A 115,343-nucleotide genomic window follows, 5' to 3' on the forward strand; every position below is an offset into this window, starting at 1 on the left:
TGCATCAGACTGAGCGCCAATCGCCCTTGTTTGCCGGCCGCTTTCTCCTGCTCCAAACTATTGACTAATTCAACGGTGGAGTAAAAGCGCACTCGTTTACTATGATGCTGGATGCCAGAAACCCCAAGTGCAGTAGCTAGATGCGTTTTGCCGGTACCCGTCCCACCCACTAGCACTAGGTTCTGTGCGGCATCGGTAAATTTCATTGTGGCCAGATTATTAACCCGCTGCTGATCGACTTTGGATTGACCGAAGTCAAAGCCTAACAAATCCCGGTGGATGGGAAATTTAGCGGAACTCATCTGATAACGTATTGCCCGTATACTTCGATCCGTGGCTTCTGCGACCAGTAATTGGTTGAGTAACCAGGTTGATTCAGCGGCACCTGCTTGCCCCTGAGCCTGTATTTCTGCGTAGCATTCCGCCATGCCATGCAATTTGAGTGCTTTGAATTGGCTCATAATGTCAGACATGGGACACCTCTTGCTTAGTCAGGCTGTCATAACGAGCCGTATCGGCTAGTGGCTCTTCGTTGAGTTTCAAGCAGGTTTCCACCTGTTCCGGAATGGGTAACTCATTCAGCCGAGACAGTACGTTGAGCACCTGTTCGATACTGATTACCCCGGAATCCAGGACCTGTTTGACCGCCAACAAAACCGTCTCTAAACCATGAGTCGGCACGGCGGCCAGCACTTTAGCCATAATCCGATCACCTTGTTGCCGTTCGCGGTGTCGTAATGCAGTTTGCAGCTGGGCAAAGAGCAGCGGCAACTCGGCAAACGGTGCCCCGTTGCGTAAGGCGCCCGGTTTTCTTTCAATCAGCGGAATATAGTGTTGCCAGTCGTAACTGACTTGATCGCGACTCAGTAACCGTTGATGTCGGGCAATGAGGGTATTCTCGGTACAAATATCAACCCTATCGGCATAAAGATGAATGGTCGCTTTGCTGTTGGCTAAATGACAGGGAACCGAGTATTGGTTACGCTCCACCGTCACCAGGCAGGTACTGGATACCCGCGCTATGACTTCAACGTAGCCATCGAAGGGGGTTGGCATCGGCATCAAATAGAGCTGTTCTTGCTCAAGCGCATCGGCGAGGGTAACCCCCGCATAATCAGGATGCTCTACCTCAAGCCAGAGGGTGCGGCAACGTGCGTCAAGCCAAGTATTCAGTTCAGCAAATGAACCAAAGATTTGGGTTTTGGCGTCTATCCAGACTCTACGCCTGGAATCCTGCACATTCTTCTCAACAATGCCTTTTTCCCAACCGGATGCCACATTGCAGAAATCAGGTTCAAACAAATAGTGCGCCGTCATCGCGAAAAAACGCGCATTGACGACACGACCGTTCCTTTTGGTCACCTTGTCGACGGCTGTTTTCATGTTGTCGTACGACTGCATGGATGCAGGAGGTAGAGCAACGCAGGAGCAGTTGCCGAGATCCCGCGCTTGGTAATGCCACCCAATGCAGCGAAGGCTTTGGTGTGCGCGTCATACAGCATTTCCTGAGTTTGCGTTGGATAGGCAGAAAGATAGAAGGCACGACTGGCGCACAACTTGGTATGAGCCACTTGGATTTTACGATGAATACCACCGATCATCAGCGACTCTTCACTCCAATCAAATTGGAAGGCTTCACCAAGTTGAAACTTGAGTGGCACAAACGCAGATTTTCCTGAACCCGAAATCAACCCATTACGCCAATTGCGGACATAATCAGTCAGGATGGAGTAACCGCCGGCATAACCATCCTTCTTAATCGCCGCAAACAACATCAAGGCTGTGCGTCGATCCCGCTTAGGACGCCGTGAGTCAACCTCCAGCGCCAATAACAGGGCAGGAATAAATGGCGTCAGCTTGCCATTAACCTTGGGCCTTTTAGGATACTTGTAGCCATCAGGACTGGTTTCCTTAAGCCATGCTTTGATGGTGTTACGCGACAGGCTTGTCCGCCGCTGTATTTTACTGATGGATAGGCGGTCACGATGAAACAACCGTCGAACTTTTGCGAACGTAGACATGTAATACACTCTTGATTTACTCCGGCTTAAAAACTAAGCAGGATACATGGATTACCTGGTCAAAATTCGATCGGTACAAACCCCTCTAAATGGTCAATTTTCAATCGGCGCCAACAGGGCAATACGCCGTTCGAAGTAGGTTTCCCATGCTGGATCATAAGGATTCGCTTGCCCCCTGATTTTGATATGGCGACGGATCGGTATGCGTGCCGCTTTTTCCAGTTGGTTAAGACGGATTGCACCATCCCTGCGTAGACTGTAACCCTGAAATACCCAATGATCATTCTGCCGGGTGCCAAAATACTTCCTTCTGATCCATCGCTTGGATCGGTGGGGATGTCGTCTTAACGCCCAGCGCCATAAACAATGAAAGACGGCGCTATCCACCCTGGAAAAGATACGTGCACTTACCACATGACGATAATAATTGGCCCAACCGCGAATGAGCGGGTTGAGATAGGCAATTAAATCACCCGCCGATGTGGCTTTGTTGGCCTTGATGAGCGCCCTGACTTTGTTTAGGAATGTCCGCACATTCCGTTGGGCTGGTTTGATAAGCAGCTTGCCACGGTATTTGCGAACATTGTGCCCGAGAAAATCAAATCCTGCGTCAATCGAGGTGATGCGTGTCTTTTCGACTGACAACACTAACCCTCGTTCGACGAGGAATTGCTCAACAAAGGGTTTGACTTCCTGTTCCAGCAGTTCCTTTGTTCTACCAGTGATAATGAAGTCATCCGCATATCGCACCAGATTGACCAGCGGCGCTTGACCATGACTCGGTTTAGGAAAAGCGGTTTTCAATACGCGTTCCAGTCCATCGAGTGTTAAATTAGCTAGCACCGGTGAGCAAATCCCACCTTGCGGCGTACCCGCTTCGGTTGGGTACAACTTACCACGCTCCACATATCCCGCTTTCAGCCATTTTTCCAAGATGGTTTTATCCATGGGGACATGTTTCAATAGCCAGTCATGACTAATCCTGTCAAAACAGGCTTGAATGTCGCCTTCCAGTATCCATTGTGCACAGAATTTACGCCCTAATGCGATGAAGCACTGTTCAATAGCGTCGGACGCCGAGCGCCCCTTCCTGAATCCATAAGAATTAGGATCGCCCGTAGTTTCCGCGATGGGATCGAGAGCCAGCAGGTAAAGTGCCTGCATCGCTCGATCTTTCATAGTCGGAATACCGAGCGGGCGCAATTTGCCATTGCTTTTCTGGATATAGAGACGTCTGAGCGGAGCCGGTTTATACCCTCTTTGTTTGAGTGTTAGTACCGCCGTCATTTTGCTTTCAGGTGTATCCCAAAGTCGTCGGTCGACACCTGATGTTCGTTTACCCGTATTTTCCGTCACCCGCTTCACGGCCATAGCACGACCGCTAAACGAGTGAGTCAGTAGATGTTGCAAGGCTTTGACTTTGCCTCATCGTTCTTCCTGTGTTGCTTTCACGATACGCGCCTGAAGCCGTTGCACATTACGCTGAACGGATCGCCAATCGGTGGCGTGCCATTGCATCGAATTGCGGGAAATCGCACCAGTCTGTAAAGTCGAGGCTGTCATCTGCTTTATTTCCTGAAACGGTTAGTCATGCTTTCTCGTGATCAAAGACCCGGTGGAAGTCTGCCTGCTTTCGCGGGATAATGTCTAAATCCCTATCCGACCCTAGCCCCTATCCACCTTGGTGCTGGCAGAACTCCTTACCTTCGCAGGATCAGGAAAACCTTTCGGTTCAGGATACGTTGTCAGAGTGCTTAACACGAGTCGTTACCTTCTCGCGCTTCCTCTTAGGGTACGGCTGATGGGACAACCGGTTCTGTCCGTCTCCTTACGTCAGAACATTCAAGCAAGCGACTTTCCACGTCGCACGAAGTTATTGCAATCGACCAGGGCGAGAAGCGGCTGCATTACAGTGGATGGATGACATTGGTCACCACGCCCCAGATTACCATCTCCAGATCTTCGTGAATGACGATATCGGGATAGTCCGGGTTCTCTGCTTTGAGTTGCCATTGATCGTTATCACGTTCCAGGCGCTTTACCGTCAGTTCGCCGTTCAGCGCGCAAATGACAATCTTACCCGGAACCGGCTCGATGGAGCGGTCCACGACCAGAATATCGTTGGGGTGTATGCCAGCGCCGAGCATGGATTCACCTTGAGCACGGACAAAGAACGTAGCAGCGGGCTTTTGTACCAGCAGCTCGTTAAAATCCAGATTTTTCTCGACGTAATCATCTGCGGGAGAAGGGAATCCGGCAGCAACTTTTCCGTTGAATAAAGGTAAAGCAAGAGTACGCGGCGTAAACGCAGGAAGCTGGTAATCGAATGTAGCCTGTGTCAATGAGGCCATCTGTAATCTGCGGTGATAGGGTTTATCTGATAACATGCCCAAGGTTTTAGGCAGAGGTGCTGGTAAATTTAAGTTTTGGTCAATGATGTTTTAAGGTAAATAAATTTATCTACATAAAAACTCTTACCCATTTATTGATATACCCGATTTTTGCGTTTAACCTTAATCAATAAAAACAATGATCTTGCGGAACAATGAGTAAAAAAATATTAATTTCCTGGCTTGGAATTACCGACCTCAAAGCAGCAGGTCAAGTTCCCTCGAGACCCGATGAAATCATTGGTGATGGCCCGATTCTAGGCGCATTAAAAACACTCACTTTTGATGAGTTGCATTTAATACACGAGCAGGAACAATCCAAAGCAGATGCTTATGTCGCTTGGCTCGCTGAGTATGCCGCTATAAAAATAGTGCTCTTCAAATGTTCGCTCCGCTCTCCAATCGACTTTGGTGACATACACCGAGTCATGGACGGTTATCTCGAAAAACTGACTGCCAAGGAACCAGGGTTGGATATCAGTATCCATCTATCACCAGGTACTCCGTCAATGACAGCAGTGTCGATATTACTGGGAAAGACCAAGTACAACACCCGATTTGTGCAATCCACTAGAGAAAAAGGCGGCGAGTTTGTCACTATTCCTTTCGACATTTCCGCCGAATATATTCCACAGCTAGTCAAAAACGCAGACAAAAAGCTAACCGAGCTATCCTATTCAGAAGCACCTTTATACGCTGCTTTTTCTGACATCATCACTCAGAACCCTGAAATAAAAAGAATCATACAAAAAGCCGAGAAAATTGCAGTACGTGATGTGCCTGCGTTAATCATGGGTGAATCTGGAACCGGCAAAGAGCTTTTTGCCAAGGCGATACATAACTCCAGTCTACGTAAGGGAAAACCCTTCATTACCGTTAATTGCGGTGCAATTCCTAAGAATCTGATTGACTCAGAACTGTTCGGTCACATTAAAGGAGCGTTCACTGGCGCAAGTAATAACAAAATAGGCTATTTTGAAGCGGCTGATAGCGGTACTCTGTTCCTTGATGAATTTGGTGAATTGCCAGAAGACGCTCAGGTTCGGTTGCTCCGTGTATTGCAATCTGGAGAGATGAGTCGGGTAGGCGACAGTGGCACAATAAAAGTGGATGTTCGGGTCATTGCCGCCACCAATCGCAACCTTTCTGCTGAAATTGCTTTGGGCCGTTTTCGTGAAGATCTTTTTTATCGTGTCGCGGTGGGGATTATTACTTTGCCGCCTTTGCGAGAAAGAACAGGCGATGTTGCGATGTTGGCTGATTATCTGATGACTAAAATCAATCAGGAGGCAGCCAGTCAACCTGGTTACATTAATAACTGATGTTACGCACCCCCTTCAAAAAGCGTATTATTTCGGGATGGAAAAAATAAAACTAGAATTATACACAGACTACCTGATCTGCAATAACGGGTTTGCGACGGCGACCGGATTGTCGGCAATGATGGAAGGGGATATAAGCCATGACCAGATGACGCGTTTTCTGGCATCGAAAGCATTTACCTCCAAAGACCTGTGGGGGCAAGTTAAAGCGACAGTACGCCAGATAGAACAGGAAGATGGTTGCCTGATATTTGACGATACCATTCAGGAGAAGGCCTGGACGGATGAGAACGAAATCATGTGCTGGCACTTTGATCACTGCAAAGGGCGTTCGGTCAAAGGTATCAACTTGCTGAACGCCCTATACTATAGTGGGGGAGTTTCAATTCCCGTCGCCTTTGAAGTGGTGCGCAAGCCTTACCAGTTCAGTGATGTGAAGACCCGCAAGGTCAAGCGGGCCAGTGAGTTCACCAAAAATGAGCTGATGCGGGAGATGATAGCGACCAGTGTGGCGAATGCCATCAAGTTCCGCTATGTGTTGACGGACAGTTGGTTTGCCAGCAAGGAGAACTTTGAGTTTATCCTGAAGAAAGGCAAGCACTTCATCAGCGCCCTAAAGGATAACCGCTTGGTGGCTTTAACAGAAGAAGACAAGAAAGAAGGCCGTTTTGTACGAATCAGTCAGCTGGAATTGGCGGATCAGCAGGCGGTGCGCGGTTGGATGAAAGGCTTTCAACAGGAAGTGCTTTTCGTCCGCCGGGTCTTTACAAACAAAGACGGCAGCATCGGCCTATTGAATCTGGTATGCAGTGATTTAGCGTGCAATGGCGAACAAGCCGCCACGATCTACCAAAAACGGTGGAAAGTTGAGGAGTTCCACAAGTCATTAAAATCCAATGCGGGGTTGGCAAAGTCACCAACCCGTACGGTCACTACCCAGAACAACCATGTCTTCATGTCGATCTATGCGGTGTTCAAGCTGGAATGTCTGAAGATAAAACACAAGGCCAATCATTTTGCGCTAAGAACTAAGCTGTTTATCAAAGCGAACCAGATAGCTTATGAAGAGTTGCAAAAATTACTGGCTGCGTAACATCAGTTTACAGGTTTATTAGGTATTTTACTTAAAGCCAAACAACAGCAGATCATTAGCTCAGTCGCGGATATTTTTACCCAGCTTAAAAAAGCAAACTTCAGGGTTTCTGAAAAATTAGAAAAAGAAGTTTTAAGGCTAGCCGGTGAACTTTAGCTGGATCGAATGAGATTTAAAATAGGATAAGCTGATGCGGACAGAATGGATTGAAACTTATGAGCTGATGTTACGCACCCACCCTTCAAAAAGCGTATTATTTCGGGATGGAAAAAATAAAATTAGAATTATACACAGACTACCTGATCTGCAATAACGGGTTTGCGACGGCGACCGGATTGTCGGCAATGATGGAAGGGGATATAAGCCATGACCAGATGACGCGTTTTCTGGCATCGAAAGCATTTACCTCCAAAGACCTGTGGGGGCAAGTTAAAGCGACAGTACGCCAGATAGAACGGGAAGATGGTTGCTTGATATTTGACGATACCATTCAGGAGAAGGCCTGGACGGATGAGAACGAAATCATGTGCTGGCACTATGATCACTGCAAAGGGCGTTCGGTCAAAGGAATCAATTTGCTGAACGCCCTATACTATAGCGGGGAAGTTTCAATTCCCGTCGCCTTTGAAGTGGTGCGCAAGCCTTACCAGTTCAGTGATGTGAAGACCCGCAAGGTCAAGCGGGCCAGTGAGTTCACCAAAAATGAGCTGATGCGGGAGATGATAGCGACCAGTGTGGCGAATGCCATCAAGTTCCGCTATGTGTTGACAGACAGTTGGTTTGCCAGCAAGGAAAACTTTGAGTTCATCCTGAAAAAAGACAAGCACTTCATCAGCGCCCTAAAGGATAACCGCTGGGTGGCTTTAACAGAAGACGACAAGAAAGAAGGCCGTTTTGTACGGATCAGTCAGCTGGAATTGGCGGATCAGCAGGCGGTGCGCGGTTGGATGAAAGGTTTTCCTCATGAGGTGCTTTTCGTCCGCCGGGTCTTTACAAACAAAGACGGCAGCATCGGCCTATTGAATCTGGTATGCAGTGATTTAGCGTGCAATGGCGAACAAGCCGCCACGATCTACCAAAAACGGTGGAAAGTTGAGGAGTTCCACAAGTCATTAAAATCCAATGCGGGGTTGGCAAAGTCACCAACCCGTACGGTCACTACCCAGAACAACCCTGTCTTCATGTCGATCTATGCGGTGTTCAAGCTGGAATGTCTGAAGATAAAACACAAGGCCAATCATTTTGCGCTAAGAACTAAGCTGTTTATCAAAGCGAACCAGATAGCTTATGAAGAGTTGCAAAAATTACTGGCTGCGTAACATCAGTTATTAAAAAGAAATATAAAATTCCATAGTTAACGATGACATAGCCAAAAATAACAATCAATACTGGAATACTCAGAATGTAATATCAAACAGGAGAAACGTACCAATGGAAAGCTTACAAGACCCGATTTTTTTGTCACGCTTGCAATTCTCTGTCACCGCTATGTTCCACGTTTTATGGCCGCTCACGACCGTGGGGATATCGCTTATCCTAGTAATATTTGAATGGTTATGGTTGAAAACAGGCGATATTGACAATTATTGGCATGCGTGTTTCTGGGCTCAATTATTTTTGCTCAATTTTTCGGTGGGCGTTATCAGCGGTATTCCCCTGCAGTTTGAGTTTGGCACCAACTGGTCCCGCTTTGCCATGATGACAGGAGAATTCTTCGGCAATATTCTGGGCTACGAAGCCGCCATGGCCTTTATGCTGGAGGCCGGTTTTCTCGGCATTATGCTGTTTGGATGGATGCGGGTTCCTCCAATCATGCATTTGATAGCTACCTGTATGGTGGCGTTAGGAGCATCCTTATCTGCTTTTTGGATTTTGGTTGCTAATTCTTGGATGCAAACACCGGCAGGCATTCATCTGGAAAATAACAGGGTTGTGGTGGACAGCTATTTTGCAGCGATCTTTAATAAAAACATGCCATGGGGCGTTCTACACATGTGGTTTGCCTGCCTGACGACCAGCCTCTTCGTTGTCGGCGGTTTATCGGCATGGTATATTCTAAAAAATAGAAATACGGATTTTTTTCTTAAGTCCTTTAAGCTGGCCTTGATAGGGGTAATTTTTGTGGTGCCTATTCAATTATTCCTGGGCCACGGCAGTGGTCTTGAGGTGTTTGTAAGCCAACCGGCAAAAGGCGCTGCTATCGAAGCGCATTGGACGACAAATCAGGAAGGCAAAGGGGCTGCCTGGAATCTACTGTCCTGGCCTAACCAAATGGAACAAAAAAACGCTTGGGCCCTTTCTATCCCGAACGGTTTAAGTGTTCTGGCGACCGGCGATCGGCAAGGACAGGTACAAGGCTTAAAATCATTTCCCCAAGCCGACCAGCCACCCGCTATTCCACTCATTTTCTATAGCTTCCGGATTATGGTGGTGATCGGGTTGGTTTTTATGGGACTCATGGTGTGGACATCGGTCGTTTGGCTTAAAGGGCAATTATCAGCCGAGTCCCTTTGCACTCATCGTTGGTTGCTGCGTGCTTGGATAGCTTCAATTCCGCTTGGCTATGTGGCTGCCGAATCCGGCTGGATTGTACGGGAGGTTGGCCGTCAGCCCTGGGTAATTTACGGCCTGTTACGAACCCGCGATGCGGCATCGACGCTACCGGCGTCTGTGGTGGCAGTCAGTCTGGTTGCTTTTGTGGTTATTTATAGCGGTCTTTTTATTTTGTTTCTGATATTTGCCGCCCACATTCTCCGGAAAGGCCCCGATTTGACATTGATGCCGCCGTCATGAAGTGTCATTTGAGTTCACTTGATAACGCTTCCGAGGTCCTGGAATATGGACACTGAAATTCATAGCCTGCTCGCCAATATCTGGTTTTTTATTATCGGCCTGATGCTATTTATATATGTCGTTCTGGATGGTTTTGATCTGGGTGTAGGCATTCTTTCCCTTTTTACCAGGGATGACAATCATCGCACTATCATGATGAAAAGTATTGAAAGTGTCTGGGATGCGAATGAAACCTGGCTGGTATTACTTGGCGGCGCATTATTCGGCGCCTTTCCCCTGGTTTTTGCCATCACGCTACAATCGCTGTATATACCGGTCATGGTTATGTTGTTTGCCCTTATCTTTCGGGGTGTCGCCTTTGAGTTTCGTCATCATGCCCGCAATAACGCCCCCTGGAATCTGATGTTTGGCTACAGCAGCTTAGCGGCGGGCCTGGCTCAAGGGCTTGCCTTTGGTAGCTTGATTAGCGGACTGGGCATTACCGAGGGCGACTATCAGGGCAACGTCTGGGGATGGTTTACGCCCTTTTCGGCACTGGTTGCCTTAGGTGTGGTAAGCGGGTACAGCTTACTGGGCGCAACCTATTTAATGATAAAGACCGAAGGTGCAATTCAGCGAATAAGCAGTGCTCAAGCCTATATAGCAGCCGTCCTGGAAATAGTTATTCTGATGACGGCGGTCATCTTGGCAGCTCAGCTAAATCCTTATTTTGCAGCGCGCTGGGCTGATACTGGAACCGGCTATTATCTGGATTTCTTTCTGGTTTTGGCAGTCTTTGCCTTTATTATGTTGATACGGGCTGTACGGATGAAGTTCGAATTAAGGGCTTTTTTCTGGAGTGTCATTATTTCTCTGGCCTCTTTTACCGCCGTGACTATCGGCTATTATCCGTATATGATTCCTGCTTCGATATCATTGACGCAGGCAGCATCTTCGAGCAAGACATTGATATTTATGCTCTCAACTATCGGGTTTTTGATTCCCGTCATGCTGGTTTATAGCGGCTATCAATATCTTGTTTTCCGAGGCAAAGTGCACTTGGATGAGCACAGAGACTAATGCCGATGGAACAACCGGTTCTGTCGCCATTATTAACAGGCCTTAAGCCGCCCTGATTACGACAGAACCGAACGAATGGAGTTTCATCAGCGATCACTAAACTGGCACATCGGCGGTTTTGCAAACCGGCCCGAAAGTTTTTAATGATGGAGAGCATGCAAAACCGGGGGAGGCAATATTGATTTTTATCTAACCGGTCGAATAAATACTTGTTTTCCATTGCCTCATAGGCCGGTGATGCTATCGGATCTGAGTGCCTCCCCCGGTTTTGCATGCTCTCAACTAATGAGAAGTTACCCAAAAACGAGCTACAACCTTCGCAACTATGTTGAGCTTGCCATGCAATATGTTAATCAACCATTTCCACTCTGATAGGAATACCTGAAAGTGTTGATAAAGGTTTCTCTTCTACATATTGAGGCATAGGTTCAGGCATCATATCACCTTCGGTTTTAGGGCCTCTGATAGAAGTTAGCAATGCTTTTAACGGATGTCTTAACATGTCTTCAACTGCCGTCGCTTCATAGCCACAATGAGCCATACAGCTTGCGCATTTAGGATTATTTACGTTACCGTATTTGTCCCATGGCGTGGTATCCAGGAGCTCTTTGAAGCTTGCCGCATTACCTTCATCTGCCAGTAAATAACAGGGTTTTTGCCAGCCAAAAACATTGCGCGTAGGATTGCCCCAAGGCGTGCATTCGTAGTTTTGATTTCCGGCCAAAAAATCAAGATAAAGCGATGAATGATTTAATTGCCATTTGCGATTTGCGATTTTTGCCTATTCTAAAAATGCCCCTGAATAAATCTTTAACATCTTTACCCTTAATAAATACATCTTGTTGTGGCGCCCGCTCATAACTAAATCCAGGAGCAATAGTTATACCTTCCACACCCAATTCCGTCGCGTAATCCAGAAAATTAGCTACTTCTTGAGCATTTTCTATAGTGGACCCCATTGTCCAGGCAAATAATGCCTTAATTTAAGATAGAGGCCTGTTCACACTCCAGCTGAATGGCGCTGTCCCAATTTTTTGATACGGGAACTGATATTTCTGCCGCTCCGTATTTATCCACGATCATTGCACCGCCACCCCTAGCTGTTTGGTAAACCACACTGGGTGTTTCATAGCCCAATGATTGATGACGCCGCTCTTCATTATAAAACATGAAGTAGTCGGTCAATCCCATCAGCAAGCTCTGTACACTGTCATGCTGCTTCAAATAGACTTCTTCATATTTCACCGTTCTCCAGAGCCGCTCGACAAAAATATTGTCCAGTGCGCGACCACGCCCATAACCTACACGGATGTGGGGAATGCAGATATTGCAGGAGCAAATATCTGTCCATGCTGATCGTGATGCCGCTGTTGAGCAGCACGCCAGTAAAAGCATCGCTGGTGAATTGCGATCCCTGGTCACTATTGAAGATCTCAGGCATCCCGTAGGCCTTGATGGCTTCTTCCAAACAGTCGACACAGAATCCCGCATCCATGGTGTTCGACAACCGTCAGGAAAGTATTTTGCGGCTATACCAGTCGATGATTGCCACCAAATAAACGAAGCCGCGCGGTAGCCGGATATAAGTAATATCAGTGCTCCATACTTGATTGGGGCGAATGATGTCGATGCCCCTTAACAGATAGGGATAAATCTTATGTTGCGGATGCGGCTTACCGGTATTGGGGCCAGGGGTCATCCCAGCCAGGCCTAGCGTTTGCATCAAGCGCTGAACTCGTTTGCGATTAACCCTGTGCCCAAGTCCGCATAAGTATTTCGTCATACGCCGTGAGCCATAAAAGGGGTGCCGCGTATACTCTTCATCGAGCAACTGCAACAACAGGCATTCATCTTCATCAACGGCTTTCAGTAAACGCTTTTTATGGGCATAGACGACCGAGCGCGTAACCTGGAGCAGCTTGCATTGCAGGGATAGCGCCAGTGTATTATCCGGTGCTATCCACGATTGCCGCTCATCTATAGGCTGAGTCCAGACTTTTTTTTAAGCCAGTCCAATTCCATGTTCAATTGCCCGATTTTGGCATACAGCCGATCCGGATCGCTCTGTGCATCGGTAGGCTTCGGTCCCCGCTTACCATCAAACAGGCTGCCTGCCTGCATTGTCCATCAATTCCTTTTTCCATTGACTAACCTGAGTCGGATGGACGTTGTTATCCTGGGCAATCTCATTGATGGTCTTTATGCCTCGAACCGCTTCCAAGGCGATCTTGGCTTTTTGCGCCCCTGTATAAATCTTCCGTTTGCTTTCGCTCATTTCCTGCTTCTCATTTATCGACAGAGCATAGCTTAAACTATTGTCCGGTTTTCGGGGTCCACTATACATCAATCCTCTTTTTTAATAACAAGGCATTTGTACATAAATACACAAATTTTTTGCGTGCAATAATACCCGCAACAATTTACGGCATTTCTTTATGAATAAGCGGTTCACCACCTGGAATTGAAACCATGGGCGCATTACATTCATCAACAGCCTGCATACATTCTTCGAATGATAAACGTTCCTAATTACCCATAAAGAACAGCCAATGTTACAAGAATGTCTATACTGACAGTATCTACCATACGGATGGGATAACGTCATGAAAAACAAAGTTCAATTTCAAAAAGGCTATAGCCTGGGCGAGTTCATGAAAAATTATGGGAGTGAAGGGCAATGCCGAAAAGCCTTGTTTCAGTGGCGCTGGCCTCAAGGCTATGTTTGCCCTGAATGCGGTGGGCAAAGCTACTGCTCCCTGAAAACACGAGTGGTTTATCAGTGCAATCACTGCCACCATCAACATTCCCTCATTAGTGGCACCATTTTTTCTGCGACGAAACTCCCGTTAACAACTTGGTTTCTCGCGATCCACTTGACCACACAAGCAAAAACTGGCGTTTCTGCCCTTTCACTGCGCCGTCAATTAGGTGTTTCATACAATACCGCCTGGAGCATCAAACAGAAGCTGATGCAAGTAATGAAGGAGCGTGATGATAGTAAGCCGTTATCCGGCGTCATCCAACTGGATGACGTGTATTGGGGCGGCGAACATCGGGGAGGCAAGCGTGGACGGGGTTCACCCAACAAAACACCTTTTGTGGCGGCTGTGTCGGTCAACGAAAAAGGACATCCTATTGCCATGAACATGACTGTGGTCAACGGGTTCCGCTCCAAAGAAATCACTCGTTGGGCGAAGCGCCATCTTAGCACCGATAGTCACGTGGTCTCGGACGGACTGGCCTGTTTTGCCGCTGTTACCAAGGCAGGATGCCAGCATACCAGCATCGTAACCGGTGGAGGCCCTGAATGTGTCTCGCTGGAACCCTTCACTTGGGTCAATACGATGATAGGTAATGTCAAAAGGTCGATTGACGGGACTTATCACGCTATCAATCATAAACACCTTCCGCGCTATTTGGCAGAATTTTGTTATCGCTTCAATCGGCGATTTGTCCTTGAGGATATGCTGCCCCGCCTATGTTACGTTGCAGTCAGAACACCACCTATGCCTATGCGGCTACTGAAGATGGCTGAGGATTATGGGTAATCAGGTAAACGTTTGTCGAGAATATCATCAGGATAATCGATTTTACCACAGCCCGCACAAGCTAAGTTGCAACGAAACAATGGTTCCAGCATCAGCACTAAAGGGTATTTTTTAACCCCTTTTAGCTTTTGTTTAATTAGATAACTGATGTTACGCAGCCAGTAATTTTTGCAACTCTTCATAAGCTATCTGGTTCGCTTTGATAAACAGCTTAGTTCTTAGCGCAAAATGATTGGCCTTGTGTTTTATCTTCAGACATTCCAGCTTGAACACCGCATAGATCGACATGAAGACATGGTTGTTCTGGGTAGTGACCGTACGGGTTGGTGACTTTGCCAACCCCGCATTGGATTTTAATGACTTGTGGAACTCCTCAACTTTCCACCGTTTTTGGTAGATCGTGGCGGCTTGTTCGCCATTGCACGCTAAATCACTGCACACCAGATTCAATAGGCCGATGCTGCCGTCTTTGTTTGTAAAGACCCGACGGACGAAAAGCACCTCATGAGGAAAACCTTTCATCCAACCGCGCACCGCCTGCTGATCCGCCAATTCCAGCTGACTGATCCGTACAAAACGGCCTTCTTTCTTGTCGTCTTCTGTTAAAGCCACCAAGCGGTTATCCTTTAGGGCGCTGATGAAGTGCTTGTCTTTTTTCAGGATGAACTCAAAGTTTTCCTTGCTGGCAAACCAACTGTCCGTCAACACATAGCGGAACTTGATGGCATTCGCCACACTGGTCGCTATCATCTCCCGCATCAGCTCATTTTTGGTGAACTCACTGGCCCGCTTGACCTTGCGGGTCTTCACATCACTGAACTGGTAAGGCTTGCGCACCACTTCAAAGGCGACGGGAATTGAAACTTCCCCACTATAGTATAGGGCGTTCAGCAAATTGATTCCTTTGACCGAACGCCCTTTGCAGTGATCAAAGTGCCAGCACATGATTTCGTTCTCATCCGTCCAGGCCTTCTCCTGAATGGTATCGTCAAATATCAGGCAACCATCTTCCTGTTCTATCTGGCGTACTGTCGCTTTAACTTGCCCCCACAGGTCTTTGGAGGTAAATGCTTTCGATGCCAGAAAACGCGTCATCTGGTCATGGCTTATATCCCCTTCCATCATTGCCGACAATCCGGTCGCCGTCGCAAACCCGTTATTGCAGATCAGGTAGTCTGTGTATAATTCTAGTTTTATTTTTTCCATCCCGAAATAATACGCTTTTTGAAGGGTGGGTGCGTAACATCAGTTAGATAACTGCCTACCGCTAACTGCTGACGTAAAGGAACACCCACAAGCAAACCCTCCAAAATTGTTATAACTGTTAATGGTCAGTTATATTGACCATCCTGTAGCCACATACATGATGTGGAATAATAAGTTGTTGTAGTAATAAAACAACAGTAAAGCGCTGCTTAAATAAATAGTATCTGCCAAGATTATTTAGTCTTGGCGTTAAATTATTTAAACAGAAAAGATATATAATACAACCACTTATCTATTATTTACTAGAATACTATCTTTTAACTAGCGACTCCAGTTTTTACGCTAAATTATCTATATTACAGGTATATTGCATGCAGTTTTTTTGTGAGTTGTACAAATGCAACGTAAGGTAACTTCGCATTAGCCACAGGTAGCCGCAGCCCGAATCAAATCAGGTAACTGTGGAATGTTGTTTGCGCCCAGCAGTCTGTCCTTAAGATAAGAGAGCATGCAAAACCGGGGAGGCCTTATTGGTGCTTTATCTAACCTGTCGCAAAACATTTGTTTTTTTGTCTCCTCATAGAGCGATGATATAACCGGCTCTGACTGCCTCCATCCCCCGGTTTTTCATGCTCTCCACCTTTGCGCCTCGCTTTCTTTCGTGCCTACGCATCAAGCATATCGTTACCTCTATGGCCTGCAAGGCTCAATACCAGGCTCGTGGCTAGCGATTACCTGGGCGGGATTCACACCCGCTAGTTTATACAGCATTGCCAGGCCGCAACGGGCTTACAACCACATAGTAGTTGACTAAATTACTCAGGTATTCTATAGTCAATACAGGACTAAATCAGTCCTGTATTTACATGCATAAAAACTTGGTGAATAGTGATGGCGATTACATTGACGGAAAATGCCGCGAAAAAAATTCAGGCACGGTTTGTGAAGAACGGCAAAGAGGGGATGGGCTTGCGCGTGGGCGTAAAAAAAGTCGGCTGCTCCGGCTTTGCGTACACATTCGACTATGCGGACGAAGTGTGTGCTGGCGACCAAGTGTTCGAGTCGCATGATGTAATGCTAATGGTTGATGCGGTCAGCCTGCCATTTCTCGACGGTTCACACATTGACTTCGTCAAGGAAGGATTCAGCGAGACCTTAAAGGTCGACAATCCCAATGCCGAGAGCGAGTGTGGCTGCGGCGAAAGCTTCAACCTGAAAAATAACTGACACTTCGCCATGAATGGTCACTCAGTGGCCACTGGGGACGCGCAGAAATATCGCTTAGATTGGATTTTTTGGTTTTCAAAGAGGTTTAAAAGCATATTTTTGCTTAGAAGACATTGAGGTAATTATAATGAGTGCAGTACTGCAAAACTTGGTCAATCAGCCCTACAAGCATGGGTTCATCACCGACATCGAATCGGAGGTCGCGCCGAAGGGTCTCAATGAAGACATTATTCGGATGATTTCGAGCAAGAAAAAAGAGCCCGAGTGGCTGCTCGAATTTCGCCTCAAGTCCTACCAGGCATGGCTCAAGATGACGGAGCCCGAGTGGCAAAATTGTCACCACCCGAAGATTGATTATCAGGCGATCAGCTACTACGCCGCGCCCAAGATCAAAGCCAAGTTAAACAGTATCGATGAGGTTGATCCTGAATTGCTGCGTACCTTCGAGAAGCTTGGTGTACCGTTGCATGAGCGCATGGCGCTGGCGGGCGTTGCGGTCGATGTGATTTTTGACAGCGTTTCGGTAGCGACCACCTACAAACACAAGCTGGCCGAAGTCGGCGTCATTTTTTGCTCAATGTCGGAAGCGGTGCTGGAGCATCCGGAGTTAGTAAAGAAGTATCTTGGCACCGTGGTACCAACTGGCGATAACTTTTACGCCGCGCTCAACTCTGCGGTATTTACCGACGGCTCGTTTTGCTTTATTCCAAAAGGCGTCAAGTGCCCGATGGATTTGTCGACCTATTTCCGCATCAACACCGAAGAGTCAGGGCAATTCGAGCGCACGTTAATTATCGCCGAGGAAGGTGCCTCGGTATCCTACCTGGAAGGCTGTACCGCGCCGGCGTTCAGTACCAATCAGCTGCATGCGGCGGTGGTTGAACTGGTCGCCCTCGATAATGCCGACATCAAGTATTCAACGGTGCAGAACTGGTATGCAGGCGACGAAAACGGCGTGGGTGGTATTTACAATTTCGTGACCAAACGCGGCCTGGCTAAAGGCGTCAACTCGCGTATTTCGTGGACGCAGGTTGAGACCGGTGCGGCGATTACCTGGAAGTATCCATCGGTGGTTTTGCTGGGCGACAACTCGGTCGGTGAATTTTATTCGGTTGCCGTCACTAACAACTATCAGCAAGCCGACACCGGTACCAAAATGATTCATATTGGCAAAAATACGCGTAGCACGATAGTCAGCAAAGGTATTTCCGCAGGTAAGTCGAACAACAGCTACCGTGGGTTGGTCAAGATTGCGGCCAACGCCACGGGTGCGCGCAATTATTCACAATGCGATTCGATGCTGATTGGCGAAGAGTGCGGTGCCAACACCTTCCCTTATATCCAGGTACTCAACAACAGCGCCCAGGTTGAGCACGAAGCGTCAACCTCGAAGATCGGTGAAGACCAGATGTTCTACTTTGCTCAGCGCGGTGTCGATGCTGAGGCAGCGGTATCTATGATCATTAATGGCTTTTGCAAAGACGTATTTCAACAATTACCTCTGGAGTTTGCGGTCGAGGCGACCAATCTCCTCAGCTTTAAACTCGAAGGAAGTGTCGGATGATTTACCCAGACAGTAAAGTATTATTGGAAGTGCGCGGACTATGTGCAACCGTGAATGGTATCGATATACTAAAGGACCTTGACTTCACGGTCAGGAGCGGTGAAGTCCACGCCATCATGGGCCTGAACGGTTCTGGCAAGAGCACCTTCGCCAAGGTACTGGCGGGCCACCCAGCCTATGAAGTTACGAGTGGCACCGTGCTGTTCGAAGGCCAGGATCTGTTGGCGCTGAAACCCGAAGATCGTGCGTTAGCCGGTTTTTTTATGGCCTTTCAGTATCCGATCGAGGTGCCCGGCGTCGGCAACAGCCAGTTTTTGCGCCTTACTTACAACACGCTTCAAAAACAACGCGGCAACGAAGAGCTTGACCCGCTTGAGTTTGATGACTTCGTGCGCGAAAAGATGAAATTGCTGGAAATGAGTCCCGATTTTCTTGGCCGCAGCGTCAACGAAGGTTTCTCCGGTGGTGAAAAGAAGCGCAACGAAATATTACAGATGGCGCTGCTGGAGCCTCGTCTGGCGATTCTTGATGAGACCGATTCCGGTCTTGATATCGACGCACTCAGAATCGTTGCCCATGGCGTTAACCAGCTCACCACCCAAGACAATGCGATGGTGATGGTGACGCACTATCAGCGTCTGTTGAACTATATCGTGCCCGATTACGTGCACGTGATGGATGCCGGCCGCATCATCAAGACCGGCGGCAAGGCGCTGGCTCTTGAGCTTGAGACGCGCGGCTACGACTGGGTCAGCACCGAGTATAAGACCGCTGCGAGTGTAGTCGCATGAGCGAAACCACTGCACCGACTCGGGTAATTGCCGGGAGTTTTCTTGAAAACCTGTTGGCAAAACAGCCGGAACTGGCGGCGAGCCAGTTGGCGTGGCTCACCGCACTTCGCGAAGAGGCAGTCAAGTGCGTCAGCACGCTGACACTGCCCACCCCGCGTGACGAGGAGTGGCGCTTCACCGACATTTCATTACTCAGCAACATGTCGTTCACTTCGGCACTCAGTGCAAGCTGCCTGGAAGCAGCCGATGTCGCTCACTTTTATATTGAAGAAGCGACCACCCGGCTGGTGTTTGTTGATGGGTTCTATGCGCCGCAGTTGTCCAGTACGAGTAAGCGAAGTGGCGTGGCGGTGTCCAACCTGTCGGCAGCGATGGCTACGCACGCAACGGCAATCGAGCCGCATCTCGGTCGGCACGCACCCTTTATCAACGATGCATTCGCTGCGCAAAACACTGCAACGCTGCACGATGCCGCAGTGGTCATCGTGCAGCGTGACGTAGCCGTGGCAGCGCCAGTCCATTTACTGTTTATTGCCACGCAAAAAGAGTTTGTCAGCACCCCGCGCTGTCTGGTGCTTGCCGAGGCTGGCAGCGCCGTGACAGTGATTGAGGATTATGTCGTGCTGTCCCAAGCACATTCGCAAGAAGAAGCCCATTTCACCAACGCCGTTACCGAAATCGTGCTGAAAGACAATGCACATGTGAATCACATTCGGGTTCAGCGCGAAGGCAGTAAAGCGTTTCATATTGCCAACTGCGCGGTGTCACTCGGGCGCGCCAGCAACTATCAGTCGGTGAGTGTCGCGCTGGGTGCGCGTATTTCACGCTATAACCTGCACGTGTTGCAAACGGCCGAGGGCGCCACCTGCACGCTCGACGGGCTGACGCTGATCTCTGGGCGACAACTGGCCGATACCCATACCTGTATCGACCACGCCAAGCCCCACGGCATCAGCCGCCAGTTGCACAAATGCATCGTCGGCGGCAGTGCGCATGCAGTGTTTAATGGCAAGGTTATGGTGCGCGAAGGTGCGCAGCGTACCGACGCAAAACAGTCCAACCGCAACCTGCTGTTGACCGCCAAGGCGCACATCGATACCAAGCCGCAACTGGAGATTTTTGCTTCCGACGTCAAGTGCACGCATGGCGCGACTATTGGCCAGCTTGACAGCGAGGAGGTGTTTTATCTGCAAAGCCGCGGGCTGACCGAGGCGGCGGCCCGTAACCTGTTGACCTATGCGTTCGGCGCCGAGGTTATCGACCGCATCCCCATCGCATCACTCAAGCACCAACTCGAGCAGACGGTGCTTGAACAAACAACAGGCCTGCCATGACCACTATTCAGACTGCGCGCAAAGCACAAGTGACGTCCGTATTCGACATCGAGCGGATTCGCGCCGATTTCCCGATCCTCAAGTTGCAGGTCAACGGTAAGCCGCTGGTGTATCTCGATAACGCTGCATCGAGTCAGATGCCGCAACAGGTCATCGATCGCCTGATGCGTTATCAGTCTACGCAGCACGCCAATATCAATCGTGCAGTGCATACACTATCGGAGATTGCGACCAACGAATTCGAGGAGGCGCGGCGCAAATTGCAGCATTTCATCCATGCGCGTGAAGAACGCGAAGTGATCTTTACCAGCGGCACCACCGATGCCATCAATCTGGTGATGCATGGTTATGGCCGCAAGTTCATCGGACGCGGCGACGAAATTATCCTGACCACGCTCGAGCACCATTCCAACATCGTGCCGTGGCAGATGCTGGCGGAAGAAAAAGGCGCGACGATTCGTGTGGTGCCGGTCAACGACGCTGGTGAGCTGGTGATTGACGACTATGAAAAGCTGTTCAACGAGCGCACCAAATTCGTCGGCGTGATGCATGTTTCCAACGCGCTGGGTACGATCAACCCGATCAAGCAGATGATCGCTTTTGCCCATGCACACGGGGTTCCGGTGCTGATCGACGGTGCACAGGCCGCGCCACACATGCCAGTCGACGTGCAGGATCTTGACTGTGATTTTTATGCGTTTTCGGGCCATAAACTGTGCGGTCCGACCGGCATCGGCATTCTTTACGGTAAAACGGCACTACTTGAGCGTATGCAGCCCTTCAAGGGCGGCGGCGACATGATCTTGTCGGTCACGTTTGAGAAGACCACCTACAACACGATCCCGCATAAATTTGAAGCTGGCACACCACCCATCGCAGCGGCGATTGGACTTGGCGCTGCAGTGGATTATCTGTCGGCAATCGGCATGGACGCTATTTACGCACACGAACGTTCCCTACTCCATTACGCCAGCGAGCAGATGGCCCGACTGCCGGGCGTGCGCATTATCGGCACCGCTGAACACAAGGCCGCAGTGCTGTCATTTGTAATCGACGGTGTGCACCCGCATGACATTGGGACACTGCTCAATGAGGAGGGTATCGCAGTGCGTACCGGACATCATTGTGCGCAGCCGGTGATGCAGCGCTTCAAGCTGCCTGCCACCTCGCGTGCCTCGTTTGCATTTTACAACAACATGGCAGAAGTCGACGCGCTGATCGTCGGCATCCGCACCGTACAGAAGGTGTTTTTATAATGGCCGATCCTAGAGCGTTATATCAAGAGGTCATCCTCGACCACAACAAGAAACCACGCAATTATGGCGTGCTCGAGCACCCTAGCCACCATGCGGCGGGGCACAATCCGCTGTGCGGTGATCATATCGAGGTGGCACTCAACCTCTGTGGCGAATGCATCGACGGCATCGCGTTTCAAGGTGCAGCGTGCGCGATCTGCAAGGCGTCGGCGTCGATGATGACGGTGGCCGTCAAGGATAAGACACGAGCTGAAGCGGAACTACTGATTCACGAATTTCTCGATATGGCGACCGGCAAGCTTGATTTGAGCGGCGATCACCACATCGGACGCCTGGTGGTGTTTGCCGGCATAGCCGACCTGCCGGTGCGCGTCAAATGCGCGATACTCCCGTGGCACACACTACAGGCCGCATTCAACGCAATTGATAACACGTCAACCGAGGCGGAACATGATCCGATGCACGTGATGATCGGTGATGCCTGAATATGAAAATAATTTTTTCTATAACGTACGCAAAGGTTCAGGGATTTCGTCGTTCCTGTATGCCTTATCTGTGTTTACTGTAATTTTAACATTGAGAGAATGCGATGCTAACAGCGAGTGACTTAAGAAGCTACATCATGGATGGCTTGTCTAGCGATTATGTGGAAGTGCAAGGTGATGACGGTCAGCATTTCGAGGCGGTGATCGTTAGCCCGAAATTCACCGGCAAAAACAGGGTGCAGCAACATCAATTAGTGTATCTGGCACTGGGCGAGCGTATGCGTACAGAAATTCACGCACTGTCGATACAAACCTTCACGCCTGAGGCGTGGATTAAAAGCAACAATTAAACTACTTTGGACAATGATTATGATGGATGCTCAGAAAAGAATTAACCAACAAGTAACGACCAACCCGGTTGTGCTGTACATGAAAGGTACGCCCCAGTTTCCGCAGTGCGGCTTCTCCGGCGCGGCGATCCAGATGCTCAAGGCATGCGGCGGGCCGAATCTGTTCACGGTGGACGTATTGGCTGACCCGGAAATCCGGGATGGCATCAAGTCCTACGCTAACTGGCCGACTATTCCGCAGCTTTATATCAAAGGCGAGCTTGTTGGCGGTTCCGACATCATGCGCGAGATGTTTGAGCAAGGCGAATTACAAAAATTGCTGCAAGCGGCACAGCTATAAGTTGCTACGTTTGGATGCGCTGTTATTTCCCTTAATAGGGGAAATTCGTATTCCAGACGCCAAAAATACGATCCTGTTTTTAGGAAATTGAAATGCCAAAAATTGTTGAAATCGAAGACACGCCCAATCCGAATGCGATGAAGTTCATACTCCATGAGCCGTTGACTTGGGGCATTACCCACTCATACGACAACGCTGAGCAAGCCAAGGACGATGTGCTGGCCTCCGCGCTGTTCGACATTGAACACGTAAGCAATGTGTTTTACGTTGATCGCTGGCTCACGGTCACTCAGGACGGCGGTACCGATTGGCCGGAGTTGAAGCGCCTGATTGCCGTACCCATACGTGCCGCTCCAGCGGCAGATGCGCAGTCGGCTACCACGGTTGCCGCAGCGAGCACGGTAATTGCTGAACTTAGTGGCGAGGATCAACAGCGCCTCGAGCAGATCAACGCGTTGCTCGACGAGCAGATACGCCCCGCTCTGCAAGGCGATGGCGGCGATTTGCACGTAGTGGATCTTGCTGGTAACTATCTCAGCATCCACTATCAAGGCGCTTGCGGCAGCTGTCCGAGCTCAATAGCGGGCACTCTTAAAAGTATTGAGAACCTGCTTCGGACGATTGAACCGGACATCGAAGTCGTGGCTGTGTAGGTTTTAAACGGCGGTTTAATCCCAGGCTGATTTTCAATGCCTGATTACGTTCATGGTGTGGCTGTACCGACAAAAAGTGCGCGGGAATCAAATGAGACTCGGCATAACACATGAAGAGGCAGGCGGCTTTATTCAACCACGAAGGGTCGCCTAAATATGAAAAATTATGCAAAATTTGACACCCATTGAATTGGCCGCATGGCTTGCGGATGAAGTACGAGAGCAGCCTGTATTACTCGACGTGCGTGAGGCATGGGAGTTTCAGGCCGGTCATATTGACGGATCCTTAACGATGCCGATGAATACCATTCCCGACAGACTGTCCGAACTGGATGCGCAACAGCCGATTATCTGCATTTGCCACCATGGCGTGCGCAGTATGCAGGTTGCGTTATTTTTAGAACGGAATGGTTTTACAGCTATTAGAAACCTGACCGGTGGCGTTCATACATGGGCGTTGCAAGTTGACAGCACGATACCTATCTATTGAATTGTAGACTAACTAACCTTCGGAGAATTACATGCGCAATCCCTGCAACCGCTTTTATAACCTTGCTGAATGTTTACAACAGGATGCTATCGGCTAAGCGGTGGAGCGACTGATGACATACTTGTTCCAACCTATTACCGATTTTTAACTCAGAGGAAAAAGAAATGGCTAAAATTATTTGTGTACTCTACGACGACCCCATAGCGGGCTACCCGAAGTCTTATGCGCGCGATGACGTTGCGCAACCAGAACATTACCCTGATGGGCAGACGCTGCCGACGCCGAAAGGCATCGACTTCAAGCCCGGCACCTTACTGGGCAGCGTGTCCGGAGAACTGGGCCTGCGTAAATATCTGGAATCGAATGGCCATCAGTTGGTTGTGACTTCCAGCAAGGATGGTGCCGATAGCGTGCTTGACCGCGAACTGCACGACGCCGAGATCGTCATCTCGCAACCGTTCTGGCCCGCTTACATGACAGCCGAGCGTATCGCCAAGGCACCGAAACTGAAAATGATCGTGACTGCCGGTATCGGATCCGATCACATCGATCTGGAAGCTGCCAACACACGCAACATCACCGTTGCCGAAGTGACCTATTCCAATAGCAATAGCGTTGCCGAACATGTGGTAATGATGATCCTGTCACAGGTGCGCAACTATATTCCTTCGTACAACTGGGTGGTCAAGGGTGGCTGGAACATCGCCGATTGCGTGGAACGCTCCTACGATCTGGAAGCGATGAGCGTCGGTACCGTTGCTGCCGGACGCATTGGTTTGCGCGTATTGCGCCTGTTGAAACCCTTTGATGTCAAGCTGCACTACACGGATCGCCATCGCCTGCCTGAATCGGTCGAGAAAGAACTCAATCTGACCCATCACACCAGCGTGGAAAGTCTGACCAAAGTCTGTGATGTCGTGACGCTAAACTGTCCGTTGTATCCGGAAACGGAACACATGATTAATGAAACAACGCTGAAGAACTTCAAGCGCGGTGCTTATCTGATCAACACGGCGCGCGGCAAATTGTGTGATCGCGACGCGATTGTCTCAGCGCTGGAAAGCGGCCAGTTGGCTGGTTATGCCGGCGACGTCTGGTTCCCGCAACCACCACCGGCCGATCATCCCTGGCGCCACATGCCGAACCACGGCATGACTCCGCATATTTCCGGCAGCAGCCTGACGGCGCAAACGCGCTACGCTACGGGTACGCGTGAAATCCTCGAGTGTTACTTCGAGGGCCGTCCAATTCGTGATGAGTATCTGATCGTGCAAGGTGGAAAACTAGCCGGCGTGGGTGCGCACTCATACAGCGAAGGTAACGCAACCAAGGGTTCAGAAGAAGCGGAGCGATTCAAAAAATGATAGGGCCTAACAAGCAGCTTGTTGTTTTGGTGACTCCCGCTCACCCGCAAACCTGCCTCCTAAACTGAAGATACAAGGAACTTAGTCATGCAGACCACTGACCACAACCAACAGCAACAGCACGCGCCAGGCGCGTCGTCACAGTCGGCCGTCGGCCCCGAGAAACTACCGGGGATTCGTCATATCATCGCCGTCGGCAGCGGCAAGGGCGGCGTCGGGAAATCCACGGTGAGCGTCAATCTGGCGCTCGCGCTGCAGCAGCTTGGAGCCTGCGTCGGGCTGGTAGATGCCGACATCCTTGGCCCCAGCATCCCCGGCATGCTCGGCATCCCAACCGATGAGCCGCCGGCGATGACTCCGGACAGCAAGATGATCCCGGCAGAGCGGCACGGTCTGAAGGTGGTATCGATGGGCATGCTTACCGGAGACGACAAACCGGCCGTGTTGCGCGGGCCGATGGTGGGCAAATACCTGAAGATGTTCGTCGGCGGCGTGCAATGGGGACCGCTGGACTACCTGATCCTCGACCTCCCGCCCGGCACCGGCGATACCCAGTTGACACTGGCGCAAAGCATGCCGCTGTCGGGCGTGGTGATCGTCACGACACCCCAGGCCGTGAGCCTCAAGATCGCCCGACGCGGCTTGCGCATGTTTGAGAAAGTGCAGGTTCCGATTCTTGGGATCATTGAGAACATGCGCGGCTTCACCTGCCCCCACTGCGGCGAGAGCACGGATATCTTCCGTCACGGCGGCGGCGAGCAGATGAGCCGGGAGATCGGCGTCCCGTTCCTGGGCGCTTTACCCCTTGATGCCGATGTCGTCACCTGCGGTGATGAGGGTAGGCCCATCGTGGTGGACCAGCCAAAGTCGGTCAGCGCCAAAGTGTACTCCACCATCGCCGCAGCGCTGGTGGAACAGCTCCATGCAGCGGTCGCGACGCTGAAGCCCTTTGTGTGGAAGTGGGACAGCAACGAGGGCGCGCCGGCCTGGCTGGAAGACGCGGCGCGGCCTGCCGGAGCGCGGAACACGCCCATCGGTCTCTTGCGCCGCGATCCGCGTACCTTGTCCATCCTCTGGGAGGACGGTCATCGCGACGACTTCGATGTCCGCGACCTGCGCCTGTCATGTCATTGCGCCCTCTGCATCGAGGAGATGAGCGGACGCAAGCTGCTCGATCCCAAGACGGTGCGGGCTGACGTGAGCCCACGCCAGATCCGGAGTGTAGGCAACTACGCGATCGGGTTCGATTGGAACGACGGTCATAACAGCGGGATACATACGTTTAACGACCTGCGTGCTTTGGGCGAGCGCGCTGCAGCAGAGAGCATCGAAAATGTCTGAAGCACTGTCTGTGGATCTGGCATCTGTAAATCTGGCTTTTGTGGATCAGCCGATCAGCATCCGCGCGGAGACTTCTCTCGCCGACCCCGACACGTGCAAGTTCACCGTGAGCCGCAGCTTGCATCCCGGCGGCCCCTTCTTCTTCGGCAACAAGGAACAGGCGACCGGGTCGCCGCTGGTCGAGCGACTGTTCGCGCTACCCGGTGTGGCCAGCATGCTCATCGCCGAGAGCGTGGTGACCGTCGGCAAGGAGTCGGGCGCCTCGTGGTCGGGACTGAAAGCGGCCATCGGGACGGCGATCCGGACGCAGTTGCTCACCGGCGTGCCGGCGATCTTGGAGATGGCAGTCCACGCCAGCAAGCAAGGGCGATCCGATGCCGAGCTTGGCGTGGTCGTTCAGCAACTGCTGGACAAGGAAGTCAATCGCTCCATCGCGAACCACGGCGGGAAGATTTCACTCGTGGAGGTTCGCGAAGGTAAACTTTTCATCACCATGAGCGGCGGCTGCCAGGGCTGCGGGTCCTCTCAGGTGACCTTGAGGCAGGGCTTCGAAGTCATGGTGAAAAGGGTCGCCCCGGAAATCGAGGAAATCGTCGATGCGACGGATCACGCAGCGGGGAAGCAGCCGTTCTACCCGCGCCATGAGTAGACCTATGACAAATCGACTGTCCCAGGAAACCTCCCCAGCCATCGCGACGCTCGACGATCTTGCAAAGTTGGCAAACTACTCGCTTATGGACACGCTCAACTGCGATCCTGACGCGAAAGCAGACGGAGCCGACCACGCGCCGCGACAAGTTTTTACGGGCCACTATGTCCCCATCAATCCCACGCCAATCAAAGACCCCGAGTACGTCGCTCACAGCAAAAACTTTTTTCGCGAACTTGGCTTCGCCGACAGCATGGCACAGTCGGCCGACTTCGTCCGCATGTTCTCCGGCGACATCTCGCACGTTCCGAAGCCGATGCGCAAGGTGGGTTGGGCGTGTGGGTACGCATTGTCCATCTTCGGCACCGAATACACCCAACAGTGCCCGTTCCAAACCGGCAACGGATACGGCGACGGTCGTGCAGTTTCCGTGCTTGAGGCCGTCATCAGCAGTCGACGCTGGGAAATGCAGCTAAAAGGTGGCGGCCGGACGCCATACTGCCGCGGCGCGGACGGTCGCGCCGTCCTGCGCTCAAGTGTCCGGGAGTTCTTAGCGCAGGAGCACATGCATGCGCTCGGTGTGCCAACGTCACGGTCTCTGAGTTTGTACGTTTCAAAAACGGAGAAGGTCAAGCGGCCGTGGTATTCGGAGGGCTCGCGCTCGCAGGATCCCGACATACTTATATCGGAGGCAGTCGCCATTTCGACGCGCGTAGCACCGTCGTTCATTCGGGTCGGTCAACTCGAGCTCTTCGGTCGCCGTGCGCGCAAGAAGGAACACCCGAAAGCGATGGAGGAGCTCGAGCAGATTGTGTTGCACTTGATCGATCGTGAGTACGGTGACGTCATCGACAGACAACTAAGCACTGCCGAAAAAGTGGTGTTGCTCGCGCGCGAGTTCCGCAGCCGCCTGACGTCGCTTGTGGCGAGCTGGATTCGCGTCGGCTACTGCCAGGGCAACTTCAACAGCGACAACTGCGCGGCCGGTGGCTTCACACTCGACTACGGTCCATTCGGATTCTGCGACGTGTTCAACCCGCACTACCAGCCATGGACGGGTGGCGGACATCACTTCGCGTTCCTGAACCAAGCCGTGGCAGCGGAACGCAACTTCCACATGTTTTGTACGGCGTTGCGGCCCTTGCTGACATCACTGACGTCGCATCAGGACACTCTGCGACAGCTCGACGAGATTCGAAGTGGCTTTGCGACAGTGATGCAAGCGCAAATGGAGAAGATGTGGGCTGCCAAACTTGGACTCGGCACTTTTCACGCGGCGTTGTTCAGTGAGCTCGAAACGCTCATGGTGCAAACTCCTGTCGATTACACCCTTTTCTTCCGCGAGCTCTCGATGGTACCCGACGACATTGGCCCACTCAAAAAAAGCTTCTACGATGACTCCGAAGGGATGGACAAGCGCTGGTCAGAGTGGCTCGCTAAATGGAAATCTCTCATAGTCAGCGCCAGCACGACCGTCACGAATGCTGCGCAGCCCCCTTCCCGTGAGGAGCTCTCTAGGCAGATGAAACTCGTCAACCCAAAATACAGTTTGCGAGAGTGGTTGCTTGTGCCTGCGTACAGCCAAGCGACTGCGGGGAACTACTCTCTAGTTCGAGAGCTGCAGGAAGTCATGACGCAGCCCTACGCCGAGCAGTCGAAGAAGGTGGAGGAGAAATACTATAGACCCAAGCCGTCTGAGTTCTTTGAGGTCGCTGGATTGTCGTATATGAGCTGCTCGTCATGATTTTTCTAAAACTGATCGGCCAGGGACGACACACCGTAAGCGGCCTACCCGGCGCCTACGTGTGCCGAAACCGCAGCTGTGACCTGCCGGTGACGAGCGCGCAGGCACTCTTTGAGTACTTCACCGTATGACGAAAATTGCCATCACACCCCATCGTCTTTTACCCCTATCGGGGGAGCCAGGTGCGCTCGAACGAGCGGGCATTCTCGGGGGAGATGCGTCTCCCGAAGAAGTGGTCGTCGCCTACCACGAGCGGACCAAGCACCACTTCCACCGCTACGCCGCCGCGCAGGGCTATATGGACTGGGCAACGCAGCCCGATCCGTTTCGGCGATACACGGGAGCGGATCTGGTTCGCCTCCCTCTGCCCAAAGCAGGCCGCCCGCTGCCTTATTGGCAGCTCTATGCACGCGAGACTGTGCCTCCGGCACAACTGTCGCTGGAGTCGGTCTCGTTATTTTTCCGCTACACACTTTCGCTGACAGCATGGAAGCAAGTTGGCGAGACCACGTGGCCGTTGCGCGCAAATCCATCGAGCGGGAATCTTCATCCGACCGAGGGCTATGCCCTACTACCTGCGCTCGAGCACATCGGTGACACGGCCGCCGTGTACCACTATGCGCCGAGGGAGCACGCGCTTGAACGGCGAGCGGCGCTCGACGCGAAGCTGTGGACCGAGCTGATTGCGCCTTTCCCTGAGGGCTCCTTCCTCGTGAGCCTGTCGTCGGTGCATTGGCGCGAAGCCTGGAAGTACGGTGAGCGTGCGTTCCGCTACTGCCAGCACGATGTCGGCCACGCGCTGGCCAGTCTGCGTATCGCGGCAGCGGCGCTCGGCTGGAAATTGCTGCTTCTTGACGGCGTTAGCAACAGCAACCTCTCCAGCCTGCTTGGGCTTGACCGCAATGAGGATTTCGCGGCGGCAGAGCGCGAGGAAGCTGAACTGCTCGTGTTGATTGCACCGGATTTTTCGATGCCACTTGCGGCCGACTCGAAACCAATGACGGCGCACGGCGCTGGTGTATTTTGGCAGGGCAGAGCCAACACGCTGAGCCTCGAGCACAGCGTCGAGTGGCCAGTGATCGACGAGGTTGCACAGGCGACGCGCCGCTGCGAAAGCACGCCTATCAAGGAGGACTTCTCCAGATTTCCATCGGAATATGCGCTTTTTGGGACACCAGTCCGTCAGGGCCTGCTCAGCGCGGAGAAGGCCATTCTTGGCCGCCGCAGCGCGGTAGCGATGGATGGATCGACCGCTATTTCACAAGTAACCTTCTTCCGCATGCTCGCTCGATTGATTCCGACACATGAGCGACGCGGGATGCCTTGGGACGCGATTCCCTGGCGACCACGCATTCACCTTGGGCTCTTCGTCCACCGCGTCGATGGCTTAGCGCCTGGCCTCTATGCACTCGTCAGAGATCCCGACAAGGTCGAGACGCTCAAGGCAGCAATGGATGCACAATTTGCTTGGCAGCGCGTGCCAGACTGCCCATTCGGTCTCCCCTTATACCTTCTCAATGAAGGAGACTGCCGCGCTCTGGCGGTGCGTGTCTCCTGCGGCCAGGACATCGCCGGTGATGGTGCCTTCAGCCTGGCCATGATTGCCGACTACCGGGATAGCCTGGCCACTTACGGCGCCGCCTTCTACCGTAACCTGTTCTGGGAGGCCGGCATGGTGGGCCAGTTGCTTTATCTTGAGGCCGAAGAGGCGGGCATCCGCGCCACCGGGATCGGCTGCTACTTCGACGACCCAGTCCATGCGGCCTTCGGGATCGCTTCGCGCGAGTGGCAAAGTTTCTACCATTTCACGGTGGGCGGCCCGGTTGAAGACGGGCGGCTCAGCACCTTGCCTGCGTACAACTTGAAGGAAGAACGATGAGTATCCCAAGCACTGTCCCAATTATCGGGACAGAACCACAACCCACCAGAAAGGAACAACCATGTCCCTAAACGAACCTCTCCGCCAGCAGATTTCCGAACTCCTGGCGCAAAACCAGGTCGTCCTCTTCGACATCAGGTCAAATGCCGCGTTACTGATATACAAAGGAGAACAGCATGTCGTCCCATCCCACTGACTTCCAAGGTTCCGTCATCGATGCGCTCCGTGAGGCGATCGAGCGCCAAATTCCCGATGCTCGAGCCGAAGTGAACGGCGGCGGCGGTCACTTCAACATCGTGGTGACATCGCCCGCGTTTGCCGGTAAGAACATGCTCGAGAGTCAGCGGCTGGTGTATGGCGCCATCGCCGATCTGATGAAAGGTGACAAGGCTCCGGTGCATGCCGTCGACAGTCTGAAGACCCAGATACCCACTCAACCCTCAACTACCCACACTCAAAGGAGATCATGATGGCACGCATGGTAAAACGTACTCACAGTAGCCCTTACAAGCTTGTTATTGGCGGTGAAGAAAAATATCTCTGTCAATGCGGCTTGTCCAAGAATCAGCCATTCTGTGACGGATCGCATAAGCTCGCCAAGGACGAGAACAAGGATGACAATCGTCTTTGTTGGTACGACGACGCAGGAAAACGTCACGAGCATACCGGAGACTATCTTGACATCCGCACGTTCTGAACGGTTGTCGCCGCTCAGCAGGATCCATGCAGCAACGCCCATACCCAGGCGTCCTCCAGAAACAAGAAGCAATGAATTGTAGAAAGCATTTATGAGCGCAGCACCGCTACTCCCCAAGAACGCTCCGTTCTCTGCGGAGGAAATTAACATTTTGAACAAGGTGGTGTCGCGAACGACGTCGCTGCAGCGGAGCTGGCTCTCCGGCTTTTTCGCGGGCTTCGAGGCGGCACAAGGCGCTCAGGCGGTGTCGGCGGCTGCGGCTAGGCCGCAGGTGCCTCTGACGGTCCTCTACGCCACCGAGAGTGGCAACGCCGAAGACCTCGCCATCAAGGCGAAGAAGGCCGCACAGAAACATGGCCTCGATGCACGCGTCATCGACATGGCGGACGCCGACATGAGCCTTCTCGCCAAGGCGAAGAACCTCATCGTCTATGCGGCGACATGGGGCGAGGGCGAACCTCCGGGCCGCGCGGCCGACTTCTATCATGCGCTGATGAGCGACGCTGCGCCGCGGCTCGATGGCGTCCGGTTCGCAGTGCTCGCGCTGGGCGACACGTCTTATACGCAATTCTGCGCGACCGGCAAGGCAATCGATGCGCGCCTCGAGGCGCTGGGCGCCTCCCGCGCGGCCGACCGTATCGATCTCGATCTCGACTTCGCGAAGCAGGCCGTCGAGTGGACGCAGGGCGCGCTCACTAAGCTTGCTCCGGCCGATGCACCGTCGACGGCGGCGGTGCACGTCGACTTCAAGAGCTCTGCGCAAGCGGCGGATGAGAATGAGGACGCGGATGAGCCGCTCTACACCGCAGAGACCCCGCTCGAAGCCGAGATCGCGACCTTGATCAAGCTCAATGGCACCGGCTCGACGCGCGAGACTTGGCACGTCGAGCTCGCCTCCGATGCGCCTGGCTTCACCTATCTGCCGGGTGACGCTATCGGCATAATACCTGAGAACGATCCCGACCTCGCCGCCGAGGTCGCCGAGGCGGCAGGGCTCGGTTCGCAGGCCGTGGTTTTGCAGAAGCTGCGCCAGAGCTACGACATTACGACGCTGTCGCGGCCGCTGGTCAAGGCGTATGCAAAGCTGACGGGCCGCGCCGACGTGGCCAAGCTCAAGGAGCAAGAGGCGTTCGCCAAGTTCGCGGCCGACCGCCAGCTGGTCGATTTCCTCCAGGCGTTTCCCGAGAAGCTGTCGGCGGACCAGCTTTTCGGCCTCCTGAGGCCATTGCCGGGCCGACTCTACTCGGTCGCATCGAGCCTGAAGGCGCATCCCGGCGAGGCGCATCTTCTGGTCGGCGCGGTGCGCTGGGACTCGCACGGCAAGGCGCGCAAGGGCGTAGCCTCAAGCTATCTTGGCGACCGATGCCGCATGGGTGATACCGCCAAGATTTACGTCAAGCCGAACCGCCATTACCGCCTGCCGGTAGACGATGCACGTCCGATCATCATGATCGGTGCGGGCACCGGCGTTGCCCCCTATCGCGCCTTTGTCGAGGAGCGGGTCGAGACCGGAGCCAAGGGTCCGAGCTGGCTGTTCTTCGGTGAGCGCAACTACACGTTTGATTTCCTTTACCAGCTCGAATGGCAGGATTACCTGGCGAGCGGCGCGCTCACCCGCATCGACGTTGCTTTCTCCCGCGACCAGCCGGAGAAGATTTACGTCCAGCAGCGTCTCTGGCAGCGCCGCGCCGAGCTTCGGGAGTGGGTCGAAGACGGCGCGTACCTGTACGTCTGCGGCGACGAGAAGGGCATGGCGCGCGATGTCGACCAGATGCTGGTGAAGATCCTGGGCGAGCCGGTGAACGGCGACGAGGAGGCCGGCCGCACCAAGCTCAAGGAGCTGGCGAAGGCCGGCCGCTACCAGCGCGACGTGTACTGACACTGGCGCGTGACGTTATTTTGTGGGCAACATCAAAGGAGAAGGAACATGACCGATCAAATGACCGACAAGCGTTCGCGCAACGAGATCATCAAGGAGAGCAGCCGACAGCTGCGCGGTACTATTGCCGAAGGGCTCGCCGATGTTTCGACCGGCGCGATCTCCGAGGACGATGGCCAGCTCACGAAATTCCATGGCACTTACCTTCAGGACGACCGGGACCTGAGGCCCGAGCGGGCCAAGAAGAAGCTCGAGAAAGCCTACAGCTTCATGATCCGCCTGCGTGTGCCCGGCGGCGTCGTCACGCCGGCGCAATGGCTCGCGCTCGATCAGATTGCCGGCACCTACGCCAACGGCACGCTGCGGCTCACAACGCGTGCGACCTTCCAGTTCCACGGGATCATCAAGTCGAACATGAAGCGGACAATGCAGGCCATCCATGCCGCATGCCTCGACACTTTGGCCGCTTGCGGCGACGTCAACCGCAATGTGATGTCGGCAGCCAATCCTTATCTATCGAAGTCACACAAGACGGCCTACGACCTCGCCTGCAAGATTAGCGCTCATTTGCTGCCGAAGACCGGCGCCTATCACGAGATATGGCTCGACGGCGAGAAGGTCGAGGACAAGAGCGGGGCGGCGGCAGCCAACGAGGAGCCTATCTACGGCGTCCACTACCTGCCGCGCAAGTTCAAGACGGTGGTGGCGGTGCCGCCCGACAACGATGTCGATATCTTCGCCCACGACCTCGGCTTCATCGCGATCATCGAAAACAGCGAGGTGATCGGCTACAACGTCACCGTCGGCGGCGGCATGGCCATGACCCACGGCGAGACCGACACCTTCCCGCGCACGGCCGATGTTCTCGGCTTCTGCACGCCCGAGCAGGCGGTCGATGTCGCCGAGAAAGTCGTCACCGTGCAGCGCGACTGGGGCAATCGGGAGCTTCGCAAGCGGGCGCGCCTCAAGTACACGATCGAGGACCGCGGGCTAGCCGCCTTCCGCGCCGAGCTCGAGAAGCGGCTCGGCCATCAGCTCGGCAAGCCCAAGTCCTTTGCCTTCGAAACAACGGCCGACGTGATCGGCTGGCGCCAGGGTGCGGACAAGAAGTGGCACCTGACGCTGTTCATCGAGAATGGCCGCGTCAAGGACCAGACTGGCCACGCCCTGCGTTCGGCCATGCGCGAGATCGCCGAGACGCGTGCGTGCGAGTTCGTCCTGACCTCCAACCAGAACCTGATCCTTGCCAACATCACGGCCGAGGTGCGACCGCAGATCGAGGCGATCCTTAAGGCGCACGGCGTGCAAATCACGACGTCCTCCGGCTTGCGTCGCAACAGCATGGCGTGCGTCGCCCTGCCGACCTGCGGCCTCGCCCTTGCCGAATCAGAGCGCTATCTCCCTGATCTCATTACGGCGCTCGAGGATGTGCTCGACAAGGCGGGCCTGCGCGACGCCGACATCGTCATGCGCATGACCGGCTGCCCCAACGGCTGCTCAAGGCCTTATCTTGCCGAGATCGGTCTCGTCGGCCGCGCGCCCGGCCTCTACAACCTTTATCTTGGCGGCGCGTTCGACGGCACGCGGCTCAACAAGCTCTATGCACAGGATGTCGACAACGCGAAGATCCTCAAGTTACTCGATCCACTGATCGTGCAGTACGCGAACGAGCGGAACATGAACGAACGCTTCGGCGACTTCGCGATCCGCGCGGAATTCGTCACCGCAACGCCGGCCGGCAACCGTTTCCATGACGATGTGGAACTCGCCAATTAAATTTTACGGGTCGCGCTGCAATTCGGGTGCATCGGCGCTCTTCTCTGGCGACCTTGGTTCCGCAGCAATTGACAGCAGTTTATAGACACAACCTACAGGAGTACTCGGCCATGCACAAAAACGTAACGCAGAAGTTGATCGAAAGTCACTTGGTCGAAGGCCGCATGACGCCTGGCGAAGAGATCGGTTTGAAAATTGATCAAACACTGACCCAGGATGCGACCGGCACGCTGGTCATGCTGGAATTTGAAGCCTTGGGAATTCCGCGCGTCCGGACCGAGCTTTCTGCTCAGTATGTGGACCATAACCTGTTCCAGGAAGACTTCAAGAACCCCGACGACCATCTGTTCTTGCGCAGCGCCTGCAAGAGGTTCGGCCTTTGGTACAGCCGACCTGGTAACGGTGTGAGCCATCCCGTCCACATGGAGCGCTTCGGCGTGCCGGGGAAAACCTTGTTGGGCTCGGACAGCCACACCTGTGCAGCCGGCTCCTTGGGGATGCTGGCCATCGGGGCGGGCGGTCTGGAGGTGGCGATGGCGATGGCCGGGGAGCCCTTTTACGTCGAGATGCCGAAAATATGGGGCATCAAGCTGGTGGGTGAGCTTCCTGACTGGGTGAGCGCCAAGGATGTGATCCTGGAAATGCTGCGCCGGCACAATGTGGACGGCGGGGTTGGCAAGATCATCGAGTATTACGGTCCCGGATTGAGGGCCCTGAGCGCCATGGACCGGCACGTGATCGCCAATATGGGGGCCGAACTGGGCGCCACTGCGACGGTCTTTCCATCGGACGAAGCGGTCAAGGCGTTCCTGAAAAGCCAGGGACGGGGTGATGCCTGGCGGGAGATCCTCGCAGACGAAAATGCGGCATACGACGAATACGAGGAGATCAACCTGTCGGCGCTGGAGCCGCTGATCGCGCTGCCCAGCAGCCCAGGCAACGTCGTGCCGGTGCGCGAGGTGGCAGGCAGGGAAATTTATCAGTCGTACATCGGCTCATCCGCCAATCCGGGGCTCCGGGACTTCGCCATTGCCGCCCTCATCGTGGAAGGCAAACAGGTGCATGACCGCGTTTCATTCGACGTCAACCCGACCTCCCGGCAGATTTTGGAGAACATGATTGAATTAGGTATTCTCGGAAAGCTCATCCGTGCTGGTGCGCGCCAGCACCAGGCGGGTTGCGGCGGCTGTATCGGCATGGGACAGGCACCAGCCACCGGACGCATTAGCCTGCGCACCGTTCCGCGCAATTTCCCTGGCCGCTCGGGCACCAAGGAAGATCAGGTTTATCTGTGCAGTCCGGAAACCGCCGCCGCCTCGGCGTTGACCGGCGTCATTACTGATCCGCGCACGCTGGACATGGTCTACCCCCGCTTCAAGGAGCCGGTGACCAACCGACTCAATACCGAGATGCTGCTTGCTCCCGCGTCGGAAGGTGCGCCGTATGCGCTGGAGAAAGGCCCCAATATCAAACCGTTGCCGATTTTAGAGCCGCTGCCTGATCGACTCGAAGGGCCGGTTCTATTGAAAATGGCAGACGATATCTCCACGGACGGCATCATGCCGGCCGGGGCCAAGGCGCTGCCGTTCCGCAGCAATATTCCGGAGCTCAGCAAGTTTGCTTTCAGCCAGATCGACGAGACCTACTACGCAAGAGCCATGGCTTGTCGGCAACAGGGCTCGTTCGTCGTGGGCGGCGCCAATTACGGGCAAGGTTCGAGCCGCGAGCACGCCGCCCTGGGACCCCGCTATTTGGGCCTGAAGGCGGTGCTCGTGAAAAGTTTTGCCCGGATACACCTGCAGAATTTGAGCAACTTCGGCATCCTGCCTTTGACCTTTGTCGATCCGGGGGATTGGGAAAAGATCGCCCAGGGCGATGTACTTTCCATCCCGGATGTGCGAAATGCCATCCGCAACGGGAATCGGGTGAAGGTAATTAATCTGACCAAGAACGAGACCTATGAGACCCAACACCCGATGACGCCGCGCCAAGTTGAAATAGTACTGGCGGGCAGCCTGATCAACCTGGTTCGGCAGAAAAGCCACAACCTGGAATACCAATGATCACACCCATCATCCAGAGCTTCGAGAAAATGCTTGCCAGTGGTAAGGATAATACGCTGCTGCGCTTCTCCCTGGGCAGCGAATACCTCAAGGCCGGCGAACCAGTCAACGCCGTAAACCACCTGAGGCAGGCGGTGGTACTGGATCCAAAATATTCCGCCGCCTGGAAGCTGCTGGGTCGCGCACTCGTCGAATCGGGCCAGCCTGCCGACGCCTTGGTCGCCTACCGCGAAGGCATCGCGGTGGCCGAAGCAAAGGGCGACAAACAAGCCGCCAAGGAAATGACCGTATACGCCCGCCGTATCGAAAAGTCAGTTCACGAAGATCGAGATAGGAGCAATGAGAATGACTGATGAACTTGGCTGGGAAGGGCTCGCACCTCCGAACACTACTCATCAGGCCGAACGGAAGTTAATACTTCACCGTGCCGCATCAATAAGCCAAATTTAACGTAACCCACCAGGAGAACCAAATGAATGACAAACCGAAATTACTATCCGCCACCGCCACCGTGGATAAACGCGCCATCCTACCGCTGCCGAATTCCCGAAAAATCTATATCGAAGGATCGCGCCCCGATATTCAAGTAGCGATGCGCGAAATCAGCCAGTCGGATACCGCAGCTCCTTACGACGCGGAAAAGAACCCGCCGATTGTTGTCTATGACTGCTCCGGGCCGTACACCGACCTTCATGTCAGCATCGACATCAGCTCCGGCCTGCAAACGCCGCGCACGCCCTGGATTATTGATCGTGGCGACACCGAGGAGTTATCCGGCCCGAGTTCGGCTTACGGCATTGAGCGCATGAATGACCCAAATCTAGCCGAAATGCGTTTTAACCTCACACGCAAGCCGCGCCGCGCATTGCCAGGCAAAAATGTATCGCAGATGCACTACGCCCGGCAAGGCATTATCACGGCGGAGATGGAGTACGTCGCAATCCGCGAAAATATGCGGCGTAAGGAGTATCTGGAAGAATTAAAAACATCCGGTCCGACAGGCAAAAAAATGGCTGAATTAATGGGCCGCCAGCATCCAGGCCAGTCATTCGGCGCCAGTATCCCGGCCGAAATCACGCCTGAGTTTGTGCGCGAAGAAGTTGCTCGTGGCCGCGCCATCATCCCGCTCAACATCAACCATCCGGAAATCGAGCCGATGATTATCGGTCGCAATTTCCTGGTGAAAATCAATGCCAATATCGGTAACTCGGCCACCACCTCCAGCATCTGCGAGGAAGTCGATAAACTAACTTGGGCGATCCGTTGGGGTGCTGACAACGTGATGGACTTGTCCACCGGCAAACATATCCACGAGACGCGCGAATGGATTATCCGTAACTCCCCCGTGCCGATCGGCACCGTGCCGATTTACCAAGCGCTGGAAAAAGTCAACGGCAAGGCTGAAGACCTGACTTGGGAAATCTACCGCGACACGTTGATCGAGCAGGCTGAGCAGGGCGTCGATTACTTCACCATTCATGCCGGTGTCTTGCTCGCGTATGTGCCGCTGTGTGCCAATCGCATGACCGGAATCGTTTCGCGCGGCGGATCGATCATGGCCAAGTGGTGCATGGCACATAACCAGGAGTCGTTCCTGTACACCCATTTCGAAGACATCTGCGAGATCATGAAGGCGTATGACGTCAGCTTTAGTCTGGGTGATGGTCTGCGTCCCGGTTCGATTTTCGACGCCAACGACGAAGCGCAGTTCAGTGAATTAAAAACCTTGGGTGAGATGACCCAGATCGCATGGAAGCACGACGTGCAAGTCATGATCGAAGGACCCGGTCACGTGCCGATGCACATGATCAAAGAAAATATGGAATTGCAGTTGGACAAGTGCTACGAAGCACCGTTCTACACGCTTGGACCGCTGACTACTGACATCGCACCAGGCTATGACCACATCACTTCCGGCATCGGCGCGGCCATGATAGGCTGGTACGGCACCGCCATGCTGTGTTACGTCACGCCGAAGGAGCACCTCGGCCTGCCGAACAAAGATGACGTCAAGACGGGCGTCATTACGTACAAGATCGCGGCCCATGCGGCCGACCTTGCCAAGGGCCACCCCGGCGCTCAAATCCGCGACAACGCCTTGTCCAAGGCGCGCTTCGAGTTCCGTTGGGAAGACCAGTTCAATCTAGGTCTCGATCCGGACACGGCGCGCGAATTCCATGATGAAACGCTACCGCAGGAAGGCGCCAAGTCCGCACACTTTTGCGCGATGTGCGGCCCTCATTTCTGCTCGATGAAAATCTCACAGGACGTACGCATTTACACCGCTAACCTGGGCATTACGGAAATACAAGCCCAGAAACAGCAGATGGAAGACGAAGCGGTCGAGCTCATCGAGAGCGGTGTGGAAAGTTAGGAGGGAGTTAGCCATGTTGTCCCACCCAACTGCAGCGATCACCGTCGATGCCGAACTGTTCGCCCCCAGCGGCGCGCTGGCGGACACGCGCGGCCGGCTGTTGCGCGATCTGCGCATTTCGGTCATCGACCGCTGCAACTTCCGCTGCACCTACTGCATGCCCAAGTCAGTATTCGACAAGGACTATCAATTTTTACCGAAATCCGAACTATTGAGTTTTGAGGAAATAACGCGCATGACGCGCCTGTTCGCTGCGCACGGTGTCAATAAAATCCGCCTCACCGGCGGCGAGCCCCTGCTGCGCAAAAATCTCGAGGTTTTGATCGAGATGCTGGCCGCCCTCAAGACGCATGACGGCAAAGCACTGGATCTGACCCTCACCACCAACGCCTCGTTGCTGGCCAAAAAAGCCAAGGCACTCAAGGCCGCCGGCTTGCAGCGCGTCACCGTCTCGCTCGATTCGCTCGATGAGACTGTATTCCGCGCCATGAACGACGTTGATTTTTCGGTGGCTGATGTGCTCAAGGGCATAGCCGCTGCGCATGATGCGGGCTTTGCGCTCATTAAGATCAACATGGTGGTGAAGAAAGGCGTCAACGATCAGGACATCGTTGCGATGGCGCGGCGCTTCAAGGGTAGCGGCCACATCGTGCGCTTCATAGAATTCATGGACGTGGGCACGTCCAATGGCTGGCGCATGGACGATGTTGTGCCCTCGGCCGAGATCGTGCGCATGATCAGCGCCGAGATGCCACTCATCGAAGCCGAACCCAACTACACCGGTGAAGTCGCCGAGCGCTGGGCCTATGCGGATGGCAGCGGTGAAATCGGCGTTATCTCCAGCGTGACGCAAGCCTTTTGTTCCACTTGCACCCGGGCCCGGCTCTCGACCGAGGGCAAGCTATACACCTGCCTGTTCGCGCAGTCCGGTCATGATTTGCGCGCGCTCATGCGTTCGGGCAAAAGCGACGAGCAAATTGCCGCTGCCATAGGCTTGATCTGGAATCAGCGTGAAGACCGGTATTCTGAAATTCGCACAGAAGAAACTGCGCGAACGAAGAAAATCGAGATGTCTTATATCGGCGGCTGACAATTTCATGCGCACCAAATTTTAATTTTATGAATGAAGGATTGAAATGAGTGAGTGGATCACGGTAGCGCGGGCCGAAGAGATCGCGCCAGACGAGCGGCTGGTGATAAAAATGGGCGACGCGCAGGTCGTTGACCAGCGCGACCGTAACCAATGATATGCAACGTATCGATTTTTATTATTAGATGGGGTTCTAAGCCCAAAACCGCGTAATTTTCCCATTTCTTGTTAAATCAATGGGTTAGTTATGCTTTCTATTAACTAAAAGTTATTGATCCACTTGCAAAATTACCGACCGGAAAATGGGACAAGTTAATATCGGCTCCCGAAAAGCCTTTTTTGAACCAAGCAGGCCACCCGTAAGGATTCGATCTTGATTTGATGGTTAATGCACTGAGAACGTGATCTGTTTACCTGTCCTGGCTAACATGTCCACCAAAGCGTCAATTGTGAATTTGATAGATTTTTTGTTGATCAGGTCAGATACGCGCGGTCTTGTTATTCCCAGTATCTCGGCCGCTTTGGCTTGCTTCAGCTCTTTCTGGATTATCCACACGGAAATTTCATCCATCAATCTTTTTTTGATGGCAAGTTTTTCCGAGATGATTCGATTCGAATTCGCTTGTAACTCCGCAGCTTCTGCTGGCTCAAACCCTAGATCAGCAAAAACGTTGCCGTCGGCCGGGGTGATGTGCATGGATTTTGTCTCAATGCTCATTTCTTGCTCCTTTCTTGAACAAGGGCTTTGTAGCGAGCTGCTGCAACGGCCTTGTCATGTTTACTGGTTGTGTTTGTCTTTTTCTTGAAGCAGTGCAGCACAGAAACAGCTTCGGGAAATTTAGCGACATACATCACCCGGAACCATCCATCATCAAGATCGATAATGATTTCTTTCGTGCCAGCGCCGACATCATTAAAAGGCTTCCAATGATCGGGTTCAAGCCCCGCTTGTACCTGGCTAAGTTGATGACCGGCTTCTCGTCGAGCATTGGGGGTAAATAGGTTGTCGTCCTTAATATCTTCTAAAGAAGATCCACGCCAGTCAATGGGCTTTTGCTTCATATTGCTCCTCCTTGCATATTGTATCAAATTTTATACACATCAACACTTATTTGCTGGCCGCCAGGATTCGATAGACAGAAGCCTCACCAATTTTAAGTTGGCAGGCAATGTGCGTTTTTGCCATACCGCCTGCGGCAAGGCAAACAACTTCTTGACGTAGCTCATCTGTCAAAGGTTTTCGGCCTTTGTACTTCCCCGCTGCCTTCGCTTTAGCGACACCCTCCCGCTGTCGCTCCAGCATTATTTCTCGTTCGAATTGGGCGACACCGCCCAAGACGGTTAGCATCAGCTTGCCGGTTGGGGTCTGCGTATCCATACCCAGATTAAGAATGCGCAAGCCCACTGTCTTTTTCTCTAGCGTCTGAATAAGCGTCATGAGATCGGCTACTGATCGGGCGAGACGATCAAGCTTGGTGACCACCAATACATCACCCTCTCGCGTAAATTCTAATGCGGCTTCAAGCTGGGCACGGATGGCGACAGAGGAAACTTGTTCCTGAAATATTTTTTTGCACTGGGCGGCTTCTAGTTCTCGTATTTGCGCTTCAAGACCGGCTATTTGATCGATGGTCGAGGTTCTGGCATAGCCGATGATCATGTTTCGCTCACTAGGGTTTTAGATATTGTGATAGGGTACCTATCATAAATCTAAATACTATCTATTGGTAGGATTTTATGGCAGTTGCCGACTCCCTCACTAGACCAAGGCCTATTGAGAGGATGAATAGAGAATATTTTTTAGTAGCACGGCTAACTTTTAATATTTCGTGCTCTTGTCTTCTGAAAAAGACACGTCTTGCAACATTTCCAAAAAATCATCGCATGGAAAACTTTGAAGATACTCACATCCCACTAAGGCGTTCTGATAAGAGTAAACGCTTAACCGTTCTATCTGAAGCAGAGAAAGCCGCTCTATACGAATTACCTGATTTCGATGATTTTCAGCGCACCGAGTTCTTCGCAATGACTGAGCAAGAACACGCCATTGTATTCCGGCGTAATGGCCTTCGTGCGCAGGTTTATTGCCTTTTACAGATCGGATATTTTAAAGCGAAGCACACTTTTTTTCAGTTTACGTTGCAAGACGTACCTCGGGAAGACATCACCTTTGTGATGGAGCGGTATTTTCAGGGTATGGCATTGGCGGAACGCCCCATACCATCCAAAGAATATTATCTGCAACGCAACGTGATCGCGGAATTATTGGGCTATCGGCTTTGGTTAGAAAGCGATATGGCAACGCTATGGGATAAAGCTACTGAACTGGCGAGACAAGATGTCACGCCGACATTTATCCTGACCGAATTGATTGTCTTTTTAAACAACCAGAAAATTGTGCGCCCAGGGTATTCAACCCTACAAACCATCATTGGTGATGCCTTGACTTCCGAACGCAACCGTTTGGAGCAATTGATCGACGAAATTGTCGATGAATCCGCACGAACAGAGCTTAAAAAACTACTCATTCGCGAAGATACCTTGTCTGAATTGGCGGCCATCAAGCAAGATTCCAAGAACTTCAGTTACTCAATGATGGTGGTTGAGCGCCAGAAACGTGCAGCGCTGGAGCCTTTGTACCAGTTAGCGAAGGTACTGCTGCCTAAACTCGAAATTTCGCAGCAAAATAAAAATTACTACGCCAGTCTTGCCAACTTTTACAGCATCTATGACTTAAGGCGGTTGAAGCCTGGGCAAACCTATTTGTACCTGTTGTGCTACGCCTGGCAACGTTACCAGCAACTGAGCGATAACCTGGTCAGCTCATTTTGTTACCAGCTTAAAAAACTGGAAGAAAAAACCAAGGCTATATCGGAGCAGCAATTTACTCAGGCTCTGGCCAGCAAGCAGCAAGAGGCGCCACAAGTGGGTCGTCTGATTTTACTGTATGTCGATGAAGCGATAGACGATACTGCTTTATTCGGTACCGTACGCGATCAGGCATTTAACATCATGCCGAAGGATTCCCTAATCACAGCGGGGCAGCGATTATGCGAGAAAACACCCAGTCAAATGGCTTTACGCTGGGAGGCCGTCGATAAAGTCACCGCGCGGTGCAAGAAAAATTTGCGTCCGCTGGCGATGGCCACCCACTTTTCCAGCACCGAGACACAGAACCCTTGGCTAATGGCACTGAACTGGATGAAGGCAGTATTCTCCCGCCAACAAACTTTGGCGCAGCGGCCAGTGAGTGAAATTCCAACCGACACGATACCAAAACGCCTGCGCCCCCATCTGCTGGTATTGGACGAAGAAGGGAAAATCGCCAGTATTCGTGGCGACCGATACGAATTCTGGATTTATCGCCAAATCAGAAAACGCTTCGACATTAACGAACTGTATCTGAATGACAGTGTCGTCAATCGCCGTTTTAGTGATGATCTGGTTTCGATGGAGCAGAAGGCCGATATACTGAAGAAGTTGGACATCCCCTGGTTACGTCAGCCCTTGGATGAGTCAATTGACACGCTGTACACTGAACTCGGTCAGCAGTGGAAACTGTTCGACCGCGAGTTGCGACAAGGTAAACTAAAGCATCTGGAGTATGATGCGATTCGCAAGCATCTGACTTGGCGAAAGCCAAAGGTCAACAAAGACGAGGCTTTAAAGGTGGCTTTCTATGCCAAACTTCAAGCACATGGCATCGCGGATATTTTCCGATTTGTTAATAATCAGTGTCATTTTCTCTCTGCGTTAACGCCGTTACAACCGCGTTATGCCAAGAAGATAGCCGATGAGGATAGCTTAATGGCCGTTATTATTGCTCAGGCTCTGAACCACGGCAACCTGAGCATGGCCGAAACTAGCGATATGCCTTATCACGTCCTGGAAGCCACCTATCAGCAATATTTACGACTATCAACATTGAAAGCCAGCAATGATCGGATCAGCAATTTCATTTCGGAATTAAGCATCTTTCCCTATTATTCATTCGGACTGGAAAGCCTCTATGGCAGTGTTGATGGGCAAAAGCTCGAAATGGGAACACCTACCCTCAAAGCGCGTCATTCTAAAAAATACTTTAGAAAGGGCAAAGGCGTTGTCGCCTATACGCTGCTCGCCAATCATATCGCTTTGCAAACAGAATTGATCGGGGCGCATGAACATGAAAGCCATTTTTTATTCGATATTTGCTACAACAATACCTCGAACGTCATGCCAACGGCCATCACTGGCGACATGCACAGCATTAATAAGGCCAATTTCGCTATCTTGCACTGGTTCGGCATGAAACTAATGCCTCGATTCGTAAACCTTCAAGATCAACTGAAACACCTATACTGTGCCGATGATATGGCAAACTACGAAAAGTTTTTGATTCCTCCTGCCGGACAGATTAACCGCTCTTTGATTGAATCCGATCAAGCCCACATTGACCCAATCGTAGCCACGTTGGGCCTTAAGGAAATGACCCAAAGCACATTGATCAGGAAATTATGCGCGTTACCTCCACAAAATCGAACACGGAAGGCTATCTTCGAGTTCGACAAGTTGGTGCGCAGCATTTACACCTTAAAGTATTTGCGTGATCCTCAGATAGAGCGTGATGTACACCGCTCGCAAAATCGCATTGAATCCTATCACCAATTGCGCTCATATACATCCCAAGTCAGCGGCAAAAAACAACTCATCGGCAGAACTGATTTGGAAGCCGCCATCACCAATCAGTGCGGCAGGCTAATCGCCAATGTGGTAATTGCCTATAATTCGATCATGTTATCGCTGCTGTTCGACAAGTATAAAGCCGCCGGAAACGAGAAAGTGATTGCGTTACTCCAAAAGATTTCCCGGGTGGCTTGGCAACATATCCACTTCTTAGGCCACTATGACTTTAGAAATAATCATAATCCAATCGACTTTGAAGAGATTTTAGCTCGCATAACATTTGACTAACCCATTGATTTAACAAGAAATGGGAAAATTACGCGGTTTTGGGCTTAGAACCCCTGTTACAAGTTAAAATTGAAAAAGGTGATCTGATCCTGATCAAAAAACTGGATCGCTTGGGTCGAGATACGGCGGCTCGCGACTAATCACGTGAAATTACGCTCAAGCCTTTTTGACGAAGTTCAATAATCTTGCTGGCAATCCGATTGAACAAGGCCGGAGGCAATAAACCGTAATCGTACTTCCCAATTTTTCCTGATATAGATCGAAGGTCATATCCAGGCCATAAAAACTCATTGAAATCGTCAAGAATAATCCATGACCGTTCCCCATCGAGTCCTAGATACTGTTTTACCCTTGGTGGAATCTCAACTGCGACAGCCAAATTATTAGGCGGTGTGTGAGTAATAGGAGCAACGGTGACTGTTTGGCTATCATTATCGTTTTTGACGACCAGAATAATGGCGCATGGTCTATTTTTTACGCCCTCTATTTTTCCAGCTTTGTATTCATTTCTCCATAGATAAGAATAGGAAATAACAAGCCCACATTCCGGTTCTGGTAGCGCCATAACTTCTCAATTTATTGGTTTACTTAATCCATTAAGGCGTTCAAATGATCATGCGCTGGATTCATTTGTACTTTAGCAATCGCAGCAACAGTTTCTTCCGGTAGTTCACTAATATGATAAGCGTGTCGTGTGTGGGCTTTGAGAAGCATATATTCACGATATTCATGTTCAGAAACGAAATATCCGCTCGTTCGCCCATGACTTGTAATCGCGATTACCTCTCTTTGCACTCGCTCTTTGTATTGTCCAAAATTTTTTACAAATTCGGTTGCTGGGACTTCTAGCATGACACACCTCTAATACATAATATGCGTATATTACAGAAAATACGCATTTTGTCAATTGTTATGTTCTTTTCCATTTATGGTCAGGGTTGCATCCGAAACCGGTTGGGCTCGCATTTGGGGTGCGTTTAAATGCACCCAAGATGATCCACTAAGTCAAACAAATCCGTTTGGTTGACGTTTTTCTTACGCTTCCTCATTTTTAACCACTGACCTATTTCGCCAGCTTGGACCATTCTCACAACATGCTTTCGCTTCTTCCAGCGTACCAAATGCGCCCCATGATGTAGGGCGATCCCATGCACCCCCGTCAAGGCAATGGACGCGATAAGCTGTTCCAGATGGGAAGTGCTTAAACCAAGATTCCTTTCTTTCCTGAATGTCCGGCGTCAACTATCCTGTCCGGGTGACGACAATTACCTTGGCCGGTTTTAGTTGAAAAAATTTTGATTATTTCTTTAAGCTCTGTTTTTTTCGATAACTTTCTCCTTCTATTTCAATAATAGTTGCATGGTGGATAATGCGATCAATAGCCGCAACGGTCATCATGGTATCTGGAAAGATCTGGTCCCATTGGCTAAAAGGTTGATTAGAGGTGATGATTAAGCTGCCACTTTCATAACGATGAGCGATGAATTCAAATAAGACCTGGGTTTCAGCATCGGTTTTTTTAACATAGCCAATATCATCAATAACCAGAACCTGATATTTATCCAGCCGCGTCATTGCAGTCATTAAATCCAGATCCCGCTTGGCTTGTTGTAGGCTTTGAACGAGTGCGGTGGCTGAGAACCATTTAACGCGAACTTCCCGTTCTATTAATTGAGCGGCGAGTGCTGCCGCTATATGCGATTTACCAACCCCCGATGGCCCGATCAGCAAGACGTTTCCGGCATGGTGAGCCTAGTCAGTCTGATCTTTCAGCGCAATTATCTGCTGTTGTACGGATGCGCTGATTTCTGTCAGATTCAAGTTGGCAAAGCTTTTCCCCGCAGGCAAGCTGGCTTCTCGTGTCCAACGTTGCACACGTTTCTGATAACGATCCGCCACTTCCTGTTCACAAAGTCCCGATAAATAGCGGACATGACCATAACCTTGTTCAATAGCCGGCTCTTGATGGCGTTGATAATGCCGACTAAAGGCAGGCAGTTTGAGTTCTTTGGGGTACGACAACGATTCCTTCATTTTTGGGCCATAAGGAATTTCAGTCTCTAATGACCTGCATATTCTTCCTCAAATCTGCCAATGTTTACGGTTTAAACCAGCTGCTCATCCTGATTCGAACGAGTCACTTGAATTTACTCAAAAGCGGTCATTCATACTGAGCAAATTAAGGGATAATCAACCGACAAAAACCGACCCGCAGGAGTCACTGAGATCATATTTTTGAATGGCAGCATACTCGCGCAAAGCGGCCAGTCGATTTTAGTGAATCAACTAGTATTAGTTGACCAACGGACAGACATGAATCTATCAAAATTGTAAAATGGTGGACTACTGGATGATCACAAATTGCCACCAATATCTTCTCTGAGTCGTTTGGAGACTAACTGCGACTAATGAGTCGGCTATATGAACAACTCCTTAGTTCCTGCGTTAACGTTTTGAGACTCCAGTCAGAGTTCTTTTCGGCCAAAAAACTTGGCTTTTAATTCAAATAATGAATAGCCCTTTGCGCTTGAATCGTCGGTCTTTTGGGGCTGATTAACTTTTTCTCGGCTTCTTTTTAATCGCAATAACATATTATTTCTATAAGCTGGTAATGCTATCTGGTTCCAATATGGGAATTATGCAAGTAGGGGATACTCAATGTTAATTATTGAATGGATTCCATAAAACATAAGACGTTATCTTTTTGCGAGTTACCAAAAATACTTGGTTTTTAGCTGCATAAATATCTAGCCCAATCCTCAGCGGTATCAACATCCCATTGCCTGGCAAGTTCATGGAGTGAGATTGAAGCGTGCCTGGCTCTGCGCCGGGTTTCTTCCATTACCTTTTCGCTGCCCCAGACCATGTCTTCAAATAAGGCAGGTTGCGGGACGTTTAGGCCGATTAACACATAGCCGCCGTCTTCGGCGGGGGCTATGACGGCATCCTGGCCGTTTTGGAGTGCTGTCAGGGCTTGCTGTAAATCATCAACCGTCAGGCTTGGACAATCGCAGCCGATCAGGAGCGCATGACGATACTGCGACAGGGCGTCACGAAAGGCATTCAGCATTCTTTCTCCTAGATCAGCACCACGCTGCGTTGACAGCAGCAACGGATAATCGTTGGCGCATTGCTCGAAAAACGAATGGTTGGTATCAGGGGCGCAGTAAAGCTGAACCGCGCATAACGGCCGTTGAAAAGCGCGATCCATCGTCAAGCGTGTCAGATGCCGGTGCGCGACGGCGGCCTGGAGGGCGGTCAGCTCTGGTTGTAGCCGAGTTTTGACCTGGCCGGCTACCGGTGCTATGCAAAAGATCAGCAGTACGCTGTCGGGAAAAAAAGTGGTCATAGCTTAACGAAACGTACAAATATTTTCATCAGGATCTCCGGTAATAGTGGGCTACCAGATCGTTGGGATCGGCGCCAAAAAAATATCTGAGCCGTAGCCACCACATCAACAAGATGGTTTTGAATATTCCATGTTGCTGCCAGCGCCGTGCCGAGGTGACGACCTTGGCTGTCAGGCAACACGGTCTGCCCAACTTTTTTAGACTTGCACTGACAGCAATATCTTCCATCAACGCGATGTCAGGAAAACCGGCAACGGCATGAAAAGCTTGGCGGGTCATGAACAAGGCCTGGTCGCCGGTGGCGATGCCGGTCAGTCGGGAACGCCGGTTCATCATAAAAGCGATCAACCTGAAAACAGGCTGCGGACTATCAAAGTTGACATCGAATCGCCCCCATTGGTAACCCTCGGCAGCCGCCTGCAATATCAGGCTTACGGCGTTATCCGATAAATGGGTGTCGGCGTGTAAAAACAACAGCACCTCGGCTTGCGCCCCCGCCGCGCCGCAATTCATCTGCCGGGCTCGACCGCGAGGGCTGTGTAAGACTTGATCGACCAGCGGTTTGGCGATTTTTGCACTATTGTCATCACTGCCGCCATCAACCAGCAGCAATTGGCAACAATTTCGCAACGCTTGCAGCCTGACGACAAGGTGTTCGGCCTCGTTGACGACAGGGATGATAATACTTAGTTGGGGCTTCATCTATAAAGCACCGCCGCAACTGCTGCCTTGTCCTGCCGTACAACCATAGCAATGTGCCGCAGTCGCAATCGCAGCGCCGCTCAAGGCTTCCAGTGTTAGATCGGCGATATGTACACGCGGCTTGGCTATCGCTCCCAGCGGTAGGGACAGCATTTGGTTGAAGTCGCAATCGTAAACAAAACCCTGCCAATCGATGCTCAACGTATTTAGGCACATCAGCTGGGCGAGGTTGTCCTCACGAAAACTGCTGCGCAATAAGTTTAGGTACCCGTCAAACCGTCCCTGACTGACCAGCATGCTGCCGAAACGCTTTATCGGCATATTGACGATAGCATAGAGCTTATTAAAGACGATGCCGTAATGCTGTAGCAAATGCTGTTTGTAGGCCTGTTCCAGGGTTTGTTGATCTGGCGGCAGTACCGCATCTTGCGGGTTGAAAACCAGATTAAGCTGCAACAGGCTGTCTGGCTGACCATAACCCATGCGGTTCAGGCGCTGCAAAGCGGCCAGACTGTCCTTGAATACGCCTTTACCGCGCTGTTTATCGACATTTTCTTCCAGATAACAGGGCAGTGAGGCGGTGATTTCCACCTGCTGTTCGGTCAGAAACTCTGCCAAGCCCACATAACGCTGATCTTCCAGTATGGTCAGATTGCAGCGATCGATGACCTTGATCCCCAGGTTTCGTGCCACTTTCACCAGATAGTGAAAATGCGGGTGCATTTCTGGTGCTCCGCCAGTTAAGTCCAGGGTATGAATATTGGCCGCTTGAGCCAATGCCAGCACCTGTTCAACCGTTTCCAGACTCATCATCTCGGTGCGCTTAGGTCCGGCGTTGACATGGCAATGTACGCAACTTAAGTTACAGAGATAACCCAGATTGACTTGCAGAATTTCCAGCGGTTTGCGAAAAATGGCCGGAAAATCGCTGTTGGCCAGTAGTGGTCGAGTATCGTGCATTGTTAATCCTTGGATTAGCGATGGACAGGCTGCCGTTGTGATTTAAGCCAAGCGTCAAGGCTTAACTGACCGCTGCCGCTCAATACCAGCGAAACCAACATCAGCAGATACATCAGCGGCAGTTTGTAATTGCCGTAACCCTGATCGGTAATGGCGTAGCCTTTCCACAGCTCGGCAATACCGTGCCATTCGGTCGGCCAATGTACAGCGGCAATCGCCACAACAGTCAACAGTATTAACGCCAAGCTGAAAAAACGGGTCGCCAAGCCCAGAATCAGTACGACAGGCGCAATCATTTCCAGGCCGGTAGCCAATGTCCAACTGACGTCGGCAGGCAACAGGTTCACCGGAAATGGAAACGTCAAATCGGCAAACCAGTTGTCGCCGTTAAGTTTTTCCAGCCCGGCTTCGCCGAACTCATAAGCCAGTAGCGCCCTCAGAAATAATGGTGCCCAGCCTTGTGCATTGCTATCGAACCACTGGGACAGTTCACCAGGAAAAGCGCAGACGCGACTGATCGTCGAAGAAATAGCGCAAGCGGCGCAGCTAGTGTCGGATAAAGAATGATCGTTCATAGTGAAGGTATATTTTAAAATAGTTAATTGGTGTTGATACCGATAATCGCACCCTGGCGATACAAATCGGCCAGAATGTCTTTCCCAAACAACATCAAATTAAATAGCTCTGAAGGTGTTAAATTTTTGCCCAACTCTTGCAGCGCTTGCTTTGCCGTGTACTGGTTTTGCAACTGGAACACCAGACTGGCGGTCGCCGGATTGAGGGCGATAAACTGTACTTGGTCGGCCGCATCGCGGAATCCAAGAATATGTGTGGCTACCGATGGGGGTTCTTTAGTCTGATATGCCGGGTTGATTTGTTGCACCGGCCAAACGTAATGCAGCAGCTTTATTACCGGCGCGAACACCAGCACCGCTTCCATTAATTGTTTATCAGACAGTGTTTCAGTCACCATCGGCGCTACCTCGGCAATCGATAGCACCAGTTCTATCCATTCAAAATGCGCCAGTTCAGGCAGAAAGGGCGAATCGTCTGTAACCTGACGTTCGTTTTGCAGATATTGCACAAACTCGTCGGGGATTTGCCGGTAATAAGGCGACAGGCAACGATGTTCGGCGATAAAGTCTTTAAGCAATTGCTGCCAAGCTGTTTCACCCAAAATCGCATTCGTGACCGGAAAACACGTTGTTAGACTGTCATTGAATTTGTTGTACAGCAAATCAACATAAATCGCAGCACCTTGCTGATCAAAGCCTGTAGGTAAAGGCTGTTGCTCGGGGTTACGCAAATGCGCTAAAAATTGCCGTTGCAATTCTTGAAACGCGGGTATGCTAGTCATGAGTTTCTCCATAACGCTGTTGCAACGCGGCAATATGCTCAACTTCCACTAATAAATCAGCTAACGGCGGCATATTAAAATCCCGTTCCAATAAAGTGGGAAACACGCCAAAAGTCTGATAAGCGAGCTCCAATAATTGCCAAACAGGATCGCAAGTCGTTTGGCCGTGCGTGTCAATAATCATTCCCGACTTATCGTGATCATGCCCGGCAACATGCCCATAAACAATCCGTTCACCCGGCAAACTTTTTAAAAAGGCGGCGGCATCGTAGTTGTGGTTAAGGCTATTGACGTAAATGTTGTTCACGTCCAAATGGAAAGGGCAATCGGCTTCTTCCAACACGGCGTTAATGAAAGCCATTTCGTCCATTTCCGCTAACGGAGGTTTGACGTAGTAAGAGGCATTTTCCAGCGCAATCGGGCGTTCAAGAATATCTTGCGCAAGACGCATCCGTCCGGCAACATGATGTACCGCTTCCTCGGTAAAGGGGATAGGATAAAGGTCGTAGTGATGGCGGTCATCACTGCAAAAACTCAGGTGTTCTGTGTAAAGCGCGATTGTGTGCTCATCAAGAAAAGCTTTCATGCGCTTTAAAAAAGCTATATCCAATGGCGCAGGGCCACCTATAGATAACGAAAGACCATGGGCCACAAAGGTATGACGCTCCGTATAAGCGCGAAAAACCTTGCCCAATCTGCCGCCTATATCTATCCAGTTTTCGGGCGATACTTCAAAAAATTTAATCACCTCGGGAACGCCCGATTCCAGCGGCGGTAAAAGCTCTCGCCGGAGCCCTAAGCCCGCTCCATTGATAGTAAAAGTTTTCACTTGTGCTCCTCTTGTGATCTTTAGGTTTTGTCCTTACTCGATGTTTTTAACACGAAAAAGCTGTCCAAAAACATTATCGGACAGCTTTAAAGAGGTATTACATCTTGCCGCTACAACCGCCTTCTTTCATCTTGTCACTGCATCCGCCTTCTTTCATTTTTTCTTCCGGCTTTGCTGCGCCGCTACAGCCGCCTTCTTTCATTTTCATTTTATTGGCACCGCATTTGCCTTCGCCGCACTTGCCTTCTTTCATTTTTTTGCCGCTACAAGCGCCTTCAAGCATCTTTGTATCAGCTGCCGCCAGTTGTTGCGAGGTGTTGATGCTGGACATCGCAAACGGATTTTCACCTGCCTGGATGGTGGGTGCCGCACTTAATAAAGCCGTAGCAATCGCACTGCCCAAAGTTAAAGATAAGGTTTTTTTGTTCATAAGAGATGCTCCAAAAGTGATTGATGAATGTCAGGAGAGTTATAACGACACACGCCGCAATGCTTTCCTACCTCATCAGTCGCGGACGATCCGGATTCCTTACAAACTTTTTTCAATCGCACAAATTGCTCAGGCTATTTAATCGATTTGTAAGGAATTCGATTTTATTTCGACTCATCCATGATTAGCAGAGAAAGGCACTGCTTTGCCCGGCTGCTATCGATGACATAACTGGGTTTAACTATTTTTAGATACTTGGACTTGTTTAAGGAAAGCATTGAATGAATTTGTTAACGAACAATTGGCATATCTTGTTAGGCTCGCCATGGTCGTATTTAGCGCTGATATCGGCTGCTATTATCTGCGGAACGATAGTGGGTGCCGAGCGTGAAAAAAAAGTTAAGCCGGCCGGTTTGCGGGCGATGATCCTGATCACGCTGGGCTCGGCTTTGTTCACGATGGTTTCAGGTCTTTTTGCCGATGACGGCGGTGACAAGAGCCGCATCGCCGCACAAATCGTCTCCGGCATCGGTTTTTTAGGCGCAGGTGCTATTATGCATGATTCCGTCCGCATCCGAGGCTTGACGACCGCCGCGATGATCTGGGTGATGGCGGCTATAGGTATGTTGTGCGGGGCTGGATACGGAGGCCCTGCTGTGGCATTGACTTTCGCCCTGTCCTTGTTATTGCATCTGTTGACGCGCATCGAAAACCGCTATCTGGGTCCCTGTTTTCAGACCCAGGTCACTTTAGTGTTCGATGATCAGGGCGGCAGAACCAGCGTTAAGATCGATGCGATTCTGGAGGATTATAAAGTCATGACTGGCACGATTAAAAAAAACGATGTACAAAACGGTCTGACCGAAATGACATTGAATTACTGCAACGCCCACAAGCACCATAAAGCCTTTCTGCTGAAATTTGCTGAAATGCCGGAAATTAAAGCCATCTTCCGGAAAAAAGGACATGACGAATAATGTTTAGCTGATTCGCATAAAATTAAACAGAAAAATCCAACAAGATGAAGCTAACAATTGGCAATTTGGCCAAACATGCAGAAGTAACCATTGAAACTATCCGCTACTATCAGAAAATAGGTTTATTGATAGAGCCTGAAAAACCTTGCAGCGGTTATCGGCACTATCCACCAAATGCTATAGCCAGAGTTCGATTTATCAAACGTGCTCAACAAGCCGGTTTTACCTTAAAAGAAATTGCAGAACTGTTATCTCTGGATGGCACTCATTGTGCTAAAGTACGAAAAATTGCTGAACAGAAATGTCAGCAAATCGATGCGCAAATAAAGGATTTAATTGCTCTTCGTCATGTCTTGGATAACCTGGTAAAAGGCTGTCAGAGTGATTCATCAAAAGAATATTGTTCTCTCATTGAAACACTTTCAAAGGATTCGGACATAAAATCCTGAGTTTTAAAAAAATAATACAACCCCTTCTTGACTCTGTTCCATAGAACAGGGTTTACACTCCTATTCGAACTTAATCACTATTTAGCTTCTGACGTTTAGCATGACTTCGCTAAATGCCAGTCAACAGAAAAATTTCTATGTTTAATACAGGAGAACTCTTATGACAAGAGAACATGTAACCCCACCTAAAGACACATCCTGGTTAGGGTTCGGAGCAGTACTAGCTGCCATTGGCGCATCAATATGCTGTGTCGGTCCATTGCTACTTTTATCCTTAGGGATAGGCGGAGCATGGATGAGAGCATTAACCTCAATGGAATCGATCCGCCCATTTTTTCTCATTCTATCCCTGATTTTTATAGGTTTTGGGTTCCGCAAGCTCTATTTGATACCGGCTAACTGTAAAGCGGGTGAAGCGTGTGCAGCATATGACGTTCAGCATAGGCAACGGCTAATTTTCTGGATTGGTTCAGCGTTGGTCATGATGCTATTGGCATTTCCTTGGTATGCCCCGTTATTTATGGAATAAGGAGAATAATAATGACCTTTAAAATCATATTTTTTATTTTTAGCTTAGTAACAGCACCTTTATTAATGCAGACAATACATGCTGAAACGGTTGTTCAAGTGAAAAGCAACAGCCAATCGGTAACATTGGCTATACAAAACATGACCTGTGCGATGTGTAAATTCACCATTAAAAAAGCGCTGCTAGGTGTTGTGGGTGTGCAGGAGGTTAGTGTTGATTACAATTCAAAAACAGCTTCAGTTACTTTCGATCCCCAAAAAACCAGCAGCGAAGCCTTGATTAAAGCAACCACAGATGCCGGTTATCCGGCAACGGTAAGTCAAATAAATAAATAAACATAAACAGAGCAAGACTATGTCAAATTGTTGTTCGAGCAGTCCCATTACACAAGCTTGTCCTCAGTGTGGTGCTGCTTGTAAAAGTGTCGAAATGCGCACACTTTACCATCAGGTAAGGTTTCCAGAGAATCAGGAACTTACTCCCGGCACCTATTATTTTTGCTCATTAAAAAATTGTTTAATCGGCTATTTTTCATTAGCCGGAAACTCTGTTCCCAAACTGCATTTAAGATCGTATCAGGAAATCCAGAAAAACAAGCTTTGTTATTGTTTTGACATTGAGGCTGACCTCTATCGAACAGCGTTACGTGCTAACGATGCTGACTCGATCAAAGACTTTGTTATTCAACGAACAAAATCAGGCGAATGCGCCTGTGAACTCAGGAACCCGTCAGGACAATGCTGTTTAGCGAAATTTAAGCATATGGAAAAAGAATACACAGCTCAACAGTGAACTAACTGAAAAATATTGGCATGGCACGAATACCCTTGACCGTTCGGTTTTAGCCGCTATGATGCTGTCAATATTCCTCTAATTTAGGCTGCTTTGGGATAACTTTACCAACTATTCAGACCTATACCGTTCCGCGACTCCAAACATCACGCGATATCGCGATTTACGATTTTTTACCTAACCGGCTTTGCAGATCATCAGTGTAATGCCGTGCCGCCTTGCGGATAAACTGTGTCTGTTTTTGAAAGTTGCGGCAACGGTTACACATCATTACATGCAGCCACACCGCAAGACGTTCGCGCAAACTTAATTTTTTATCCAACCCCTGGGAAACCAGGGCGGAAATATCTCGACAGCTACGCATGGTGTTTCTCCTTTTTTGTATTATTGAACCAACGGATTTCCAGGCATTCGCGCAGCCTGAGTCGCGCCCGGTGCATGGTGACCCAGTAATTAGCTTCGCTAAGTCCGGCTTCCCGGCAAACTTCGTCGGTTTCCAGCCCGACCAGTTCACGCAGCATAAAGACCTTGGCCATTTTCGGCGGTAGGTTGTTTTGACAGGCCTCGTATATCGTCCAGAATTCCTGCTGTTTCAGCGCCGCTTCAGGATCGGCCCAGGCCTTGGGACCACCATTCCAGTGGCCGTTACTCATGAAAAATTCGTCTTGCTCCGTTTCGTCATCACTTTCGTCAATTTGGGTAAACTCCGGGACAGCGCTTTCACGGGCGCTACGCCGCCAGTGATCGGCGATTTTGTGTTTAAGAATACCAATCAGCCAGGTACGCACCCCCGCCTTGCCTTCAAAACCTGATGCCGATTGTAAGGCCGCCAACAGCGTTTCCTGTACCGCATCGTCGGCTAACTCGTTATCACGCAATTGCAGCAGCGCGTAGCGAAATAATACCGGCCTTTGTTCAGCCAATGTTTGTTCGGTGAATAAAGTGTCTGTCATCACATAGTTGCTCCAATCAACAACACAAGCCAGTCTCTGCCGAGTCAACCTCAGGCCCTGGCGTACAGTCAAACAATCCGAAGTGGTGGGATTTCTCACCCAACACCTGAAAATGCTCGGCATAACGGCTGGCGGTCAGCATGTCGGCGGTATTGCCACATACCCGTAGCGGTCGGCCGGTTTCAAAGTGATGATGATCGTCCAAATCAAAAGCATGGGGATGCTCGGGGATGGTGCCGAGATAGTAGGCCACCTGGCCGTAATCCTCGCAGCGATCTTCCAGTGGTAGCTTGAAAGCGCTGACAGTGACTGAGCTAAACTTGACCATGCCGATTTTAGCGGCGACTTCTGGATCGTCGAGACTGATGGGATTTTGTTTGACGACGCGCACATCGGGACAACCCAGTTCGTGCAAAATCCGCCGGAAGTCTTCCCAATACAAAGCGCCGCCCAGGCATTCTCCCAGCAAAACGGGGTCTTGGCGCAAGGCGGCAGGGATGCGGCGGTCGGCAAAGACGTCGGAAAAAAAGAGTTCGCCGCCCGGTTTTAGCACCCGGAATATTTCCGCCAGTACCCGTGGTTTTTCCGGTGACAGGTTAATCACGCAATTGGAAACCACGACATCAATGCTGTTATCGTCGATACCGATAGCCGCCAGATTTTCGATATGTCCGTGCAAAAATTCGACATTGGCATAACCGAAGCGTTCGGCATGCCAATCGCGGTGACGCGTTGCCACTTCCAGCTGCTCCGGTGTCATATCGACGCCAATCACCCTGCCTTCCGGGCCAACCAGTTTAGACAACAAATAGCAATCGCGGCCAGAACCGCAGCCCAAATCCAGCACCGTCTTGCCCCACAAAACCGGAGGCAGTGGCGAGCCACAGCCGTAAAAGCGCTCCAGCACTTCCGGGTGCAAACCGGCCAGTAAGGCTTTTAAGTAACCTGGCATCGCGTCAATACTGCAACAGGCGCTGGTTTTTAGGTCATTACTGGATTGCAAAACCTGACCATAATAATGACGGACGGATTCGCTGATTTCGATGCTGGTAGTCATGGGCTTCCTCTCGTGTTTTAAAATAAAAGTCGGCACCAACAACCTGGATGGCGGCTGAACATAATGCCGTGCATAGTAATGCTTTATTAGTCGTTAAGATCAGAAAAAACCTTACAAAAATATCCATTAACCCTAAATAAATCGTCAAGTTTAGAATTTTACAAGCTCCCATCCAGGCTACTCGCCACCGTTTATAGATCAATTACCCACGACTGCCATTGACATAAGCTGCCGTTAATTCATGAGCAGGGGCTTCAAAAATCTGCTTACATTGACCAAATTCGATCAGGCATCCGGCTCGCTGGTCTTTGATCCAGAAAAAACCGGCGTAATTGGCAATACGTCGGGCTTGGGCCAGATTATGGGTCACGATCACGACCGTGTATTTTCCGCGTAAACGTTGAATCAAATCCTCAACGACACCCGAAGAAATCGGGTCTAAGGCGCTGCACGGTTCATCCATCAATAATACTTTCGGTTGCAATGCCAAGGCCCTGGCGATACACAGACGTTGTTGCTGTCCGCCGGACAGGGCCAGCGCAGAGGATGCCAGCCGGTCTTTTACTTCGTCCCACAAACCGACATCCTGTAGAACCTGTTGCACAACGTCGTTTAACTCTGCTTGTTTGCTCATACCGTGCTCCCGTAGCGGCAGTTCTATATTGCGCCGGATCGACAGCGGAAACGGTACCGGTTTTTGAAAAATCATGCCGATATCGCGGCGTAATCTTTGCACATCAAGGGCGGGATGTCGTAAATCCCTCTGGTTAAAATGAACATTACCCGACACGCGGCAATCGGGAATCATATCGGTCAAGCGATTGAGTACTGACAGGAAACTGGTTTTACCGCATCCGGACGGCCCGATCAGCGCCGTAATGCAACCTTTATAAATATCCAGCGAGACACCTTCCAGTGCCGGTTTTTCTCCATAATGCAAAGACAGGTTGTCAACTCGGATCAGCGGCTCAGGATCGCAGCATGGAGGGCCTGCCTGCAAAGGTCCCAAGGTATAGGCATCATCCGTATTGGATTTATCGGCCTGTTCAGATTTATTGTTTATAAAGTGACTCATGGGGTAACAACGCTCCTGTGCAGCCAATGGTTAGCCAGGCTTAGGGCAATACTGTTGATGATTAATAAAAGCAGGATCAATACCAGCGCGGATGAATATGCATTGGCATCGCCACCCGCCACGTTCATGGACAGGTCATAAATATGTACCGATAACGCCCGGCCGGAATCAAATAACGAGTCCGGCATGCGATCGACATAACCGCTGGTAAAGATCAGCGCAGCGGTTTCAGCAACGGCTCGCCCGATCCCTAGCATTAAACCGGCGAGCAAAGCTGGAGTTGCGGCTGGCAACAGCAGATGAACCAGTGTTGCGCTCCGTGACATCCCCAAAGCAGCAGAAGCCAACCGATAATCATTGGGCGCTGCCTGCAAGCCTTCCTCGGCGGTGCGGATCAAAAGTGGCAAGACCATACAGGCCAGGGTCAGACCACCTGACAAAATGGAAAAACCGAATCCTAAATAAATACAAAAAAACGCATTACCAAACAGCCCGAATACGATCGATGGCACACCCGCCAGCACATCCAGACTGCGTCGCACTAAGCGGCCAAACACACTGTCATGCCGGGTGAATTCACTCAATAGCACAGCCGTAGCCAGGCTAAGCGGTACTGCCGTTACCATCGCAACCCCTAAAATCAATACCGTCGATACGATAATCGGGCCGATACCGCCGGAACGTCCGGCATTTTTAGGTATTTCAATGAGAAACGACCAGGATAGTTTGGGCAGTCCGTGAATAATGATGTCAGACAGCATCCAGGCAAAGACGCCGCTAACCAGCAGCGCTATCAGCCAGATTAACAGCGTCGTTAGCGCATTTTTAAACATGATGGCGCTCTTTAGAAAATAATTCAGCCGTACCGACTAAAACCAACACCATAACCATCAAGGCCAAGCCCGATACAAACAAAGCCGCGCGATGCTCACCTGTTGCATAGGCCATTTCCAGAGCAATATTCGCGGTGAGTGTGCGCACCGGATCAAACAGACTTTGCGGTTGTTGCACTACATTACCGGCCACCATTAACACCGCCATTGTTTCGCCAATAGCCCTGCCTGCCGCCAGCAGTGTGCCTGCGGTTATGCCCGAGCGAGCGGCGGGCAAAGCCACACCGCTGATCAAACCCCAACGCGATAGACCCAAAGCGGCCGCTCCGCGAACATAAGCAACCGGCACCGCAGCCAATGCGGCATCGGCGGTTAATGCCACGGTCGGCAGAATCATCAGCGTCAATACCAGTATACCGGTCAACAGACTGACGCCGGGCGGATGCAAGCGACCGATTAACGGTGCTAACGTGGTTAATCCCCAAAAACCGTAAACCACGGATGGAATACCTGCCAGTAATTCGATCAGCCGGCGATAACCACCGGCAATAAATGGTGGCGCATAATAACGACTGAACACCGCTGAAGCGATGCCCAAAGGTGCAGCCAACAACACGGCACCCAGCGTTGAATACAGCGTAGCCGACAGCATCGGCGTCAGCTTATACAAACCGTCTACCGGGTGCCATGATGCATCAGTGACAAAACGGGTCAGTCCAACATGGCGCAACACTGGCCAGGATTCCTTGACCAGAAACAATAAAATTAACAGTACAATCGCTGCCGAAAGCAGCGCACAGCCCTGTAGCAGTGCAACCAGTTGTCTGTCAGTGCGGAACAGGGACAAAGTATTGTGCCTCTATCTGATCATCCACTTGCGGCGAACGGGCGAACTCGATGAAGTCTTTGGCGAGTCCGGCAGGCTCGGCACGAGTCACCAGATTCAACGGTCTGGATAAGGGGAAACTCCGGTTTCGCACATTCTCGACTGAAGCCGCTATGCCTTCAAGCGGCAGCAATTTAATGGCCGCACCCTGACTCGCTTCATATTCGGCTGTCCCCACAGAAACGTAACCAATGGCATCCGGGTTACCCACCACCGTCTTAATGCCTTGCTGATTATCGCCAATGACGACTTGTGGCTTGACATCGGTGTTTTTCAAACCGAAATAATGCAGAAACAGTTCCAGTGTCGAGCGGCCTTCTGCTTTGTTAACCACGGTAATAGGGGCATCGTTGCCGCCGACATCTTTCCAGTTGATGATTTTGCCGGTATAGATATCAATGATTTGTTGTTTATTCAGCGCTTCAACGGGATTAGCCTTATTTAAGATGACGCTGATGCCATCCAGGGCAATGGTAAACTGAAGTAAATCTTTTTCGTCTTCCTTGAGTGCTCTGGAAGCCATGCCAATATCGGCAAGCTCAGCCCGGGTATCGCTGACCCCGCGAGAGGAACCACCTGTCTGTACATCTACCCGCACATTGCTGTGTAACGACTCAAAGCGTTTACCGATTTCCGCAGCAAGCGGTGCTATAGTGCTGGAACCGGTTAATACCAGTTTTTCGATTTTTGGTTCATCGGACTTTGTTCTCAACAATCCCCAGACCGCCCCTATCAGCACAAGAAGCGTTACGACTATGCCCAGTTTTTTCATGCTTAACTCCCTTGTTATTATTGAACGATGCTATTGCGTTACACAGTGATTCTGACGACCTTGCAACAGGCATTAGTCGTTATTGCCAAACAATCCTTACAAATTATTTACTCAACCTCTACGCCAGGCGTGGAAGCGGCCAACCCAACGCAGCAAGCCTTCCGGTGCATGGTTACGTTTCCAGACGCCGGCTACATATTTGTTGGCCTCGGCCATGGTTGGATAAATATGAATGGTGCCGAGCAGTTTATTCAAACCAATATGGTGTTTCATAGCCAGTACAAATTCAGCGAGAAGATCGCCTGCATGTTCGCCAACGATGGTAACGCCCAAAATACGGTCTTTGCCCGGCTGGGTTAGCACTTTAACAAAACCATGCGCTTCACCGTCAGCAATGGCACGATCCAGATCGTCAATGTGATAGGTGCTGACTTCATAGGCGATGCCTTTTTCTTTTGCATCCTGCTCATTAAGACCGACCCGTGCGACTTCCGGATCGATAAACGTTGCCCAGGGAATCACTGAGTAATCGGTACGAAACTTTTTAAAGCTGCCGAATAGCGCATTCACCGCCGCATACCAGGCTTGATGCGCGGCGGTATGGGTAAACTGGAATGGGCCGGATACGTCGCCGACGGCAAAAATATTCGGGTAATTGGTTTCCTGAAAGTCATTAATGGCAACAGTGCGTTTGGGCGACAGTTCCACCCCTATATCTTCCAGTCCATAGCCCTGGGTATTGGCAACACGGCCAATCGCTAATAGCACTTGGTCGAAGGGAATGCGCACTTCTTGACCTTGATGCTCGGCAATCAAAATCTTTTCGCCGTTTTCGATGATAAACTGTTTGGCAGTATGTTCAACCAGCACATCGATACCTTCCTGGCGGAACTTTGTCATGACTATTTCAGAAACATCACTATCTTCACGGATCAGCAAGCGCGGCAGCATTTCCATCTGGGTCACCAGGCTGCCGAATCGTGCGAAACTTTGCGCCAGTTCGCAGCCGATAGGCCCACCGCCCAGTACAATCAGACGCTTGGGCAGTTCACGCAACGCCCAAATGTTATCGGACGTCAGATAGCCGACCTCTTCTATACCTGGAATTGGCGGCACAAACGGACGCGCACCGGCGGCGATAACGATGGAACGGGTAGTAATGGTGCTGGTTTTACCGTCTGTGGTTACCTGAACTTCCCAGGGAGAAAGAATTTTAGCTTCACCTTCGATGACATTCACGCCCAAGTCTGAATAGCGTTGCACCGAATCATGCGGTTCGACAGTTTTGATAATCGACTGCACCCTGTTCATGACATCGGCGAAATCAAATTCAGCATCGACTTTTTTGATGCCGAAATCCGCAGCCCTTTTGATATGAGACAGCAATTTGGCGGAACGGATTAAGGCTTTTGACGGCACACAGCCGGTATTCAGGCAATCGCCGCCCATTTTATGTTTTTCAATCAAGGTGACTTTGGCTTTTACGGCGGCGGCGATATAGGAAGTGACCAGTCCGCCGGAACCCGCACCAATCACGACAATATTGTTGTCAAAGCGCGCAGGTTTAGTCCATTTCGCATAGACTTTGTTGGCTTTAATGGCTTCGACGATTTTATTGGCAAGCAGCGGAAAAATGCCCAGTAACACAAACGAACCGATCAGGCCAGGCGACAGAATACCCGATAATGACTCCAGGTGACCCAGCTGAGTACCCGCGTTCACATAAACAAGGGTACCGGCCAACATACCCACCTGACTGACCCAATAAAAAGTCTGGGTTTTTAGATTGGTTAAACCCATTACCAGATTAATCACAAAAAACGGAAAAACCGGTACCAATCTCAAGGTAAAGAGGTACAGAGCACCTTCTTTAGCTACGCCTGCATCTATGGCTTTCAGTCGATCGCCAAAACGCGATTTTACCCCATCGCGAAACAAAAACCGGGCCGCCAGAAAAGCCAAGGTTGCGCCGATGGTGGAGGCGAAAGAAACAATCACCGTTCCCCACAGCAAACCAAACACAGCACCACCGGCCAAAGTAAGAATGGCCGCACCGGGCAGAGACAAACCGGTAACGGCAATATAAATAAGCGCATAAATGGCAACGGCCATGCTGGGGTGGTTGCTGCGATAAGTTTCAATCGATGCTTGTTGCGCCTTCAGTGTTTCCAGGGTTAAGTAGCTCTGTAGATCGAAAATGAAAAAAGCAGCGATCAGGGCCGCTATAAAAGCCAGTAATGCTATGCGTGAAAAATTCATAATTTGTTCTCCTTAATAATGTGTGTCCATAAAACGGTTGTTAGCAGGGATTTTCCCTGTGGAAATGTTGAAAAAGAGGAAGCGCTGAATGAAAGTATGTCGTTATTCATGAAAGATTCCCTAATATATAAATGCAAAAGATTGTTCATTTGTCGCACGACAAGCGGAATCCTTACAATTTACTAAGCGCACATCTTAGTATTCCGTAAATAATAATGCGTGCCCATCCGGATCACGGGCCATGAATCCTTTTGAAAACCCCAAACTATCATCCGGCAATTCGACCACCGTAGTGGAAACAAGACGGTAATGACGGCTGCGCAGAATACCGTTAACAGCCTGCGTGTCGTGAGTCGATAGCTGAATTTGCCAGTTCCAAAGATCATTAGATTGAGTATCCTCTGGCATGGGTAGACCGCTATGTGGCGTTAGATATTCCAGTAGTTCAATGCCTGGACCTTGGGACGCTCTAAGGGCAGTGATACGCAAGTGCGCACCGAACACATTATTCAGGCGTTCTTGCTCGATGCCATAATTGTCGCTGGTACCGGCCACATGAAGTCCGAGAGTGTCACGATAAAATTTCAAACTGATGTCAGTATTGGCAACCACGATGGCGGTATGATCTATCCCAAGAAATAACTGCTGGCTTTTTTCATGCCACTTCGGGTTGCCTTTACCTTCGGGAAATTCCAGAATTTCAAGATAATGACCGTCAGGATCTTGAAAATAGAAGGCCTGAATGCCGCCAGCGTTGGGATTCCAGTCAGGTAAACGCTGCGGGGCGGGTGAGGCATGTTCCACCTTATGTTTTCGCAGATGTGCGTAGGCTTTATCCATATCGGTAACGATGATGGCAATGTGTTGAAACCAGCTATCGTTGCTATGCGAGCTTTCAGGAATAGGGCGGCCGCGCGGCGTCAAATAGTGAATCAGCTCAATGAATTCGTCGCCCAATTGCAAACGAACAATCTGTACACGCAGACCAAATACGCCGGTAAGATGTTCGTAGGCATCGCCAAGCACCTCGGCTTCGGCAACCTGTTTGAAGGCAAGTACCTGAGTGTAAAACGCCAGAGAACGATCCATATCGCTGACCGTAATGCCTATTGCATCAATGCCGCGCACCGTCGGTTCCGCCCATACGTTACTGCCGTTCAGGTAGAAAACGAAGACGATGATAGTCATGCTAAAGCGGAATAACATCCTGATGGCTCCTAATAGTTTGTAGTAAGGTGGAAACGTTACACTGCCTTCCTTATAGAGCGGCAAGATACTGGCCAAGACGCAGGCCCCAGGCATAAATAGTCAAGCCCGGATTGACCCGGCTGGAACGCGGCAATACGCTACCATCGGCCACATACAGATTATCGAAGCCGTGGACTTTGCCGTTGGCATCCACCACCGAGCTGGCCGGGTCGTTGCCCGTCACCATACTGCCCAACGCGTGAGCGGTTGCGGCCAGGCCCATACGTTGCGATACGCCGAGTAATCCTGCGGCTAACAGTCTGGCTTTGAAGGCCTTAGTGATCTTATGATGCTCGGCGACAGATGCCGGAATACGTTTCAATTCATAGTCCAGCCTTGGTAGATTATCTTGGCCGCCGTTGCCGGCGATATGATTATCCGGGCTTGAGCCGTCTTCAGTGGTGATAAAAAATCCGTAAGCCCTTGCGCCTAGCGCATTGGTTACGAAAGTAGGCAGCCAAAGCGGTAATTGCGTGGACAGTATTTCGCCGTCCATCCAGCCCAGACATTGCACCGTACTATGCGGGAACTTTTCATTAAAAAAGATCGCCGTTTTGCGCAATACATCCCGTTGCGGAAACAGCGAGAACCCGAGCAAAGCGCTGTTGATATGCAGTTTGAAATAGGCACCTACCAGCGGAGCCGAGGGCAGCGTTTTGTCCAGCCCACTTTGTTGCAGATATTTTTGCAGAATGCGTGGAGAAGACATTGCGCCTGCCGCAAGAATGACCGTGTTTGCGTAATAGCACACACCATCGACACTACGTACCCCTGTGATGGCTGTCGTATTATTGTCATCAGAAAGCAATGCGGTGACGTCTTTATGTGGCAGCAGTTGAAGTAGCGGGTTATCAAGAAAATGGCTCAGCAAGTTCTGTTCGGCATCGGCCTTGTAGCCGCCCGGCGAGGCAAAGCCGTCGAAGTGTTTGGCCTCAACGGGTTGAGCGAGAATTTCCTTTTTCAAGCCCAGTGGTAACGACTCGACACGCCAGCCGTTATCAGCTTGGGTAATTTGATTGATGAGTCGGCTCAGTTGCGGTTCGTTGTCAAAATAATTGATTTGTAACAATTGTTCAGCTTGGGCGTAGAACGGTTCCAGATCGGCATAGCTAATCGGCCAGCCCAGGCATTGGAAGTCTGAATCTGCGGTAAATTCGTGCGGACTGAAGCGTAACAGGGCAGCGCCATACCATTTGGTTTTGCCGCCGACATTGTAATATTCGCCGGGCATCAATGGTTGATTGCGGTTGTCTGTCCACGGTTCCCGGTTCTTGAAGCGTTCTTCCCCGAAAACCTGCTGTACGTTGAGCGTACTACCATCGGTAGGCAGATGGCCGCCTTTTTCCAGCAACAGCACACGTTTACCCGCCTGCACCAGATTGTAAGCACAGGCCGAACCGCCCGCACCCGATCCGATGATAATGGCGTCATAATGGTGTTCGGTCATAATGAATCCTTGAGTAAGCATCTTGATTCGATGCGGGTTGCTGACTGTTAGTGTTATCTTTCTTAATGCCGTGACCGCAATGAATACAACGCCGGTCAAGGGGATGATCAAGTTTTGCGCACATTCTTTGGGTGGTGAACCTGAACAAACGATAAAGTTCGACCGCACTGAACATGCCCAAAAAAGGCGCAGTGAAATAAATCCAGCCCGCTGTCCAGATGCCGGAGGGCGCAGCCGAGGCAAAGCTGCGTGCCGGATTCATGCTCATGCCGGAAAACGGCGCTTCCAGGGTAATAAATAGGGCCACCAGCACACCGGCGGCGAGTCCTGTGTAATGCGCAAGCTTTTTTGCATTCATGAAGGCCAGAACCGTTAACATCAAAACCATAGAGATCAGTGTTTCAGCAGCAAAGGCGAGCCACGCCCCCTCAGGCCCCGGTACGGTCACCACATAGGCGACTGGTGGTTGTGCGAAGCTGTCGCCAAAACAGGCCAAAACCAGCAGTATGCCGAGGGTGCCGCCGACGAATTGAAACACGATGTAAAACCACGCATCCCACGCTGCCATTTTACCCAAGCGTAAAAAAGTTAAGGTGATCGCCGGGTTGATTTGTGCGCCGGACTGTTTGCCCCAGGGCGAATAAATGATCCCGATGGCGGTCAAGCCCATGAACAGACCTACGATAGCCCGGCGCAGATTGCCGTCAGGGATCAGCTCAGGTATCGGCGAGTCGGGTGCTTCCAGCAGCACCACAACGATACCGGCCGATACCATGAACATGCCCAGACCCCAGGCTTCCATTAGATATTCCGGCCAGTGCTCGCGCAATGATTGGCATAAATTCATGTTTAGCCGCCTTCTGTAAACCCTGGGTAAAGCGTCATGCCGCCATCGATAAACAGGCTGATGCCATTGGCGTAATCAGAATCGTCCGAAGCCAGCCAGACCACAGCGCGGCTAATATCGTCCGGCTCGCCAATGCGGTTATAGGGGATCAGCTTCATCAAATCAGCATAGGCTTCCGGGGTTTCCCAAGCATCGCGATTGATCGGGGTGCGAATGGCGCCGGGGCAGACACTGTTGACGCGGATGCGATAGGGAGCGACTTCCTGTGCCAGGCTCTTGTTCATCAACATCACGCCGCCTTTGGACGCGGCGTAATTGACATGGCCAGCCCAGGGTATAACCTCGTGTACCGAGCTCATGCTGATGATTTTGCCTGCGGCACAGGAAATTTCCCTGACTACGCCGCGCCGTTTGAATTCGCGGGTCGCTTCGCGGGCGCAAAGAAACTGTCCGGTGAGGTTGATACCCAGTACCTTATTCCATTGTTCCAGCGTCATTTCGTCGAAAGCCGCATCGCTTTGTATGCCCGCGTTGTTGACCAGAATATCGATAGTGCCGAATTCATCAAACATCTGCGCAAACATCGCCTTGACCTGATTCTCCTTGGATACATCGGCGTTGATGGCGATTGCTTGGCCACCTTTGCGCTTAATTTCTGTTACTACGTCGATGGCGCTTTGCTCATCAAAAATATAGTTCACCACCACGTCAGCGCCTTCTTCGGCCAGATGCAGCGCCACGCTGCGACCGATGCCGGAATTGGCGCCGGTGACCAGCGCTTTTTGGCCGCGTAGCAGATTGCGCGGTGGGCATTTGGGCATGACGACATCGGGTAACGGGGTGTCGGGGTTGTTATGTTGCTCGGGATTCATTCAAAATACTCCAGTTACTGGGTGAAAAAACAATAAATCACTTGTAGGCCAGACGCCCACGTCGCGAATTTCAGTCATGACTCAGATTGAGTCGTCATGCTCTGATGTCTTTGATTCGGCGCTGACTTCCAGCAATTTCGCAACCAGTCCGGTCCAACCGGTCTGGTGCGAAGCACCGACACCTCGTCCGTTATCGCCGTGAAAATATTCATGAAACAGCACATAATCCTTAAAATGCGGATCGTTTTGCAGCTTGTCGTTAATGCCGAACACCGGCCTGCGCCCTGAGTCATCGCGGCGGAACAGGCGGGTCAGCCGCAGCGCCAGTTCATCTGCAACTTGATGGATAGTCAGATAGCGGCCTGAGCCGGTCGGGCATTCGATTTTAAAATCGTCGCCGTAATAACCGGCAAAACGTTTCAGCGAGGTGATCAACAGATAGTTGACCGGAAACCAGACGGGGCCACGCCAGTTGGAGTTACCGCCAAATGTGCCGGATTCGGATTCGCCGGGCTGATATTGCACCGACATCGGATGGCCGCAGCAGTCGAACACATAGGGAGTATCGAGGTGTGCTCGCGATAGCGAACGGATGCCGTAGCCGGATAAAAACTCGCTTTCATCCAGCATGCGCTTGAGCAGCAGCTTCATGCGGTGACCACGCAATAGCGATAGTAGATGGCGATTGCCGCGTCCCGGTTCGTTCCAGCGCGATACCAGGCCGGCCAGATCGGGCCGGTAATTGAGGAACCATTCCAGGCGCCGTTTAAAGTCAGGCAGCCGCTCCAGCATTTCCGGCTCGATGATTTCCACGGCATACAAAGGAATCAGTCCGACCATCGAGCGGACTTTCAAAGGCATCATCTCGCCATCAGGAAAACGCAGTACATCGTAGAAAAAACCGTCTTCGTCGTTCCATAGACCGAAGCCGTCGTCGCCAATATGGGTCATGGCTTTGGCGATATACAAAAAGTGTTCAAAAAATTTGGTGGCGATGTCTTCATAAACGCGGTTATGCAGCGCCAGCTCCAAGGCAATGCGCATCAGATTAAGGCAGTACATGGCCATCCAGCTAGTGGCGTCAGCCTGATTGATGTGGCCGCCGGTAGGCAAGGGTGCGCTGCGGTCGAATACGCCGATGTTGTCCAACCCCAAAAAGCCGCCCTGAAACACGTTGTTGTCGTCGGCATCCTTGCGGTTGACCCACCAGGTGAAATTGACGATCAATTTGTGCAGCACCCGTTCCAAAAAATCAAGATCGCCGACACCGCCGTTGGCTTCGCATTCAGCTTTGTAAATTTCCCAGGCCGCCCAGGCGTGTACTGGGGGATTGACATCATCGAACGACCATTCATAGGCAGGCATCTGGCCGTTGGGGTGCATGTACCAAACTCTTGTCATCAACAAAATCTGGTGTTTGGCAAAAGCCGGATCGATCATCGCCAGCGTGACGCAATGAAAGGCCAGGTCCCAGGATGCATACCAGGGATATTCCCATTTATCCGGCATCGAGATGATGTCGGCGTTGTTAAGATGCAGCCAGTTCTTGTTGCGTCCTTTCCGGCGCTCAGTTACGGGTTCCGGCTGTCCGGGATCGCCATTCAGCCATTGCGGTATGTCATAATAATAAAACTGCTTGCTCCAGATCATGCCTGCGAAAGCCTGACGCTGGATCATCCGGGCGTCATCGTCCGGGATTCTTGTCTGTATAACGTCATAAAAGGCATCGGCTTCGCTCAGTCGGGTCTCGAATACTTGCTCGAAATCGCTAAAAGCAAGCGGGTTAGGCGTACGAGTCAGGCGCAGGCGAACTTCGACTTTGGCTTGTGCAGGGATGGAAAACTTGAAATGGCCGCAAGCTTTGCTGCCTTTTTGATCAGGATTAACGGCATCGGTTTTATTGTGGATGATGGCGTCATGAAAGGCGTCTTTAAAATAGCCTTCTGCTTCCGAACAGAACAGCCGTTTACCATTGGTGTCGTTATCACAGAATAAAAGTTCGGGTACGCCGTCGAGGTAGCAATGGTATTCGCCCAGGGTTTTATGCTTAATCGCAATCGCGCCGGTCTCGGTTGCCGACAGCGCAGGTTTCTCCTTGTCGTGACCCCAGCTCCAGGTGTTGCGAAACCACAGTTGCGGCAGGATATGCAATGGCGCGGCATCGGTGCCCCGGTTATAGGCGGTAATGCGCATCAGAATGTCGTCGACATCGGCCTTGGCGTATTCGACAAAGACATCAAAATAGCGATTATCATCGAATACGCCGGTATCGAGTAGTTCAAATTCCGTCTGGTCCTTGCCGCGTTTGCGATTTTCTTCAACCAGTGCCTGGTAGGGAAAAGCCTGCTGCGGATATTTATAGAGCATTTTCAGATAGGAATGACTGGGCGTAGCGTCCAGATAGTAATAGAGCTCCTTCACATCTTCGCCATGATTGCCTTCGCCGTTAGTCAAGCCGAACAAGCGTTCTTTAAGAATGGGATCCTGTCCATTCCATAAGGCCAACCCTAAGCAGAGGCGCTGGGTCATGTCGCTGATACCGGCGATGCCGTCTTCACCCCAGCGATAAGCTCGGCTGCGGGCGTGGTCGTGACTAAAATAATCCCAGGCTTCTCCGTGTGCGCTGTAATCTTCGCGCACCGTGCCCCATTGGCGTTCGCTCAGATAAGGCCCCCAGTCACGCCAAGCAGCCGTGCCATTGCTTTGTGCGTCAATGCGCTGTTGTTCGGCAGTCTGAATGTTCACTGGCTTTGTTTGGGTACTGTTGGCTAGGTTATCGCGTTTATTCGCGTTGGCTGTGTTGTTTGTCGGTAGGGCCATGGTTAGGTTAACTCCTGTTTGCGTGATGTTATTGTTTCAAGCTGATGTCATTGGCTTTTATAAATTCACCCATTCAGCAATGGAGATTAGCGCCCATGCAGATTCAGCCAGGCACGCAAAATTTCCGAGACGCTCCAGGCCTGGGCAAAACAGCCGCGTGGAGTAAAAGGCGGCTCAGCATCAAAAATTTCGCTGACTTGACCGATGCAGGCATCGGTAAGGTGCAATCCCAAGGGTTCAAGGAAAGAACGGGCTTTTTCGGCATCCTGGTACACGCGGAAATGGGCGTCCACAAACGGGCCGAGTAACCAGGCCCATACGGTGCCTTGGTGATAGGCGCTGTCGCGTTGTGTCGGATTGCCCTGATAATAAGGCACGTAGCCTGGCTCGCCCTTTGCTAGGCTGCGCAAGCCGAAAGAAGTCAACAGTTCACGAGCACAACTGTCGACAACAGATTTTTGTTGTTCGGCAGACAGCGGACTATGCGGCAAGGAAACAGCAAAAATCTGGTTGGGCCGCAAACGACTGTCGTAGTGGTTGCCATCAGTACCGTCGATGACATCGTATAAACAGCTTCCGGCCGGATTCCAGAAGCGTTGAAAACTGTCTTTTACCTGTGTTGCGGCAGTCTGATAGTCGCGTGCCTGCAGGGTGTGGCCCAATTGCCCGGCAAAGCCCGCCATAATCTTTAAGGCGTTGTACCACAAGGCATTGATTTCCACGCATTTGCCGATGCGCGGCGTAACCACCCAATCGCCGACTTTGGCATCCATCCAGGTCAGTTGTACGCCGTTTTCACCTGCCGCGAGCAGGCCGTCGCCCAAATCGGCCTTAATGCCGTAACGGGTTCCTCTACGATGCCAGTCGATAATGTCGGCCAGCACCGGATAGAGTTCTTCAGCTAACGAAGCATCTTGGCTGAGTTGGGTATATTGATCGATAGCATGAAAATACCAAAGCGTCGCATCGACCGTGTTGTATTCCGGCTCCGTTCCGTTATCCGGGAAGCGATTAGGCAACATGCCGTCACTGACGTAAGTGGCAAAGGTACGCAGAATATTGGCGGCAATATCGAAGCGACCTAAAGCCAACGTCAAGCCGGGCAAGGCGATCATGGTATCGCGACCCCAATCAGCAAACCATGGGTAGCCTGCGATTACAGTCTTGCCTGCCGGTAGGCCGTCCTGGTAACGATCGACAATAAATTGTTTTGCAGCCAGAGCCAGTTGCTTAATCCAGCCGGGAGCATCGGTCGGTAGGAATTGAAGCAAAGCGAGTTGTTGCTCGCGTAGCTGTTGATGTACGGTCGCAAAATCGTCGGCAATGCCTACTTCATCGGAGATCACCACCGTTGCCTGTTCGCCTTCGCCAAGGCTCAGGGTAAAATGGCCGGGGCGAAACAGGTCTTCGCTATCATCCAGGCCACGGGCTGTTTCAGAGCTGTGTTTAAAATGCCAATACCAGACTGGGTCGGGTATAAAAGTAGCCTGTTCACAGCAGAGTCGATAGGCGCATGCGCCTGGAAATGCGTTGACCTCAAAACCATGCAGAATCTCGCGTAGACCTAAATTCCATCCGCCGTAACTATGGCTATGGTAATCCCGGTAAGTGCACAGCGGCGTCAAGTCCACTATCAGTTCATCACTGGCGCGTAGCACCTGTATGTTGACATAGGTTGTATTCTGTCCCGGTTTCATCACGATGCGTTTTTCGATCAAGGCATCGGCAACGGCATAGCGCCAAATAGGCAGACCGTTATCGAGATGAAAGGACTCCAAATAAACATGACCCTGGGGGGTTACGGTGCCGTCGGCGAACTCGTTGCAGAATAAGGGATATTCCTGGCCGCGATAGCGTACGGTAATATCCAGTTTGGCGACCAGCAAGAATCGAACTGCCGGGGGTTCGAAAGCGGCCACCAACAGGCCGTGATAACGGCGGGTATTGGTTTCGCAAACTGTGCCGCAAGCAAAGCCGCCGATGCCGTTGGTTATCAGCCACTCCCGTTCGACAGCTCGCTCAAAGATTCCGCAGTCGCCGGGTCCTAGTTTAATGTTTGTCATATGTTCTCTGTCCCCAACCAAAGTCGGAATTGACGGTTGTGTTTGCTAACGTAGTTCGTAAGTCGTGTTAGCAGGGCGAACCCCGACAACCTGTGCCGCAAAGTGTCGGGGCACACAACTCTAACCTGATCTATATGATTAAACTTCCTGAGACCAGTTATGGCATTGGTTACTTACCTCTTGTTCGGCTTCTAGCCAATCTTCCATGTCATGGCCCGCTGCAAAACCTCTTGCTTCGGCTTTAAGATAAGCACGCTCTGCAACCATTTCACGAAATTTGTCGGGATCAATATCATTGTTATGGTTATTTTGTTGTGATTTTTTGTCAGTCATTTTCTTCTCCTAAATAGAGTTTGTTTGAGTTAGGTCATTCATGCCATTCGACTACGCTCAGGAGAGCGTTCGACAAGGCTCACCACGAACGTCTTAGCCTGCCACTGGTGTTGATACGTGTCGGATTTGTGGTTAACGAGATGGGTTAAGCCAAGCTTCGGTGTATGCTGCAACAGTTATCAGCTTTGCCAGCAATAACACCGAGCAATCCGCCATAAACCAGGTGCCCCATTAACGCCGCCATGACCGCTTTCATGCCGCTGATTTCGGACATGAAAAATCCGGCGCCAGCCATTGGCATGACCAGGGTTTCGGCAATCAGCCACAGGATCAAGCCCCAGGTCAACCCTTTAATAATGGGTGCTCCCGGCAGAAAGCGGAAAACAACAATGGCGTAGACCAGTGGGAAAACAAGGACGCCGAGCATGACATGAACCGCCATACCCATGGCGTAGTTATTGCCCATCATGTTGCCGAGCATGGCCGCGATGTCCATCGGCTGTCCTACCATCATGGGAGCGGCAAAATGCATCATTAATGACATCATCAGGGTTCCGGCGATGCCGCCGAGTATTGTTTTTATGATAGTTGTGTTCATCTTTTTATCCTTTTAGGGTTACAGCTATCTTGAAGTAGCTGTTATTTAGTCTCGGCAAACTCTCATTCCTTACAAAAGATATTCAGAAAATAGAGTAACTCGTTTGCAAGAGGTAGATAAATCAGTACTTGGGGATTGGAGGCGCAGTGGAACGTCTGATCGACGAGGCCGAGCACCGCTGGCCCGAACTGCACGTCGCCTAGATAAAATCGGGGAGGTTTGGTCTAAGTCGGGAACGCGATCGGAGCGGGTACTCGCGGTAAGGCCTGACCCGATCCCTGGTGGCCAGGGTTGCTCTAAGACATCCCGACGATTGCGGGCAGAGAAGCCAAGGTGGTGATTTCCCTGTCGGGCGGTGAGGGGATGCGTTCGGGAGCCTGCCCAAAGCGGTTGCACCAGACCACGCGAAAGCCAAAAGCCTTGGCGGCATGGGCATCCCATGCATTCGACGAGACGAAGCAAATTTGATCAGCCTTCACACCAAATCGATCGGTCGCGAGTCGATAGACGTTCGGGTGAGGCTTGTATATCCCCACTTCCTCGACCGATAAGACCGCATCGAGTAGGTCAGCAATTCCGGAGTTATCGACCGCAGCTTTAAGCATCTTTGGCTCACCGTTGGAAAGTGTGGCAAGCTTCATGCCGTGAGCCTTCAGCTGTGTCAACGTATCCTTTACCTCAGGGTATGCACAGAGCTTCAGGTAAAGCGACATCAAGCGGTCGCGTAATGCCGGGTCTTCGATCTTGAGGCTGGTCATGGCGAAATCGAGGGCGTCTCCGGTTACCTGCCAGAAGTCTGCATGTTTTCCCATCAAGCTACGCAGCCAGGTGTATTGTAGCTGCTTGGTACGCCAAAGGTCGGACAGTGCCTGCCACTGGTCTCCGAGTGCGCTCCTTTCCTGAGCGGCTGCGCTGGTAAAGTCAAATAGCGTCCCGTATGCGTCGAACACGCATGCGGTAATGCCGCTTAAACGCAGTGTTGTCACTTGTTTTCCTCTCAGGCAAGTAGATAACGCCTTCCTTAAAAGCTATTCAGGTTGAAGAGATTGCCGTCAATCGCGGGTAGGCTAAATGAGGTCATAGCGTCACCCGGTTGATGTTTCATAATGCCTTCCTGATTAGCACATTGAATTAATTATTCTGGATTGATTTGCGAAAAGTCAGCAGGACATCTTCATCTCTCAGCAGAAACAGGGCAACGCAAGCCGCCAGCATCGGCCAAGCCGCAAAGAACAAAAGATGGGGCCCCTCAAAGGGCGCCATATATTGTTTAAAAGAGGACAGTGTGGATATTGCATGGATGACCAGGACAAAGCCGTAGCTGAATTTTTTATACAAACCCGCCAGGAATGCGGTCAATATAACCAGTTCGACGACTCCCAATATAATAAGCATCACTGAACCTTCCAGACCGGTTATAAAATAGAATTTTTCATAGATCTTGCCAGCATGTGCCGGATTAATAAATTTATCTATGGTCCACATAAACATCACTAAAAATACGCTGATTCTTAAACCGAATAAGGCGATGGGTAATGATTTATTTTGATTGATCATGAGTGTTCCTTGATGGGATAGCAATCAGGGCAGTTCAGTTAAGGAAAAACTCGTCGTTCCGGCAGAGCCTGCCCCGGCCAGGGATTGCCGGAAGCCAGAGACCAAGGATGGCAAACTCTAAACACATCTCTGTGTACTGGATACCGGCCAACCCTCGCTTCACTCCCCTGCCGATATGACGGTATAACTTAATGGCATGGGTAGTCAGGCTATGCAGCGCATACCCTGACTAGCATCAATTTGTGTCTAATTGTTGAGCCAATTCTCTCAATAAAGCCACATAGATTTGATGGCAAAATTCTGCCGCGTCTTCACTGACAGATTCCCAATTTGAACCCCATTCGACAAGCGTTGAATTATTCAAGGTCACAGGGATCAGGTGCAGGTTGCCGATGTAATGGGTGACTTCAGCGGATGAAACCGGAGAGGGGCCATCATCAATTGAATATCTGACCCTGTGTTCCTGGTCGTTACACTCTAATAGGGTTTCATGAAAGGCATTGTTCAAGATTCTTTTGGCACCCGCTTCGGTGCCTGATTTTTCGCCAACAGCCTCGCATTTTTCAATGGCTCTGGCGGCCCATGACATATCATGGAAATTTTTGATGGTGTCCCATACTTTATCGACGGGGGCATTAACGACTATGGATTGATAGCAATGTGGCATGATGTGTTCCTTATATAATGGAGGAAATAAATAGTTATTGAATATTCATTCAAAAACAATTAAAGCATAGCTTTTATTGAATGAATGTTCAATAATTAGTTTTAGAATTTTTCAGGAATGTGTGACATGGCCAGACCCATAGAATTTGATCGTGAAGAAGTACTCCGGAAAGCCATCGGAGTTTTTTGGCAAAAAGGTTACAGTGGTACATCTATCAAGAATCTGGTCGAAGCGACAGGACTACAGCCGGGCAGTATTTATTCCGCATTCGGCGATAAACGCGGGCTTTTTTTGGCGGCCATTGATGGCTATTTTGAAGACATGAAACGCATGATCTTTACTCTGCTGCATACCGACCAGCCTCCCATTGTCCGGATCGAAACCTTTTTTAACCGGCTGGTCAACGACTCGGTGACTGATGAACATCGCAAAGGCTGTTTTTTGGTCAATACCCTGCTTGAAATTCCGGTTGATGATCAAGAAATCAATTCCCGGTTGCAAGCGATGTTTGGAGAGGTAGAAAATGAATTTAGGGATGTGCTAAAAGAACACATAGCCTCAAGCAGGTTTGATAGTAACCAAAGCCCTGAAGAATTAGCCCGGTTTCTGGTTGCGGGTATATACGGGCTGCGTGTGTTTAATAAAACCCAGCCCGATATTTCAGCCTTGAAATCCATCGTGAATAATTTGCTTTTTGTGTTGAGGGGAAAGTCTTGCAACAATAGAGCCTGACATTTCCAGAAAATGCGCGGTTGAGCGAAGGACACTCAAAGCCCTAATGCTTTAGCCGCAAGCGCAGTGCCGAGGACCCGGTTGGTAATTTTTTCCACAGCAATTTGCCGTGAGCGGGTGGTGTCGTCACCAAAGGGCGAGAAGCCGCAATCATCAGTTGTGCCAAAACGTTCTGCGGGTATAAATTTCGCCGCTTCCAGAATCTGGAGTTTGACCTCTTCCGGTGTTTCAATGTGTGGATTAATGGGATCGATCACGCCGATAAAGATGCGTTGTTCCGGTTTAGAGTGTTCCTTTATGATCTTCAATACTCGGCGGCGATCTTTTTCACTGGCCAATGCTATATAAAAATTGCCTGCTTTAAGCTCAAAAAGATCAGGCAACAGTTCAGAGTAGTCCACGTCTGCACTGTGAGTTGAGTCTTTATCAGCACCCGGGCAGGTATGCACGCCGATTTTTTTTCGTTCCTCGGCAGTAAACCGTTCCAAAACCCGGTTGTTGAGTTTAATAAAATTCTTTAGCAAGTTCCGGGTAGGATCAAGTTTGACCGAAAGCCGCCCTTCGGTAAAATCGACTTGAACGCAATGCGCACCCTGATCCAGACAGCGACGAATGTCGGCTTCGGCTTCATTAACCAGATCATCCAAAAAATCCTCTTTCGGATAATCGGCGATGCCATCTTGCGGATAGAGCAGGCTTAGGGCTGAAGCGGCAATGACGGCCTGTTTTACCGGGACACGGGCATATTTTTGCGCTTTAATCAGATACTGCTGTGCATATGTTTGATAGCGAAAAGGGCCGGAAGTCAGCCTTGGCAGTTGCCGTACATGACCGTCTGAGAAATGAATTTTAATACCGTCCGGCGCAATGTTTGGCAGACCGTGAACCGGATAGGTGGCAAAACTGGGTTTGCTTTGTTCGCCGTCGGTAATTACCGGGGAACCGGTCTCCTCAAGCAGTCGTATCGAATCTCGGACTGCCTGGGTAGTTAGGGCATCAAGCGCCTCTTGATTAATAGCACCTGCTGCAAAATCGGCTATTCCGTCAAGCAATTCCCTAGGTCTGGGAATGCTGCCAATCTGTTCGGTAGGGATAGACATTGTTTGGCTCCTTAATAATTATTAAAAGGTTTAACACTAAAAAAGTATTTGGATGGGTATGACCTTTGCGTAGGTATGCGCTTAAAGGTAATTCCATCACGATGTAGACCATTTGTCGATAACCATCGACAGCAAAGTCAAGACGATAATCCGAGTGCGTGACATCAAGTGAATTCCGATATGGCCACACACACTTTATTATTTTGCAGTGATGCCATTCACGTTCCAATCGTAGTTAATATCCTCCTTGAGCGGTAATTCCGGTAAATCGGATCGATAACGGCGAATGAATGCCTCAACACCGCCTGCAGGCTTAAAATCCTTCCCGAACCAGTCAAAAATCCTGGAAATCTGGATGCTTTCATTGCCAAGTCTAAGCCCTTTATCGGCATTGGTCAGAAACTTTTGCACTTGTTCATCCAGCTGGGCGTTCAATTTCGACGCCGTATAAGGCGTGTTGCGTAGATCAGGGCAACTCACCGAGGCGCAGACGATGGCAAAATGAATACGCGGCTCGCCCATTGGACGCAGGATTTTATTTTCTATGTCATCCAGCGAGACCGTTTTGCCGTCAATACTGCCGGCGGGCTTGCCCCACACAGGACTGAGCAGACTGCCGACATCCTTGATGCTGTCAAGCGGCCAATGATCTATAACCGTTTTTAACGCCAGGATATTGTAGGCGTTGATGTAAAAAGCCAGTTTTTCCTCTTTGCTGTTGAGGTTTTTAACCGGGAAGCTTGATAATTGCTGGTAGGCGGCTTCCAACTTACCGTTTTCTTTCAGTGTCTGGTAATCCACCAAGGCCAGTTTGATATTGTTCTTTGCTCCCGGACTGACATTTTTTAAAACGTCGGCATAAGCGCTCCAGTCCGGTTCCGTGGCAAACGTGTTAAAGCTCAGCATCAGCAGGGCTGTGAATATCATTAAACGTTTCGTTAAAATCATTGGGTATCTCCTAAAAAGTTAGTTATCGCTTTCTTAGTCGGTTTGCAAAACGATAACTTACAAATTCTTTATGTTCTGCCTCATTATTTTTTTCAGGTGTGTTATGTGAGTCGTTGAATAGATCAGTTATTTACTCTCCGTGTAAGGTTTTCTTTTGAAAGACGACTGATTGAATATGTATTTAACCTTTTACCGTCTTTGTGGGGGCGTTACTGTTGTATATAACACTGGCGATACGTTATTTAAATGCGGCCAAAAGGTGGATTAATGGATGAAGGAAAAATTTACACATTCAGATTTAAAGTGGACAGAAAATGCCAATCGGCACGTGCTCGAAGTTTGGAAAAATGATCAGTTGATATTAAGATTTACCGGTCGCGCAACGTATATTTCCAAATCGATACCGTATTCTCGGCCGAGATCGTGTTGGCTAATCAAAGGCAATGACGCGTATATCGCCAAAATTGACATGGTAACCAATCATTTCTGCTGGTGCCATTTCGACGCTACTAAATTAAAACATTACTACTCAAAATAAATGTCCACAGCTAGTTATGGGTGCGTGGCTGCCTGCCGATCACTGGCTGTCTCTGAATGACCGCTTTTCAAGATTAACCAGCCGTTCACTGGAAACCTGTGTCTGTCTCTAAATGGCCGCTATGTATAGTACTCAACTATGTAAAGTGCATAGATGGTTACAGGCTGCGAAGCTCTAGTTCATTAATCTAAAGAAAAATTTGAAGTCTATTAACTTTACATAGTTTCACTTCTACTCTGAAGTAAAAATCCGCACACTTCAACATTTCGAGATCAATTTGGTCATGTAAGACAAGGCTCAGTTAAGATTCCATGCCTCTAAGCCTCCCAATACAAAAATATCAAGCTATCACTACATCCATATAGCTCCATCAGTTACTGAAACTATGTATAGGCCGTTACAAGCAATATCAAGTAGCACATAGGACAGGGATCACAACTATACATAGTTCGGTACTATACATAGTGGCCGGAAATTGTCACTCGGTTTTCCGTAATATTATTAATTATGAATGGCCGCTTTAGAGTAATTTCAAGTGACGGGTTTATTTCGTAATCGGTGGAGGCTTTCGCTGGAATATTTAAATAATCATCACCAGCTGCGATCCGGGTCGTCCATAGAAACAATATCCGCCTCTATAAAACACTTACGCATATCTGCCGTGTGTTCTGCTTCTGCCAATATTTCATCGTAGATAATACGGTTGAGTTCCTCATCGGAGGTATAGGGAATCGAAAGAATATATCGACAGTTATGCTTGTCCAATTTTTCCATAGCAAACTGGCTAAGAATGAGCTGTTCAATATCATTTCGCACCTTGCTTTTTCCTCGCACAAACTTACTGTTGTTCTCAACCTGCAAACATACTTCGACTTTCATAATTCTGGTGACAGGTGTGTTCGCGCTATCTTCAGACTTTTGTATTTTCTGCGGCTCTTCAGCCAACTTGTCCTCTGATTGCGTATATTTGTAATAGGTGTTGCGTGATATACCCAAGATATCGCAAATTTCCTTAACACTCCGTTCTGGATCTTTCTTTAGTGCTAATGCGGCTTTTCGTTTCTTTTCATCCACCCCTTTTGGTCTGCCGCCTTTTCTGCCGCGTGCACGCGCTGATGAAAGTCCAGCATGAGTTCTTTCGCGTATGATGTCTCGCTCAAACTCGGCCAGCGAAGCGAAAATATGAAAAATAAGCTTACCACCAGAGGTCGTAGTATCGATGTTTTCTTGCAGGCTTTTAAATCCGATCCCCCTGGTAACAAGATCACGTACCGTTTCTACCAAGTGCGGTAGAGAGCGTCCCAATCGATCAAGTTTCCAGACAACCAGCGTATCACCAGACCGGCAGCATTGAAGTGCCTCTGCTAATCCTGGCCGTTGTGCCTTAGCTCCATTGGCGGTATCAGTAAAAATACGCTCACACTGCGCAGCTACGAGTGCATCTTGCTGAAGATAGAGATTTTGATTAGTAGTTGAAACTCTGGCATAGCCAACGAACATTAAGGCAGCTCCTTTTTAATAATCAGTTTATACCACGAAACTCAACTTATAATATAATTTTGGTACGTTGATTTAGTATATGGTTTTTATGGTATAAAATTGGTTATCAAAATGGTTTAATTTAGGCTTTTTAAAAATTTAAGCCATTGTACCATAAAAACGACCGTTTTTATGGTACAGGTTGTCGGCCTATTTATCTAATTCCTTTAGCTTTCAGTGAGATTTTTTATCCTTGCCAACGATTCAGGAAACCGCATACCCGCGACTCAAAAACCATGTTTCCGTTCGCGATTTGGCCGTTATTTATACGCCTAATGTGGATGAGTTGGCCTTGGCTAAACAAGTGACCCGTGGGGCGCTTGCCCAGTTGGTATTCCTGGTTCTTTTGAAGATTTTTCAACGTCTGGGATATTTTGTGCCAATTAGCCAAGTACCAACGGTTATCATTGAACATATCGCTGGCGTGGCTCAGATTCAGCCAGCTATCACTGATCTGACTGGCTATGATTTGTCTGGAACGCGCAAGCGCCATTTACAAATCATACGTCAGACACTCCATATCAATTGTTATGGTAAGGATGCACGCCACATCCTGTTGCTGGCCATGAGCCAAGCGGCCAGGACAAAAGAAGAATTAGCCGATCTTATCAATGTCGGCATTGAAGAGTTGGTGCGTAAAAAATATGAGCTTCCTGCCTTCGATACTTTGGTTCGTGGAGCTCGCCATGCACGCACCATTCTCTATCGGCAGTTCTACCAGCAAGTGGATGCTAGGCTGAGCGCTAAAGAAAAGAAAGGTATCGAAACGCTGTTTATTGTTGAACCAGAATCGCGTTTTACGCCCTGGAACACGCTCAAGCAAGAGCCTGGCAGCCCAACCTTGACGCATCTCAAAGTCTGGTTAGACCGGCAAGCCTGGTTGGCCCAGTATCACATCGGCGAACAAGTTCTTGCCGATATTCCTGATGTAAAAATCCAGCACTTCGCGGCGGAAGCCAGAACTTTAGACGCCGCCCGAATGTTGGAAATCGAACCCAAAAAACGCTTAATCCTGGCGGTTTCGTTGCTGAAAGTGCAGTCGAATCAAGTCCTGGACGATTTGGCAGACATGTTCATCAAGCGCATGTCGACCATCCATCAGAAAGGCAAAGATGCACTGGCAGATTATCATGCACGCAACCAGCAGCGTGCCGACGAGCTGGTACAAACCTTACGCGATTTGGTCATTGCCTACCGCACCGAAGGATCCGCCCAGGATAAGATCACAGCGATTGAGGCCTTATTGGCAGACCAAGGTGATGTTATTCTCCAGCGCTGTGATGATCATATGGCTCATGCGGGCGACAACTACTTCGCGTTTCTCTGGCGTTTCTACAAAAGTCATCGCTCTACGCTTTTCCGCCTGCTCAAGCGTATCACAGTACGCACCACCACTCAGGATACAACTTTCGTGACGGCGTTGAATTTTCTGCTGGAACACGAACACAAGCACGGCGAATGGCTGACAGCACCAAAAGCTCCTTGTTTGGATCTCCGCTGGATGTCAGAAGCTTGGTGGCGTCTGGTTACTGAACAGCGCAATCACGATGAAGTACCAAAACGTCTGCACCGCCGCTATTTCGAACTATGCGTCTTTTCGCAGCTGATGATGGAGCTAAAGTCCGGTGATTTGTGTATCCTTGGAAGCAATCATTACGCCGACTATCGTGACCAGCTCATCTCCTGAGAGGAGTATCATCGCGATATCGCCGCCTATGGTGAAATGGTTGGGTTGCCTACCGAAGGCGCTGCTTTCGTAGCACACATGCAAGCACGATTAGCTAAAGTTGCTCAAAAAACTGACCAAGCTTTCCCCGACAATACTGATTTGCGTATTGAGAATGGCGAACCTATTTTATGCCGACCCACAAAAGCAACGACGCCCGCTGGATTACGTAATTTCGAACAACTAATTGCCGACCGGTTGGAACCCACGCATTTATTGGATGTGTTGCGTGACACTGAACACTGGTTGAACTGGACGCGATTTTTTGGCCCCATTTCCGGCCACGACACCAAGCTCGACAATCCCGTTTCGCGTTACCTGACCACTACATTCTGCTATGGTTGCCACCTTGGGTCGGCACAAGCAGCGCGTTCACTGGGTAACGTCGACAGACGGCAACTTTCCTGGGTTCATTGGCGCCATATAACGGAGGAAAGCCTTGAAAAAGCGATTCGGGAAGTTATCAATGCCTATCACCGTTTCGCCCTGCCCAAACAATGGGGAACTGGCAAAAATGCCTCCGTCGATGGCACCAAGTGGGATCTGTATGAGCAGAACCTGTTATCCGAGTACCACATTCGCTATGGTGGATACGGTGGAATTGGCTATTATCACGTTTCCGACACCTACATAGCGCTGTTCTCAAACTTCATTCCCTGTGGGGTCTGGGAAGCGGTCTACCTGCTTGATGGGTTGCTCAAAAACTTTTCCGACATTCAACCCGATACGATTCATGGCGATACCCAGGCGCAAAGTACACCGGTTTTTGCCCTAGCGTCACTTCTGGGGATTTCCTTGATGCCCAGAATCCGTAACTGGAAAGATTTGATATTGTATCGTCCTGACAAAAACAGCACTTACGCTCATATCGATACGCTGTTTTCGGATACCATTGACTGGAAACTGATCCAGACTCATTTGCCGGATATGTTACGGGTGATTCTTTCTATCAAGGCTGGCAGGATTACCGCGTCAACATTGTTGCGAAAACTGGGAACATACAGCAGAAAGAATCGTCTATATCAAGCGTTCCGAGAGCTGGGACGCGTCATCCGAACCGAGTTTTTGTTGAAATACATCAGTGACTCTGAATTGCGTGTACTTATCCAGGCGGCAACTAATAAAAGCGAGGCATTCAATGGATTTTCGCAGTGGCTAGCTTTCGGAGGTGACGGCACAATATCGACCAATGACCGCGATGAGCAGCGCAAAATCATTAAGTACAACCACCTCGTTGCTAACTGCTTAATTTTCCACAATGTTTTCTCTATCAGTCGTGTCTTGCAAGATCTACAGCGCGAAAACTATCCGCTGGAACCTTGGCAGATAGCAGCACTTAGTCCATATTTGACTTGGCATATCAATCGCTTTGGCCGGTACGATTTGGATATGGAAAAACAGCCACCAGAATTGCTCTACGACCTATGGACACATGAGAGTCAAATCCCTTATGGCCCAAAAATGAAGGAATCGTTGTCGTACCCCTATACGACTACCGAATTAGCAGCGGCCCCCACGATCATTGCAGCAGATGGTGCCCCAATGGAAGGCCAACACAGCAATGTAAGGGGTATTTCGAAGCAGATTCAAATAGTCGTCACACCCATCAGCGGCCATCCCGTCCTGTACGGCCGAATCAATGCTCCGCCAACAAAGAACCTATACGACACTAAGAGTGATCAACCAATCGGCGGCGATCCTGAAACCATTCATTCTTATTCGGCCTTTCCGCAACACTGGTATTGGCTCGTTTTTAATGTTGGTAACACTCCAGCCAAGTTCTTCTGGGAAGAATTCGAAGACGACCTTTAAATGTTTGACAGGTCACCATGTTAGCCAGCGTCGCAGCAGCCATTGGAGTCTCGGTGTCAGACGCGTGCGGTTGTAGGCATCCGCCGCCTTCTTGATCGCTTCAGCCTGGGTCGGATAGGCGTGGATGACGTGGGCGAGGGTACGCAGTCCGATCCCTGCGACCATCGCCAGCGTGATCTCGTTGATCATATCGCCTGCATGACGGGCGACGATTGTCGCGCCGAGTATCCGGTCCGTCCGCTCCTTGACGTGGATCTTCACAAAGCCCACCTCCTCGTCGTCGGCGATTGCGCGATCCACGTCGTGCATCGGGATAGTGAAGGTCTTCACCGGGATGTCCCGTTCGCGCGCCTGCCGCACATAAAGTCCGACATGAGCGATTGCCGGATCGGTGTAGGTGCACCAGGGAATCGTCAGTGCACTCAAGCGCTGACGACCAAGAAATAGCGCATTCTGAACCACGATGCGCGCCGACGCGTCGGCGGTATGGGTGAACTTGTGCTCCAGGCAGGCATCGCCGGCGGCATAGATGCGCCGGTTGCTGCTGCACAGGAAATCATCGACCCGAATGCCGGTGGCAGTGTCGAAATCGACGCCAGCGGCCTCCAGATTCAGGCCGTCGACATTCGGTACCCGGCCTGTGCCGACCAGAATGGCATCGACCGTTATCGTGGTGCTGTAGTCGTCGCTGACCAGATCAACGAGCTTCTGCCCGTCTTCCACGCGCACATTGACGGCTCTGGTGTTCAGGCGCACCTCGATGCCGTCGCGCGCAAATGCATCCGAGAGGAGCTGTGCGGCGTCACGCTCTTCCTTGGGCAGGAACAGCGGCTTTTCCTGGGCAATAATGGTCTGCGCTCCGAAGCGGCAGAACGCCTGCGCCAGTTCGCAGCCGAGCGGGCCGCCGCCGATGACCAGCAGGCGACGTGGCAGCTCGGTCAGGTCGAAGATGTTCTCGTTAGTCAGATAGTCGGTCTCGTCGAGGCCGGGAATACAGGGCGTGTTCGGCCGCGCGCCCGTAGCGATAAGTGCCTTTTTGAAGTGCAGTTTCGTGCCATCCACTGTCAGCGTATCGGCTCCGGTGAAGTAGGCCTGGCCGAAGAAGACATCCACGCCGGCCGCGATCAGTCGGTGCACCGAATCGGAGCGGCTGATACGGGCGCGAATACCGCGCATGCGCTCCATCACGGCAGCGAAGTCAACGCGGATATCGCTGGGGATTTGCGCGCCATACTGCTCGGCATTACGCATCTCGGCATACAGCCGCGCCGTGCGGATGATCGCTTTCGACGGCACGCAGCCAACATTCAGGCAGTCGCCTCCAAGCAGGTCGCGTTCGATCAACGCAACCTTCGCACCCAGTGCCGCTGCGGCGTGCGCCGCAACGAGTCCTGCGGTGCCGGCACCGAGAACCACCAGGCTGTACTGGTGTGCTGGCTGCGGATTGCGCCATCCAGCTGGATGCACGTTTTCCAGCCGCTCGCGATCGTGCGCGTTCGATGGGGCTGTCGAGTAAGGGGCGTTGCGCTGCTGCATGGTTGTGATCCTTGAATAAAGGGAGCGGCTAAAGCCAGCCGCCGCGGAATCCGGCGCGCCGTAAACCGGCGCCGACATAGGGACAGTCCCGCATCAGCCGCCAGATCAGTTGGGTGCGATGGTTTTCGATCATCATCACCACGATGCCCTGGTCTAGCCCGAAGTGACCGGCCGAAACCCAGGCGCTACTGTCGGCACTGGCGAGAGTCGGATTGAAGCTGCTGGCGTACTGCTGAGCGGTCAGCATCTCGGGATATCGTTGCAGCATGTTGCGTACGGCGCATAAGGCGATCTCGGGCGCGAACGGCAGCGATGCCAGCGCCGCCCATCCGCTGAGAGTTCCGTCATCGGGTCCGTATGGCACGCCACGCGCGGCATAGCCGAACAAGCGGTGCGGCTGGTTGGCCAGCTCGGGCAGCAGATTGCTGGGACCATCACAGGCCGTCAGGCCCCAGCAGTTTTCGTCATAACCGGCGAACCTATGCGGGTTGCGCCGCGCGTATTCGCGCTGAACCTCAATTGCCCGTCGGCTGTTCTCGAAATAGTCGCAGCGCTTCTCGCGCATGAAGCGATCCCGAATGCCGCGAAAATCGATCCATGCGTGAGAGAACTGGTGCATGAACAGCGGCCCCGCATACAGGTAATCGTAGCCGTACAGATGTTCCCATTGATAGGTTGCCGTCCAGGCCTCGTAACTGTCGTTCTTGAGCGGGTGCGTCGGCGAACCCATCGCGAGGACGTAGAGGACGATAGACTCGTTGTAACCCTCCCACCCATAGTGCAGGAATCCGCATTCCGGTTTCCAACCTTGCCTGATCGTTGCCGCTCCGCCCTGCGACCATCGCCAGTCGACGCGAAGGTATAGCGTCTCGACGAGTTCGCGCAGTTCGGTTTCCTCAGGCGTATTCGCGGTGAAGTACATGCTTGCGGTCAGCGCGCCGGCAATCAGCAGCGCGGAGTCGATGGTCGACAGCTCCGAGCGCCAGACACGGGCACCGGTGTGCATGTCGAGAAAGTGGTAGTAGAAACCTTTGAAGCCGGTCGCCTCCGGGCTGCCGCTTTGATCGCTGTCACGAAAGAAACGCAACACCGAAAGACTGCGTTTGACCGCGTCGGCCCGCGCCATCCAGCCGCGCTCCACCGCCACCGGATAAGCCGACAGGGCGAACCCGACGACGGCAATGCTGGCTGGCGAATTCCCGCGCGAGGTGTCGGCGATCAGTCCATTGGCCGGATTCACCGCTTGCAGGAAGTAGCCGAACGCGGCACGCTGGAGTTGGTCGAGCCTCTGCTCGTTCATCGAACATTCGCCGAGACTTCTGTGAAGTCATCCTGACAGCAGCACAACACCCAGACAGTGAGGTTCTGTCGGAAAGGTGATATGCGCTCCAGCAACAACGAATCCAGTCTCATGAATCCGGTTTTGGAATTGAAGTTTTAGCCGGTAACCGCCCTTTGAGGTTCTTGACAGTGAACGGACCAGGCTCGGCGATCAATTGGCGGGCGGCTTCCACCTGCTCCCACACATTCCACAGCAGCACGCCCCGCACGCGGTCGTTCTGTAAGTAGTAGATGACGCCTTCCTCGTTGGGTCGCGTCCAGTCGGCAAAAGTCTCCAAACGCGAGTCCACTTCGCCCAACGCTTCGTATCCCAAATCGAACATATCGGAGTAAAAGTAGGGCAGGTGATGATAGGGCTCAGACTTGCCTGCCATGTTGCGCCCCGCCAACCGGCCCATGGAATTGGCGTTGTCCTCGTGTTCGACCCGGATGCGCTTTCCCAGCGCAGGGTTGTAGAATGCGGCAACGTCTCCTGCTGCATAGATGTCGGGATGGCTGGTGCGCAGGAATTCGTCCACGACGATTCCGTTTTCCACCTCAAGCCCCACGGATTGAGCAAGTTCAACGTTCGGCGTGATGCCGACTCCCGCCACCACGCCGTCCACCACGATTTCCCGGTTAGCACTCGTTTTCAAAACATGTTGGTTGCCGCGTGTTTCCAAACCAACAATCTCTTCGCCTGCCAACACCTCAACGCCCTTTTGCTTGTAGAAGTTAGACACAAACTGAGCGAGAGGGCTCGGGAAGACGCGGTCTCCAATATCTTTTCCGGGGAAAATCATCACCACTTCTTTCCCGTTCATAGCCAGCGCCGCAGCGACCTCCGAACCGATAAACCCGCCACCGATGACGGCAAACCGCCGCCCCGTTTCGGTGAGCGCACGAAGACGCCGGTAGTCCGGCAGGGTGCGGAAATAAATGATATTGTCATCGCCGAACGGAAGCCGTCGTGGCTTGCCGCCCGTGGCCAACAAGAGTTTTTGATAGGTGAAAACGTCTCCCTTGTCGTCCACAACACGTTTCTGCTGGGGAAAAATTTCTTTGGCGATACAGTCAAGGTGAGTGTTAACGCCTTTGTTTTCCGTCTTGCGCCAGATGCTGTCCAAGGGCTTGCCCTTCCAAAGCGCCTTCGACAGAGGAGGGCGGTCGTACGGAGCGTCAAGCTCCGCGCTGATCAGCCCGATGCTGCCGGTTGAATCGACTTCGCGTATGCCATCCACCGCGGCCGCTGCGGTCATCCCGCCGCCGATGATCAAATACTGATAGTGCGTCATAGTTTGTGTCTCCTGTCTTTTACTTGCTCTTTCCAAAGTTACTGTCCGGACTCGTACAGCGCCATTATAGATTGATAAAAAATTGTCCTTCACACATAGAATGTTGTCTGTACGCTGACGAACACAACGCCATGTTCTGACCACTACGTTTCAAAGATCCTAATGAACATGGAGTTATGGGTGCCTAAAATTACTTATCCTCGATCATGACTTCAAAATCATTGGCCGCCAGCACTCGCTGCGAGACAGGAGTCGAGTAGTCCCCAAAAGCGATAGTGCATGTATTTTCATGAAGCGCTTTTTGCGTAGTGAAATGGAGGTTTTCCGAAATCGCGTCGAGTCATTGCGAGAATGATGCTGGGCACCCCTTGTTGGGTGTCCAGCGAAAAAAGCAGGACGGCTGGGGCAGACGCAGGCATTAGCGATCACGTAGCTTTTGCCGCTTGTTGGGCAGGGATGCCCATAAAAGCTTTAGCAAAAATAGTGACTCCCCGGTCAACCTGGAACTTGTTAGGTTCTGTTGACGTTTCATCTCAACCATAACAGTGCCGAGGAAAACGACAGCATTCCCATGTAATTAATAGCCTTTTTCTCATATCGCGTAGCAATTCTGCAATAGTGCTTGAACTTGCCAAACAGGCATTCGACGACATGTCGCTCTTTATAATGCCAATAATCACACTCTATTTCTTATTTCCGGTTGGATTTTGGTGGGATAACGTAAAGTCAGTTGGTTCACTTGAATCGACTGGCCGCTTTTCGTGGGTATGGTGTCATTCGGAAATATGGATTGAATGGCTCTTATGGGTCGTTTTTTGTCGGTCGGCTATCCTTTAATTTGCTCAGTATGAATGCCTGCTTTATGGCCCAAAAATGAAGGAATTGTTATCGTGCTCTTTAATGCTGAGCCGAAATAGCGAGGCCACTAACTTAGTCACCCGCAACTTCGGCATACTCAGCCAGGCGCTCGTTGGCCTCATCCAGCTCGAAGAGCTTGGGATCGAATGAGCCGCCCAACCACTCGATAAGCTCGCGACGGCGGGCATTCCGCCTCCCCGCCAGGGTTTTCAGCATATCGGCGTAGCCCCATGACCCGCCGCAATCCTCAGGTGGGCATGCATTTTTCCCCGTAACACAGCGCGGATAGATGACACCGGGCCGAATCCTCATCTCTTTCTCGATTGTGACCAGATGCTCCCAGTTGTCGCCAAAGTCATAAACGTAACACAGCGTATCCCCAATGCGGCATACGTCGGCCAGGGTCGAACTGTCGTTGAGTTCTAATCCAGGCTCGGCGTGAAAAGAAAAGAGGTGGGCCAACTCCCAACTCCCAACCCATAACGCCCTGAATGAAGTAGTGCAGTTGCGACAGTGTGATGGTCGCGTAGGTATCGAAGCGCCGCCAGACCATCGGGCTTGTGTCCGCCAGAACAACTTTGATACGCCAAACGGGTGGGTGATTTATCGCCATGTGTGAAACTCCGTTCCCATTTCCCCGAAGTATTGTTCATGCCGTTTACCGAATTCAATCATTAACTTTCGGTTTAACAACGGATCAGTGCAGCATTGAGCGCACGTAGAGACAACATCCCGATAGATTACTGCCGGAACTTTTCTTTCCCCTGATAATTCATTAGAAGCTTATTGCCTAATTGATCGGTTGTTTTACTTCCCCTTTGGAACATGAAAATATTGGGAAGTTGGCCGTAGGCCGCAAAAACAACATACCGCCAACTCGGGTCTGGAGTTCCCTTCTCAGAAAGAACCTCCACCGAATAATTGATGTCTCCACCATTACTCAGTTCGTCATAAGCAGCAGAGCATTTTTTCGGACCATCTGCGATCAACACACAGGGTCCGATTACATCGTAATCAACAAAATCCGTACTTGCTTCAATGCCCAGCAGTTCTGACAAATCGTCCCTTTCAGTATCAGACAACGCCGCCTGACTATTCAGGAACCAAAGCAATTGTTTTACTGTAATGCCGATAGCGTTGGCAATGTTGCCTGGCTTATTGGGCCAACAATCAACCAGTATTTTTGCTTTGATCGCACAACACCGGTTCCAATCCTCAACGGTTGTGTAATCCCTATTTTCATCCTCCCCGGTTTCCAACCAGTAGCAACCGGTATTTATCTCATTCCGCCGAAAATGCATTTTCTGATTTTGTGGAACATTTGATTCCCATGAGAAAAGCCAGGAGCCGCCAACCCAATCCAGTTTTGAGAAATCCAAAGCGGCGTTACTTGCATTGACGGGCAATCCCATCCATTCTGACGCCCGTTCTTTAACGGATTTAGTGCTATGCATTTCCCATATACGGCGATTGATGTGTTCATTGTGGACATTCAGGGCATAATCATTCAACTCTTTTACGTCGTTGATGACATGCCCATCACGATTATACCAACCCAGTTCAAGCCCGCCTTGTTGAGCAACACGCAACGAGGCAGAAAACCGCTTGTCCTTGCCATCCGCCACCACAAGCGATATATCACCCATATTGCCTAACGAACTTTGCAAGTGAGGGCATGCATTGGCAATATGACGATTGATCTTCAGGTGATCTGGGTATCCGCGTAAGCCAGATGCCTTTTCCCAGCCTTCCAGCAAAACACTAAATAATGATCTCGGCTCATCGAATAACGAAAACGTGTACCATTCGATTTGGGTGCCTGGGACAGTAAGTCCATATAGAAGCAACGGCTTCAAATTGAGCTTTTCGGCATCTTTTAATCGAATCGGATCGCTAACAAAAACAATACCCTTCTCGATATGTAGAAAAACATGTTTTGCGATTGCGACATAGAAATGATGTTCGCGAGTGCAAGCCTTTAATTTCATGATAATAGGTTCATTTTTTGGAAATTTTGCATGTAAATCCAGGGCATAGTAGTTCAAGCCGGGTATCTTGCTCATATTTGCACACAATGTGAGCCCTGAGCGATGTTACAAGTCTTATGGATTATGTTTGCAGGCCGCTACAGTTACCCCCCGCGCTCTACCTGTCTATTGCCGCCAAGCCATCATCAATTGACACAACACCGGCGTACAGCAACATTAAACGCCAAGCCGAATAAGGGATAGCCCGCGCATCATCGGAATCCGGCCTAGCCCTCCATTTCCGGATTGTTGAAGACCCTTTTTTTGGGTTAAACGACACACCCACCAAGGCCGCCGCTACACTCTGTGACCAACCCGTCAGTTTTACCAAACAGTCCACCTCTTGGGGTGACGGCGGCACATAAGCCGGGTGGCCGAATGGCAAAGCACACGGCCGGTTACTAAATGCTTCTAGCGATACCGGCAACGAACCGCCGACATCATAAATAGGTGCTATTTCCATGACTATCTCTTTAAATAATAACTGATGTTACGCAGCCAGTAATTTTTGCAACTCTTCATAAGCTATCTGGTTCGCTTTGATAAACAGCTTAGTTCTTAGCGCAAAATGATTGGCCTTGTGTTTTATCTTCAGACATTCCAGCTTGAACACCGCATAGATCGACATGAAGACATGGTTGTTCTGGGTAGTGACCGTACGGGTTGGTGACTTTGCCAACCCCGCATTGGATTTTAATGACTTGTGAAACTCCTCAACTTTCCACCGTTTTTGGTAGATCGTGGCGGCTTGTTCGCCATTGCACGCTAAATCACTGCATACCAGATTCAATAGGCCGATGCTGCCGTCTTTGTTTGTAAAGACCCGACGGACGAAAAGCACCTCATGAGGAAAACCTTTCATCCAACCGCGCACCGCCTGCTGATCCGCCAATTCCAGCTGACTGATCCGTACAAAACGGCCTTCTTTCTTGTCGTCTTCTGTTAAAGCCACCCAGCGGTTATCCTTTAGGGCGCTGATGAAGTGCTTGTCTTTTTTCAGGATGAACTCAAAGTTTTCCTTGCTGGCAAACCAACTATCTGTCAACACATAGCGGAACTTGATGGCATTCGCCACACTGGTCGCTATCATCTCCCGCATCAGCTCATTTTTGGTGAACTCACTGGCCCGCTTGACCTTGCGGGTCTTCACATCACTGAACTGGTAAGGCTTGCGCACCACTTCAAAGGCGACGGGAATTGAAACTTCCCCACTATAGTATAGGGCGTTCAGCAAATTGATTCCTTTGACCGAACGCCCTTTGCAGTGATCATAGTGCCAGCACATGATTTCGTTCTCATCCGTCCAGGTCTTCTCCTGAATGGTATCGTCAAATATCAAGCAACCATCTTCCCGTTCTATCTGGCGTACTGTCGCTTTAACTTGCCCCCACAGGTCTTTGGAGGTAAATGCTTTCGATGCCAGAAAACGCGTCATCTGGTCATGGCTTATATCCCCTTCCATCATTGCCGACAATCCGGTCGCCGTCGCAAACCCGTTATTGCAGATCAGGTAGTCTGTGTATAATTCTAGTTTTATTTTTTCCATCCCGAAATAATACGCTTTTTGAGGGGGGTGCGTAACATCAGTCAGTCATATAAACTTGTTCATCAATTAGTCAATTCCCAGCCATCTGATGGTCGTTTATTTCTAATGAGCGGAACCCCTCATCAAGGTAGCGAGGCAAGATTTAAAAATCTCCTTCGTCTTCTGGCTGATGAGGGGCAGTCTTTGGAAAGTGTAGCCGGAAAGGTGATTTACCGAACCAAAGACCGTATAAGAGATTGGCGGGGACAGCCACTTTTTCCGAGTAGACAAATAAATCCACCGACAGTAGTGCAACTTGGTTTTGCGTATGAGCAGTGGTATGAAGGGATAGGCAGTCTTTATGACCAAGCGGAAAATGGAGGCAGTCGCAGTCGTGCGACCGGCTGGGCAAAAGGGCAAGCACTGCAATGGGCAGCCTCCAGCGTACAGGCAGGGCTTGGTTTTCTTGTCAGGCTCAGTATGCGTAGGCTTGGATGGGGAGTTGAGCATACAGAACTTAGCGGAGCGATGGCGGCACTTCGTCCATATCGTGGGGGTGCAGTAAATGAACCGATACCAGTACTATTTGCACGCCTAATTAAGCAAGTTGGATTGCAAAAGGAAAATGATGACAAGGTAAGTGACCTTGAGGAGCTTGAGGACGAACCCTGGGCTCCAGATCCTTTACTTCTTGCCGATTTACTAAAAGAAGGGGTTAGTCTCCTTAGTACGGAGGCAGCTGATGCTAAATGGGAGGCTTTGTGTCGGATCATTGAAAAGTCTGATGACGAAAAAATAGTGTTTTTCGCTCAACCTGTGGAAACAGTTGGCGTTGTTGCATCATTTCTTAAGAAAAGATTCGATGTTGATCCTGCCATCATAATTGGAAATCAAAGTGATGAGGAACGATTATCTCAAATTAGAGAATTCCAGTCGGTCGATGGCCCTAGGTTCTTAGTTTCGTCCCGAGCAGGTGGCGAAGGTCTAAATATGCAGCGAGCTCGGCGCTTAGTTCATCTGGACGTTCCTTGGAATCCAATGGATCTTGAGCAGCGTGTAGGCCGTGTTCATCGCTTTGGTTCAAGTAAAACAATTATTGTGGATACAATCGTTGCGGCGGGAAGCCGTGAGGTCGATATGTATCGGATCGCTAGAGAAAAGCTAGCCCTTATCTCCTCGCAATTAGATCCAGAGCAATTTGAAATATTGTTTAGTCGGGTTATGTCACTTGTTCCGCCCAAAGAGTTAGAAGACGTTATCGGTAGTGCTCCGAAAGGCACTTTAGGAATGCTAGAATCAAATGCAATTGGTATGCTTGTAACCGAAGGATTCAAAATCTGGAGTTTATTTGATGACACCTATCGGCACGAAGCTGAAAAAATTCGCGCGATTGAACCTGGCAACGCAACATGGTCTGATTTAGCTAGTTTTTTATCTAAATATGGGGATGCTGTTGCAACCGATGATGTCGAAGTGGCTACGTTTAAGTTTAAAGACGATGAAATCGTATCTGTTGAAGAACAGCTGCCTGCAATTGCTGTCGGTTCCAGAACATACGTCTGTGGCGATACGGGAGGCTTGCCTGTAGATATGGTTGGTGGGCAACAGGTACATGCCTTAGGAATGAATCTTCCTGAAATTACCGAAACATTAACTAATCGTTTTATTCCCGAGAAAATTGTAGGCTGTGCATTACTTAGAAATGATGCTGATATTCTTTCAGTTTTCGATGGTATTCCTGTAGCTGGTTTGCTCGTTTTTTTGAGGCAAACAATTCATTGTGAATTGGGAAATAGCAGGGAAATTGATTTATCATTCAATTTCTTTGCCTTGTTAACCAATGGTGAAAGATATCAATTATCCTCTACCGAACAAGCGAAAATAGTAAGAGCAATATTTCAAGCGCAAAGATCAAAGCAACTCGCGGCGGCTGATGTTATTAAGCAGTTGAAGGATTATGAGGTTGATAAAATTCTTGAACTCAAAATTCCCAATGATCAGGAAATTTCCATGGGAATCAGGCATGCAGTTTGGCCTATCGCGGCAATCGCGTTTGTTTAAAATAAATTGGAAGGAGAACAGTATCAAGATTAATGAATAATTACATTGAGCTAACTAATAACCGAGGGTAATAAAGTATTTATTTATAAAATTAATTATAAGTTAATAATTTTTATTATTTTTTTAGGTAAAACTGCTCGTTGTGTTTAACAAAAATATTCGTTATAGCTTAGTACTTAGAGGGTTGTGTTACTTGGCATGATATCTGCTTTGGTGTTAAGTAACTATCATTCACTACACAAGGAAAAGTTTCATGCCTAAATTAATTTCTGAATCTGTCCGTCAACACGTCATCAAAATTGCCACTCAACAAGGCTTTGTCGCCCAATTGAAAGATAATGGCGAAGATCAGTATGTTAAAAATCTGATGTTTTATTCCAAGCCGTTAAACCAATTTATTTATATCCGTAAGGATAGAGCAGTTGGAGCGGGTGGCGTTCCTGCTTATTTTCAGGTTGCTTTACACCCCGACTTTTTTAACAAGAGCTGGGCAGCGTCATCCGACGGTATTCAGGAACACATTAACCGCCAGAAGAAGAAAAACCTGCATTCCAGCAGTTATTATCAGAAATTTCCCGTTTTTTCGGAAAACAACGAGCCGTGTGGTATGTGTTTTAAGGCTGCTGATTTTGATGCCTTGGAAAGATTATTTCAGCGGATGGCATCAGGTAAAGTGTTTGCTAGTGAGCAGTATATTGAGCCGCTGAGTCAACATGCTACACAAAAAACGGATCAATCCAAGGTCGCTTTAGCAGCAGATAGTTATTCGATTCCAGAAGTGGAAGCTGAATTGACCTCAAAAATCAAAGTTGAAGCAATTAATGGCATACCGACTAAAGGCTTGATTATAAAAAGTCCTTATATCGATAGAATTCTGGCCGGAACCAAGACTTGGGAAATGCGCTCAAGCAGTACCAGTCAACGTGGACCTATTGCGTTAATTAAACAAGGCACAGGGCAAATTGTGGGTGTAGCCAATCTGGTTGGGGTCAAAGGACCGCTCAGTGAGCAAGATAAGATGAACAATATCGACCAGCACCAGATTTCCGAGGAGCGTCTGCAATCGGGCGATACTGAAAAATGGAATGTTGCCTGGATACTTGAAAGCGCCCAACCGCTGGAAACACCGGTTAATTACCAACATCCGAATGGGGCTGTCATCTGGGTGAATCTGGAACCACAGGTGCAAGCAAAGCTTGCGCTTGCAATCGCTTAAACTAATGGAAATAATCATGACTGAACCCTTGTTAATCGCATTTTCTGTTACCGGACTAATTATTGTCGGTATTTTTATTTTGTTAGCGGTTGTTTTTATACGTGTTAATAGTTTGATCAAAACCAATTCGGAAAGTGGCTCTCAGGAGTTAATTCGTTTGCAGCAACTACACGAGGTTAGCCTAAAGGAAGGTTTTTCCGAGTCACGAAAGGAGCTTCGAGAAGTCAGTTCGGAAAACAGGAGGGAGACGCAGGATGCCTTTAAAAATTTCCAAGATACCATGCTAAACCGCATTAGTGAGAATGGTACTGCTCAACATAAACAGTTGGAAATGTTCAAGAACGCCTTGAATGAATTATCAGAGCGTTTGATTACAAATTCCAATGAATTTAAACAGAGTGTGTCATCGTCATTTCAATCTTCGAGTGAGGCTTTAAATCGCAAACAGGACGAATTTAGAGAGCACATAATTGTAAAGTTTGATGCTTTTGACACTAGCATGAAAGATGATGCCAAAACTAATCGTCAAGAATTGACAGAAGGCTTAAATGCACTAAATGCGTTGTTTGAAAAAATCATTATCAATTCAAATGATTTCAAAGAGAGTGTTACCCAGTCATTCCAATCTTCCAGTACCACCTTAAATCAAAAACAGGATGAGTTTCGGGAAAAAACAGCTTTAAAACTGGACGGCTTTGATGCGAGCATAAAAAACGATGCTAAATTGAACCGGCAAGAACTAAATGACGGATTAAAGTCTTTTGGCGCTAAATTTTCTGAAAACATCACTGAATTCAATAATCAATTAAGCTTGAAATTCTCTGATCTAAATAAACAGCAAGTCGATGCCACGGCACAAGCCAAGGGCAGTATTGTTGAAATAAGGGACGCCATTGAAAAGCAACTGAAATCTATCAGAGAAGACAATACCCAGCAGTTGACCGAAATACGTAAAACCGTGGATGAAAAATTGCAAAGCACCCTGGAAAAACGTCTGGGCGAATCCTTTAAGCAAGTCAGTGATAGGCTCGAACAGGTTCATAAAGGCTTGGGTGAAATGCAGACATTGGCGATTGGTGTCGGTGATTTAAAGAAAGTTCTTTCCAATGTTAAAACGCGCGGCATTTTGGGCGAATACCAATTGGGCAATATCTTGGAGCAAGTATTAACGCCGGAGCAGTATTCGACCAATGTTGCCACCAAGCAAGGCAGTCAGGCGAATGTCGAGTTTGCGGTAAAATTGCCTGGCAAAGCGGATGAGAAAACTGTCTGGCTGCCCATGGATTCCAAGTTTCCGCTCGAAAGCTATCAGTTACTATTAGTGGCTTACGATGAGGCCGAACCGGCAAAAATTGACCAGGCGCAGAAAACATTGCTTAAAGTCGTGGAAAGTTTTGCCAAAGATATTAGTGCTAAATATATCGATCCTCCGTACACCACTGATTTCGCCATTATGTTCCTGCCCATTGAAAGCTTGTTTGCCGAGGTGTTAAGGCATCCACACATGCTTGAACTGCTACAGCGTAAATACCGAATCACTATTACGGGGCCCACGACCTTGTCGGCGCTATTAAACAGCTTGCACATGGGCTTTAGGACGCTTGCTGTGCAAAAACGCAGCAGTGAGGTCTGGAAAGTATTGGCGGAAGTTAAAACTGAATTTGCCAGTTATTCCGATCAACTAGCCTTGGTTCATAAACAGCTGACTACGGCATCGGGTTCGTTAGAGAAGCTAAAAGATACCAGAACCAAAGCGATGCAAAGAAAATTGCGGGATGTGGCGGTATTGGAGATTACGGAGGATAAGGAAGCTGTTTTGTTATTAGAAAATTAAGGCTATTAACGTTATTGAAAACCATGCCTAGAAATTACCCGATTTTAAGCAACTGGAGAAAATAGAATGAAAGGTGCGGAAGCAAGTATTGAGTAACCAGGTAGAACTTTTCTCAAATCCACCCAACACGTCAGAGTGAGGGAGACGAAAGGGAATTATGCTCGATCAATAGCTGTGGGCCTTCAGTTTGGTATCGTCCATCTCCCTTATGAGATTGTCTCTGTGGTCATCTGGCCTTTTGTCAGCAATATTACGACGGATGTTTTTACGGCGGCAGTGATTTTATTTTTGTGCTAAGAGCGTCTTGGGCGGCGATTCACACTGGCTTTACCGGAGTTTTGGAAGCTACGGATGAACCTATCACTGTCGAGCTTGATGAGGAGTAAGGCTGTCTATTATTGGAAATAATATATGGCTTCAAAAAACGAGCAGTTAAACAAAACGGCCAGGGGTCCCATGAAAAATATAATCGCAGTAATATTACTTGTCATGTCATTTAACGTTACTGCCTATGATCGCAATGATACTAGACAGAACAATAGCTATAACCTCAACTCATACGGCAGTCCACGACTCTATTACAGCGCAGAAAGCATCAGAGAGCGCCAAAAACTAGAGCTTTTAAATGAATCAAATCGCATAGCTAAAGAGCGATTGGAAGTAGAGTGTGAACAACTTCAGGAAGATAAACGTGAGCATGGAACATATGGAGAATAGTCAATTGATATGAATTTAGGATTAGGGTTTATTGCCTTTAATTCGTAACGGAAATTGTCAATGTAGTTGTCGCCTCGACGGTTAAAACTTACGCTGCTTTTTGGGTCTGAATAATCACCTCCCTGGTCTCATCTTCTTTTGTTTCGGCCTTATCAGGGTTAAGGTGGACTGCTTGGATTCTTTGCCAATTCCGAGTGCTTCCGCTCCAGCGTTGCGGATGTTTAGCACGAGCAGCCCCGTAGACGGTTTTACGGTTATCCAGAAGGTTTTCATCCAAGCCTTCATGACGTTGCGCTGGGGTGACAAAGCGGATAGCGCTGTGGCGATGTTCGTTGTTGTACCATTCCACTAACCCCGTGACCCATTGACGTGCTTCTGTGACATCGGCGAATGGCTTTAACGGATATTTAGGGCGATATTTCAAGGTCTTAAACAACGATTCTGAATAAGGATTATCGTTACTAACCGACGGCCGACTAAAGGAAGGCATGACACCGAGCTGCTGCAAGGTTGCCAGCATAGACGATCCTTTCATGGGACTGCCGTTATCAGAATGCAGGATAAGCTGTTTTGACTGTATGCCTTCACGATGACATAGATCGCGTAACAGTTCGCCAGCCAAGGCGCTGCTTTCTTCTTCATACACCTGCCAACCGACAATCTTTCGACTGAAAATATCAACAAATAGATAAAGATAGAAGAACTGTCCGCGGATAAGCGATGGCAGGTAGGTAATGTCCCAGCTGTAGAGCTGGTTAGGCGCTGTGGCACAGATTGCACGCGGTTTGGTACGTGTTTGAGCAGGACGTTCGCTACGCCGATGGGCAAGCTGATTTTCCTCTCGGAGTATGCGATAGAAGGTCGACTCAGACGCCAGATAGCTGCCTTGATCGGCTAGCCGTGGCACGATCTGACTCGGCGGCAGATGGCCGAATTCATCGGAATTGGCGACAGCCAATACTTCGGCGCGCTCGATTGCTGTTAGCTTGTGTGGCGGTTGATAGTCGCGCAAGGGGCGTTGATCACAGTGAACAGTTTCACCTGTCTGCCAGCGTTGTAAGGTGCGTTCGCTTAGGCCTAGCACTTCACAGGCTTTAACTTGGCGTACCCCCGCTGTTATCGATTCATTCAGTAAAACAATCACTTGCTTGCGCTCTTCGTGAGACGTCATTCGACCTCTCCCCCCAAGAGCGCTCGGAACTTTTTTTGCAGAACCAACAGCGCTGCGGCTTCCGCTAAGGCCTTGTCTTTACGCAATAGTTCGCGCTCAAGGCTTTGCTTTTCCACTTTCAATGCACGTAAGGCCCGCGCTTCTCCACGCGGGTCTCCTGAATCACACTGACTACAGAAATCAGTTTTCCACTGTTCCAGTTGATGGACAAAAACGCCTCGTGCATGGCACCAGGTATTTAAGTCCTCGCCGAGTAAACCATAGGTTTGCTGCAAAGCGGCAAGGCGTTCTTCTGGGCTCCAATCCTCGGGACGTTTTGATTTCGGTGGTGCAGGTTTATTGACGTCCTGTTCGCTTTGTTTCATCCAAGTCTTCAAGGTAGTTAAATTGATGTTCAATTCGTCTGCGACGGACTGAATCGATTGCTCATTGCCACGACTGTAAACTTTTACCAATGCCTGCTCTTTGAAGCCTGCTGAATACCTTTTATATTTTTTCATTTCTAATCTCAAATTTTATTTTTTCTTAAAATTTGAGGCGACAACTATTCTGACGCAGGGGGACTGGGACAATCTTACCTGATAAAGATAACAAGGCTAAGCAGCCATTTTTACCAATACGCGGGCATTTATTTCATCAAGTAACTAATGGATTATGGTGCTGTGTCGATCCTAACTGTAGTCGCAAAAATGAGACTCTCCTAGCGGATAACTGGGCATTTGGCTATGTATATAGCCAACAACGCGAGTATTGCGAATGCGGAGCGCCGGTTTATGAACTGATTTTTTGTACTGATTGCAATAGTCCACATTTACAGGCTTTTCAAACTCAGCAAGGGAAATTGATCCAAATTCCGCGACAGGCAATTGATGAGTTTAGCCTGCAAATTGAATCTGCCGGTGAAGAGGATACGGAAGAGGAGCAGGAATCTGATAGCAGTACAGAAACGGCGAGTGAGCTAGTCAATCTGGCGGTAAAAGCCGATGCAGATTTGACCCATTCTGTTACTTTGTCACTCGATAATAAGCAACTCGGTGAAACGCATCAGGCCATTACGATTCATATCGTCAATGATAGCGAAACTTGTGGACATTGCGGTTTTGTTCCTGATCACGGGAAAAGTGGTGTTTTTCGCCGATGCTTGTTAGGTACGCCGTTTTATGTCAGCAATACTGTACCAACTTTGCTGGAGTTTTGTCAGGATGGTAAAAACCCATTGGAAAGTCCTGGACGAGGGCGAAGACTGATTACCTTTACCGACAGTCGACAAGGCACTGCGCGGCTAGCCGTAAAAATCCAGCAGGATTCGGAGCGAAACCGTTTGCGTGGGCTGGTTTATGAAATGGTTGCTAAACAAGCAGGGACTGTCAGCGATATAGAACGTAATGAATTGGAAAAAGCCAGAAATGAATTTTTAGTGAAAGCAGAAAAATTTAGAAAAATGGGTTTGGCGGAAGCAGACGATTTTTTAAATTTTGCAGAGAAAACACAGCAACAAATTGATCGATTGAGTGTACTACAGCCCATAACTTGGCAGGAAGCAATTAATACGCTTCAAGCCAATAGCGACATTTCAAAACCGATGTTGGATTATTACCGTGACCAGAATCCTATGCTGTTTCAGGACAATAACGGTTCTATAACTTTGTCAGAAATGTTGCTGGTTAGAGAATTTTATCATCGACCCAAGCGTCAAAATACCTTGGAAACTCTTGGGCTCGTTATGGTTCAGTATCCTGCTTTAAAAGCTATCGATAAAGTTTCTAACGAATGGAAAAGTCTTGGGTTATCGTTAAATGATTGGCATGACTTTCTTAAAATAAGCCTGGATTTTTATGTACGGACAAATTTTATTTCTGTTAATCAAGACTGGCTTAATTGGATAGGCGTTACTATTTACCCTAAGGAGCTTTTAGCCCCAGATTCAAAAGAATGGACAGGAAAACGCATTAGCAAATGGTCTTTAGTTAGAAAAGGGCGCAATCACCGATTAATTCGCATTTTGGTTCATGCACTAAATCTGAACTTAGCCAATAAAGCAGATGAAGACATTCTAAATCAAATCATGCGCTCTGCCTGGAAAGCACTTACGCAGGAAAGCCGGATTTTAACCCCTGTTTCAGGTTCTCTAACTTATCAAATGAAGCCGCAACAGATGGCATTTTGTTGTGTTCAAGACGTGTGGGTTTGCCCCGTGACACATCGGTTACTGGACACAACTTTTAAAGGCATTACTCCCTATTTACCTTATGCACCTAGCCAACAAACGACAGTTTGTCAAAAAATAGCCATTCCAGTGTTACCTATCCGTCATGATTTTAATTCAAATCATGAAAAACTTGAATTTATAAGAAAATGGATTGCTGACAATGCCAATATTGCTGAACTTAGAAAACAAAATCTGTGGACGGATTTAAGCGACAGAATTCTAGAAGGTGGCGTATTTTTTAGGACTGCAGAACATTCAGCGCAACAACCGGCTAGTCGTTTGCAATCTTTTGAAAAGCTATTCAAGGCGGAGAAGCTTAATGTCTTGAGTTGTTCTACAACTATGGAGATGGGCGTAGATATAGGGGGGATTTCAGCCGTTGCCATGAACAATGTTCCTCCCCATCCTGCCAATTATTTACAACGAGCAGGACGTGCCGGACGCCGTCAGGAGACCCGTGCGCTGGCATTTACTTTATGTAAGGACAATCCGCATGAGCGTACGGTTTTTAATAGTCCATTATGGCCGTTTACCACTCATATTAAAGCACCTTACATTACTTTAAATAGCGCCAAGATTGTGCAACGACATGTTAATTCCCTGATATTTTCGTTCTTTTTAAAACAGGTTATTAGCGTTACTCAACAGCAAAACACCAAATTAAATTGTGGCTGGTTCTTTTGTCAGGACGAAGCCAGTAAATCACAGCTTGAGCATTTTTGTGCCTGGCTGGATGAGTGCGAGATTAGCGGGATTCCTGAAAACCTGGAGCAAGGTCTGAAAGCATTAATAAATAATACGATTCTGGCTGGCACATCAGTTATCAACCTCACACATCAATCTCTGTCGACCATTAATGGCATCAAGGATAAATGGCTGTCAGAGTACCAGCCATTGCAAGCAGAGTTTGATGCGTTAAGTTTAAACATTGGTGAAAGAAATCCGTACAAAAAACGGGTAGAGAAAGACTTGGAGCGCCTAAAAGGAGAATATTTGCTGGCTGAACTGGCAACGCGCGGTTTCTTACCTTGTTACGGATTTCCAACCGGCATCGCCTACTTTGATCCTTACAGCGTCCATGATTATCTTCTTCAAAACCACAAAAAAAACGAACAGAGAGAAGATAATCTTAGCCGTATCCGCGAAAAACCGACTCGCGACTTATCCATTGCCATTAGAGAATATGCACCAGGCTGCGATATTGTATTGAATGGTTTGGCATATCGTTCAGCAGGACTGAGTTTAAGTTGGCATATTCCCGAAAGCGGTACCAATGAAACTCAGAAGCTTATGACTGCTTGGCGTTGCGATCATTGTGGTGCAATTGACAATGCTTTAAGTAGTGTTTCAAGTAATGTTTGCAACGAGTGTGGTGAGTCGCTTAATCCTGAGCATAAGCGCGAATTTATTGAACCCGCAGGATTTGCCGTTGACTTTTATACCAGCCCCCATACCGATGTTTCCGCACAACATTATGTGCCGGTTAAAGAACCGTGGGTTACAGCTAAAGATAGGCTGCGTCCTTTATCAAATCCTCATTTAGGACAGTTCCGTGCCGGTAGCCGAGGTGATATTTTTTATCACAGCTCTGGCGAACAGGATCACGGTTACGCTTTGTGCTGGCATTGCGGTCGGGCTGATTCGATGAGTGCCGATAATAAGTTGCCCGATGTTTTTACAAAACCTCATAAAATATTACGCGGCAAACTGAGTGGTGAGGCCGACGCGTGGTGTAGCGGTAACGACAGCGAATTTGCCATTAAAACCAATCTTCATTTAGGTTATGTTGACCATACCGATGTTTTTGAACTGTATTTAAAACATTACAACGAACAGACGTTTCTTGATTATAGAAATGAAGATAGTAAAAAAATAGCCTGGACATTATCTGTGGTTCTCAGACAAGCCCTCGCTGACACTTTGGGTATCAATGTTGATGAACTGGGCTATACCGTGAAGCCGACTAAGTTGACTGGTTGCAGCTATCCAGTGGCGGCCATTGTTTTATACGACAAATGCAGTGGCGGTGCCGGTTTTGCATCGTCTGCATACCGTTATTTTGACGAGTTATTTGTTAAATCTAAGCAATATCTTCAGTGTAACTGTCAAGGCGTGTGCCAAAACTGCTTGTTAGGTTACGATACCCGCTTCCATATTGAATATTTGGATCGGCAATTAGCGGCAAGATATTTGAATGAAGAATTCATCAAATTGCTGGCTTTGCCGGACGAATTAAAACTATTCGGTGATTCGTCTCGGTATTGCCCCGAAACGCTATTTACTGAAATCCACGATGCAGCTAGTCAAGGTGCAACAGAGCTGCATGTGTTTTTACAAGGCCAATTCTCCGACTGGGAAATAAGTGAAAGCCAATTACTTGAACGCTGCTATCGCTGGATGCAACTCTATACCAAACTGGTTTTGTTTATTAACTCTTCGATACAGCCACTTTCCGAAGCCATCAAAGAAGAGCTTTGGATTTTGCACCGATTAGGGGTGACTATCGCTATAGTTGACGATAATAAGGTGATACTCAAAGGCTCAGCTTGTATTGTTGCGCAAACACTGTCAAACAGTGGCTGTAAGACATTTGCGCACTCGCTTAAGCAAACCGCAATTCCTTCTCAAAATTGGTTAAATCTATCCGACAGTGTTTTAGTATCTGCGGATAATTACCCGCTTGTTCCGATATTAAAATATCTGGATGAGGCGGTTTTGAAGCCAAATACCGGAAATGGCGATATGGAGGTAGAAATACTAGTTGAGTGCAATGGTGCATTAAATAAATTTGCAGAGAAACTATGGCAACGTCTACTTGAACATCATCCATTATTGCAACAACATGTATTAACGGATGAACTTGTTAGCCTGCATTATTCCGATCGCTGGTTGTTTTCACCTTGGTCGGTTATGCTCATTGCCGAACTTATTGATGGGTTAAAGCAGCTTATGCAAAGTAACTGGAATAAACCAAAAATCGTTATTAATACCGGAGTTAAAAGGGAAATAAGTAATCAAAATCGTGGTTTATTGGCCGATTGGATGGATGACAACTTACGTATGGATGTTATTTCCGCTTATTTTGATGCAATGGATGAAAATTGTATAGTCAACACTGCGAGCGATGCGCCACATGGTCGAGTGATGGAATTGACATGGCAGTCTGGGAAAACAACTCACATTCGGTTTGATCAAGGTGTTGGCTATTGGAAAATCGGAGATAAAGCACCTTGGTTTGATGATAATTTGTCGCAATCTACGCAACAGGTAGAAAAAATGTTTCAATTAATTAACAAGCTTAATATTAGGAATGCTAAAGAATTTCCAACGCAAATTTTTGTTAAGGAACGTTAAATATACTCCATATTGGCAAACTTTCGCTTAAAACTGGGTGATTAAAGGTCTGTGGCCTATTTGGGACCTCTCAAAATTAGGTTGGATTTAGCGGTAATTTTGTTATTAAAACAAAAAAAATAGCAGTGTTTTTGAATTTAGTTGGGTTGGTTAGCGTAGCGTTATCTCTGTTGCTTCATGGGGCACTGATGGGACACTTGAGAATAAAAAATGGCAGTAAATGGCAATACTTGATAAACAGAAATTTACATAACTATATGATTTTATTGTTATAGTTTGTTGTGTTGTTTTATGATTTATTGATTTTAACGCACTTTTAATGCGATGGTCGCGCGTTCGAATCGCGCACGACCCACCACAAAGACTATAAATAACCAGCACTTAGCTGGTTTTTTTTATGCCTGCCGTTTTTCGTTTTGTACCCCGTGTAGTAAATTTTTCTCAACTTTTGAATTCCCCGCGTAATTTTGCAGATGCTCACTCGACAAATGTGCGTACCTCAAAACCATTGTTGAATCCGCACAGCCGCCTAGTTCTTGCAGTACATGTAACGGCGTTCCGTTCTGAATGTGCCAACTCGCCCAGCTATAGCGCAAGTCGTGCCAACGAAAATCAACAAATCCCGCCCTGATTAACGCTTTTCGCCATGCGTGGTTATTTGCATGGCTGACGGGCTCACCGTCGTAAACAAATGTGTTTACCGATCTGATTACGAATTACCTTTAGCGCGTCATCACTCAACGGGATGGCAATGGCCTTTTTCGCTTTCGCCTGTTCGGGATGAATTCAGGCGCAACGCCGTTGCATGTCGATCTGGCTCCACTGCAGTCCCGTGACATTGGCTTCCCGCAACCCCCTCGCCAAACTGAATCGTATCGTCGCTTTAAGGTGGGTAAGTAGTTCCCCACATTTTTGGCGCGTTATCCAACGAATACGCTTGTTGTCTTCTTTTAATCCCAAATTCCACATAGCTGTATCAACTAGCAGATCCCGATCCCGTATCGGCTGTTTTGGCGGTGGCATAGCGCCGCCAAAGCACCTTGGTCCAATTATTGAAATCATCCAGATAGGTATACACCACAGGAATCACCAACAGACTCAGAAAGGTGGACGTTATCAAGCCACCGATCACGGCGACCGCCATCGGGCTGCGGAAAGAAGAATCCGCTTCTCCCATGCCAATCGCAATCGGCAACATACCGGCACCCATCGCGATGGTGGTCATAACGATAGCGCGGGCCCGTTTCCGGCAAGCATCCAACAGTGCCTCTATTCTGGGCATGCCATGATCTCGCCGGGCAACAATGACATACTCGACCAGCAATATGGAGTTCTTGGTGGCAACGCCCATCAGCATGATCAGCCCGATCAGCGACGGCATAGAAAACGCTTTACCGGTCAATAACAGCGCCACAAAACCGCCGCCAAAAGAAAGCGGCAATGCAGCCAAAATGGTGATCGGTTGTAAAAACTCCTTGAACAGCAATACCAGCACGATAAATATGCATAGCACGCCAGTAAGCATGGCGGCACCAAAACTGGCGAAAAGTTCAGCCATCATTTCGGCATCACCAATATTGATCCGTTTTACCCCGGTCGGCAGATTGCGAACGCTGGGCAATTTTTGCACTGCGGCAGCGACATCCCCTAACGGCAGGCCGGAGAGTTCAACTTCAAAGTTGATGTTGCGTGAGCGGTCATAACGATCGATAACCGCAGGTCCACTGGAAAGCTCCAAATCGGCCACTTGACTCACCATCACCGACCCGGAACCTGCTTTGCCTGATGGCACAGTGAGCCGTTCCAGCACCGAAAGATCGCTGCGCCCATCTGCGGCCAGTTTCACCACTATGGGTACCTGGCGTTGGGCGAGATTGAGCTTGGGCAAAGACCATTCGTAATCCCCTAACGTAGCAATGCGCAGAGTTTCTGCGATAGCCGCAGTGGTAACACCCAGATCGGCTGCACGGGCAAAATCGGTTCGTACCGCAATTTCCGGCCTCACCAGCGCGGCGCTGGAGGCTATGTTGCCGAGGCCGGGAATGGTTCGAAGATCGTGTTCGACGTTACGGGCTGCGGTGCTTAACGCCTGCGGGTCGTCGCCGCTCAGCACCAGAATGTATTTCTCGCCCGATCCGCCGAGGCCCACCTTGGTGCGCACGCCGGGCAGACTTTGCAGCGCCTGTCGGATGTTTTTCTCGATAACTTGCTTGTGTACAGGTCTGTCTTGTCGATTAGCCAGCAGAATCGTCAATGTGGCGTTACGCACTTCGCTGCCTTGAGTTCCTGCAGAAGGCTTGCTACCTGCAGAACCGCCGCCGATAGTGGTGTAAACCGATTTCACATAAGGCACGTTTGCCACCAGTTGGCGGGCCGCTTCCGCCGAAGCCCTGGTTTGAGCCAGGCTGGCGCCGGGAGATAATTCGACGAAAACCTGGGTCTGCGGATTGTCATCCGGCGGTATGAAGCCCTTGGGCAGCAAAGGAATCAGCAACAACGAGCCGATGAAAAACGCCGCCGCAGCTGCTATCGTGATGCGGCGATGTTCCAGACACCAGGCCGCCAGCTTCATATAGCTTTGCATGATGCGGCCTTCCGATGGTTCGGAGTGGCCGCTATCTTTCAACAGATAAGCGGCCATCATCGGTGTCAACATCCGCGCCACTACCAGCGAGGCCACCACGGCCAGCGCCACCGTCCAGCCGAATTGCTTGAAAAAAAGCCCGGCAACCCCGCTCATGAAGGCCGTGGGCAGAAATACCGCAACCAGGGCGAACGTGGTAGCGACCACCGCGAGGCCTATTTCATCGGCCGCCTCCATCGCCGCCTGATAGGGCGTTTTACCCATATGCAAATGGCGCACGATGTTTTCCACTTCGACGATGGCATCATCCACCAGAATACCGATTACTAAAGATAAGGCCAGCAAGGTGATGCCGCTCAGGGAAAAACCCAAATACTCCATGCCCCAAAAGGCCGGAATGATCGACAGCGGCAGGGCTACCGCAGAAATGAAAGTCGCCCGCCAATCTTTTAAAAACAACCATACCACCAACACGGCCAGCAAGGCGCCTTCGTAAAGCATGGTCATGGAACTTTGGAAATTTTCCTGTATCCGCGTGACAAAATTGAACGCTTCGGTAAATTCTATATCCGGGTTGGCAAGTCGTAATTCCGCCAAGGCTTTTTGCACGCCTGCGCCGACCTCGACATCGCCGGCACCCCGGCTACGAGTCACTTCAAACCCTACCACTTGTTTACCGTTGAGCAAAGCCAGCGACCGGGCTTCAGCGACGGTATCGTCAATCGTAGCGACCTGGTCGAGCCGAATCCGACGACCGTCTGCCAAAGAGAGTTGTAGCGGCCTAAGTTCTTCAACAGAAGTAACGTTGGCTAAAGTGCGTACCGGCTGCTCGCCGCTACCCAGATTGGTACGGCCGCCAGAGCTTTCTCTTTGTATCGCGCGCAACTGGCGGGAAATATCGGCAGCCGTAGCACCCAGCGATTGTAATTTGACCGGGTCCAGGGCGATGGTCACTTCCCTGCTAACGCCGCCCACCCGGCTAACCTGGCCCACACCACGCACACTGAGCAATTTTTTGGCAATCGTGTCTTCTACGAACCACGAGAGCGCTTCGTCATCGCGCTGAGTGGAGGCGACAGTAAACGCCAGGATCGGCGAGCCGGCCAAATCCAGCTTGGTGACGATCGGGTCGGGCAAATCGGCAGGCAAATCCGAGCGCACTTTGGAAACAGCGGAGCGCATATCGTCCAGGGCTTCCTGTACCGGTTTTTCCAGTTTGAATTCGGCAGTCATCGTGACGCTGCCGTCCTGCACTTTAGTGGTGATGTGTTTTAGGCCTTGCAAGGTGGCGATAGCGTTTTCGATTTTACGCGCGACTTCGGTTTCCAGTTGGGACGGCGAGGCGCCGGGCAGGGATGCCGAGACCGTCACCGTGGGCAAATCCAGATCCGGCATATTCTGAACCTTCATCGACTGAAAACTCAATATCCCGCCGAAGCTCAGCAGCACAAACAACATCAGCGCCGGAATAGGGTTGCGGATACACCAGGAAGAGACGTTCATGGCTGCACCACCTGCACAGTATCGCCATCGGCCAGGAACGAGGCACCGCTAGCGACCAGACGATCATCCGGCTTGAGTCCCGAGAGGATCTCAAAACTGTCATCGGTTCTTCGACCCAATTGCACTTTGATCTGGGAAACCTTGGCCAGTTCGCCGTTTTGCTCACCCAGTTTGAAGACATAGCTGAAGCCTTCCCGCAGGGAGAGCGCGGTCTGAGGGACAGTGAGAGCGGCGTTGATGCCCAGCTGGAATTCGCCCTGGGCAAACATCCCCGCGCGTAAGCCGTGCACAGCAGCTTCGGGTAAATCCACGTAAACCAAGCCATTGCGGCTCTTTTCATCCAATGTCGGCGCCAGTGCGCGAATCTTGCCCTCGATGTTGCCAACATTGGGCACATCGACGTTAACAGGGATGCCCGGTTTGAGTTGAGCCATTTCGGCCGCAGTGACTTCACCCCGCCATTCCAGCCGGTTTTGCCGGATCATGCGAAACAACTCCTGCCCTTTTGCCGCGACTGCCCCCAAGGTGGCGCTACGGGAAGAAATAACCCCATCATCGCTGGCTAGAATCCTGGTATATTTCAGCCGCAACAATTGCGAATCCAACTGCGCTTTGGCCGACTGTACCTTGGCCTTAGCCGTTTTTTCGCCGGTAAGATATTGGTTCACTTGCTGACTGCTGAGTGCCCCGGAAGCCGAAATCTGTTTTGCCCGTTCGGCGTTAACTCGCGCATCGGCCAAATTTGCCTCGGCCTCGGCTAACGCTGCCCGGCTTTGGGCGACATCGGCTAAAACGCTCTCGTCAGAAAAAACCGCCAGCGCCTGCCCTTTCTTTACGGTTTCTCCCACTTGCACATTGACCTCGGTCAAACGCAGGTCGCTTATTTCAGCGCCGATAATGGCCTCCTGCCATGCCGCTATCGAACCGTTGGCAGTCAGTGTCGTAGAAATATCGCGCATGACCGGCTGAATTACCGTAACGCTGAGCGCAGGCTTAGGTGCGGAAGTAGTGTCGGCGGCGGGCTTGTTACTGCGTCCGGCAATAATGCCAAAGCCGATCAGTACGATTAAGGCTGCAAGGAGAGCGCCTATTGTTCCTTTTGTCATGGTTTTCCTCCGGTGAAATCGACTTGATGATTTATGTGATCGGTTTTTTCGGGTTTGCTGCTGCTTGGAGCTTGAGAGCTTGCGGCGTCCGCTTTCTGAGTCCGGTCATTGTCGTCCCAACTGCCGCCGGCTGCGCGGTAGAGAGCGATCCAGGCGCTGACTTGCTCCTGTTCTATTTCTTTAACGGCTATTTCAGCCGACAAAACGTTGCGCCTGGCCGTTTCGACATCGATCAAGTTGCCTAAGCCGGATTGGTAAAGCTCCTGGACAGCCAGGAAATTTGTTCGATAACCGGAGACAGCGTTGCGGGCCTGAGGCAAGCGCTCGGCAGCGCTATCCAAGCGCACCAAGGCGTCTTCTACTTCTTTTACCGCCGTGCGCACCTTGCTGCGAAAGTTGCTTTCAGTCGCTTTATATTGAGCGCGTGCCGCTTCCACATCAGCCGCCCGCTTACCCGCATCAAACAGCGGCAAGCTGAGCGTCGGGCCGATTGCCCAGGTTTGCGCGAGCAAAAATGCCGCCCCGTTCATGTTTTGCAAGGTTGGCGTGATGTTGCCGGACAGACTCAGTTTCGGAAAGCGTTTGGCCTGCTCGACGCCGATGTTGGCGCTGGCCTCCGCGACATCGCGCTCGGCAGCGGCCACGTCGGGCCGTTGCAGCAACACCCGAGCCGGCAGGGGATCAATTCGGAACGCCGGTGGGCTGGGCAGCTTTGCCACCCGTTCCGGCGCCGCGGTTAACAATTTTCGAACCTCCGCTTCGTTAAGGGCCGTCATTGCAACCAGCCCTTTTATCGAACGTTCGCACTGCGCTTGTTGTTGCAGCAACATTCTATTGCCTTCGGAGGCGCTGGCATTGGCCAGTGCGACGTCCCCCGGCGCACGGAATCCGGCTTCACCTGCGATTTCCGAGAGCCGCGCCGATTCCCGGCGCGATTCGGTGTCGGCCTGCACTATTTGTACTTGACCTTCGCAATAACGGTAAGCCAGATAAGCATTGGCGACTTCCACTGCCACCGCTACGCGGGCATCATGCCAGGCTGCATTTTTTGATTCCAGCTGACTGCGGGCCGCCTCTTCCTGGCGGGCCAAGCCGCCGAACAGGTCGATTTCCCAGCTGGATTGCAGTCCGGCCGGAAACTGGTTCCAGACGAACGGAGTGCCGCCAAAGGAAGAAGAGGAGCGTTTGGCGCCTATGCTGGAGTCTATAGTGGGCAATAAGGCGGCATCGGCGCCGACCAGATTGGCTCTGGCTTGCTCAATGCGTGCTTTGGCATCGGCCACGGAGGCGCTTTCTTGCTGGGCTGCTGCTAAAAAGCGGTTCAGAACCGGGTCTTGAAAACGATCCCACCACCGAGTTAAATTCACTCTATCTCCCTGATGAGCAACCGGTAAGTTATTCCCTACCGACTGGGGAGCTTGCCAGTTCGCCTCTGTTGGTAACGGTGCAGTTTGGTAATCGGGCCCCACTGTAGTCAGCAAGCCGCCGGAGCCGCATGCTGAAAGTAGCAAAGGCATAAGATTCCGGCTTAGCCGGCGCAGATTTTTATTGCTCATGATTTACCTATTGTGCGCGACGACGGGCCTCGCCTTCGATCATCGAAACGGCGTAACCGGCCAACCGTTCTGCCAGAAAATCAATTGCTTTGAGGGTGTTCAGGACTTGCGGCGAAATGGTCGCAACAACCTCTTGCGCGACATAAAAATGCACGGCCATACCGATGATCGCAAAAGCCAGCCGATGTACATCGGCATCAATGCGTTGCAGGTCCAAATGTTCTTTAAGAATCGCAACGAGAATTTCATGATGCAGTTTGAGGTTAGCGCCTGTTTCCTGTTGCCGGATCCCGGTAGGCTCGATCATTTCCCGGAAGTGCAACTTCATCACCAGCCTGATTTCCTCGCCTTTTTTCAAAGGTTCAAGAAATTCCGTGAAAAAACTGCCAAGTGCTTCGGCTAAAGGCAATCCCAAGTATGTTTCAATATTGGTATGGCATTTTGTCTCGCCCACGGGCTCGGTGAACATAGCACGATAGAGACCGGCCTTATCGCCGAAGTAATAGCGAATGGCCGAAATATTCGCCCCCGCCGCTTCACAAATTTCTCTGGTGGTGGCCGCCTCAAAACCTTTTTTGGCAAACAGCCGTAATGCCGAGATGACGAGCCTGCTACGCGCATCATGAGTTTCTGTTTCGGTACTTAAGTTATTGACCATGCCGCCTCGGGGGATTTCTTGCAAAAAAATAAATCAAGCGATTGAATTTGAGAATATCAATCAAACGTTTGATTGTCAATTTCGCGTATTGTCAGGAGGATTTATTGATGGCAGTAGTTTATTGACCGAGATGTCTATCATCAGCTAGACCGGCCTTCTTGCTCCTGTCTTGAAGTCATATTACCTCGACGCATAACTAAAATAGAGGGTTAACTGATGTTACGCACCTGCCTCCAAAAAAAGGTATCGTTATGAAATGGACAAAGAAAAATTAGCGTTATACACAGGCTACCTGATCTGCCATAGCGGGTTTGCGACGGCGACCGGTTTATCGGCGATGTTGGCAGGAGATATAGGCCACGACCAACTAACCCGTTATTTGTCAGCAAGGACATACACCTCAAAAAACCTGTGGGGAAGTTAAAATGACGATGTGCCAAATAGAATAGGAAGACGGTTGCCTGATCTTTTGACGACACCATTCAGGAGAAGACCTAGACGGATGAAAACGAGGGTAGTGGGTCAAACCTGTAACTTGGCATGAATATCGACGCCAAACTGGTAGTGGGTGAAATCGGTGATCATGGTGAATATTTTTTGAATTCGGCCTTGGAGGCATCATTTCATGTGATGGCGCCGTCGCCACCTTCAATGAACTCCAGGTTTACGCAAACGATAATATATATGGCCAAGTTGGCTTCGTCGATGCGTACATCGAAAGGCACACATCGAGTCGATGGGCTGAAATTCATTACCGAGATCATTCCCTGATTTCCCGAGTAGTTCGATCACTCCTTGACTGGAGCTAGGGCACCATGTTCAAAATTGCAGTCGCCAGGGACATTAGCGGGGTGTGGTTGCAACCGTATCGGAGACAAACGTAGTCCATACAATGTCCTTAATAAACTGAACCACTAGCTAAAGCGGGTGGGCTTGTATGGTTAATTATCCCTATTGATTTCATTGCTGTGAAGTTGATAGCTGCATTATTTACGGGCGCCAGCCGCGTTATCTGGCGTGTCCATAATACGGTTTAGCAGGTTGGTCTGTTGTGATACTCTATCGGCTTGAGTTAAGTCGATCATACCTTTAAGTTCTGAAAAACGTTTCTCAGCTTCTTTTAGGTTTTCTGTTGCTTTAATCAAATCACCGTCTTTTATCGCCACTCGAGCTTTTTTCAAATAATCATTAGCGCGGTTACGATTACGGTCAAGTTTATCATTAGCATTGATCTCTTTACTCAACTTTAAGGCGTCTTTGATATTGTTTATAATGATATCGTCACCGGCTTTTCCACTGTCTGCTGCGCCGCCGCTGTTTCTTATCTGAATAGCTCTCAATGCTTCAGCAACTTGACCCAAAGTGGCATCAATTCCTTCAAGCGGAGTCATTTTATTGTACATACATGCCATACCCAAACAGACGTCGGCAGTAGTCGGAAAAGATCCTAAAGAAAGTGCCAATGTAGTCGCCACGACAGCGCTTTTTAATAATTTCATGTAATGTAAACCTCGTTGTAGTTATTATTATTAGGTCTGCAACTACCTAGATATTAGGCATATTTAATTAGTTACATGACAATTTGAACTTTATCATAACTTTTGTGAATATTAAACGAATTAACTCGGCTCTAGGCATTCAGAGCATCTAAAATATGGGCAACGAAGTATTTTGTTCGCTGCCGCCTGCCATCAAACTCCTTTTGTCGATTAGCTGTAACGGCTAGCCCAGGAGCATGAAAATTTTGTATGGGCGATCGGACTCTCAGATCCTCAGCCGGAAGATAATTGGCAGGGGACAACCGGTTTTATTCGCCAAAATCCTATACGAGAATTACCTAAAAGATCACCCGGCTCCCAAGACTCCGAGTATTACCTGTGTCGGCCGCCGATGATAGCCGCCGTGGAAAAATGCTTGATGATCTTGGCGTCAATGCAAAAAATATCATGTTCGATAAATTTGGCGGTTAAAATGCAATAGGCAATCACTCAACGTTAGCAAAGGACACGCATCAATGGCTAAATT

General features: G+C 50.1%; 95 protein-coding genes, 1 tRNA gene and 9 pseudogenes (2 of these 105 running past the window's edge). 47 read left to right on the plus strand and 58 right to left on the minus strand.

From position 1 onward, the window contains the following. The 4 genes and pseudogenes from istB (ABXJ76_RS05920) to ABXJ76_RS05935 all read right to left on the minus strand — a co-directional run. Positions 1-473, minus strand: a pseudogene (istB, locus tag ABXJ76_RS05920) (IS21-like element helper ATPase IstB) (it extends 375 nt beyond the left edge of the window). After that, positions 466-2,021: pseudogene (locus tag ABXJ76_RS05925) on the minus strand (IS21/IS408/IS1162 family transposase). Before ABXJ76_RS05925 ends, istB (ABXJ76_RS05920) begins: the two co-directional pseudogenes overlap by 8 nt. Positions 2,022-2,114: 93 nt before the next feature. Further along, positions 2,115-3,584, minus strand: a pseudogene (gene ltrA, locus ABXJ76_RS05930) (group II intron reverse transcriptase/maturase). A gap of 344 nt (positions 3,585-3,928) precedes the next feature. After that, on the minus strand, positions 3,929-4,372 hold the full coding sequence (locus ABXJ76_RS05935) for a LexA family protein (RefSeq protein ID WP_432745098.1): 444 nt from the start codon (positions 4,370-4,372) through the stop codon (positions 3,929-3,931). Between the two features lie 194 nt (positions 4,373-4,566). Here ABXJ76_RS05935 and ABXJ76_RS05940 point away from each other — a divergent pair, with 194 nt between their 5' ends. The 6 genes from ABXJ76_RS05940 (at position 4,567) to cydB (ending at position 10,678) form a co-directional block, all read left to right on the plus strand. After that, entirely contained in the window at positions 4,567-5,733 is a 1,167-nt protein-coding gene (locus ABXJ76_RS05940; RefSeq protein ID WP_432745100.1) for a sigma 54-interacting transcriptional regulator, read from the plus strand. A 37-nt stretch (positions 5,734-5,770) separates the two neighbouring features. Beyond that, positions 5,771-6,826 (plus strand): IS701 family transposase, encoded by a 1,056-nt coding sequence (locus tag ABXJ76_RS05945; protein ID WP_432745041.1) that lies wholly within the window; start codon positions 5,771-5,773, stop codon positions 6,824-6,826. 54 nt (positions 6,827-6,880) lie between these two features. After that, positions 6,881-6,982 carry a hypothetical protein gene (locus tag ABXJ76_RS05950; protein WP_432746456.1) on the plus strand — a complete coding sequence of 34 codons (102 nt, stop codon included), beginning with the start codon at positions 6,881-6,883 and terminating at the stop codon, positions 6,980-6,982. A gap of 107 nt (positions 6,983-7,089) precedes the next feature. Continuing rightward, on the plus strand, positions 7,090-8,145 hold the full coding sequence (locus ABXJ76_RS05955; RefSeq protein WP_432743181.1) for an IS701 family transposase: 1,056 nt from the start codon (positions 7,090-7,092) through the stop codon (positions 8,143-8,145). Positions 8,146-8,257: 112 nt separating this feature from the next. Then, entirely contained in the window at positions 8,258-9,619 is a 1,362-nt protein-coding gene (locus ABXJ76_RS05960; protein ID WP_432745102.1) for a cytochrome ubiquinol oxidase subunit I, read from the plus strand. 45 nt (positions 9,620-9,664) lie between these two features. Next, positions 9,665-10,678: a cytochrome d ubiquinol oxidase subunit II gene (gene cydB / locus ABXJ76_RS05965; RefSeq protein ID WP_432745104.1), complete on the plus strand. Its 1,014-nt coding sequence runs from the start codon at positions 9,665-9,667 to the stop codon at positions 10,676-10,678. A gap of 349 nt (positions 10,679-11,027) precedes the next feature. Here the strand turns inward: cydB and ABXJ76_RS05970 are convergent. The 3 pseudogenes from ABXJ76_RS05970 to ABXJ76_RS05980 all read right to left on the minus strand — a co-directional run. Then, positions 11,028-11,622: pseudogene (locus tag ABXJ76_RS05970) on the minus strand (DUF3463 domain-containing protein); the annotation flags it as partial. A 34-nt stretch (positions 11,623-11,656) separates the two neighbouring features. Then, a pseudogene (locus ABXJ76_RS05975) lies at positions 11,657-12,953 on the minus strand (IS3 family transposase). A 67-nt stretch (positions 12,954-13,020) separates the two neighbouring features. After that, positions 13,021-13,203: pseudogene (locus tag ABXJ76_RS05980) on the minus strand (adenosyl-hopene transferase HpnH); the annotation flags it as partial. A gap of 78 nt (positions 13,204-13,281) precedes the next feature. On the opposite strand from ABXJ76_RS05980, the gene ABXJ76_RS05985 reads away from it, so the two are divergent. Continuing rightward, entirely contained in the window at positions 13,282-14,226 is a 945-nt protein-coding gene (locus ABXJ76_RS05985) for an IS1595 family transposase (RefSeq protein WP_432740541.1), read from the plus strand. A gap of 150 nt (positions 14,227-14,376) precedes the next feature. Here ABXJ76_RS05985 and ABXJ76_RS05990 read toward each other — a convergent pair whose 3' ends face one another. Then, the gene (locus tag ABXJ76_RS05990; RefSeq protein WP_432743289.1) at positions 14,377-15,432 is read right to left on the minus strand and encodes an IS701 family transposase; all 1,056 of its coding nucleotides are present in this window, start codon (positions 15,430-15,432) and stop codon (positions 14,377-14,379) included. 891 nt (positions 15,433-16,323) lie between these two features. Between ABXJ76_RS05990 and ABXJ76_RS05995 the strand changes: the two genes are divergently transcribed. The 23 genes from ABXJ76_RS05995 to moaA all read left to right on the plus strand — a co-directional run bounded on the left by ABXJ76_RS05995 (position 16,324) and on the right by moaA (position 40,778). Further along, positions 16,324-16,659, plus strand: a complete 336-nt coding sequence (locus tag ABXJ76_RS05995; RefSeq protein WP_432745107.1) for a HesB/IscA family protein — start codon at positions 16,324-16,326, stop codon at positions 16,657-16,659. A 127-nt stretch (positions 16,660-16,786) separates the two neighbouring features. Then, positions 16,787-18,223, plus strand: coding sequence for a Fe-S cluster assembly protein SufB (sufB, locus tag ABXJ76_RS06000; protein WP_432745108.1), 1,437 nt, complete (start codon positions 16,787-16,789; stop codon positions 18,221-18,223). Then, positions 18,220-19,014, plus strand: a complete 795-nt coding sequence (gene sufC / locus ABXJ76_RS06005; protein WP_432745111.1) for a Fe-S cluster assembly ATPase SufC — start codon at positions 18,220-18,222, stop codon at positions 19,012-19,014. The genes sufB and sufC overlap by 4 nt, the downstream gene beginning before the upstream one ends. Beyond that, positions 19,011-20,348 (plus strand): Fe-S cluster assembly protein SufD, encoded by a 1,338-nt coding sequence (sufD, locus tag ABXJ76_RS06010; protein WP_432745113.1) that lies wholly within the window; start codon positions 19,011-19,013, stop codon positions 20,346-20,348. Before sufC ends, sufD begins: the two co-directional genes overlap by 4 nt. Then, a complete protein-coding gene (locus ABXJ76_RS06015; RefSeq protein WP_432745115.1) occupies positions 20,345-21,604 on the plus strand; it encodes a SufS family cysteine desulfurase in 1,260 nt (419 codons plus the stop codon). Before sufD ends, ABXJ76_RS06015 begins: the two co-directional genes overlap by 4 nt. After that, positions 21,604-22,089: a Fe-S cluster assembly sulfur transfer protein SufU gene (gene sufU, locus ABXJ76_RS06020; RefSeq protein ID WP_432745117.1), complete on the plus strand. Its 486-nt coding sequence runs from the start codon at positions 21,604-21,606 to the stop codon at positions 22,087-22,089. The genes ABXJ76_RS06015 and sufU overlap by 1 nt, the downstream gene beginning before the upstream one ends. A 104-nt stretch (positions 22,090-22,193) precedes the next feature. Then, positions 22,194-22,439, plus strand: coding sequence for a BolA family protein (locus ABXJ76_RS06025; RefSeq protein ID WP_432745119.1), 246 nt, complete (start codon positions 22,194-22,196; stop codon positions 22,437-22,439). A 19-nt stretch (positions 22,440-22,458) separates the two neighbouring features. Next, positions 22,459-22,779, plus strand: coding sequence for a Grx4 family monothiol glutaredoxin (gene grxD, locus ABXJ76_RS06030; RefSeq protein WP_432745121.1), 321 nt, complete (start codon positions 22,459-22,461; stop codon positions 22,777-22,779). 92 nt (positions 22,780-22,871) lie between these two features. Next, a complete protein-coding gene (locus tag ABXJ76_RS06035; RefSeq protein ID WP_432745123.1) occupies positions 22,872-23,432 on the plus strand; it encodes a NifU family protein in 561 nt (186 codons plus the stop codon). A 166-nt stretch (positions 23,433-23,598) separates the two neighbouring features. Then, complete coding sequence (locus tag ABXJ76_RS06040) at positions 23,599-23,922, plus strand: rhodanese-like domain-containing protein (protein ID WP_432745126.1); 324 nt, start codon at positions 23,599-23,601, stop codon at positions 23,920-23,922. Positions 23,923-24,086: 164 nt separating this feature from the next. After that, the gene (locus tag ABXJ76_RS06045; RefSeq protein ID WP_432745129.1) at positions 24,087-25,286 is read left to right on the plus strand and encodes an NAD-dependent formate dehydrogenase; all 1,200 of its coding nucleotides are present in this window, start codon (positions 24,087-24,089) and stop codon (positions 25,284-25,286) included. An 87-nt stretch (positions 25,287-25,373) separates the two neighbouring features. After that, positions 25,374-26,627 (plus strand): P-loop NTPase, encoded by a 1,254-nt coding sequence (locus ABXJ76_RS06050; protein ID WP_432745131.1) that lies wholly within the window; start codon positions 25,374-25,376, stop codon positions 26,625-26,627. Continuing rightward, positions 26,620-27,276 carry a NifU family protein gene (locus ABXJ76_RS06055; protein ID WP_432745134.1) on the plus strand — a complete coding sequence of 219 codons (657 nt, stop codon included), beginning with the start codon at positions 26,620-26,622 and terminating at the stop codon, positions 27,274-27,276. The genes ABXJ76_RS06050 and ABXJ76_RS06055 overlap by 8 nt, the downstream gene beginning before the upstream one ends. A gap of 4 nt (positions 27,277-27,280) precedes the next feature. Next, positions 27,281-29,020: a protein adenylyltransferase SelO gene (locus ABXJ76_RS06060; protein ID WP_432745136.1), complete on the plus strand. Its 1,740-nt coding sequence runs from the start codon at positions 27,281-27,283 to the stop codon at positions 29,018-29,020. 127 nt (positions 29,021-29,147) lie between these two features. Next, positions 29,148-30,899, plus strand: coding sequence for a SagB/ThcOx family dehydrogenase (locus ABXJ76_RS06065; protein ID WP_432745138.1), 1,752 nt, complete (start codon positions 29,148-29,150; stop codon positions 30,897-30,899). Between the two features lie 176 nt (positions 30,900-31,075). Continuing rightward, on the plus strand, positions 31,076-31,369 hold the full coding sequence (locus ABXJ76_RS06070; RefSeq protein WP_432745141.1) for a BolA/IbaG family iron-sulfur metabolism protein: 294 nt from the start codon (positions 31,076-31,078) through the stop codon (positions 31,367-31,369). A gap of 8 nt (positions 31,370-31,377) precedes the next feature. Beyond that, positions 31,378-31,596 carry a CDGSH iron-sulfur domain-containing protein gene (locus tag ABXJ76_RS06075; protein WP_432746458.1) on the plus strand — a complete coding sequence of 73 codons (219 nt, stop codon included), beginning with the start codon at positions 31,378-31,380 and terminating at the stop codon, positions 31,594-31,596. A 91-nt stretch (positions 31,597-31,687) separates the two neighbouring features. Then, entirely contained in the window at positions 31,688-33,475 is a 1,788-nt protein-coding gene (locus ABXJ76_RS06080) for a diflavin oxidoreductase (protein WP_432745143.1), read from the plus strand. 48 nt (positions 33,476-33,523) lie between these two features. Next, on the plus strand, positions 33,524-35,251 hold the full coding sequence (locus ABXJ76_RS06085) for an NADPH-dependent assimilatory sulfite reductase hemoprotein subunit (protein ID WP_432745144.1): 1,728 nt from the start codon (positions 33,524-33,526) through the stop codon (positions 35,249-35,251). A 110-nt stretch (positions 35,252-35,361) separates the two neighbouring features. Further along, positions 35,362-37,314, plus strand: coding sequence for an aconitate hydratase (locus ABXJ76_RS06090; protein WP_432745146.1), 1,953 nt, complete (start codon positions 35,362-35,364; stop codon positions 37,312-37,314). Next, positions 37,311-37,667 (plus strand): tetratricopeptide repeat protein, encoded by a 357-nt coding sequence (locus tag ABXJ76_RS06095; RefSeq protein WP_432745147.1) that lies wholly within the window; start codon positions 37,311-37,313, stop codon positions 37,665-37,667. Before ABXJ76_RS06090 ends, ABXJ76_RS06095 begins: the two co-directional genes overlap by 4 nt. Positions 37,668-37,786: 119 nt before the next feature. Continuing rightward, positions 37,787-39,688 (plus strand): phosphomethylpyrimidine synthase ThiC, encoded by a 1,902-nt coding sequence (thiC, locus tag ABXJ76_RS06100; RefSeq protein ID WP_432745149.1) that lies wholly within the window; start codon positions 37,787-37,789, stop codon positions 39,686-39,688. Between the two features lie 13 nt (positions 39,689-39,701). After that, positions 39,702-40,778, plus strand: a complete 1,077-nt coding sequence (moaA, locus tag ABXJ76_RS06105; RefSeq protein WP_432745151.1) for a GTP 3',8-cyclase MoaA — start codon at positions 39,702-39,704, stop codon at positions 40,776-40,778. A 385-nt stretch (positions 40,779-41,163) separates the two neighbouring features. On the opposite strand, the gene ABXJ76_RS06110 is transcribed toward moaA, so the two are convergent. The 3 genes from ABXJ76_RS06110 to ABXJ76_RS06120 are packed head-to-tail and all read right to left on the minus strand — an operon-like array spanning position 41,164 to position 42,438. Then, positions 41,164-41,496, minus strand: coding sequence for a helix-turn-helix domain-containing protein (locus ABXJ76_RS06110; RefSeq protein ID WP_432745154.1), 333 nt, complete (start codon positions 41,494-41,496; stop codon positions 41,164-41,166). Next, positions 41,493-41,840, minus strand: a complete 348-nt coding sequence (locus ABXJ76_RS06115) for a type II toxin-antitoxin system RelE/ParE family toxin (protein ID WP_432745156.1) — start codon at positions 41,838-41,840, stop codon at positions 41,493-41,495. The genes ABXJ76_RS06110 and ABXJ76_RS06115 overlap by 4 nt, the downstream gene beginning before the upstream one ends. Before the next feature lie 46 nt (positions 41,841-41,886). Further along, the gene (locus tag ABXJ76_RS06120; RefSeq protein ID WP_432745159.1) at positions 41,887-42,438 is read right to left on the minus strand and encodes a recombinase family protein; all 552 of its coding nucleotides are present in this window, start codon (positions 42,436-42,438) and stop codon (positions 41,887-41,889) included. A 224-nt stretch (positions 42,439-42,662) separates the two neighbouring features. Here ABXJ76_RS06120 and ABXJ76_RS06125 point away from each other — a divergent pair, with 224 nt between their 5' ends. Then, positions 42,663-45,731: a Tn3 family transposase gene (locus tag ABXJ76_RS06125; RefSeq protein ID WP_432745162.1), complete on the plus strand. Its 3,069-nt coding sequence runs from the start codon at positions 42,663-42,665 to the stop codon at positions 45,729-45,731. 136 nt (positions 45,732-45,867) lie between these two features. Here the strand turns inward: ABXJ76_RS06125 and ABXJ76_RS06130 are convergent, their stop codons facing one another. The 10 genes and pseudogenes from ABXJ76_RS06130 to ABXJ76_RS06175 all read right to left on the minus strand — a co-directional run bounded on the left by ABXJ76_RS06130 (position 45,868) and on the right by ABXJ76_RS06175 (position 53,359). Beyond that, the gene (locus tag ABXJ76_RS06130) at positions 45,868-46,296 is read right to left on the minus strand and encodes a growth inhibitor PemK (protein ID WP_432745164.1); all 429 of its coding nucleotides are present in this window, start codon (positions 46,294-46,296) and stop codon (positions 45,868-45,870) included. A 23-nt stretch (positions 46,297-46,319) separates the two neighbouring features. Next, a complete protein-coding gene (locus ABXJ76_RS06135) occupies positions 46,320-46,583 on the minus strand; it encodes a type II toxin-antitoxin system Phd/YefM family antitoxin (protein WP_432745165.1) in 264 nt (87 codons plus the stop codon). 447 nt (positions 46,584-47,030) lie between these two features. After that, positions 47,031-47,765: pseudogene (istB, locus tag ABXJ76_RS06140) on the minus strand (IS21-like element helper ATPase IstB). Positions 47,766-48,462: 697 nt separating this feature from the next. Further along, on the minus strand, positions 48,463-49,080 hold the full coding sequence (locus ABXJ76_RS06145) for a TIGR04282 family arsenosugar biosynthesis glycosyltransferase (RefSeq protein WP_432745168.1): 618 nt from the start codon (positions 49,078-49,080) through the stop codon (positions 48,463-48,465). A gap of 28 nt (positions 49,081-49,108) precedes the next feature. Then, complete coding sequence (locus ABXJ76_RS06150; protein ID WP_432745170.1) at positions 49,109-49,783, minus strand: TIGR04283 family arsenosugar biosynthesis glycosyltransferase; 675 nt, start codon at positions 49,781-49,783, stop codon at positions 49,109-49,111. Further along, positions 49,784-50,743 carry an arsenosugar biosynthesis radical SAM (seleno)protein ArsS gene (gene arsS / locus ABXJ76_RS06155; protein ID WP_432745173.1) on the minus strand — a complete coding sequence of 320 codons (960 nt, stop codon included), beginning with the start codon at positions 50,741-50,743 and terminating at the stop codon, positions 49,784-49,786. A gap of 14 nt (positions 50,744-50,757) precedes the next feature. Next, the gene (locus ABXJ76_RS06160) at positions 50,758-51,318 is read right to left on the minus strand and encodes an HvfX family Cu-binding RiPP maturation protein (RefSeq protein WP_432745176.1); all 561 of its coding nucleotides are present in this window, start codon (positions 51,316-51,318) and stop codon (positions 50,758-50,760) included. Between the two features lie 23 nt (positions 51,319-51,341). Beyond that, positions 51,342-52,100, minus strand: coding sequence for an HvfC family RiPP maturation protein (locus tag ABXJ76_RS06165; RefSeq protein WP_432745178.1), 759 nt, complete (start codon positions 52,098-52,100; stop codon positions 51,342-51,344). Continuing rightward, positions 52,093-52,929, minus strand: a complete 837-nt coding sequence (locus ABXJ76_RS06170; RefSeq protein WP_432745180.1) for an HvfB family MNIO-type RiPP peptide maturase — start codon at positions 52,927-52,929, stop codon at positions 52,093-52,095. The genes ABXJ76_RS06165 and ABXJ76_RS06170 overlap by 8 nt, the downstream gene beginning before the upstream one ends. Before the next feature lie 97 nt (positions 52,930-53,026). Then, positions 53,027-53,359, minus strand: a complete 333-nt coding sequence (locus ABXJ76_RS06175) for an HvfA family oxazolone/thioamide-modified RiPP metallophore (protein WP_432745182.1) — start codon at positions 53,357-53,359, stop codon at positions 53,027-53,029. 281 nt (positions 53,360-53,640) lie between these two features. Here ABXJ76_RS06175 and ABXJ76_RS06180 point away from each other — a divergent pair, with 281 nt between their 5' ends. The 4 genes and pseudogenes from ABXJ76_RS06180 to ABXJ76_RS06195 all read left to right on the plus strand — a co-directional run bounded on the left by ABXJ76_RS06180 (position 53,641) and on the right by ABXJ76_RS06195 (position 56,106). Next, positions 53,641-54,336, plus strand: a complete 696-nt coding sequence (locus tag ABXJ76_RS06180) for an MgtC/SapB family protein (protein WP_432745185.1) — start codon at positions 53,641-53,643, stop codon at positions 54,334-54,336. Positions 54,337-54,380: 44 nt separating this feature from the next. Continuing rightward, complete coding sequence (locus ABXJ76_RS06185; protein WP_432745187.1) at positions 54,381-54,785, plus strand: MerR family transcriptional regulator; 405 nt, start codon at positions 54,381-54,383, stop codon at positions 54,783-54,785. A gap of 160 nt (positions 54,786-54,945) precedes the next feature. Continuing rightward, positions 54,946-55,649, plus strand: a pseudogene (locus tag ABXJ76_RS06190) (mercuric transporter MerT family protein). Positions 55,650-55,668: 19 nt separating this feature from the next. Beyond that, positions 55,669-56,106, plus strand: a complete 438-nt coding sequence (locus ABXJ76_RS06195) for a putative iron-sulfur cluster-binding metallochaperone (RefSeq protein ID WP_432745189.1) — start codon at positions 55,669-55,671, stop codon at positions 56,104-56,106. Between the two features lie 163 nt (positions 56,107-56,269). Here the strand turns inward: ABXJ76_RS06195 and ABXJ76_RS06200 are convergent, their stop codons facing one another. From ABXJ76_RS06200 to ABXJ76_RS06290, 19 genes are all read right to left on the minus strand, one after another. Then, positions 56,270-56,470, minus strand: coding sequence for a zf-HC2 domain-containing protein (locus tag ABXJ76_RS06200; protein ID WP_432745191.1), 201 nt, complete (start codon positions 56,468-56,470; stop codon positions 56,270-56,272). Continuing rightward, entirely contained in the window at positions 56,463-57,059 is a 597-nt protein-coding gene (locus ABXJ76_RS06205; protein WP_432746460.1) for a sigma-70 family RNA polymerase sigma factor, read from the minus strand. Before ABXJ76_RS06205 ends, ABXJ76_RS06200 begins: the two co-directional genes overlap by 8 nt. Before the next feature lie 16 nt (positions 57,060-57,075). Further along, positions 57,076-58,116 (minus strand): methyltransferase domain-containing protein, encoded by a 1,041-nt coding sequence (locus ABXJ76_RS06210; protein WP_432745193.1) that lies wholly within the window; start codon positions 58,114-58,116, stop codon positions 57,076-57,078. A 202-nt stretch (positions 58,117-58,318) separates the two neighbouring features. Next, positions 58,319-59,191 carry a phosphate ABC transporter ATP-binding protein gene (locus ABXJ76_RS06215; RefSeq protein ID WP_432745195.1) on the minus strand — a complete coding sequence of 291 codons (873 nt, stop codon included), beginning with the start codon at positions 59,189-59,191 and terminating at the stop codon, positions 58,319-58,321. Further along, a complete protein-coding gene (pstA, locus tag ABXJ76_RS06220; protein WP_432745197.1) occupies positions 59,188-60,024 on the minus strand; it encodes a phosphate ABC transporter permease PstA in 837 nt (278 codons plus the stop codon). The genes ABXJ76_RS06215 and pstA overlap by 4 nt, the downstream gene beginning before the upstream one ends. Then, positions 60,017-60,871 carry a phosphate ABC transporter permease subunit PstC gene (pstC, locus tag ABXJ76_RS06225; protein ID WP_432745199.1) on the minus strand — a complete coding sequence of 285 codons (855 nt, stop codon included), beginning with the start codon at positions 60,869-60,871 and terminating at the stop codon, positions 60,017-60,019. The genes pstA and pstC overlap by 8 nt, the downstream gene beginning before the upstream one ends. Continuing rightward, positions 60,852-61,682, minus strand: a complete 831-nt coding sequence (locus tag ABXJ76_RS06230) for a phosphate ABC transporter substrate-binding protein (RefSeq protein WP_432745201.1) — start codon at positions 61,680-61,682, stop codon at positions 60,852-60,854. Before ABXJ76_RS06230 ends, pstC begins: the two co-directional genes overlap by 20 nt. Positions 61,683-61,793: 111 nt before the next feature. Continuing rightward, positions 61,794-63,941: an FAD-dependent oxidoreductase gene (locus ABXJ76_RS06235; RefSeq protein WP_432745204.1), complete on the minus strand. Its 2,148-nt coding sequence runs from the start codon at positions 63,939-63,941 to the stop codon at positions 61,794-61,796. 195 nt (positions 63,942-64,136) lie between these two features. After that, a complete protein-coding gene (locus tag ABXJ76_RS06240) occupies positions 64,137-65,147 on the minus strand; it encodes a VOC family protein (RefSeq protein ID WP_432745206.1) in 1,011 nt (336 codons plus the stop codon). Positions 65,148-65,199: 52 nt separating this feature from the next. Further along, a complete protein-coding gene (locus tag ABXJ76_RS06245; RefSeq protein ID WP_432745208.1) occupies positions 65,200-66,636 on the minus strand; it encodes an FAD-dependent oxidoreductase in 1,437 nt (478 codons plus the stop codon). After that, positions 66,617-67,483, minus strand: a complete 867-nt coding sequence (locus tag ABXJ76_RS06250; RefSeq protein ID WP_432745210.1) for an MIP/aquaporin family protein — start codon at positions 67,481-67,483, stop codon at positions 66,617-66,619. Before ABXJ76_RS06250 ends, ABXJ76_RS06245 begins: the two co-directional genes overlap by 20 nt. 2 nt (positions 67,484-67,485) lie before the next feature. Beyond that, complete coding sequence (locus ABXJ76_RS06255) at positions 67,486-68,355, minus strand: SDR family oxidoreductase (protein ID WP_432745212.1); 870 nt, start codon at positions 68,353-68,355, stop codon at positions 67,486-67,488. Between the two features lie 81 nt (positions 68,356-68,436). Further along, entirely contained in the window at positions 68,437-71,175 is a 2,739-nt protein-coding gene (locus ABXJ76_RS06260; RefSeq protein WP_432745214.1) for an MGH1-like glycoside hydrolase domain-containing protein, read from the minus strand. A gap of 86 nt (positions 71,176-71,261) precedes the next feature. Then, positions 71,262-73,238, minus strand: coding sequence for an amylo-alpha-1,6-glucosidase (locus tag ABXJ76_RS06265; RefSeq protein ID WP_432745216.1), 1,977 nt, complete (start codon positions 73,236-73,238; stop codon positions 71,262-71,264). Between the two features lie 138 nt (positions 73,239-73,376). Next, positions 73,377-73,571 carry a DUF2934 domain-containing protein gene (locus ABXJ76_RS06270; protein WP_432745218.1) on the minus strand — a complete coding sequence of 65 codons (195 nt, stop codon included), beginning with the start codon at positions 73,569-73,571 and terminating at the stop codon, positions 73,377-73,379. Between the two features lie 145 nt (positions 73,572-73,716). Further along, the gene (locus tag ABXJ76_RS06275; protein WP_432745220.1) at positions 73,717-74,169 is read right to left on the minus strand and encodes a DUF6789 family protein; all 453 of its coding nucleotides are present in this window, start codon (positions 74,167-74,169) and stop codon (positions 73,717-73,719) included. Between the two features lie 296 nt (positions 74,170-74,465). Then, the gene (locus tag ABXJ76_RS06280) at positions 74,466-75,155 is read right to left on the minus strand and encodes a haloacid dehalogenase type II (protein WP_432745222.1); all 690 of its coding nucleotides are present in this window, start codon (positions 75,153-75,155) and stop codon (positions 74,466-74,468) included. 145 nt (positions 75,156-75,300) lie between these two features. Continuing rightward, the gene (locus ABXJ76_RS06285) at positions 75,301-75,726 is read right to left on the minus strand and encodes a hypothetical protein (protein WP_432745224.1); all 426 of its coding nucleotides are present in this window, start codon (positions 75,724-75,726) and stop codon (positions 75,301-75,303) included. A 235-nt stretch (positions 75,727-75,961) separates the two neighbouring features. Beyond that, positions 75,962-76,393: an SRPBCC family protein gene (locus ABXJ76_RS06290; RefSeq protein ID WP_432745226.1), complete on the minus strand. Its 432-nt coding sequence runs from the start codon at positions 76,391-76,393 to the stop codon at positions 75,962-75,964. 126 nt (positions 76,394-76,519) lie between these two features. Between ABXJ76_RS06290 and ABXJ76_RS06295 the strand changes: the two genes are divergently transcribed. Further along, the gene (locus ABXJ76_RS06295) at positions 76,520-77,125 is read left to right on the plus strand and encodes a TetR/AcrR family transcriptional regulator (protein WP_432745229.1); all 606 of its coding nucleotides are present in this window, start codon (positions 76,520-76,522) and stop codon (positions 77,123-77,125) included. A gap of 35 nt (positions 77,126-77,160) precedes the next feature. Here ABXJ76_RS06295 and ABXJ76_RS06300 read toward each other — a convergent pair whose 3' ends face one another. The 3 genes from ABXJ76_RS06300 to ABXJ76_RS06310 all read right to left on the minus strand — a co-directional run bounded on the left by ABXJ76_RS06300 (position 77,161) and on the right by ABXJ76_RS06310 (position 81,211). Beyond that, positions 77,161-78,225, minus strand: coding sequence for a cobalamin-independent methionine synthase II family protein (locus tag ABXJ76_RS06300; RefSeq protein ID WP_432745232.1), 1,065 nt, complete (start codon positions 78,223-78,225; stop codon positions 77,161-77,163). A gap of 198 nt (positions 78,226-78,423) precedes the next feature. Further along, positions 78,424-79,173: a DUF547 domain-containing protein gene (locus ABXJ76_RS06305; protein WP_432745233.1), complete on the minus strand. Its 750-nt coding sequence runs from the start codon at positions 79,171-79,173 to the stop codon at positions 78,424-78,426. A gap of 1,129 nt (positions 79,174-80,302) precedes the next feature. Further along, complete coding sequence (locus ABXJ76_RS06310; protein ID WP_432745235.1) at positions 80,303-81,211, minus strand: recombinase family protein; 909 nt, start codon at positions 81,209-81,211, stop codon at positions 80,303-80,305. A gap of 232 nt (positions 81,212-81,443) precedes the next feature. On the opposite strand from ABXJ76_RS06310, the gene ABXJ76_RS06315 reads away from it, so the two are divergent. After that, complete coding sequence (locus tag ABXJ76_RS06315) at positions 81,444-82,937, plus strand: DUF4158 domain-containing protein (RefSeq protein WP_432745238.1); 1,494 nt, start codon at positions 81,444-81,446, stop codon at positions 82,935-82,937. A gap of 78 nt (positions 82,938-83,015) precedes the next feature. Then, complete coding sequence (locus ABXJ76_RS06320; RefSeq protein WP_432745240.1) at positions 83,016-84,788, plus strand: transposase; 1,773 nt, start codon at positions 83,016-83,018, stop codon at positions 84,786-84,788. A 12-nt stretch (positions 84,789-84,800) separates the two neighbouring features. Here ABXJ76_RS06320 and ABXJ76_RS06325 read toward each other — a convergent pair whose 3' ends face one another. The 8 genes from ABXJ76_RS06325 to ABXJ76_RS06360 all read right to left on the minus strand — a co-directional run bounded on the left by ABXJ76_RS06325 (position 84,801) and on the right by ABXJ76_RS06360 (position 93,370). Continuing rightward, positions 84,801-86,324: a mercuric reductase gene (locus ABXJ76_RS06325; protein WP_432745242.1), complete on the minus strand. Its 1,524-nt coding sequence runs from the start codon at positions 86,322-86,324 to the stop codon at positions 84,801-84,803. 28 nt (positions 86,325-86,352) lie between these two features. Then, the gene (locus ABXJ76_RS06330) at positions 86,353-87,624 is read right to left on the minus strand and encodes a glucoamylase family protein (RefSeq protein WP_432745245.1); all 1,272 of its coding nucleotides are present in this window, start codon (positions 87,622-87,624) and stop codon (positions 86,353-86,355) included. Positions 87,625-87,733: 109 nt separating this feature from the next. After that, positions 87,734-88,939, minus strand: a complete 1,206-nt coding sequence (locus ABXJ76_RS06335) for an NAD(P)/FAD-dependent oxidoreductase (RefSeq protein ID WP_432745248.1) — start codon at positions 88,937-88,939, stop codon at positions 87,734-87,736. Between the two features lie 930 nt (positions 88,940-89,869). Then, positions 89,870-90,259 carry a plasmid pRiA4b ORF-3 family protein gene (locus ABXJ76_RS06340; protein ID WP_432745251.1) on the minus strand — a complete coding sequence of 130 codons (390 nt, stop codon included), beginning with the start codon at positions 90,257-90,259 and terminating at the stop codon, positions 89,870-89,872. Further along, positions 90,153-90,410, minus strand: a complete 258-nt coding sequence (locus tag ABXJ76_RS06345; RefSeq protein ID WP_432745253.1) for an IS1096 element passenger TnpR family protein — start codon at positions 90,408-90,410, stop codon at positions 90,153-90,155. The genes ABXJ76_RS06340 and ABXJ76_RS06345 overlap by 107 nt, the downstream gene beginning before the upstream one ends. Positions 90,411-90,537: 127 nt before the next feature. Next, complete coding sequence (locus ABXJ76_RS06350) at positions 90,538-91,860, minus strand: hypothetical protein (RefSeq protein ID WP_432745256.1); 1,323 nt, start codon at positions 91,858-91,860, stop codon at positions 90,538-90,540. A gap of 82 nt (positions 91,861-91,942) precedes the next feature. Further along, complete coding sequence (locus ABXJ76_RS06355; protein WP_432745258.1) at positions 91,943-92,287, minus strand: hypothetical protein; 345 nt, start codon at positions 92,285-92,287, stop codon at positions 91,943-91,945. Between the two features lie 27 nt (positions 92,288-92,314). Further along, the gene (locus tag ABXJ76_RS06360; RefSeq protein WP_432745261.1) at positions 92,315-93,370 is read right to left on the minus strand and encodes an IS701 family transposase; all 1,056 of its coding nucleotides are present in this window, start codon (positions 93,368-93,370) and stop codon (positions 92,315-92,317) included. Positions 93,371-93,475: 105 nt separating this feature from the next. On the opposite strand from ABXJ76_RS06360, the gene ABXJ76_RS06365 reads away from it, so the two are divergent. The 4 genes from ABXJ76_RS06365 (at position 93,476) to ABXJ76_RS06380 (ending at position 99,177) form a co-directional block, all read left to right on the plus strand. After that, on the plus strand, positions 93,476-95,410 hold the full coding sequence (locus tag ABXJ76_RS06365; protein WP_432745263.1) for a helicase-related protein: 1,935 nt from the start codon (positions 93,476-93,478) through the stop codon (positions 95,408-95,410). Positions 95,411-95,663: 253 nt separating this feature from the next. Next, the gene (locus ABXJ76_RS06370) at positions 95,664-96,626 is read left to right on the plus strand and encodes an ASCH domain-containing protein (RefSeq protein ID WP_432745264.1); all 963 of its coding nucleotides are present in this window, start codon (positions 95,664-95,666) and stop codon (positions 96,624-96,626) included. A 16-nt stretch (positions 96,627-96,642) separates the two neighbouring features. Then, complete coding sequence (locus tag ABXJ76_RS06375; RefSeq protein WP_432745267.1) at positions 96,643-98,460, plus strand: DNA recombination protein RmuC; 1,818 nt, start codon at positions 96,643-96,645, stop codon at positions 98,458-98,460. Positions 98,461-98,916: 456 nt separating this feature from the next. Then, on the plus strand, positions 98,917-99,177 hold the full coding sequence (locus ABXJ76_RS06380) for a hypothetical protein (protein ID WP_432745269.1): 261 nt from the start codon (positions 98,917-98,919) through the stop codon (positions 99,175-99,177). A gap of 88 nt (positions 99,178-99,265) precedes the next feature. On the opposite strand, the gene ABXJ76_RS06385 is transcribed toward ABXJ76_RS06380, so the two are convergent. Then, a protein-coding gene (locus tag ABXJ76_RS06385; RefSeq protein WP_432745272.1) for an IS3 family transposase occupies positions 99,266-100,848 on the minus strand; the annotation gives its coding sequence in 2 pieces (ribosomal slippage) (positions 99,266-100,377 and positions 100,377-100,848; 1,584 coding nt in all). A 341-nt stretch (positions 100,849-101,189) separates the two neighbouring features. Here ABXJ76_RS06385 and ABXJ76_RS06390 point away from each other — a divergent pair. Beyond that, positions 101,190-105,911 carry a Zn-binding domain-containing protein gene (locus tag ABXJ76_RS06390; RefSeq protein ID WP_432745275.1) on the plus strand — a complete coding sequence of 1,574 codons (4,722 nt, stop codon included), beginning with the start codon at positions 101,190-101,192 and terminating at the stop codon, positions 105,909-105,911. A 281-nt stretch (positions 105,912-106,192) separates the two neighbouring features. Then, positions 106,193-106,269 (plus strand) — tRNA-Ser (locus ABXJ76_RS06395). Between the two features lie 37 nt (positions 106,270-106,306). On the opposite strand, the gene ABXJ76_RS06400 is transcribed toward ABXJ76_RS06395, so the two are convergent. From ABXJ76_RS06400 to ABXJ76_RS06420, 5 genes are all read right to left on the minus strand, one after another. After that, a complete protein-coding gene (locus ABXJ76_RS06400) occupies positions 106,307-106,621 on the minus strand; it encodes a tyrosine-type recombinase/integrase (protein ID WP_432746462.1) in 315 nt (104 codons plus the stop codon). Between the two features lie 266 nt (positions 106,622-106,887). Next, positions 106,888-109,998 (minus strand): efflux RND transporter permease subunit, encoded by a 3,111-nt coding sequence (locus ABXJ76_RS06405; protein WP_432745278.1) that lies wholly within the window; start codon positions 109,996-109,998, stop codon positions 106,888-106,890. Next, a complete protein-coding gene (locus tag ABXJ76_RS06410; protein WP_432745280.1) occupies positions 109,995-111,104 on the minus strand; it encodes an efflux RND transporter periplasmic adaptor subunit in 1,110 nt (369 codons plus the stop codon). The genes ABXJ76_RS06405 and ABXJ76_RS06410 overlap by 4 nt, the downstream gene beginning before the upstream one ends. After that, positions 111,101-112,660: an efflux transporter outer membrane subunit gene (locus tag ABXJ76_RS06415; protein WP_432745283.1), complete on the minus strand. Its 1,560-nt coding sequence runs from the start codon at positions 112,658-112,660 to the stop codon at positions 111,101-111,103. Before ABXJ76_RS06415 ends, ABXJ76_RS06410 begins: the two co-directional genes overlap by 4 nt. Before the next feature lie 7 nt (positions 112,661-112,667). Then, the gene (locus ABXJ76_RS06420; protein ID WP_432745285.1) at positions 112,668-113,342 is read right to left on the minus strand and encodes a CerR family C-terminal domain-containing protein; all 675 of its coding nucleotides are present in this window, start codon (positions 113,340-113,342) and stop codon (positions 112,668-112,670) included. A gap of 232 nt (positions 113,343-113,574) precedes the next feature. Between ABXJ76_RS06420 and ABXJ76_RS06425 the strand changes: the two are divergent. Both ABXJ76_RS06425 and ABXJ76_RS06430 read left to right on the plus strand, forming a co-directional pair. Next, positions 113,575-113,813 (plus strand): annotated as a pseudogene (locus ABXJ76_RS06425) (IS701 family transposase); the annotation flags it as partial. A 45-nt stretch (positions 113,814-113,858) separates the two neighbouring features. Then, positions 113,859-114,089, plus strand: a complete 231-nt coding sequence (locus ABXJ76_RS06430; protein WP_432745287.1) for a hypothetical protein — start codon at positions 113,859-113,861, stop codon at positions 114,087-114,089. A 215-nt stretch (positions 114,090-114,304) separates the two neighbouring features. On the opposite strand, the gene ABXJ76_RS06435 is transcribed toward ABXJ76_RS06430, so the two are convergent. Next, positions 114,305-114,817 carry a hypothetical protein gene (locus ABXJ76_RS06435; RefSeq protein WP_432745290.1) on the minus strand — a complete coding sequence of 171 codons (513 nt, stop codon included), beginning with the start codon at positions 114,815-114,817 and terminating at the stop codon, positions 114,305-114,307. Positions 114,818-115,332: 515 nt separating this feature from the next. On the opposite strand from ABXJ76_RS06435, the gene ABXJ76_RS06440 reads away from it, so the two are divergent. Next, positions 115,333-115,343, plus strand: the start of a protein-coding gene (locus ABXJ76_RS06440; RefSeq protein ID WP_432745292.1) for a DUF5062 family protein. It continues 247 nt past the right edge of the window; only the first 11 of its 258 coding nucleotides appear in the window; it begins with the start codon at positions 115,333-115,335; the stop codon falls past the right edge of the window.

Source organism: Methylobacter arcticus, from assembly GCF_050917435.1.
Classification (GTDB): Bacteria; Pseudomonadota; Gammaproteobacteria; order Methylococcales; family Methylomonadaceae; genus Methylobacter_A; species Methylobacter_A titanis.

Coding starts and splice junctions, on each gene's coding strand:
- ABXJ76_RS05935 (WP_432745098.1), bottom strand. CDS start 4,372: ATGGCCTCATTGACACAGGCTACATTCGATTACCAGCTTCCTGCGTTT.
- ABXJ76_RS05940 (WP_432745100.1), top strand. CDS start 4,567: ATGAGTAAAAAAATATTAATTTCCTGGCTTGGAATTACCGACCTCAAA.
- ABXJ76_RS05945 (WP_432745041.1), top strand. CDS start 5,771: ATGGAAAAAATAAAACTAGAATTATACACAGACTACCTGATCTGCAAT.
- ABXJ76_RS05955 (WP_432743181.1), top strand. CDS start 7,090: ATGGAAAAAATAAAATTAGAATTATACACAGACTACCTGATCTGCAAT.
- ABXJ76_RS05960 (WP_432745102.1), top strand. CDS start 8,258: ATGGAAAGCTTACAAGACCCGATTTTTTTGTCACGCTTGCAATTCTCT.
- cydB (WP_432745104.1), top strand. CDS start 9,665: ATGGACACTGAAATTCATAGCCTGCTCGCCAATATCTGGTTTTTTATT.
- ABXJ76_RS05985 (WP_432740541.1), top strand. CDS start 13,282: ATGAAAAACAAAGTTCAATTTCAAAAAGGCTATAGCCTGGGCGAGTTC.
- ABXJ76_RS05990 (WP_432743289.1), bottom strand. CDS start 15,432: ATGGAAAAAATAAAACTAGAATTATACACAGACTACCTGATCTGCAAT.
- ABXJ76_RS05995 (WP_432745107.1), top strand. CDS start 16,324: ATGGCGATTACATTGACGGAAAATGCCGCGAAAAAAATTCAGGCACGG.
- sufB (WP_432745108.1), top strand. CDS start 16,787: ATGAGTGCAGTACTGCAAAACTTGGTCAATCAGCCCTACAAGCATGGG.
- sufC (WP_432745111.1), top strand. CDS start 18,220: ATGATTTACCCAGACAGTAAAGTATTATTGGAAGTGCGCGGACTATGT.
- sufD (WP_432745113.1), top strand. CDS start 19,011: ATGAGCGAAACCACTGCACCGACTCGGGTAATTGCCGGGAGTTTTCTT.
- ABXJ76_RS06015 (WP_432745115.1), top strand. CDS start 20,345: ATGACCACTATTCAGACTGCGCGCAAAGCACAAGTGACGTCCGTATTC.
- sufU (WP_432745117.1), top strand. CDS start 21,604: ATGGCCGATCCTAGAGCGTTATATCAAGAGGTCATCCTCGACCACAAC.
- ABXJ76_RS06025 (WP_432745119.1), top strand. CDS start 22,194: ATGCTAACAGCGAGTGACTTAAGAAGCTACATCATGGATGGCTTGTCT.
- grxD (WP_432745121.1), top strand. CDS start 22,459: ATGATGGATGCTCAGAAAAGAATTAACCAACAAGTAACGACCAACCCG.
- ABXJ76_RS06035 (WP_432745123.1), top strand. CDS start 22,872: ATGCCAAAAATTGTTGAAATCGAAGACACGCCCAATCCGAATGCGATG.
- ABXJ76_RS06040 (WP_432745126.1), top strand. CDS start 23,599: ATGCAAAATTTGACACCCATTGAATTGGCCGCATGGCTTGCGGATGAA.
- ABXJ76_RS06045 (WP_432745129.1), top strand. CDS start 24,087: ATGGCTAAAATTATTTGTGTACTCTACGACGACCCCATAGCGGGCTAC.
- ABXJ76_RS06050 (WP_432745131.1), top strand. CDS start 25,374: ATGCAGACCACTGACCACAACCAACAGCAACAGCACGCGCCAGGCGCG.
- ABXJ76_RS06055 (WP_432745134.1), top strand. CDS start 26,620: ATGTCTGAAGCACTGTCTGTGGATCTGGCATCTGTAAATCTGGCTTTT.
- ABXJ76_RS06060 (WP_432745136.1), top strand. CDS start 27,281: ATGACAAATCGACTGTCCCAGGAAACCTCCCCAGCCATCGCGACGCTC.
- ABXJ76_RS06065 (WP_432745138.1), top strand. CDS start 29,148: ATGACGAAAATTGCCATCACACCCCATCGTCTTTTACCCCTATCGGGG.
- ABXJ76_RS06070 (WP_432745141.1), top strand. CDS start 31,076: ATGTCGTCCCATCCCACTGACTTCCAAGGTTCCGTCATCGATGCGCTC.
- ABXJ76_RS06075 (WP_432746458.1), top strand. CDS start 31,378: ATGGTAAAACGTACTCACAGTAGCCCTTACAAGCTTGTTATTGGCGGT.
- ABXJ76_RS06080 (WP_432745143.1), top strand. CDS start 31,688: ATGAGCGCAGCACCGCTACTCCCCAAGAACGCTCCGTTCTCTGCGGAG.
- ABXJ76_RS06085 (WP_432745144.1), top strand. CDS start 33,524: ATGACCGATCAAATGACCGACAAGCGTTCGCGCAACGAGATCATCAAG.
- ABXJ76_RS06090 (WP_432745146.1), top strand. CDS start 35,362: ATGCACAAAAACGTAACGCAGAAGTTGATCGAAAGTCACTTGGTCGAA.
- ABXJ76_RS06095 (WP_432745147.1), top strand. CDS start 37,311: ATGATCACACCCATCATCCAGAGCTTCGAGAAAATGCTTGCCAGTGGT.
- thiC (WP_432745149.1), top strand. CDS start 37,787: ATGAATGACAAACCGAAATTACTATCCGCCACCGCCACCGTGGATAAA.
- moaA (WP_432745151.1), top strand. CDS start 39,702: ATGTTGTCCCACCCAACTGCAGCGATCACCGTCGATGCCGAACTGTTC.
- ABXJ76_RS06110 (WP_432745154.1), bottom strand. CDS start 41,496: ATGAGCATTGAGACAAAATCCATGCACATCACCCCGGCCGACGGCAAC.
- ABXJ76_RS06115 (WP_432745156.1), bottom strand. CDS start 41,840: ATGAAGCAAAAGCCCATTGACTGGCGTGGATCTTCTTTAGAAGATATT.
- ABXJ76_RS06120 (WP_432745159.1), bottom strand. CDS start 42,438: ATGATCATCGGCTATGCCAGAACCTCGACCATCGATCAAATAGCCGGT.
- ABXJ76_RS06125 (WP_432745162.1), top strand. CDS start 42,663: ATGGAAAACTTTGAAGATACTCACATCCCACTAAGGCGTTCTGATAAG.
- ABXJ76_RS06130 (WP_432745164.1), bottom strand. CDS start 46,296: ATGGCGCTACCAGAACCGGAATGTGGGCTTGTTATTTCCTATTCTTAT.
- ABXJ76_RS06135 (WP_432745165.1), bottom strand. CDS start 46,583: ATGCTAGAAGTCCCAGCAACCGAATTTGTAAAAAATTTTGGACAATAC.
- ABXJ76_RS06145 (WP_432745168.1), bottom strand. CDS start 49,080: ATGACCACTTTTTTTCCCGACAGCGTACTGCTGATCTTTTGCATAGCA.
- ABXJ76_RS06150 (WP_432745170.1), bottom strand. CDS start 49,783: ATGAAGCCCCAACTAAGTATTATCATCCCTGTCGTCAACGAGGCCGAA.
- arsS (WP_432745173.1), bottom strand. CDS start 50,743: ATGCACGATACTCGACCACTACTGGCCAACAGCGATTTTCCGGCCATT.
- ABXJ76_RS06160 (WP_432745176.1), bottom strand. CDS start 51,318: ATGAACGATCATTCTTTATCCGACACTAGCTGCGCCGCTTGCGCTATT.
- ABXJ76_RS06165 (WP_432745178.1), bottom strand. CDS start 52,100: ATGACTAGCATACCCGCGTTTCAAGAATTGCAACGGCAATTTTTAGCG.
- ABXJ76_RS06175 (WP_432745182.1), bottom strand. CDS start 53,359: ATGAACAAAAAAACCTTATCTTTAACTTTGGGCAGTGCGATTGCTACG.
- ABXJ76_RS06180 (WP_432745185.1), top strand. CDS start 53,641: ATGAATTTGTTAACGAACAATTGGCATATCTTGTTAGGCTCGCCATGG.
- ABXJ76_RS06185 (WP_432745187.1), top strand. CDS start 54,381: ATGAAGCTAACAATTGGCAATTTGGCCAAACATGCAGAAGTAACCATT.
- ABXJ76_RS06195 (WP_432745189.1), top strand. CDS start 55,669: ATGTCAAATTGTTGTTCGAGCAGTCCCATTACACAAGCTTGTCCTCAG.
- ABXJ76_RS06200 (WP_432745191.1), bottom strand. CDS start 56,470: ATGCGTAGCTGTCGAGATATTTCCGCCCTGGTTTCCCAGGGGTTGGAT.
- ABXJ76_RS06205 (WP_432746460.1), bottom strand. CDS start 57,059: ATGACAGACACTTTATTCACCGAACAAACATTGGCTGAACAAAGGCCG.
- ABXJ76_RS06210 (WP_432745193.1), bottom strand. CDS start 58,116: ATGACTACCAGCATCGAAATCAGCGAATCCGTCCGTCATTATTATGGT.
- ABXJ76_RS06215 (WP_432745195.1), bottom strand. CDS start 59,191: ATGAGTCACTTTATAAACAATAAATCTGAACAGGCCGATAAATCCAAT.
- pstA (WP_432745197.1), bottom strand. CDS start 60,024: ATGTTTAAAAATGCGCTAACGACGCTGTTAATCTGGCTGATAGCGCTG.
- ABXJ76_RS06230 (WP_432745201.1), bottom strand. CDS start 61,682: ATGAAAAAACTGGGCATAGTCGTAACGCTTCTTGTGCTGATAGGGGCG.
- ABXJ76_RS06235 (WP_432745204.1), bottom strand. CDS start 63,941: ATGAATTTTTCACGCATAGCATTACTGGCTTTTATAGCGGCCCTGATC.
- ABXJ76_RS06240 (WP_432745206.1), bottom strand. CDS start 65,147: ATGTTATTCCGCTTTAGCATGACTATCATCGTCTTCGTTTTCTACCTG.
- ABXJ76_RS06245 (WP_432745208.1), bottom strand. CDS start 66,636: ATGACCGAACACCATTATGACGCCATTATCATCGGATCGGGTGCGGGC.
- ABXJ76_RS06250 (WP_432745210.1), bottom strand. CDS start 67,483: ATGAATTTATGCCAATCATTGCGCGAGCACTGGCCGGAATATCTAATG.
- ABXJ76_RS06255 (WP_432745212.1), bottom strand. CDS start 68,355: ATGAATCCCGAGCAACATAACAACCCCGACACCCCGTTACCCGATGTC.
- ABXJ76_RS06260 (WP_432745214.1), bottom strand. CDS start 71,175: ATGGCCCTACCGACAAACAACACAGCCAACGCGAATAAACGCGATAAC.
- ABXJ76_RS06265 (WP_432745216.1), bottom strand. CDS start 73,238: ATGACAAACATTAAACTAGGACCCGGCGACTGCGGAATCTTTGAGCGA.
- ABXJ76_RS06270 (WP_432745218.1), bottom strand. CDS start 73,571: ATGACTGACAAAAAATCACAACAAAATAACCATAACAATGATATTGAT.
- ABXJ76_RS06275 (WP_432745220.1), bottom strand. CDS start 74,169: ATGAACACAACTATCATAAAAACAATACTCGGCGGCATCGCCGGAACC.
- ABXJ76_RS06285 (WP_432745224.1), bottom strand. CDS start 75,726: ATGATCAATCAAAATAAATCATTACCCATCGCCTTATTCGGTTTAAGA.
- ABXJ76_RS06290 (WP_432745226.1), bottom strand. CDS start 76,393: ATGCCACATTGCTATCAATCCATAGTCGTTAATGCCCCCGTCGATAAA.
- ABXJ76_RS06295 (WP_432745229.1), top strand. CDS start 76,520: ATGGCCAGACCCATAGAATTTGATCGTGAAGAAGTACTCCGGAAAGCC.
- ABXJ76_RS06300 (WP_432745232.1), bottom strand. CDS start 78,225: ATGTCTATCCCTACCGAACAGATTGGCAGCATTCCCAGACCTAGGGAA.
- ABXJ76_RS06305 (WP_432745233.1), bottom strand. CDS start 79,173: ATGATTTTAACGAAACGTTTAATGATATTCACAGCCCTGCTGATGCTG.
- ABXJ76_RS06310 (WP_432745235.1), bottom strand. CDS start 81,211: ATGTTCGTTGGCTATGCCAGAGTTTCAACTACTAATCAAAATCTCTAT.
- ABXJ76_RS06320 (WP_432745240.1), top strand. CDS start 83,016: ATGCAAGCACGATTAGCTAAAGTTGCTCAAAAAACTGACCAAGCTTTC.
- ABXJ76_RS06325 (WP_432745242.1), bottom strand. CDS start 86,324: ATGCAGCAGCGCAACGCCCCTTACTCGACAGCCCCATCGAACGCGCAC.
- ABXJ76_RS06330 (WP_432745245.1), bottom strand. CDS start 87,624: ATGAACGAGCAGAGGCTCGACCAACTCCAGCGTGCCGCGTTCGGCTAC.
- ABXJ76_RS06335 (WP_432745248.1), bottom strand. CDS start 88,939: ATGACGCACTATCAGTATTTGATCATCGGCGGCGGGATGACCGCAGCG.
- ABXJ76_RS06345 (WP_432745253.1), bottom strand. CDS start 90,410: ATGGCGATAAATCACCCACCCGTTTGGCGTATCAAAGTTGTTCTGGCG.
- ABXJ76_RS06350 (WP_432745256.1), bottom strand. CDS start 91,860: ATGAGCAAGATACCCGGCTTGAACTACTATGCCCTGGATTTACATGCA.
- ABXJ76_RS06355 (WP_432745258.1), bottom strand. CDS start 92,287: ATGGAAATAGCACCTATTTATGATGTCGGCGGTTCGTTGCCGGTATCG.
- ABXJ76_RS06360 (WP_432745261.1), bottom strand. CDS start 93,370: ATGGAAAAAATAAAACTAGAATTATACACAGACTACCTGATCTGCAAT.
- ABXJ76_RS06365 (WP_432745263.1), top strand. CDS start 93,476: ATGAGCGGAACCCCTCATCAAGGTAGCGAGGCAAGATTTAAAAATCTC.
- ABXJ76_RS06370 (WP_432745264.1), top strand. CDS start 95,664: ATGCCTAAATTAATTTCTGAATCTGTCCGTCAACACGTCATCAAAATT.
- ABXJ76_RS06375 (WP_432745267.1), top strand. CDS start 96,643: ATGACTGAACCCTTGTTAATCGCATTTTCTGTTACCGGACTAATTATT.
- ABXJ76_RS06380 (WP_432745269.1), top strand. CDS start 98,917: ATGAAAAATATAATCGCAGTAATATTACTTGTCATGTCATTTAACGTT.
- ABXJ76_RS06405 (WP_432745278.1), bottom strand. CDS start 109,998: ATGAACGTCTCTTCCTGGTGTATCCGCAACCCTATTCCGGCGCTGATG.
- ABXJ76_RS06410 (WP_432745280.1), bottom strand. CDS start 111,104: ATGACAAAAGGAACAATAGGCGCTCTCCTTGCAGCCTTAATCGTACTG.
- ABXJ76_RS06415 (WP_432745283.1), bottom strand. CDS start 112,660: ATGAGCAATAAAAATCTGCGCCGGCTAAGCCGGAATCTTATGCCTTTG.
- ABXJ76_RS06430 (WP_432745287.1), top strand. CDS start 113,859: ATGAATATCGACGCCAAACTGGTAGTGGGTGAAATCGGTGATCATGGT.
- ABXJ76_RS06435 (WP_432745290.1), bottom strand. CDS start 114,817: ATGAAATTATTAAAAAGCGCTGTCGTGGCGACTACATTGGCACTTTCT.